General features: G+C 73.2%; 73 protein-coding genes and 3 rRNA genes. 57 read left to right on the top strand and 19 right to left on the bottom strand.

Features of this window, described 5'->3' with window-relative positions; all coding sequences use genetic code 11:
* From KSNIM_RS11730 to KSNIM_RS11695, 8 genes are all read left to right on the top strand, one after another.
* Positions 1 to 1005 (top strand): glycosyltransferase (locus tag KSNIM_RS11730; protein ID WP_263103187.1); only part of this gene is annotated, 1005 nt, incomplete at its 5' end.
* 284 nt (positions 1006 to 1289) lie between these two features.
* Positions 1290 to 2774 carry a sugar transferase gene (locus KSNIM_RS11725; RefSeq protein ID WP_263103186.1) on the top strand — a complete coding sequence of 495 codons (1485 nt, stop codon included), beginning with the start codon at positions 1290 to 1292 and terminating at the stop codon, positions 2772 to 2774.
* Between the two features lies 1 nt (position 2775).
* A complete protein-coding gene (locus KSNIM_RS11720) occupies positions 2776 to 4104 on the top strand; it encodes an O-antigen ligase family protein (protein ID WP_263103185.1) in 1329 nt (442 codons plus the stop codon).
* Entirely contained in the window at positions 4101 to 5813 is a 1713-nt protein-coding gene (locus KSNIM_RS11715) for a lipid II flippase MurJ (RefSeq protein WP_263103184.1), read from the top strand. Before KSNIM_RS11720 ends, KSNIM_RS11715 begins: the two co-directional genes overlap by 4 nt.
* On the top strand, positions 5803 to 6609 hold the full coding sequence (locus tag KSNIM_RS11710) for a polysaccharide deacetylase family protein (RefSeq protein ID WP_263103183.1): 807 nt from the start codon (positions 5803 to 5805) through the stop codon (positions 6607 to 6609). The genes KSNIM_RS11715 and KSNIM_RS11710 overlap by 11 nt, the downstream gene beginning before the upstream one ends.
* Positions 6606 to 7742: a glycosyltransferase gene (locus tag KSNIM_RS11705; protein WP_263103182.1), complete on the top strand. Its 1137-nt coding sequence runs from the start codon at positions 6606 to 6608 to the stop codon at positions 7740 to 7742. The genes KSNIM_RS11710 and KSNIM_RS11705 overlap by 4 nt, the downstream gene beginning before the upstream one ends.
* A 35-nt stretch (positions 7743 to 7777) precedes the next feature.
* The gene (locus tag KSNIM_RS11700; RefSeq protein WP_263103181.1) at positions 7778 to 8413 is read left to right on the top strand and encodes a lipopolysaccharide biosynthesis protein; all 636 of its coding nucleotides are present in this window, start codon (positions 7778 to 7780) and stop codon (positions 8411 to 8413) included.
* Positions 8410 to 9747, top strand: a complete 1338-nt coding sequence (locus KSNIM_RS11695; protein ID WP_263103180.1) for a GNAT family N-acetyltransferase — start codon at positions 8410 to 8412, stop codon at positions 9745 to 9747. Before KSNIM_RS11700 ends, KSNIM_RS11695 begins: the two co-directional genes overlap by 4 nt.
* Here the strand turns inward: KSNIM_RS11695 and KSNIM_RS11690 are convergent.
* Entirely contained in the window at positions 9744 to 10829 is a 1086-nt protein-coding gene (locus tag KSNIM_RS11690; RefSeq protein WP_263103179.1) for a glycoside hydrolase family 26 protein, read from the bottom strand. The genes KSNIM_RS11695 and KSNIM_RS11690 overlap by 4 nt on opposite strands.
* A 343-nt stretch (positions 10830 to 11172) precedes the next feature.
* Between KSNIM_RS11690 and KSNIM_RS11685 the strand changes: the two genes are divergently transcribed.
* From KSNIM_RS11685 to KSNIM_RS11645, 9 genes are all read left to right on the top strand, one after another.
* Entirely contained in the window at positions 11173 to 12090 is a 918-nt protein-coding gene (locus KSNIM_RS11685) for a PQQ-like beta-propeller repeat protein (RefSeq protein ID WP_263103178.1), read from the top strand.
* A 184-nt stretch (positions 12091 to 12274) separates the two neighbouring features.
* On the top strand, positions 12275 to 13873 hold the full coding sequence (abc-f, locus tag KSNIM_RS11680; RefSeq protein ID WP_263103177.1) for a ribosomal protection-like ABC-F family protein: 1599 nt from the start codon (positions 12275 to 12277) through the stop codon (positions 13871 to 13873).
* 356 nt (positions 13874 to 14229) lie between these two features.
* Entirely contained in the window at positions 14230 to 14463 is a 234-nt protein-coding gene (locus KSNIM_RS11675; protein ID WP_030266747.1) for a helix-turn-helix domain-containing protein, read from the top strand.
* A gap of 272 nt (positions 14464 to 14735) precedes the next feature.
* A complete protein-coding gene (locus KSNIM_RS11670; RefSeq protein ID WP_263103176.1) occupies positions 14736 to 15542 on the top strand; it encodes an enoyl-CoA hydratase/isomerase family protein in 807 nt (268 codons plus the stop codon).
* 165 nt (positions 15543 to 15707) lie between these two features.
* Entirely contained in the window at positions 15708 to 16169 is a 462-nt protein-coding gene (locus KSNIM_RS11665) for an Asp23/Gls24 family envelope stress response protein (RefSeq protein ID WP_263103175.1), read from the top strand.
* 80 nt (positions 16170 to 16249) lie between these two features.
* Complete coding sequence (locus KSNIM_RS11660; protein WP_263103174.1) at positions 16250 to 16441, top strand: hypothetical protein; 192 nt, start codon at positions 16250 to 16252, stop codon at positions 16439 to 16441.
* Positions 16438 to 16776 (top strand): hypothetical protein, encoded by a 339-nt coding sequence (locus KSNIM_RS11655; protein ID WP_263103173.1) that lies wholly within the window; start codon positions 16438 to 16440, stop codon positions 16774 to 16776. The genes KSNIM_RS11660 and KSNIM_RS11655 overlap by 4 nt, the downstream gene beginning before the upstream one ends.
* Positions 16773 to 17555, top strand: coding sequence for a DUF6286 domain-containing protein (locus tag KSNIM_RS11650; RefSeq protein WP_263103172.1), 783 nt, complete (start codon positions 16773 to 16775; stop codon positions 17553 to 17555). The genes KSNIM_RS11655 and KSNIM_RS11650 overlap by 4 nt, the downstream gene beginning before the upstream one ends.
* Positions 17552 to 18175, top strand: coding sequence for an alkaline shock response membrane anchor protein AmaP (locus KSNIM_RS11645; protein ID WP_263103171.1), 624 nt, complete (start codon positions 17552 to 17554; stop codon positions 18173 to 18175). The genes KSNIM_RS11650 and KSNIM_RS11645 overlap by 4 nt, the downstream gene beginning before the upstream one ends.
* Positions 18176 to 18208: 33 nt before the next feature.
* Here KSNIM_RS11645 and KSNIM_RS11640 read toward each other — a convergent pair whose 3' ends face one another.
* Entirely contained in the window at positions 18209 to 18970 is a 762-nt protein-coding gene (locus tag KSNIM_RS11640) for an SDR family oxidoreductase (RefSeq protein ID WP_263103170.1), read from the bottom strand.
* A gap of 132 nt (positions 18971 to 19102) precedes the next feature.
* Here KSNIM_RS11640 and KSNIM_RS11635 point away from each other — a divergent pair, with 132 nt between their 5' ends.
* Entirely contained in the window at positions 19103 to 19648 is a 546-nt protein-coding gene (locus tag KSNIM_RS11635) for a hypothetical protein (protein WP_263103169.1), read from the top strand.
* 53 nt (positions 19649 to 19701) lie between these two features.
* On the opposite strand, the gene KSNIM_RS11630 is transcribed toward KSNIM_RS11635, so the two are convergent.
* Both KSNIM_RS11630 and KSNIM_RS11625 read right to left on the bottom strand, forming a co-directional pair.
* The gene (locus KSNIM_RS11630; protein ID WP_263103168.1) at positions 19702 to 20499 is read right to left on the bottom strand and encodes an SURF1 family protein; all 798 of its coding nucleotides are present in this window, start codon (positions 20497 to 20499) and stop codon (positions 19702 to 19704) included.
* Between the two features lie 17 nt (positions 20500 to 20516).
* Positions 20517 to 21527, bottom strand: coding sequence for a DEDDh family exonuclease (locus KSNIM_RS11625; protein WP_263103167.1), 1011 nt, complete (start codon positions 21525 to 21527; stop codon positions 20517 to 20519).
* Positions 21528 to 21695: 168 nt separating this feature from the next.
* Between KSNIM_RS11625 and KSNIM_RS11620 the strand changes: the two genes are divergently transcribed.
* The 4 genes from KSNIM_RS11620 (at position 21696) to moaA (ending at position 26066) form a co-directional block, all read left to right on the top strand.
* Positions 21696 to 22739, top strand: a complete 1044-nt coding sequence (locus tag KSNIM_RS11620; RefSeq protein ID WP_263103166.1) for a zinc-dependent alcohol dehydrogenase family protein — start codon at positions 21696 to 21698, stop codon at positions 22737 to 22739.
* Between the two features lie 229 nt (positions 22740 to 22968).
* Positions 22969 to 23331 carry a DUF485 domain-containing protein gene (locus KSNIM_RS11615; protein ID WP_263103165.1) on the top strand — a complete coding sequence of 121 codons (363 nt, stop codon included), beginning with the start codon at positions 22969 to 22971 and terminating at the stop codon, positions 23329 to 23331.
* Positions 23328 to 24938, top strand: coding sequence for a cation acetate symporter (locus KSNIM_RS11610; RefSeq protein WP_263103164.1), 1611 nt, complete (start codon positions 23328 to 23330; stop codon positions 24936 to 24938). The genes KSNIM_RS11615 and KSNIM_RS11610 overlap by 4 nt, the downstream gene beginning before the upstream one ends.
* Positions 24939 to 25064: 126 nt before the next feature.
* Positions 25065 to 26066, top strand: coding sequence for a GTP 3',8-cyclase MoaA (moaA, locus tag KSNIM_RS11605; RefSeq protein ID WP_263103163.1), 1002 nt, complete (start codon positions 25065 to 25067; stop codon positions 26064 to 26066).
* A gap of 70 nt (positions 26067 to 26136) precedes the next feature.
* Here moaA and KSNIM_RS11600 read toward each other — a convergent pair whose 3' ends face one another.
* The 6 genes from KSNIM_RS11600 to KSNIM_RS11575 form a co-directional block, all read right to left on the bottom strand.
* Complete coding sequence (locus KSNIM_RS11600) at positions 26137 to 26391, bottom strand: hypothetical protein (protein WP_263103162.1); 255 nt, start codon at positions 26389 to 26391, stop codon at positions 26137 to 26139.
* A gap of 280 nt (positions 26392 to 26671) precedes the next feature.
* Positions 26672 to 27073, bottom strand: coding sequence for a DUF3099 domain-containing protein (locus tag KSNIM_RS11595; protein WP_263103161.1), 402 nt, complete (start codon positions 27071 to 27073; stop codon positions 26672 to 26674).
* A gap of 87 nt (positions 27074 to 27160) precedes the next feature.
* Positions 27161 to 27706, bottom strand: a complete 546-nt coding sequence (locus tag KSNIM_RS11590) for an RNA 2'-phosphotransferase (protein WP_263107910.1) — start codon at positions 27704 to 27706, stop codon at positions 27161 to 27163.
* A gap of 31 nt (positions 27707 to 27737) precedes the next feature.
* Positions 27738 to 29135, bottom strand: a complete 1398-nt coding sequence (locus KSNIM_RS11585) for a metallopeptidase TldD-related protein (RefSeq protein ID WP_263103160.1) — start codon at positions 29133 to 29135, stop codon at positions 27738 to 27740.
* On the bottom strand, positions 29135 to 30667 hold the full coding sequence (locus tag KSNIM_RS11580; RefSeq protein ID WP_263103159.1) for a TldD/PmbA family protein: 1533 nt from the start codon (positions 30665 to 30667) through the stop codon (positions 29135 to 29137). The genes KSNIM_RS11585 and KSNIM_RS11580 overlap by 1 nt, the downstream gene beginning before the upstream one ends.
* A 148-nt stretch (positions 30668 to 30815) precedes the next feature.
* Complete coding sequence (locus KSNIM_RS11575; RefSeq protein WP_263103158.1) at positions 30816 to 31952, bottom strand: MBL fold metallo-hydrolase; 1137 nt, start codon at positions 31950 to 31952, stop codon at positions 30816 to 30818.
* A 298-nt stretch (positions 31953 to 32250) separates the two neighbouring features.
* Between KSNIM_RS11575 and fabG the strand changes: the two genes are divergently transcribed.
* Together fabG and fabI are read left to right on the top strand one after the other, a co-directional pair.
* Positions 32251 to 32970, top strand: a complete 720-nt coding sequence (fabG, locus tag KSNIM_RS11570) for a 3-oxoacyl-[acyl-carrier-protein] reductase (protein WP_263103157.1) — start codon at positions 32251 to 32253, stop codon at positions 32968 to 32970.
* 3 nt (positions 32971 to 32973) lie between these two features.
* Positions 32974 to 33741: an enoyl-ACP reductase FabI gene (fabI, locus tag KSNIM_RS11565; protein WP_263103156.1), complete on the top strand. Its 768-nt coding sequence runs from the start codon at positions 32974 to 32976 to the stop codon at positions 33739 to 33741.
* 177 nt (positions 33742 to 33918) lie between these two features.
* On the opposite strand, the gene KSNIM_RS11560 is transcribed toward fabI, so the two are convergent.
* Entirely contained in the window at positions 33919 to 34602 is a 684-nt protein-coding gene (locus tag KSNIM_RS11560; RefSeq protein ID WP_263103155.1) for a FadR/GntR family transcriptional regulator, read from the bottom strand.
* Between the two features lie 107 nt (positions 34603 to 34709).
* Here KSNIM_RS11560 and KSNIM_RS11555 point away from each other — a divergent pair, with 107 nt between their 5' ends.
* From KSNIM_RS11555 to KSNIM_RS11545, 3 genes are all read left to right on the top strand, one after another.
* Positions 34710 to 35999 carry a CynX/NimT family MFS transporter gene (locus KSNIM_RS11555; RefSeq protein ID WP_263103154.1) on the top strand — a complete coding sequence of 430 codons (1290 nt, stop codon included), beginning with the start codon at positions 34710 to 34712 and terminating at the stop codon, positions 35997 to 35999.
* Positions 36000 to 36042: 43 nt separating this feature from the next.
* Positions 36043 to 36165 (top strand): SGM_5486 family transporter-associated protein, encoded by a 123-nt coding sequence (locus KSNIM_RS11550; protein ID WP_263103153.1) that lies wholly within the window; start codon positions 36043 to 36045, stop codon positions 36163 to 36165.
* Positions 36166 to 36253: 88 nt separating this feature from the next.
* A complete protein-coding gene (locus tag KSNIM_RS11545) occupies positions 36254 to 36781 on the top strand; it encodes a SixA phosphatase family protein (protein WP_263103152.1) in 528 nt (175 codons plus the stop codon).
* 87 nt (positions 36782 to 36868) lie between these two features.
* On the opposite strand, the gene serB is transcribed toward KSNIM_RS11545, so the two are convergent.
* Positions 36869 to 38125 (bottom strand): phosphoserine phosphatase SerB, encoded by a 1257-nt coding sequence (gene serB, locus KSNIM_RS11540; protein WP_263103151.1) that lies wholly within the window; start codon positions 38123 to 38125, stop codon positions 36869 to 36871.
* A gap of 219 nt (positions 38126 to 38344) precedes the next feature.
* On the opposite strand from serB, the gene KSNIM_RS11535 reads away from it, so the two are divergent.
* The 3 genes from KSNIM_RS11535 to KSNIM_RS11525 all read left to right on the top strand — a co-directional run bounded on the left by KSNIM_RS11535 (position 38345) and on the right by KSNIM_RS11525 (position 42869).
* Positions 38345 to 40906, top strand: coding sequence for an FHA domain-containing protein (locus KSNIM_RS11535; RefSeq protein WP_263103150.1), 2562 nt, complete (start codon positions 38345 to 38347; stop codon positions 40904 to 40906).
* 171 nt (positions 40907 to 41077) lie between these two features.
* On the top strand, positions 41078 to 42229 hold the full coding sequence (locus KSNIM_RS11530; RefSeq protein ID WP_263103149.1) for a GAF domain-containing sensor histidine kinase: 1152 nt from the start codon (positions 41078 to 41080) through the stop codon (positions 42227 to 42229).
* Between the two features lie 10 nt (positions 42230 to 42239).
* Complete coding sequence (locus KSNIM_RS11525) at positions 42240 to 42869, top strand: response regulator (RefSeq protein ID WP_263107909.1); 630 nt, start codon at positions 42240 to 42242, stop codon at positions 42867 to 42869.
* Positions 42870 to 42918: 49 nt separating this feature from the next.
* Here KSNIM_RS11525 and KSNIM_RS11520 read toward each other — a convergent pair whose 3' ends face one another.
* Positions 42919 to 43716 carry a hypothetical protein gene (locus KSNIM_RS11520; RefSeq protein WP_263103148.1) on the bottom strand — a complete coding sequence of 266 codons (798 nt, stop codon included), beginning with the start codon at positions 43714 to 43716 and terminating at the stop codon, positions 42919 to 42921.
* Positions 43717 to 43916: 200 nt separating this feature from the next.
* Here KSNIM_RS11520 and KSNIM_RS11515 point away from each other — a divergent pair, with 200 nt between their 5' ends.
* From KSNIM_RS11515 to KSNIM_RS11485, 7 genes are all read left to right on the top strand, one after another.
* Complete coding sequence (locus KSNIM_RS11515) at positions 43917 to 44708, top strand: ABC transporter ATP-binding protein (RefSeq protein ID WP_263103147.1); 792 nt, start codon at positions 43917 to 43919, stop codon at positions 44706 to 44708.
* Positions 44709 to 44929: 221 nt separating this feature from the next.
* Complete coding sequence (locus tag KSNIM_RS11510) at positions 44930 to 45340, top strand: NfeD family protein (RefSeq protein ID WP_317634107.1); 411 nt, start codon at positions 44930 to 44932, stop codon at positions 45338 to 45340.
* A 9-nt stretch (positions 45341 to 45349) separates the two neighbouring features.
* Positions 45350 to 46342: an SPFH domain-containing protein gene (locus KSNIM_RS11505; RefSeq protein ID WP_263103145.1), complete on the top strand. Its 993-nt coding sequence runs from the start codon at positions 45350 to 45352 to the stop codon at positions 46340 to 46342.
* A 109-nt stretch (positions 46343 to 46451) separates the two neighbouring features.
* The gene (locus tag KSNIM_RS11500) at positions 46452 to 47228 is read left to right on the top strand and encodes an SDR family oxidoreductase (protein WP_263103144.1); all 777 of its coding nucleotides are present in this window, start codon (positions 46452 to 46454) and stop codon (positions 47226 to 47228) included.
* A 131-nt stretch (positions 47229 to 47359) separates the two neighbouring features.
* Complete coding sequence (locus KSNIM_RS11495) at positions 47360 to 48121, top strand: sulfite exporter TauE/SafE family protein (RefSeq protein ID WP_263103143.1); 762 nt, start codon at positions 47360 to 47362, stop codon at positions 48119 to 48121.
* Positions 48122 to 48233: 112 nt separating this feature from the next.
* Positions 48234 to 48530 carry a 4a-hydroxytetrahydrobiopterin dehydratase gene (locus tag KSNIM_RS11490; RefSeq protein ID WP_263103142.1) on the top strand — a complete coding sequence of 99 codons (297 nt, stop codon included), beginning with the start codon at positions 48234 to 48236 and terminating at the stop codon, positions 48528 to 48530.
* A gap of 97 nt (positions 48531 to 48627) precedes the next feature.
* Positions 48628 to 50736, top strand: coding sequence for a PQQ-like beta-propeller repeat protein (locus KSNIM_RS11485; RefSeq protein ID WP_263103141.1), 2109 nt, complete (start codon positions 48628 to 48630; stop codon positions 50734 to 50736).
* A gap of 153 nt (positions 50737 to 50889) precedes the next feature.
* Here KSNIM_RS11485 and KSNIM_RS11480 read toward each other — a convergent pair whose 3' ends face one another.
* The gene (locus KSNIM_RS11480) at positions 50890 to 51399 is read right to left on the bottom strand and encodes an HNH endonuclease (RefSeq protein WP_263103140.1); all 510 of its coding nucleotides are present in this window, start codon (positions 51397 to 51399) and stop codon (positions 50890 to 50892) included.
* 249 nt (positions 51400 to 51648) lie between these two features.
* Here KSNIM_RS11480 and tyrS point away from each other — a divergent pair, with 249 nt between their 5' ends.
* The 6 genes from tyrS to KSNIM_RS11450 all read left to right on the top strand — a co-directional run bounded on the left by tyrS (position 51649) and on the right by KSNIM_RS11450 (position 60962).
* On the top strand, positions 51649 to 52914 hold the full coding sequence (gene tyrS, locus KSNIM_RS11475) for a tyrosine--tRNA ligase (RefSeq protein WP_263107908.1): 1266 nt from the start codon (positions 51649 to 51651) through the stop codon (positions 52912 to 52914).
* 570 nt (positions 52915 to 53484) lie between these two features.
* Positions 53485 to 54999, top strand: a 16S ribosomal RNA gene (locus KSNIM_RS11470).
* Positions 55000 to 55268: 269 nt separating this feature from the next.
* Positions 55269 to 58374 (top strand): 23S ribosomal RNA (locus tag KSNIM_RS11465).
* A gap of 108 nt (positions 58375 to 58482) precedes the next feature.
* Positions 58483 to 58599 (top strand): 5S ribosomal RNA (gene rrf, locus KSNIM_RS11460).
* Together the 16S, 23S and 5S rRNA genes form the textbook arrangement of a ribosomal RNA operon.
* Positions 58600 to 58749: 150 nt before the next feature.
* On the top strand, positions 58750 to 60144 hold the full coding sequence (locus tag KSNIM_RS39070; protein WP_317634008.1) for a hypothetical protein: 1395 nt from the start codon (positions 58750 to 58752) through the stop codon (positions 60142 to 60144).
* Positions 60129 to 60962 carry a tetratricopeptide repeat protein gene (locus KSNIM_RS11450; RefSeq protein ID WP_263107907.1) on the top strand — a complete coding sequence of 278 codons (834 nt, stop codon included), beginning with the start codon at positions 60129 to 60131 and terminating at the stop codon, positions 60960 to 60962. The genes KSNIM_RS39070 and KSNIM_RS11450 overlap by 16 nt, the downstream gene beginning before the upstream one ends.
* Before the next feature lie 106 nt (positions 60963 to 61068).
* Here the strand turns inward: KSNIM_RS11450 and KSNIM_RS11445 are convergent, their stop codons facing one another.
* Complete coding sequence (locus KSNIM_RS11445; RefSeq protein ID WP_263103139.1) at positions 61069 to 62433, bottom strand: DUF1015 domain-containing protein; 1365 nt, start codon at positions 62431 to 62433, stop codon at positions 61069 to 61071.
* Between the two features lie 243 nt (positions 62434 to 62676).
* Here KSNIM_RS11445 and KSNIM_RS11440 point away from each other — a divergent pair, with 243 nt between their 5' ends.
* Entirely contained in the window at positions 62677 to 63171 is a 495-nt protein-coding gene (locus KSNIM_RS11440) for a tetratricopeptide repeat protein (RefSeq protein ID WP_263103138.1), read from the top strand.
* Between the two features lie 84 nt (positions 63172 to 63255).
* Positions 63256 to 64341 carry an HAD-IIA family hydrolase gene (locus tag KSNIM_RS11435; RefSeq protein WP_263103137.1) on the top strand — a complete coding sequence of 362 codons (1086 nt, stop codon included), beginning with the start codon at positions 63256 to 63258 and terminating at the stop codon, positions 64339 to 64341.
* Positions 64342 to 64389: 48 nt separating this feature from the next.
* On the opposite strand, the gene KSNIM_RS11430 is transcribed toward KSNIM_RS11435, so the two are convergent.
* Positions 64390 to 64737: an SCP2 sterol-binding domain-containing protein gene (locus KSNIM_RS11430; RefSeq protein ID WP_263103136.1), complete on the bottom strand. Its 348-nt coding sequence runs from the start codon at positions 64735 to 64737 to the stop codon at positions 64390 to 64392.
* 161 nt (positions 64738 to 64898) lie between these two features.
* On the opposite strand from KSNIM_RS11430, the gene KSNIM_RS11425 reads away from it, so the two are divergent.
* The 4 genes from KSNIM_RS11425 to KSNIM_RS11410 all read left to right on the top strand — a co-directional run bounded on the left by KSNIM_RS11425 (position 64899) and on the right by KSNIM_RS11410 (position 67798).
* Positions 64899 to 65783, top strand: coding sequence for a histone H1-like repetitive region-containing protein (locus tag KSNIM_RS11425; protein WP_263103135.1), 885 nt, complete (start codon positions 64899 to 64901; stop codon positions 65781 to 65783).
* Entirely contained in the window at positions 65776 to 65934 is a 159-nt protein-coding gene (locus KSNIM_RS11420) for a hypothetical protein (protein WP_263103134.1), read from the top strand. The genes KSNIM_RS11425 and KSNIM_RS11420 overlap by 8 nt, the downstream gene beginning before the upstream one ends.
* A 58-nt stretch (positions 65935 to 65992) precedes the next feature.
* The gene (locus KSNIM_RS11415; protein ID WP_263107906.1) at positions 65993 to 66799 is read left to right on the top strand and encodes a TlyA family RNA methyltransferase; all 807 of its coding nucleotides are present in this window, start codon (positions 65993 to 65995) and stop codon (positions 66797 to 66799) included.
* Positions 66800 to 66892: 93 nt separating this feature from the next.
* Entirely contained in the window at positions 66893 to 67798 is a 906-nt protein-coding gene (locus tag KSNIM_RS11410; protein ID WP_263103133.1) for an NAD kinase, read from the top strand.
* 61 nt (positions 67799 to 67859) lie between these two features.
* Here the strand turns inward: KSNIM_RS11410 and KSNIM_RS11405 are convergent, their stop codons facing one another.
* Positions 67860 to 69362, bottom strand: a complete 1503-nt coding sequence (locus KSNIM_RS11405) for a PLP-dependent aminotransferase family protein (RefSeq protein WP_263103132.1) — start codon at positions 69360 to 69362, stop codon at positions 67860 to 67862.
* Between the two features lie 99 nt (positions 69363 to 69461).
* On the opposite strand from KSNIM_RS11405, the gene KSNIM_RS11400 reads away from it, so the two are divergent.
* The 3 genes from KSNIM_RS11400 (at position 69462) to KSNIM_RS11390 (ending at position 73505) form a co-directional block, all read left to right on the top strand.
* Entirely contained in the window at positions 69462 to 70175 is a 714-nt protein-coding gene (locus KSNIM_RS11400) for a YczE/YyaS/YitT family protein (RefSeq protein ID WP_411543691.1), read from the top strand.
* A 170-nt stretch (positions 70176 to 70345) separates the two neighbouring features.
* Positions 70346 to 72079: a DNA repair protein RecN gene (gene recN / locus KSNIM_RS11395; protein ID WP_263107904.1), complete on the top strand. Its 1734-nt coding sequence runs from the start codon at positions 70346 to 70348 to the stop codon at positions 72077 to 72079.
* A gap of 256 nt (positions 72080 to 72335) precedes the next feature.
* Positions 72336 to 73505 (top strand): glycosyltransferase family 4 protein, encoded by a 1170-nt coding sequence (locus KSNIM_RS11390; protein WP_263103131.1) that lies wholly within the window; start codon positions 72336 to 72338, stop codon positions 73503 to 73505.
* A 14-nt stretch (positions 73506 to 73519) separates the two neighbouring features.
* Here the strand turns inward: KSNIM_RS11390 and KSNIM_RS11385 are convergent, their stop codons facing one another.
* Both KSNIM_RS11385 and KSNIM_RS11380 read right to left on the bottom strand, forming a co-directional pair.
* A complete protein-coding gene (locus KSNIM_RS11385) occupies positions 73520 to 73897 on the bottom strand; it encodes a VOC family protein (RefSeq protein WP_263103130.1) in 378 nt (125 codons plus the stop codon).
* A gap of 67 nt (positions 73898 to 73964) precedes the next feature.
* Complete coding sequence (locus KSNIM_RS11380) at positions 73965 to 75920, bottom strand: glycoside hydrolase family 15 protein (RefSeq protein WP_263103129.1); 1956 nt, start codon at positions 75918 to 75920, stop codon at positions 73965 to 73967.
* Positions 75921 to 76556: 636 nt separating this feature from the next.
* On the opposite strand from KSNIM_RS11380, the gene KSNIM_RS11375 reads away from it, so the two are divergent.
* The 5 genes from KSNIM_RS11375 to KSNIM_RS11355 all read left to right on the top strand — a co-directional run bounded on the left by KSNIM_RS11375 (position 76557) and on the right by KSNIM_RS11355 (position 84148).
* Positions 76557 to 78233, top strand: coding sequence for a CTP synthase (locus tag KSNIM_RS11375; protein WP_317634007.1), 1677 nt, complete (start codon positions 76557 to 76559; stop codon positions 78231 to 78233).
* A 166-nt stretch (positions 78234 to 78399) separates the two neighbouring features.
* Complete coding sequence (locus KSNIM_RS11370; protein WP_263103128.1) at positions 78400 to 79041, top strand: NUDIX domain-containing protein; 642 nt, start codon at positions 78400 to 78402, stop codon at positions 79039 to 79041.
* A gap of 188 nt (positions 79042 to 79229) precedes the next feature.
* Entirely contained in the window at positions 79230 to 81260 is a 2031-nt protein-coding gene (locus KSNIM_RS11365) for a DnaB helicase C-terminal domain-containing protein (protein WP_263103127.1), read from the top strand.
* 243 nt (positions 81261 to 81503) lie between these two features.
* On the top strand, positions 81504 to 82619 hold the full coding sequence (ald, locus tag KSNIM_RS11360) for an alanine dehydrogenase (RefSeq protein WP_263103126.1): 1116 nt from the start codon (positions 81504 to 81506) through the stop codon (positions 82617 to 82619).
* A gap of 467 nt (positions 82620 to 83086) precedes the next feature.
* The gene (locus tag KSNIM_RS11355; protein WP_030273410.1) at positions 83087 to 84148 is read left to right on the top strand and encodes a ParA family protein; all 1062 of its coding nucleotides are present in this window, start codon (positions 83087 to 83089) and stop codon (positions 84146 to 84148) included.
* The last annotated feature ends 101 nt before the right edge of the window (positions 84149 to 84249 follow it).

Here is an 84249-nt window from a genome sequence, read left to right as displayed (position 1 = left end):
GGGGCCGGCCGCGCGCCCGGCCCCGCCACCGCGGGGGAGGTGCGGAGGCTGCGCCGGATCGTGCGCGCCGCCGAACCGGACGTGCTGCACCTGCACAGTGCCAAGGCCGGGCTCGCCGGCCGGCTCGCTGTGCGCGGGTCCGTCCCGACCGTCTTCCAGCCGCACGCCTGGTCCTTCGCCGCCGTCGAGGGCGCGGTCGCGCGGGCCACCCGGCGCTGGGAGCGGTACGCCGCCCGGTGGGCGCACGCGTTGCTGTGCGTCAGCGAGCAGGAGCGGGCCGACGGCGCCGCGGCGGGGATCGCGGCAGCCTGGCGGGTGGTGCCGAACGGGGTCGACCTGGAGCACCACGGGCCCGCCGACGCCGCCGCCCGGCGGGCCGCGCGCGCCGCGCTCGACCTGGCCGGCGCCGGCCTGGACCCGGAGGCCCCGCTCGCCGTCTGCCTCGGCCGGCTCTGCCGGCAGAAGGGGCAGGACGTCCTGCTGGACGCCTGGCCGCGGGTGGCCGAGGAGCTGCCCGGCGCCGGACTGGCGCTGGTCGGCGGGGGCCCGGACGAGGCCGCGCTGGCCGAGCGGGTCCGGGCGCTGCCCGGGCCACGCCGGGTGCTGATGGCGGGCGGCGTGAGTGATCCGCGGCCCTGGCTGGCCGCCGCCGACCTGGTGGTGCTGCCCTCCCGTTGGGAGGGCATGGCGCTCGCCCCGCTGGAGGCGATGGCCGCCGCGCGCCCGGTGCTGCTCACCGATGTGCCCGGCGCCCGCGAGTGCCTGCCGCCCGGGGCCGCCGCACCGCCGGTGCCGCCCGGGGACGCGGCCGCGCTGGCCGAACGCCTGGTCGAGGAGCTGGCCGATCCGGTCGCCTGTGCGCACCGCGGCGGCCTGGCCAGGGCGCACGTGGCGGACCGGCACGACGTGCGCAGCACGGTCGAGCAGGTGGAGGCGGTGTACCGCGCCGTGCTGCCCGTGCGTCCGCCCGGTCGCCCGGATTCCCGTGTCCCCCACGGATTCTGATCGTTTATCCGACCGTGGGAGCCCCCGCGGGCCGCTGCCCAGTCCGCAGCCGCCGCCGGGTCGGGGGCGCCGCGTACGAGTCGTCCGACAGTCCGACCAGTGAGCAGGTGGCATGACACGGCACGTCAACTCGCCGCAGTGACAACGGCGATCGCTATTGTCTGATTTCGCCTGATTCGCACCTGTTCGGAGGGTCCACTTCGCCGCGCCCGGCACCGGGCCCGGTTCGGGCCGGTCGGCCGCCCCCGCGACCGCGGGTACACCACAGGGGAGTTCGCGCACCGATGACCATTGACCACGAGAGCGTGCCGCGGCCGGGGGGCCCCCTGTCGGCCCGGCGGCAGCTCGGCACCGAGCTGCTGGAGCGGCCCGCCGCAGGTCCCCGGGCGCGCCCGGCACCGCAGGTCGGCCGCCACCGCCGCCCGCTGCGCTCTCGGGTCGCCCTCCCGGCCGGACTCCTCGGCTGCGACGTCCTCGCCCTCGCCGCCGGCGCGGCCCTCACCGCCCCCGGCCCGCCGCCGCTGACCGCCGCGCTGCTCGGCCTGCTCCTCCCGCTCAATCTGGCCGGCGGCCTCTACCGCAGCCGCCTCACCGTCTCGGCCCTCGACGACCTCCCCGCGCTCGCCGGACGCGCCGCCGTCTCCACCGCGTTCGCGGTCACCCTGGCCGCCTGCCTCGGCCGGTTCGTCCCCGGCCCGGCGGCGTTGCTGAGACTCGCCGCGCTGCTCACCGCCTTCACCCTGATCGCCTGCCTGGGCCGGGCCGCCGCCTACGCCCTGCTGCGCCGCGCCCGCCGTCGGCGCCCCAGCCCCACCCTGGTGCTCGGTGCCGGCCAGCTCGGCCAGCGGATCGCCGCCGTCCTGCTCGAACACCGCGAGTACGGGCTGCGGCCGGTCGGCTACCTCGACTCCCAGCCCGTCCTGCTCGCCCCGGACGCCCCGCTGCGGCTCCTCGGCGGCCACGGCGCGCTGGAGAGCCAGATCCGCCGCAAGCGCATCCACCACGTGATCGCCACCGAGGGTGCCGCGGACGACGCCGCCACCGCCGCCGCACTGCGCACCGCCGCCCGGCTCGGCTGCCGGGTCTGGGTGGTGCCCCAGCTGCGCGAGTACGCGGCCCTCGGCCGGCGCGGCACCGACCAGCTGTGGGGCTTCCCGTGCCTGCCGCTGGAGCGCCCCGCCGTCCGCCGCCCCGGCTGGATCGCCAAGCGGGCCCTGGACATCGCGGCCGCCGGGTTCGGCCTGCTGGTGCTCTCTCCGGTGCTGGCCGCCTGCGCGCTCGCCGTCCGCTGCGACACCGGCCCTGGGGTGCTCTTCCGCCAGCAGCGCACCGGCCTCGACGGCCAGGTCTTCACCCTGCTCAAGTTCCGCACCCTGCGCCCCAGCAACGAGCACGAGTCGGCCACCCGGTGGAACATCTCCCAGGACCACCGGATGGGCGCCGTCGGCCGGCTGCTGCGCCGCACCTCGCTGGACGAGCTGCCGCAGCTGTGGAACGTGGTCCGCGGCGACATGAGCCTGGTCGGCCCCCGCCCCGAGCGGCCCTACTTCGTGATGCGCTTCGGCCAGGCCTATCCCGAGTACCAGGACCGGCACCGCGTCCCGGCCGGGCTCACCGGCCTCTCCCAGGTCAACGGCCTGCGCGGGGACACCTCCATCGAGGACCGGGCCCGCTTCGACAACCGCTACATCGAGAGCTGGAGCCTCTGGCAGGACGCCAAGATCCTGCTCCGCACCGCCGTCCTGATGCTCCACCCGGACGGGAGCTGACATGGCGTCAGGAGCGCTGCCCGCCCGCACCGCACCGCTGTCGCAGCGGTGGCGGCGGCTGCCCGCCGCGCCCCGGCCCGCAGCCGCGGCCGCCGCCGCCACCGTGCTGCTGGTCTGCGTGCCCACCGGGGAGAAGGACGTCACCGCCGCCGTCCACATCACCCCGGCCGACCTCGCCTCACTGCTGCTCGTCGCCCTCACCGCCGCCGACCTGCTGCGCGGCCGCGCCCGGCTGGACCGCACGGTCTGCCTGCTGTTCGGCGCGGTGGTCTGCGCGGCCGCCGCCGCCACCCTCGCCTCGATCGACCCGCAGGCGAGCACCACCGGCTTCGTCCGACTGGTGCAGATCTTCGTGCTGGTGCCCGCCGCCGTCGCCTGCGCGCTGCGCACCCGCCGCGACCGCCGGCTGGTGCTGGGCGCCTTCGTCGCCGCCGCACTGGTCGAGGGGGCGGTCGGCGCGCAGCAGTACCTCACCCGCACCGGCGCCTCGTACGCAGGGCAACCGGTGCGCGCCGTCGGCACCTTCGGCGCGCTGGACATCATGGCGATGTCCACCGTGGTCAGCTTCGGACTGCTCGCCGCACTCGCCCTGGCGCTCGGCGAGCGCGGCCCCGGCGGCCGGCCCGCCCTGCGCCGGGCGCTGTACGCCGCGGCCGCTCTGCTGACCTTCCCGCTCGCCGTCTCCTTCAGCCGCGGCAGCTGGATCGCGTGCGCCGCGGCCGTCGCCGTGCTGATGCTGCGCGCCGACGCCCGGCTCGCCCTGCGCTGCGCCGTGATCGGCGCTGCCGCCGCGACGGTCCTGGTCGGCGGCCTCGGCCTCGGCGCCTCCGGCGTCGCCGAGCGGCTGGGCAGCATCGGCTCCGTGCAGACCGCCCCCGACCAGTCGGTCAGTGACCGCTACGACCTGTGGGCCACCGCCGAACGGATCTGGCAGGACCACCCCGCCACCGGCGCCGGGCCGAAGGCCTTCCAGCAACTGCGCGACAGCCACGCCCCGCTGCGCCTCTCCTCGGGCAGCGACGCCGAGGACGCCACGATCGGCTTCCGGCGCGAACCGCTGCTCTCACCGCACAACATGTACTTCCTGGTGCTCAGCGAGCAGGGCCTGCTGGGCATCACCGCGTACGCCGCGCTCTTCCTCGCCCTGCTGACCGGCTGCCTGCGCCGGGCCCGCGGCGACGCCCCGGCCGCGCTCGCCCTGCTGGTCTGGATCCTGGTCGACTTCCTCTACGCCGACATCGGCGGCACCACCACCGTGCTGACCTCGGTGGTGCTCGGCCTCGCCGCCCGGGCCGCCTTCCCCGGCCCTGCGGACCCGGAGGCACGATGAGCGGCGACCGCCCGACCGCGACCGCCCAACCCGGCCGCAGCGCCGTCCCCGGCCCCCGGCACGCGGCCGCCCGGCCCCGGCGAGGCGGCTTCGTCGCCCGCGCCTTCGGTGTCACCGCGGTCCTCAGCGCCGCCGGCTCCGGCCTCGGCCTGCTCCGCGACCTGCTGCTCGCCCGGTACTTCGGCGCCAACCAGGGCACCGACGCCTTCCTCGTCGCCTGGACGGTGCCGGAGACCGCCGCGCCGCTGCTGATCGAGGACGCGATGGCCTTCCTGATGGTCCCGGCGTTCAGCCTGGCCCTGGTGCTGCGCGAGGAACACCCGCACGGGCCCGACCCCGTCCGGCAGTTGGTGCGCGCCACCCTGCCCCGGCTGCTGCTCGCGCTGTGCACCCTCACCCTCGCCGCGGCGGTCGGCGCCGGCCCACTGGTGGGCCTGCTCGCCCCCGGCCTGGCCGACCCGGCGCTCGCCGTCACCTGCACCCGGATCACCGCCCTGACCGTGCTGCCGTTCGGCGTGGTCGGCTACCTCTGCTCGATGCTCCGCGCCCACCACCGGTTCACCGCCCCGGCCTGCATCTACGTGGCGTACAACCTGGGCATCCTCGCCGTGCTGCTCGGCGGGCACGCCCTGCTCGGGGTGCGCTCCGCCGCGCTCGGCGTCACCTGCGGCAGCCTGCTGATGGCCGGGCTGCTGCTGGCCGCCGCCCGGCGGCTGCACGGCACCCGGCGGACGGGCCGTCCGGCCCGCGGCGCGTCCGACGGCGGCCTGCTGCTCATCCCGCTGGCGATGCTGCCGGTCGCGGCCTTCACCCTCACCCGGCAGGCCCAGGTCTTCGTCGAGCGCTTCCTCGGCTCCGGCCTGCCGCCGGGCACCATCTCGCACCTGAACTACGCCGCGAAGGTCTCCCAACTCGCCATGACGGCGGGCATCCTGATCGTCACGGTGACCTTCCCGCTGGTTGCCAGGGCGCTGGCCGCCGGCGACCTCGCCGCCGCCCGCGACCGGGTGGAGAAGGACCTCGGCCAGGCCGCCGCCGTCGTCCTGCTCGGCACCGCCTTCCTGATGGCCTGCGCCCCCTCGGTGGTGGCGCTGCTCTTCCAGCGCGGTGCGTTCGGCCCGCACGACACCACCGCCACCGCCGAGGTGATCCGCGTCTACAGCTTCGGCCTGCCCGCCCAGGCGCTGATCGGCGTGATGGTCCGGCCGTTCTTCTCGCTGCGGCCCGTCGTCCGCCGGGCCGGCGACCCGCAGCCGGCCGGCTCCCGGCTGAGGCCGCTGGACTGGTACCCGGTCGCCGCGATGGCCGTCGGCCTGCTGGTCACCGCCGGCGTCGGACTCGCCGCCACCCCGCGGTACGGCGCGCTCGGCCTCGCGGCCGGCAACGCGGCCGGCATCACCACCGCCGCGGTGCTCCTGCTGCGCGGCCTGCTGCTGCGCGGCATCGCGCTGCGCCTGCGCCGGGTGCTCGGCGGCCAGGCCCGGCTGCTCGCCGCCGCGGTCGGCGCCGCCGCGGCCGGTACGGCGGCCGCCTCCGGCCCGTCCGCGCCGCTGCCGGCCACCCTGCTCGGCGGTCTCACCGTCGCACTCGTCTTCGCCGGGCTCGGCACGGCCCTCGGCGCGCCCGAGGTCCGTGACCCGGTGCGCGCCCTCCTGCGGGCCGCGGGTCCGGTCACCCAGGCTGCTGAGAGGAAGCCCCATGGACGCTGAACCGGCCCGCGGCCCCGCCCTGCCCGCCCGGCCACTCCCGGCCAGGACGGCGCCGTGGATCCTGATGTACCACTCGATCACCCACGAGGAGCACGACCCGTACCTGCTCACCGTCAGCCCCGAGCGGTTCGCCGCCCAGATGGCCTGGCTGGCCCGCAGCGGCCGGCGCGGGGTGAGCGTCCGCGAACTCCTCCGCGCCCGGACCGCGGGCGCTGCCGCCAAGCTGGTCGGCCTGACGTTCGACGACGGCTACGCCGACTTCGCCCGGTACGCCGTGCCGGTGCTGCGCCGGCACGGCTTCACCGCGAGCGCCTACGTGGTGCCCGACCTGCTCGGCGGGCAGAACGGCTGGGACCCGGACGGCCCGCGCAAGCCACTGCTCACCGTCGACCAGGTCGTCGAACTCGCCGCCGCCGGCTGGGAGATCGGCTCGCACGGGCTCTCCCACCGGGCGCTGCCGGGCCTGTCCGCGGACGAGCTCGCCGACCAGGCGCAGGGCAGTCGGCAGGCCCTGGAACAGCTGGTCGGCGGCCCGGTCACCGGCTTCTGCTACCCGTACGGGGCGGTCGACCGGCCCGCCGCGGAGGCCGTCCGCGACGCCGGCTACCAGTACGCCTGCGCCATCGAACACGGCGAGCTCACCGGCCGGTTCGCGCTGCCGCGCTGCTACGTCGGCGACCGCGACGGCGCGCTGCGACTGCTCGCCAAGCAGGGCCGCCACCACTGGCGGGACGCCGTCACCGGCCTGCGCGGCGCCGCCCCGGTGCCCGCCGCCCGCCAGGAGGCCGCCCGATGAAGGTCCTGCACGTGGTCACCGGTCTCGCCGCCGGCGGCGCCGAGCGCCAGCTCCACCTGCTGCTGCGCCATCTGCCCGACCGGCACCACTGCGAGGTGGCCACCCTCACCAACCCGGGCACGGTCGCCGAGGCGCTGCGCGCGGACGGCTTCGCGGTGCACGAGCTCGGCATGCGCGGCAACCGCGACCTCGCGGTGCTGCCCCGGCTCACCCGGCTGATCCGCGCCCGCCGCTACCAGGCTGTGCACACCCACCTCTACCGCGCCGGACTGTACGGCCGGCTCGCCGCCCGGCTGGCCGGCGTGCGCACCGTGCTGGCGACGGAGCACTCGCTGCACCCCGGGGTGATCGAGGGCCGGGCCGCCGGCCGCGGCGTCCGGGCGCTCTACCTGGCCGCCGAGCGCCTCGGCCGGACGACCGTCGCCGTCTCCGGGCAGGTCGCCGGGACCCTGCACGACTGGGGCGTGCCGCCGCACCGTGTCCACCTGCTGCCCAACGGCATCGACGCCGCCGGGTACGCCGTGCCCGCCCGCACCCGGGCCGCCGTGCGGGCCCGACTCGGCCTGCCGGAGGCCGCGTTCACGGTCGGTGCGGTGGGGCGGCTGGTGCCCGGCAAGCGCTTCGCCGTGCTGGTGGACGCGGTCGCCGCCCTGGCCGCCCGGCCCGGCCCCGACACCCGGCTGCTGCTGGTGGGGGCGGGGCCGGAACGCGCCGCCCTGGAGTCGCAGGCCGCGCGGGCCGGGGTGGCCGCGGTGTTCACCGGCGAGCGCGACGACGTCCCCGAGCTGCTCGCCGCCATGGACGTGCTGGCGGCTCCCTCGACCGAGGAGACCTTCGGGCTGACGGTGCTGGAGGCGTTGGCGGCGGGCCTGCCGGTGCTGCGCACCGCCTGCCCTGCCCTGGACGTGCTCGGCCCGGATGCCGCCCCCGGCGCCCGCCGGCTGCCGTCCACCGCCGGGGCCTACGCCGAGGCGCTGGACGGACTGCGCGCCGCGCCCCCGGGCCGGCTGCCGCCGCCGCCCGCCGTCCACCACTACGACATCGCGCGGATCGCCGCCGAACTCGCCGACCTCTACGACCGGCTCGGCCCCGCCCGTACCGCGCCGCCCCGACCGGCCGCGCTGCGGGTCTGAACGCGCGAAACCACCCACCGAGTCAAGGAGTTCCGATGTCCGAACCGCGCCGATCCCTCCGGGCCGCCGTCCACCGTTGGTGGCCGGTGGCCGTCGCCGTCCCGCTGGGTGCCGCCGCGGGCGCCGGCTACGCCGCCGTGGCACCCACCGCCTACACCGCCAACTCCTACGTGGTGGTGGTGGCGCAGAACCCGGGGGAGGGCGCCACCGCGGTCAACTTCGCGCAGGCGTACGGCCGGCTCGCCGGGCAGCCGCAGGTGCTGGTCGCGGCCGCCGCGAAGACCGGCCGCACCGTCTCCGCCCTGTCGGACAGCGTCCGCGGCACCACCTCGCCGGACGCCCCGATGATCGAGATCACCGGCACCGGCCCGCGCGCCGCCGATGCGGTGCGGGCCGCCGACGCGGTGGCGACCTCGCTGATCGCCTTCGCCAACACCAGCAGCCAGGACACCGGCGTGAAGCTCGTCCCGCTCGCCGAGGCCGCCTCCCCGGACGGCCCCTCCTCGCCTTCCGCCGCGCTGGACACCGCGGTCGGCGGCGCCGCCGGCGTGCTGGTCGGCGCGCTCGCGATGGCCGCCCGCCGCCGCCCGGCCGAGTCCGGAGGCCGGGACGCGGCCGCGGCGGTGCCCGGGCAGCCGCTGGAACGGCAACCCGCCGGGGCCGTCCGATGACCACCGACACCCCCGCGCCGACCCAGGCCGAAGCGTCCGCCGGAGCCCCCGCCGGGGTCTGGACGGCGGAGGTGGACCGCGGCGACGACGCCCTCGACCGGATCGCCGCGGAGTGGGACGGGCTCGCCACCCGTTGCCGCACCGCCACGCCCTTCCAGGACAGCGCCTGGTTGCGCTCCTGGTGGCGCCGGTACGGCCGGCCGGGCGCGCTGGTGCTGGTGCTCGTCCGCCGGGACGGCCGACTGGTCGGCGCCGCTGCACTGTGCCGCCGCGGCGTGCTGGGGGGCCTGACCAACCTCGGCGGCGGGCTGGTCGACTTCACCGATGTGCTGCTCGACGACGACTGCCGCGGTCGGGCCGCCGCCGAACTGGCCGCCGCCCTGCCGCTGCGCCGCCCCTGGCACAGACTGGAGCTGCGCGAGGTGCACCCGGAGGCGGCCGTGCAGCAGGTGCTCGCCCACCACCGCGGCACCGTCCGGCGCTACCGGGACTCGCTCTGCCAGCAGCTGCCCGCGCTGCCGGTCGAGGAACTGCTCGAGCGGCTGTCCGGCAGGACGGCCCAGCGCGGTCGGGTCAAGCTGCGGAAGATCGCCGCCTCCGGGGTACAGGTGGACACCGCGCCGCCGGAGGAGGTCCCGCAGGCGGTGGCCGACCTCTTGCGGCTGCACTTCCTGCAGTGGCAGGAACGCGGGGTCACCGCCGAGCACCGCACCGAGCGGTTCGCGGCGCACCTGGCCGAGTCGACGGCGTCGATGGCCGCCCGCGGCCGGGCCGCCGTGCACCGCTTCCGGCTGGACGGCGAGCTGGTCGCGGTGAACCTGGTGGTGCTCTGCCCGTCCTTCGGCGGCCTCTACCTGTACGGCGCCCACCCGCGGCTGCGCGAGCGGCTGGACATCGCCGGGCTGGTGTTCGGCGCGGCGCTGGACGAGGTCCGGGCGGCGGGCATCCCGGTGCTCAGCCTGCTGCGCGGCCAGGAGCGGTACAAGCAGCGCTGGCGTCCGGACGCCCTGCGCAACGAGCGGCTGGTGGTGGGCCCGCCGGGCCCGGCCCCGGCGGCGGCGGTGCTCGCCCTCCGGGTGCTGGCCCGGCAGCTGGCGGTGATGCTGCTGACCGCCCGGCTGCCGCGGCTGAAGGAGGCGCTACAGCGTGTCTTCAACGGCGATTGGGCAGTCATGAGGGGCGCGGGGCACCGCGCAACCCGGATGCGGACCGCCGTACGAACTCCGGCTCGGCCCGTGTCACGACGGTGCCCGCCCCCGGACTGCGCAGGTCCCCGCGCCCCTGAATCAACGACTGAATCGACGACGCGACTGCCTTTCGAAGACACGCTCTAGCGGCGCGCCGGCGCGCGTGAGGAGACGCCGCCCGGCGAGCCCTTCGAGCCGGACATCAGCTGCCGGAAGACCGCGGCCGACCGCGGGTTGCGGTCGCAGCCCCAGAAGCCGTGCGGGCAGTAGTCGGTGACGGTCTGGTAGGCGGTGTCGTGGGTGCGCATCCACTCGATCATGTGCCGCACGTACTCCGGGTTGTCGCCGTTGCGGAACAGCCCCCACTCCGGGTACGACACCGGCTTGCCGCGCCGGGCGGCGAACTCGACCTGGTCCTGCAGCCCGTAGGGCTCGGTGGCCATCTCCTCGAAGGAGGCGCCGGCCGGCATGTCGTAGGCGTCCATGCCGATGATGTCGACCACGTCGTCGCCGGGGTAGCAGCGCGTCCAGGGGATCGCGTCGAGCCCGCGGGTGGGGGTGAAGTCGAAGCGGAAGTGCTGGCCCGGCACCGAGCGCATCACGGTGACGATCCGGCGCCAGTAGGCCTTCCAGGCCGCCGGGTCGGGCCGGCAGCGGGAGCTGTAGGTGGTGCCGTTCATCTCCCAGCCGAGCGTCAGCACGGTGTCGCCGCCGCCGAAGGCGACGAGCTTGCGGGCGAGTTTGAGGAAGTGCTGGTCGAACTCGCCCTTGTTGCCGCGGGCGAGCAGCGCGGCCACCTGCCCGTCGCTGAGGTTGCCCTCGTTGGGCACCAGCATCGGCACGCCGAGGACGAGGGTGCGGGCCGGGTCGCGCAGCCGCCACTGGGACCACAGGCCGAGCACCTGGTTCTCGCCCTCGACGTCGGCCCAGCCGTTGCCCGCCAGATAGGTGTGGCCGACCTGCAGGTCGGCGCCGCGCAGCCAGGTGGAGAGCTTGGCGATCTGCGGGATGTAGCTGTCCCAGGAGCCGACGAAGGCACCGAACGGCACCTCGTGCGGTGGACGCAGCACGGCGGGCTTCGGCGCGGCCCCACGCCGGTCGTCCCGCGCGGTGTCCGCGGAGAAGACGTCGTGCCGCGCGGTCTGGCTGAGCGGCGTGCCCGAGGGCACGCTCGCCGTGGTCAGCAGCAGCAGCGCGCTGGCGGCCAGCGCGAGACGGCCGAATCGCATGGGGCACTCCAGGGCGCGGTGCGGGGGCGGGTGCTGCTGGTCCGACAGTAATCCCACGGAGCGTCAGAAATATCCCATATCACCCGAAAGTGGCGGTTCGCACGGGCGCCCGCCCCGGCCTCGCCCGGGCGCAACGCACGGTGATCATTTCGGTGCTGCCTGTACCACCTGTGTAACAGTCGCTCCGCCCGCCGGACCGCCCGGGCGGCCCGCGGGGCCGCGCACCGCGCCGCCGAGCCGCAGGTCGACGGCGTCGCACCGGTGCCGTCGTGACGCTGCGCACATCCGTGGGCCGCCCCGAATTCCGGCTGACGTACAGGCGTGCGGCAGGTACGCTCCGCCCGTGTCCTGGAAGCCGCTGCGAAGCCTGACCCGCCGTTCCGTGCTCCCCGCGCTCGCCGCGCTGCTGGTGCTCGGCGCGGGCGCCGCCGCGCACGCCAACCGCCCGGTGCCGTTCGGCGACCGGGTCGCGGAGCCCGGCGTCGCGGACGCCAGTCCGGTCGGTGCGCAGGTCCTGGACGCGGGCGCGCTGGAGCTGAAGGTCGGCCCCGGCCTGGAGGCGTACGACCGCGCGAGCGGGGACCACCTGTGGTCCTACCGCCGCGAGGACGCCACCGCCCTGCACCTCGCCATGGCCGGCGAGAGCGCGGTCGTGGTCTGGGACGACGGCCTGGTCACCTCGGTGCGCCCGAGCGACCACCAGGTGCGCTGGCACCGGGCGGTGCCGGGCCTGGCGGACTGGCTGCGCGCGGACGGCGAGCCCGGCGCCGCCGACCGCACCGAGGAGCAGAAGCAGGCCACCGCGATCCGCCGGGCCACCGCAGCACTGCAGACGGCCCTGGAGGGCGAGCCCTGGGTGGCCGTCGTCACGCCCTCGCTCACCATGGGCTTCCGCGACCGCGACGGCGACCTGCGCTACAACTCCCGCCCGCCGCAGGGCTGCTCCTACGATCCGTTGCGCGCCGTGCACACCGACAACGCGGTCCTGGTGCCGCGCACCTGCGTCACCGGCCCGGGCACCGGCAAGCTGCTGCCGGGCGGCATCAACGGGTTCCGGCTGGCCGGCCGCGGCTGGCAGCTGAACGCGGGGCCGGACGTCGTGCTCAAGCGCCTGGACGGGCACCGGGTCACGATCGAGGACGGCCCGATCCTCGGCACCAGGGTCTTCGACACCCGGCGCGGTGCCCCCGAGACCGTCTGTGCCAGCCCGGAGCTGCCGTTCGCGGCGGTCGCCCCCCAGGAGGGCTGTCCGGCGGGCTGAGCGGGCTGCGCCCGGCAGGCCACGGGGGAAATCCCGGCCGCCCGGTAGACTGGGCCGTATGGCTGTGTTCCCCGGGCATTAGGCGCCGGTCGGCGAGCTTTCGAAGGCCCGCCGCCGCCCCGCCCTTCCGCCTGCATTCCGCCCGGCCGCCGGGCCCCGCCACCGTCCCTGGAGAGACCCAGCCATGATTTCCGCGAACGCCCTGGAGCTGCGCGCCGGCGCCCGCGTCCTCATCGAGTCCGCCTCCTTCCGCATCGCCCCCGGCGACCGGATCGGCCTGGTCGGCCGCAACGGCGCCGGCAAGACCACCATGACCAAGGTGCTGGCCGGCGAGGGCATCCCGGCGGGCGGCACGGTGACCCGCACCGGCGAGGTCGGCTACCTCCCGCAGGACCCGCGCACCGGCGACCTCGACGTCCTCGCCAAGGACCGCATCCTCTCCGCCCGCGGCCTCGACACCGTGCTGCGCAAGATGCGCGAGAACGAGGACCGGATGGCGAACGGCCAGGGCACCACCCGCGAACGCGCGATGAAGAAGTACGCCAACCTGGAGACCGAGTTCCTCACCAAGGGCGGCTACGCGGCCGAGGCCGAGGCGGCGACCATCGCGGCGGCGCTCGGCCTGCCGGACCGCATCCTCAACCAGCCGCTGCACACCCTCTCCGGCGGTCAGCGCCGCCGCGTCGAGCTGGCCCGGATCCTCTTCTCGGACGCCGACATCCTGCTGCTCGACGAGCCGACCAACCACCTCGACGCCGACTCGATCGCCTGGCTGCGGGACTTCCTGAAGACCTACAAGGGCGGCTTCATCGTCATCTCGCACGACGTCGACCTGGTCGAGACGGTCGTCAACAAGGTCTTCTACCTGGACGCCAACCGCGCCGCCATCGACATCTACAACATGGGCTGGAAGCAGTACCAGCAGCAGCGCGAGGACGACGAGAAGCGCCGCAAGCGGGAGCGCGCCAACGCCGAGAAGAAGGCCGCCACCCTCAACGCGCAGGCCGACAAGATGCGCGCCAAGGCGACCAAGACGGTCGCCGCGCAGAACATGGCCCGCCGCGCCGAGAAGCTGCTCTCCGGCCTGGAGCAGGCGCGGGTCTCCGACAAGGTCGCCAAGCTGCGCTTCCCCGACCCGGCGCCGTGCGGCAAGACCCCGATGACCGCCTCCGGCCTGTCGAAGTCCTACGGCTCGCTGGAGATCTTCACCGACGTCGACCTGGCCATCGACCGCGGCTCCAAGGTGGTCGTGCTCGGTCTCAACGGCGCCGGCAAGACCACCCTGCTGCGGATGCTGGCGGGTGTGGAGAAGCCGGACACCGGCGAGGTGATCCCCGGCCACGGCCTGAAGATCGGCTACTACGCCCAGGAGCACGAGACCCTGGACCCGGACCGTACGGTGCTGGAGAACATGCGCTCTTCCGCGCCGGACACCGACCTGGTGCAGATCCGCAAGATCCTCGGTTCCTTCCTGTTCTCCGGCGACGACGTCGACAAGCCGGCCGGCGTGCTCTCCGGCGGGGAGAAGACCCGGCTGGCGCTGGCCACCCTGGTGGTCTCCAGCGCCAACGTGCTGCTGCTCGACGAGCCCACCAACAACCTGGACCCGGCCAGCCGCGAGGAGATCCTCGGCGCGCTGCGCTCCTTCACCGGCGCGGTCGTGCTGGTCACCCACGACGAGGGCGCGGTCGACGCGCTCCAGCCGGAGCGGATCATCCTGCTGCCGGACGGCGTCGAGGACCTCTGGAGCCCCGCGTACGCGGATCTCGTCTCGCTGGCCTGAGCACCGGACGAATGCCGGCCCGAGTGCCGACTTCCCGTGCCGAGTAGACACCAGATCAGCTGATCTCCGTAGAAATCCCGGTCCGCCGGAGATCGCGGGAATGCGGCTTCCGGTGATTGTGTTGACGACGGCCCCGCCGCGATTCCGCGGCGGGGCCGTCCGTTCTGATCAGCCGATTCTCGCCCGGCGGCCGACGCCCGCGGGGGCGCGTGCACCCAGGGTGAGCGCCCTTGTGCACTGCGGGTACCACCGGCAGACTGCGCTTTCCCGGGACAGACCTTGTCGAATGGGTGGCCAGGAGACTGGCTATGGGTGATCATGGGAATCTGACCGAGCACAGCTACGAGGAGGCACGGGTGGCCGAGACTCTGAAAAAGGGCAGCCGGGTAACAGGTGCCGCGCGTGAGAAGCTCGCGGCCGATCTCAAGAAGAAGTACGACTCCGGGGCGAGCATTCGCGCGCTGGCGGAGGAGACGGGTCGCTCCTACGGCTTCGTGCACCGCATGCTCAGCGAGTCCGGGGTGAATCTCCGGGGTCGCGGTGGTGCGACGCGCGGCAAGAGCAAGGTGACTGCTGCAGCGGGTTCCTGACGGTTCATCAGATACGACGGCTCCGCGCCGGGCGGTCGGGGAGTGTCCCCGGTCCGGTCGTGGACGAGCATAGATCCGGCGGTGGAGCAGCCGAGCCGGGTCGGTTCCCGTGCGGTTGCCGGCGGCGCCCGAGGCGCGGTCGGCAGGTGCGGACGGCACGGCGGCCGGGTCTCCCGGGCCGCCGTTCGTCGTTTCCGGCACGGCCCTGTTCGGCCGCCCCCGCTTTTGTTACTCTCCAGTAGCTCTACTGTCCCCCGCTGGAGGTAACCCCCATGACCGCTCCCGCCGTCGGTACCGACCCCCAGGACTGGGCGCAGGTCGGCGTCCGCCTCGACGTCGAGGGCGAGCTGGCGCTGGTCACGCTCTGCAACCCCGCACGCCGCAACGCGCAGAGCCCGGCGATGTGGCGCGCGCTCGCCTCGGTCGGACGCGCCCTGCCCGGCACCGTCCGCGTGGTGGTGCTCCGCGCCGAGGGCGTCTCCTTCTCGGCCGGCCTGGACCGCCAGATGTTCACCCCGGAGGGCATCCCCGGCGAGCACTCCTTCCTCAAGCTCGCCGCCGGCACGGACGAGGAGACCGGCGCTGCCATCGCCGAGTACCAGGAGGCCTTCACCTGGTGGCGCCGCCCGGACGTGATCACCATCGCCGCCGTCCAGGGCCACGCCGTCGGCGCCGGCTTCCAGCTCGCGCTCGGCTGCGACCTGCGGGTGGTCGCCGAGGACGTGCAGTTCTCCATGAAGGAGACCTCGCTCGGCCTCGTCCCGGACCTCGGCGGCACCAAGCCGCTGACCGACCTCGTCGGCTACGGCCGGGCGCTGGAGATCTGCGCGACCGGCCGCTGGGTCGGCGCTGAGGAGTCCGTCGCGATCGGCCTGGCCAACCTGGCCGTCCCGGCGGAGGAGCTGGAGGGTGCCGCCCGCGACCTGGCCGCCGCGCTGCTCGCCGCGCCGCGCAACGCCGTCATCGAGACCAAGGCCCTGCTGCAGGGCGCCGGCGGCCGCTCGTACGACGAGCAGCGCAGCGCCGAGCGGGCTGCCCAGCACCGCCGGATGAGGGACCTCGCCGGCATCGGCGACTGACCCCGGCCGCCCCCGAGGGCCCGGACCGCACCCGGCGGTCCGGGCCCTCGGCGTTCCCCGGCCCGCGGGCCGTCCCGTTCCGGCCCCGACGCGCGGCTCGTGCGGTGAAATGTCAGAGTTGGGCTGATTTGCGATATAGCTGGAGACGACACAGGAGACCCCGCCATGCCGCAGACCCCCACCCCCGCCGACCTGCAGAAGGGCCACACCGGGCCCGAGGAGGCCACGCTCGCGTCCGAGCGCGGCCGCACCGCACTCGCCGTCGGAGTGATCGAGAAGATCGCCGGGATGGCCGCCCGGGAGATCGCCGGGATCCACGCCCTCGGCTCCGGCTTCACCCGGACCTTCGGCGCCGTCCGCGACCGCGTCCCGGGCTCGAAGTCGGGCGCCGGCCGCGGCGTCAAGGCCGAGGTCGGCGAGAAGCAGGCCGCCATCGACATCGCCCTGGTCGTCGAGTACGGGGTGGTGATCCCGGCGCTGGCCGCCGAGGTCCGGGCGAACGTCATCGACTCCGTCGAGCGGATGACCGGCCTGGAGGTCGTCGAGGTCAACATCGCGGTCAACGACGTACACCTGCCGGACGAGCCGGACGAGGAGGAGCCGGAGCCGGTCGGCCGCGTCCAGTAGCGCACGCACCGCGCCGAGCGCCGCAGCACCACCTCAGCACCCCCCCAGCGCCGTCTGTCGCCGTACACGAGGAGGAGCGGATGAACCTGGCCCTGGTCGGCCTGGTCGCCGGCATGGCCCTGGGCTTCGCCGGGTACTTCGGCGGTTTCGCCGCCTTCCTGCTGGTCGCCGCGCTCGGAGCGGTCGGCTTCGTCCTCGGGCGGCTGCTGGAGGGCGACATCGACCTCGGCGACCTGGGCGACCTCATCCGCGGCCGGGAGCGCCGGCGGTGACCGCCGCCGCCGCGATCCCCGCGGCCCGCCGCGGACGGCTCAAGATCGCCGACCGGGTCTACGCCCGGCTCGCCGAACAGGCCGTCCGGCAGGCCCTCGCCGAGATCTGGGCGGCCCGCACGGCCCGCGGCAAACCGCCGCGGGCCACCGTGCTGGTGGTCGGCGGCAAGGCCCGGGTCACCCTCCACCTCGACCTGCCCTACCCGGCCGACCTCGCCGGGCTCTCCCACCTGTGCCGGGACGCCGCCGCCGGCCAGGTGGCCGAACTCACCGGCACCCCCGTGACCGAGGTCGCGCTGCTGGTCGAGCGCCTCGTTCCGGAGTCCGCCCGGTGAGCGCACCGCCGACCCCGCCCCGACCGGAGGAGCCCCGACCGGACCGGCCCGTGCCGTACCCGGCCGAGCCCGCCGGGCCCGACCCGGAACAGCTCATCGGCGCCGGCGTCGCGCTGCCCGAACGCATCGGCCTGGAAGCCGAGTTGCCGCACGCCGCGGAGGAGCCGGGCGGCGCCGGGCCCGAGGAGTGGGGGCCGACCGTGCCGTACGAGCGCCCGCACCGGCCGCGGTCGGCGCGGACGGCCGTCACCGCCCTGGTGGTGACCTGCCTGCTGGTGCTCGGCGGGGCCGCGCTGTACGACGCGATCGCCGAACGCACCGGGCATGCCGCCCGGCAGTGGCGCGCCGACCTCACCCGGGAATTGGCGACCCGTCACCTCGACGACGCCTGGGTGCTCGGGATCGCCGGGGGCGCCGCGGCGGCCGGGCTGCTGCTCTGCTGGCTGGCCTTCGCCCCGGGGCTGCGCCGCTGGCTCCCACTGGTCCGGCCGGGCGCGGCGATCGACCGGGCCGGGGTGGCCGCGCTGCTCTCGGCCCGGGCCGCCGGGATCGAGGGCGTGGAGCGGTGCACCGTGAAGGCGGGCCGCCGGCGGGCCGTCGCCACGGTCACCGGAAGCGCCGAACCGATCACCGTGGAAGGGGAGTTGCTGGAGGAGCTGGCAGCGGTGCCGCTGCTCGGGCCGTACCGGCTGGACCTGCGGATCCAGCCCGTCCGCCCCGCCCGGCCGGACGACCGGCGGCACGGCCACCGCCGACTCGCCCAGGAGGCGCCCCGATGAGCATGTCCGCGGTGAACCGGACGATCCTCGCGGTGACCGGGATCGCCCTGCTGCTCGCCGGCCTCCTGGTGCTGGCCGGCGGACTCGACCTGTACGGCCGGCTGAACGCTTCGATGCCGGACGGCTGGCCGCTCACCTCGCCGCACCAACCGGTGCTCAGCGCCGCCACCCGAACGGACTGGTCCCACCAGGGCTGGTTCTGGCCCGTGGTCATCGCCGTCCCGGCGGTGGTGGTGGTCGGCGCCCTCGGCTGGCTCTACGCGCAGCTGCACCGGGCCGGCCCCAGCACCGTCACCGTGCCCGTCCCCGGCGGGGACGGCGTGGCGCTCAGGATGCGCAAGCGCGCCCTGCAGGACGCGGTGGAGACCGAGGTGATCGACCTGACCGGGGTCGACAAGGTGACCGTCCGGGCGAGCGGTGCCTCGCACCGGCTGCTGCTGCGGTCCACCGTCCGGCTGACGCCCGGCGCCGACCCCGCACGGCTCGTGCGGAGCCTCGACGACGGCCCGCTGGACAACGCCCGGACGAGCCTCGGCCTCGCCGAACTCCCCTGCCGGCTCCGGCTCACGGCGTCGGCCCGGCGCCCCGGCGCCGGGCCCAAACCGCCCCGGGTGGTCTGAAGTCCCGAACCCCTGCGGCGATGTGTCGGACGGTCAGAGTCCGCGCAGGGCGCCGCCGTCGACCGGCACCATCACGCCCGTCAGATAGGAGGCGGCGGGGGAGAGCAGGAAGGCCGCGACTTTGCCGAACTCCTCCGGGGTGCCGTACCGGCCGAGCGGGATCGCCGCACTCGCCCGCGCCCGGGCCGCCGCCGCATCGCCGCTCAGCGCGTCCAGTTCGCGCACCCGGTCGGTGTCGATCCGAGCCGGCATCAGGCCGACGACCCGGATGCCGCGCGGGCCGAGCTCGTCGGCCAGCGACTTCGCGGCCATCGCCAGGCCGGGCCGCAGCCCGTTGGAGATGCCGAGGCCGGAGATCGGCTCGCGGACCGAGCCGGACAGCACGAATCCGATCACACCGCCCTCCGCCAGCTCCGCCGCAGCCGTCCGGGCGATCCGCAGCGCACCGAGGAAGACCGACTCGAAGGCGCCCCGCCAGGCCTCGTCCCCGGCCCCGAGCACCGGGCCGGCGGTCGGGCCGCCGACGCTGATCAGCACGCCGTCGAACCGGCCGAAGCGCTCGCGTGCGGCCTCGACCAGACGGCCCGCGGTCGCCGGGTCGCCGTTGTCGGCGACCACGCCGTGCGCGTGCTCTGACCCGCCCAGCTCCTTCACCGCCGCGGCCACCGATTCCTCGTGCCGGCCGCTGACCACCACCCGGGCGCCGTCGGCGACCAGTTCACGCGCGGAGGCCAGGCCCAGGCCGCGGGTGGCGCCGGTCAGTACGTACACCTTCTGCTGAAGTCCGAGATCCATGCGCCCATCCTCCCCGGTCGGGGCCGGGGGCGTCGATCGGGTCCCACCCTGCGGCGCCGGGTTGACGTACGGGGAGAACTTAGGAAAACCTAACCTCGCTTTCGCCCTCCCCCACCCCCACGGAGCACCACCATGCCTGAGTCCGACGAGCTCGCCCCGCTGTCCGGGACAGTCGCCCGTTGCCTCCTGGTCTCGGTGGGGCTCTGTGCGCTCTGGGCGGGCAGCGCCTGGACGGCCGGCCACGTGCAGACCGACGCCTCGCTGCACACCGTCGCCCTCTTCGTGCACCTGGTGGCCCTGGTGGTCGGCTTCGGCGCCGTACTGGCGGTGGACTACATGGGCGCCCTGTGGCTGCTCGGCCGCCGCACCCTGGCCCAGGTGGTGGAGTCCACCGGCCCGCTGCACGTACCGGTCTGGGCCGGCCTGGCCGGCCTCACCGCGAGCGGCATCCTGCTGGAGCCCCGGCTCGACTCGCCGCTGACCCAGGTCAAGCTGCTCCTGGTGCTGCTGATCGCGCTGAACGGCGTGCACGCCACCGCCCTGACCAGGCGGCTGGAGGCCGGGGGCCCGGGCCGGCCCGGGCGCCGGCTGCTGCTGCGCGGCGCCCTCTCCGCCCTGGTCTCCCAGCTCGGCTGGTGGGGCGCCCTCGCCATCGGCTTCTGGAACACCCAGCACTGACACACGAGTGCCGGGGCACGCGCCCCCGAGCGGGCTGCCCCGTTCGGGTACGCCTACGCGGGGGCGAGCTCCTCGGCCCGGGCCGCGGCGGCCGCTTCGGCGACGCGTTCCTTGGCCTCGCGGCGGGCCAGGATCACCAGGCCGACCGGGAGCAGGCCGGCGAACAGCCACCACTGCACGGCGTACGCCATGTGCGGGCCGATGTCCGAGTGGTTCGGCTCGGCCAGCAGCTCCGGGGAGCCGCCGACGGCCGGGGTGGCGGTCACGAGCTCCAGGTAGCCGCCGAGCACGGTGGCGCCGGTGGCCTTCGCCTGCTGCCCGCTGTTGATCAGCTTGTACTGCCGCTCCGGCAGGCCGCCGCGGTCGCGGATGCCGCTGCTGGCGGTGGTCTCGTCGGCCCGGAGCCGACCGGTCACGGTCACCGGGCCGGCGGGCGGCGCCGGCACCGCCGGGTAGCTGGTGGCGTCGTTGCCGGACTCCACCCAGCCCCGGTTGACCAGCACCGAGCCGCGGCCGTCGGCCAGCTTCAGCGGCGTGACGACGAAGTACCCGATGCTGCTGCCGCCCGGCTCGGTGCGCCCGCGGATCACGAACTCGTGCGCGCTGTCGTACGTACCGGTGGCTGTCACCGTGCGCCAGGTCAGATCGCCCGGCACCGCGAAGCCGGGGGAGGACAGCGAGTCGAACGCGACCGGCGCCGCCTTCAGGCTGCGGCCGATCAGCTCGTTGCGGGCGACCCGGGCCTCGTGCCGGTGCAGCTGCCAGAACCCCAGGCGGATCATCACGGGGATCAGCAGCAGCACGGTCAGCGCGATGACCGCCCAGCGCCGGGACAGCAGAAATCGGTACACACCCGGCACGCTACGCCCTACTGATCCGCGGCCCGGACACCGGGGTGGGGTGCGACCTCCCGCAGCAGCTGGAGGAAGGCGTCCTCGCCGACCACCGGCGTGCCGTGCTCGCGGGCCTTGCGGGCCTTGCCGCTCCAACTGCCCGGCTCGTTGGTGACGAGCAGGCTGGTGAGCCTGCTCACCGAGGTCGCGATGTGCAGTCCGGCCTCGATCGCGCGGTCCTCCAGCAGCTCGCGCTCGGTCGCGGTGTCGCCGGTGATCGCCACCCGCATGCCCTGGACGAGCGGGGAGCCGTCCCGCCAGCGGCCCGGGTTCGGGTACGGGCAGGCCGGCCGCTTGCGGCTCGGGCGGTAGGAGGACGACCAGGTCGTGCCGCGGGCCGGCGCGGGGGAGTCCTCGCCCAGGTCGGTGACCGCCACGCAGGCGGTCAGCGGCAGCGGCACCCCGAACTCCCGGGCCAGCTGCAGGCTGGGCCGGAACGCCTCGGCGAGCACCCGGGCGTCGTCCAGCGCGTTGTGCGCCTGCCGCTGCTGCACCCCGAAGTGCGCCGCCAGCGAGGCCAGCTTGCCGTTGGGCAGCGGCAGGCCCAGGTCGCGGGAGAGCACCATGGTGCACAGCCGCTGCTCCACCGGGGCGCGCAGACCGGCCCGGGCGAACTCGCGGGCGATCATGTTCCAGTCGAAGAGCGCGTTGTGGGCGACCATGACCCGGCCGCGCAGCCGGTCGGCCAGCTCCCCGGCGATCTCGGGGAAGGTGGGCGCGTCGGCCAGCATGTCGGCGGTCAGTCCGTGGATCCACACCGGCCCGGGGTCGCGCTGCGGGTTGACCAGCGTGTACCAGTGCCCCGTCACCTCGCCCTGTGCGTCCAGCTGGTAGACGCCCGCCGAGATGACCCGGTCGGCGCGGCCGAGCCCGGTGGTCTCGACGTCGACGACGGCGAAGCCGGTGCCGGCGTCGGCGGCGGGGCGGGGCGCCGGGAGGGCCGCGGGCGCCGTGAGGCCGTCCCGCGGGGACTGGATCGCATGCATGGTGCACCACTCTAAGGCCGACCGGCGTCCGGGCCGGGCCGATCGGCGGCGGGCGGTCGCCCGGAGCGGGCCGGAATAGAGTGGTCGTCGGAGCGGTCGTACATCCTCGCGGCCCTTCCCGGTCGTCAGCACCCCGACGGACCACCCCCCACCCCGTAAGGAAGCTCCATGCGCGCCACCGTGATCCACGGCCCCAACGACATCCGGATCGAGGAGGTGCCGGACCCGGTCGTTCAGCGGCCGACCGACGCCGTGGTGCGGGTGGTGAACGCCTGCATCTGCGGCAGCGACCTGTGGGCCTACCGGGGTGTGGCGTCCCGGGTGGCCGGCCAGCGGATCGGCCACGAGTTCCTCGGCATCGTCGAGGAGGTCGGCCGCGACGTGACCGGATTCACCCGCGGCGACTTCGTCGTCGCCCCGTTCGTCTGGTCCGACGGCACCTGCGACTACTGCCGCGAGGGCCTGCACACCTCCTGCCCGCAGGGCGGCTTCTGGGGCGAGGTCGGCTCCGACGGCGGCCAGGGAGAGGCCGTCCGCGTCCCCTTCGCCGACGGCACCCTGGTCAAGCTGCCGAAGGAGGCGGCCGGCGAGGAGAAGCTGCTGCCCGGGCTGCTCGCCCTCTCCGACGTGATGAGCACCGGCCACCACGCCGCGGTCGCCGCGGGCGTCCGCCCCGGTGCCACCGTCGCCGTGGTCGGTGACGGCGCGGTCGGCCTGTGCGGCGTGCTCGCCGCTCAGCGCCTCGGCGCCGGCCGGATCATCGCGCTGGGCCGGCACGAGCAGCGCACCGCGATCGCCCGCAGCTTCGGTGCCACCGACGTGGTCGCCGAGCGCGGCGAGGCCGCCATCGAGGCGGTCAAGGAGCTGACCGGCGGTCAGGGCGCGCACGCCGTGCTGGAGGCCGTCGGCACCGAGGAGTCGATGCGCACCGCGATCTCCATCGCCCGGGACGGCGGCGCGGTCGGCTACGTCGGCGTGCCGCACGGCGGCAGCGCCGGTGTCGACATCGCCCAGATGTTCGGCCGGAACGTGACGCTGGCCGGCGGTGTCGCCCCCGCCCGCGCGTACATCCCCGAGCTGCTGCCGGACGTGCTCTCCGGCGCGATCGACCCGGGTCTGGTCTTCGACCGCACCGTCGGCCTCGACGGGGTGCCGGACGGCTACCGCGCGATGCACGACCGCGAGGCGCTGAAGGTCCGCATCTCGTTCTGACGCTCCGTCACATCCTCTGCACCTCCGGGGCGGTGTCGCACGCGCGGCACCGCCCCGGGCGGTTTGCGCGGACGGTTTTCGGCCAGATCGGGGACAGCCCGCGGCCGATCGTGCGCGGACGCTGTCGCGGGCCGCGCGGGTGGATCTAGCATGCAGCCGCACCGTGCCTGTGATGCCCCTCACACCCCAGTGATCCACCCGCGCACCCGCCGACGTCAGGAGACACCGCGTGGACACTCCACCGGCCGCCGAGGCCGCCGCCGCAGACGTGCAACGGATCGAGGAGGGCGAGGAGTTCCGCGGCCTCAGGTCAGCCTTCCGGAGCTTCGCCTTCCCCGTCACCATCGGCTTCATCCTCTGGTACCTGCTGTACGTGCTGCTGTCGAGCTACGCCCCGGCATTCATGGCCACCAAGGTCGTCGGCCACATCAACACCGCCCTGGTGCTCGGCCTGCTGCAGTTCGCCTCCACCTTCGCCATCGCCGCCTGGTACGCCCGCTACGCGGACCGGCGCCTCGACCCGCCCGCCGAGGCGATCCGCGAGAGCCACGCGCCCACCGCCGTCCACGCCCCCCGGGAGGCCGCCGAATGATCCAGCTGGCCAGCGCCGCGAGCGACCACCGCGGCCTCACCATGACCCTGTTCGGCCTGTTCGTGGCCGCCACCCTCGGCATCACGATCTGGGCCGGCCGGCAGACCAAGGACGCCGCCGACTTCTACGCCGGCGGCCGCGGCTTCACCGGCTTCCAGAACGGCCTCGCCATCTCCGGCGACTACATGTCCGCCGCGTCCTTCCTCGGCATCGCCGGCGCCATCGCGCTCTTCGGCTACGACGGCTTCCTCTACTCGATCGGTTTCCTGGTGGCCTGGCTGGTCGCCCTGCTGCTGGTCGCCGAACCGCTGCGCAACTCCGGCCGCTATACCATGGCCGACGTGCTGGCCTTCCGGATGCGGCAGCGCCCGGTGCGCACCGCCGCCGGCGTCTCCACCATCGTGGTGTCGATCTTCTACCTGCTGGCCCAGATGGTCGGCGCGGGCTCGCTGGTCGCCCTGCTGCTCGGGGTCAGCGGCGAGGGCGCCAAGCGCTGGACGATCGTCGCGGTCGGCGCACTGATGGTGATCTACGTAGCGATCGGCGGCATGAAGGGCACCACCTGGGTACAGATCGTCAAGGCGGTGCTGTTGATCGCCGGCACCGCGCTGATGACCGTCCTGGTGCTCGCCAAGTACCACTTCAACCTCTCCAGCCTGCTCGGCGCCGCCTCCGAGGCCAGCGGCAAGGGCGCCGCCTTCCTCGAACCCGGGCTGAAGTACGGCACCACCGGCACCACCAAGCTGGACTTCCTCAGCCTCGGTCTCGCCCTGGTGCTGGGCACCGCCGGCCTGCCGCACATCCTGGTCCGCTTCTACACCGTGCCCACCGCGAAGGCCGCCCGGAAGTCCGTGCTCTGGGCGATCGGCATCATCGGCGGCTTCTACCTGATGACCCTGGCGCTCGGCTTCGGCGCCGCGGCCCTGGTCGGCCCGAAGGCCATCAAGGCCTCCAACGCGGCCGGCAACACCGCCGCCCCGCTGCTCGCCCAGGAACTCGGCGGCGGCGCCGGCTCCACCGGCGGCGCCATCCTGCTGGCGGTGATCTCGGCGGTCGCCTTCGCCACCATCCTCGCCGTGGTCGCCGGTCTCACCCTGGCCTCCTCGGCGTCCTTCGCCCACGACCTGTGGGCCAACGTGATCCGCCGCGGCAAGGCCTCGGAGAAGGAAGAGGTCCGCTCGGCGAAGCTGGCCGCGGTGGCGATCGGTGCGATCGCCATCCTGCTGTCGATCTTCGCGGACAAGCTGAACGCGGCGGCCCTGGTCGCGCTGGCCTTCGCGGTCGCGGCCTCGGCCAACCTGCCGACCCTGCTCTACTCGCTGTTCTGGAAGCGCTTCAACACCACCGGCGCGGTCAGCTCGGTCTACGCCGGCCTGATCACCTCGGTCACGCTGGTGATCTTCTCGACCGTGGTCTCCGGCGGCAAGAACTCGCTCTTCCCGCACAGCGACTTCCACTGGTTCCCGCTGGAGAACCCCGGACTGGTCTCCATCCCGGTCGGCTTCCTGGCCGGCTGGATCGGCACGCTGCTCTCCAAGGAGACCGCCGACCAGGCGAAGTACGCTGAACTGGAGGTCCGCTCGCTCACCGGGCTCGGCGCCCACTGACCGGCGCCCACGGACCGGACGTACCCCGGACGGGTACCGCCCCGATCGATAAGCTGGCCCGGCCCGCCCGCAACGGCGGCCGGGCCCGCGGGTTTTGAGCCCACGCACTTCAGGAAGGGGGCCGCGATGCTGCTCGACACCTTCGGCCGACAGGCCGTGGATCTTCGTGTGTCCCTCACCGACCGCTGCAACCTGCGGTGCACCTACTGCATGCCCGAGGAGGGCCTGCAGTGGCTGGCCAAGCCGTCGTTGCTCACCGACGAGGAGATCGTCCGGCTGGTCGGCATCGCGGTGCGCGACCTCGGCGTCCGCGAGGTGCGCTTCACCGGTGGCGAGCCGCTGCTGCGGCCCGGCCTGGTCGGCATCGTCGCCGCCTGCGCCGAACTGGAGCCCCGGCCCGAGCTCTCGCTCACCACCAACGGCATCGGCCTCGCCCGCACCGCCGCCGCCCTCAAGAAGGCCGGACTGGACCGGGTGAACGTCTCGCTCGACACCCTCGACGAGGACACCTTCCACACCCTCACCCGGCGCCGCCGCCACCACGACGTGCTGGACGGCCTGGCCGCCGCCGAGGCCGCCGGCCTCAGCCCGGTCAAGCTCAACGCCGTCCTGATGCGCGGCGTCAACGACCACGAGGCCGCCGACCTGCTCGCCTGGTGCATCGAGCACGGCTACGAGCTGCGGTTCATCGAGCAGATGCCGCTCGACGCCCAGCACGGCTGGGACCGTTCGCAGATGGTCACCGCCGAGGAGATCCTCGGCCTGCTGCGGGCCCGCTTCGAACTCACCCCGGAGCCGAGCGCCGTCCGCGGCGCGGCGCCCGCGGAGCGCTGGCTGGTGGACGGCGGCCCCGCCCGGGTCGGCGTGATCGCCTCGGTGACCCGGCCGTTCTGCCGGGCCTGCGACCGCACCCGGCTCACCGCGGACGGACAGGTCCGCAACTGCCTCTTCGCCACGGACGAGACGGACCTGCGGGAGGCGCTGCGGGAGGCGCTGCGGTCCGGTGCTGGGGACGAGGAGATCGGCGAACTCTGGCGGAAGGCCATGTGGGGCAAGAAGGCGGGCGCCGGCATCGACGACCCGACCTTCCACCAGCCGGACCGCCCGATGTCCGCCATCGGCGGCTGAGCGCGGCAGCCACTCGGGGGGCGCGGATCACCCCTGATCCGACCACCCGTGTGCCTCGGGCAGGTGCCCGCTACCCCTCGAAGTCCTCGAAGGGGAGGACCTCCTTCAGGAAGCCGCGGACGCCGAGGAACTGCGAGAGGTGCTCGCGGTGGTCGTCGCAGGCCAGCCAGGTCTTCCGGCGGTCGGGGGTGTGCAGCTTGGGGTTGTTCCAGACCAGCACCCAGCGGGCGTCCTCGCGGCAGCCCTTCGCCGAGCAGGCCGGCGGACCGTCGGGGCCGGCGGGGGCGTCCGCGGTGCCGAAGAGGCCGAGCGAGGGGGTGTCCATGGTGGGCCGTCCTGGGGGAGCTGCCGGAGCTGTCACGGCCAGTCTCGCACCCCGGGAAAGCGCTTCCGCACCCGGGCATGACGACGCCGGGCAGCCACGGGGGGAGCCGCCCGGCGTCGGTCTGTCGCTCCGACGGGGGATGCGGAGCGCGTACGCAGTATGTCACGCCACAACCCCCGCGTGGCTAGGCCTTTCATGATTAATCTGAGCCTCCGTTGAGGCTTCTGCCGGGCAAATGCCGGCAGAACCGGACGGATCGGGCAATCCATCCGTATGCGTCTCAGTCGGCGGTCGGGTCGGCCGGGGTGTCCGTGCCGTCCTGGCCGGCGTGCGGGCCCGCGTCGGCGCCCTCGGAGGGGCGCCCGCCGCCGCCCGTCCCGCCGGGGCCGAGCATCAGCGGGGTCTCCGGCGGCACCGCGAAGGTGCTCGGCAGGCCCGGGGCGCGTTCGCGGCCGGCGTTGGCGATCACCACCGCGAAGTACGGCAGCAGTACGCCGCCGGCCAGCGCGATGAACGCCAGGACCCGCTGGACGTCCCAGAGCACCACTGCCAGCAGCACGCAGAGCGTGCGGACCAGCATCGAGATCACGTACCGCCGCTGGCGGCCCCGCACGTCCTCCGTGAGGCCGGTCCGGGCCCCGGTGATCCGGAAGACCTGCCCGTTGCCGGAGCTCTTCGCCATCGCCTACCGCCTTCGTCCGTCACCGCGCCCCCGTGGGTGCAGCCAATTCACGGTACGCCGTGCCGGCCGTCACAGGGGCTCCGGGGCTCAGGCTTTCCGCAGGTACGCGGGCGGGACGGCGTCGGTCAGCCAGACGCCGTTGGCGCTGACCCGGAAGACGTGGCCGTCGCGGGCCATCGCCGCGGCGTCCACCACCAGGACGACCGGTCGGCCGTGCCGGGAGCCGACCCGGGTGGCCGTCTCGGTGTCGGCGGAGAGGTGCACGTCCTGGCGGGCCATCGGACGCAGCCCCTCGTGGAAGACCGCGTCCAGGACCCGCCCGGTGGTGCCGTGGTACAGCACCGCGGGCGGGTCGCTGGGCGGCAGGCCGAGGTCGACGTCGACCGTGTGGCCCTGGCTGGCGCGGATGGAGAGGCCGTCGTCGGAGAAGGCGAAACGGCGCTTGTTGTTCGTCTCCACGACGTGGTCCAGCTCGGCCCGGCTGACCGCCCGGCCGTGCCGGGCCAGCGCCCCGAGCAGGGTGTCCACCCGTACCCAGCCGGCCCCGTCCAGGGTGATGCCGACCGAGCCCGGGTCGTGCCGCAGGATGCGGGACAGCCGCTTGGAGACTCTGACCGTCTGCTTCTCGTCCATCATGTCGATGCCTTCCCCCCGCCGGCCCCCGCTAGGAGGCCTGGCTGACCGAGCTCATGTTGAAGTCGGCCACCCGGACCGGCGGCATGGCCGCCCGGGTGAACCAGTCGCCCCACTCGCGGGGCAGGCAGCGCTCGGTGCGTCCGACCTCGGTGATCCGTCCGAGGATGTCGACCGGCGACTCGTTGAAGCGGAAGTTGTTGACCGCGCCGACGACCTCGCCGTTCTCCACCAGGTACACGCCGTCCCGGGTGAGGCCGGTGAGCAGCAGCGTCGCCGGGTCGACCTCGCGGATGTACCAGAGGCAGGTGAGCAGCAGGCCGCGCTCGGTACGGGCGATCATCTCCTCCAGGGTCGGTGCCGACGCCTGGTCGGCCGTCTCCAGGACGAGGTTGTCGACCGGCGGCTGCAGCGGCAGGCCGGTGAGGCCGGCGGAGTGCCGGGTGGTGAGCAGGTTGGCCAGCTCGCCGTCGCGGATCCAGTCGGTGGCGGTGAGCGGGTGGCCGTTGTCGAAGACCGAGTCGTTGTCGCCCGAGGCGTGGGTGAGGACGAACGGCGCGGCCTCCAGGCCGGGCTCGGCCGGGTCGGAGCGCAGGGTCAGCGGCAGCGGGCTGAGCCGCTCGCCGATCCTGGTGCCGCCGCCCGCCTTGGAGAAGACGGTGCGGCCCTCGAAGGCGTCCCGTCCGCCGGAGGACCAGCTGAGGTAGACCAGCAGGTCGGCGACGGCCGAGGGCGGCAGCAGCGTCTCGTAGCGACCGGCCGGCAGGTCGATCCGCTTGCGGCCCCAGCCGAGCCGCCGGGTGAGCCCGGTGTGCATCGCGGTGACGTCGATGTCGGTGAAGTCGCGGGTGGCCGCGCCCGCCCAGGCGGAGCCGGTCAGGTCGGCCGTCTTGGCGTTCAGCTCGACGGTGCCGGTCGGCTGGTCGTGCCGCAGCCGCAGACCGGTGGAGGTGCCGAGGTAGCTGCTGGTCACCTCGTGCCGGGCGAAGCCGTACAGCAGCTCGCCGTTCTTGCGGGCCCGGGCGAAGGCCTCGCCGAGGGCCGGGGCGAAGGCCGCGAACACCTCGGCGGAGGTCTCGGCGGGCGGCGCGGTGAAGTCGGCCGAGGCCGGGCGGGACGGGATCAGGGGCTGGGCGTCCTCGGCGGGCCCGGCGTCGCGGGCGGCCGCCTCGGCGGCGCGGACCAGCGACTCGACCTCGTCGAGGGTGACGGCCTCGCGGGAGACCACGCCGGAGGCGGTGCCCTCGGCGCCGTCCACGGTGGCGATCACGGTGAGCCGACGGCCGCGGGTGACGCCGTTGGTGGTGAGGCCGTTGCCCGCCCAGCGCAGGTTGGCGGTGGACTCCTCGTCGGCGATGACGACGCAGCCGTCCGCCCGGGAGAGTTCCAGGGCGCGCTCGACCAGCTCGTGGGGCTCGATGGCGTTCATCAGTGACCGGCCTCCTGCTGGGTGTTGAGCACGTTGACGTTGCGGAACAGCGCGGACGGGCAGCCGTGGCTGACCGCCGCGACCTGGCCCGGCTGGGCCTTGCCGCAGTTGAAGGCACCGCCGAGCACGTACGTCTGCGGGCCGCCGACGGCGCTCATCGAGCCCCAGAAGTCGGTGGTGGTCGCCTGGTAGGCGAAGTCCTTGACCTGCCCGGCGAGACGGCCGTTCCTGATCGCGTAGGCGCGCTGGCCGGTGAACTGGAAGTTGTAGCGCTGCATGTCGATCGACCAGGAGCGGTCGCCGACGATGTACAGGCCGTTCTCCACCTGGGAGATCAGGCCGTCCGTCGCCGGGCCGCCGGCCGCGGGCTGCAGCGAGACGTTCGCCATGCGCTGCACCGGGACGTGCGCGGGGGAGTCGGCGAAGGCGCAGCCGTTGGAACGGCCGAGGCCCTTGAGCCGGGCCATCGCCCGGTCCAGCTGGTAGCCCACCAGCACGCCGTCCTTGACGAGGTCCCAGGACTGGGTGGCGACGCCCTCGTCGTCGTAGCCGGTGGTGGCGAGGCCGTGCTCGGCGGTGCGGTCGCCGGTGACGTGCATCAGCTCGGAGCCGTACTTCAGGCTGCCGAGCTTGTCGAAGGTGGCGAACGAGGTGCCCGCGTAGGCGGCCTCGTAGCCGAGCGCGCGGTCCAGCTCGGTGGCGTGGCCGATCGACTCGTGGATGGTCAGCCACAGGTTGGAGGGGTCGACCACCAGGTCGTAGCGGCCGGCCTCGACGCTCGGCGCCTTCATCTTCTCGGCCAGCAGCACGGGCAGTTCGGCGAGTTCGGCGTCCCAGTCCCAGCCGGTGCCGCGCAGGTACTCGAAGCCGCGGCCGGCCGGCGGGGCGAGGGTGCGCATCGAGTCGAAGGCGCCGGTGCGCTCGTCGACCGAGGTGGCCTCCAGCGAGGGGTGCAGCCGGATCCGCTGCTGGGTGGTGACGGTGCCCGCGGTGTCCGCGTAGAACTTGTTCTCCTGCACCGTCAGCAGGGCCGCCGAGACGTGCGAGACGCCCTCGGCGGCCAGCAGCCGGCTGCTCCACTCGGCGAGCAGCGCGGTCTTCTCCGCGTCCGGCACCTCGAAGGGGTTGACCTCGTAGGAGGAGACCCAGACCGCGTCCGCGTGCACGGGCTCGTCGGCGAGCTCGACCACGTCCTCGGAGCCGGCCGCCCGGCTGATCCCGCCGGAGAGCCGGGCCACCGCCACCGCCTGCTCGGCGACCCGGGCCGCCGCGGCGGTGGTGAGGTCGACCCCGGCGGCGAAGCCCCAGGCGCCGTCCAGCAGGACGCGGACGGCGAAGCCGAGCTGCACCGAGTCCGAGGTGCCGGACGGGCGGGCGTCGCGCAGGCGCCAGGAGGCGCTGCGGACCCGCTCCAGGCGGAAGTCGGCGTGGCCGGCGCCGAGTTCGCGGGCCCGGGTGAGGGCGGCGTCGGCGAGGGCCTGCAACGGATAGCCGAGGAACAGCGGGTCGACGGCGCGGCTTGAGGGCGGCATCGGGCTCCCTGGGTCGAACGGTCTGGGGCGGCGGGCGTCCCGGGCAGGGGAACCCGCATCGCATCATGGACCGCCGAACACACCCGGGGCCAGCGAATTCACCCGAAACCGCGCGCGTCGCCCGCCGCACAACCACCCGGACGGGCCGTCAGGCGACCGTCTCCCACCAGCCGTCCAGCTCCTGCGGCTGATCGACGTCGACCCGCTCGCCGGGGCGCGGCACGACCAGCGGCACGGCCTGCGCCTTGGCCTCCACCAGCAGCCGCTCGATCGGCTCGGCCCACGGGTGCAGGCCCAGGTTGAAGGTGCACCAGTGCACCGGCACCAGCAGTCCGGCCCGCAGCTCGCGGTGGGCGCGGACGGCGTCCTCCGGCGTCATGTGGATGTCGGCCCACGCCTCGTCGTACGCGCCGATCTGCACCAGCGCGGCGTCGAACGGGCCGTGCTGCTCGCCGATCCGCGCGTAGCCCTCGAAGTAGCCGGAGTCGCCGGTGTAGTACACCTTGCGGTTCGGCCCGGCGATCACCCAGGAGCCCCACAGCGTCGTGTTGCGGGTGGTGCCCCGGCCGGAGAAGTGGTGTGCCGAGGTCAGGGTGAGGGTGAGCGAGCCCAGGGTGCAGGTCTCGTCCCAGTCGAGCTCGATGATCCGGTGCTCCGGCACGCCCCAGCGGCGCAGGTGGCTGCCGATGCCCAGCGGCACCAGGAACGGCGCCGACTGCAGCGTCACCAGCCGCTTCACGGTGGCCATGTCGAGGTGGTCGTAGTGGTCGTGCGAGATCAGCACCGCGTCGACCTGCGGCAGCTCGGCCAGGCCGACCGGCACCGGGTGCAGCCGCTTCGGCCCGACGTGCGCGGACGGCGAGCAGCGGTCGCTCCAGATCGGGTCCAGCAGCACCCGGCTGCCCTCGATCTCCACCAGCGCGGACGCGTGCCCGTACCAGACCACCTCCACCCCGTCGGCGGCCCGCCCGGAGTGCTGCGGGCGCACCGTCGGCACCGGCAGCGCGGGCGTGCGGCCCTCACGGTCGAACAGCATCCGGCGGACCGTCTCGGCACCGGGGGTCGACGCCCGTGCGAGGTCCGACGGGGCGTTGTGGAACACGCCGTCCCGGTACTGCGGGGAGCGGCGGATCCGCTCCTCGCGTTCGCCGTCCGGCCGTCCGCCGAACGCCGCCGGCAGGTCGCGCAGCGCCCACGCCGCGCCGCCCACCGCGGCGGCCAGCGTGGTCAGGGCCAGCAGGCGGCCGCGCCGCCCGGTGGAACCGCTGGGCTGTGCCTCGGTCATCCGTGCTCCCGCTCTCTCGTCACCGACCGTGTGCCGGGCCTCGCTGATGGTGCGGCCCGCGACCGGGACGCCCAGAGGGCAACGGGTACGGCCCGGCCGGTTGTTCCCGTCCAAGTCGGACGCGTTGTCGGGATGCGACAGTTCCCGCCGGACGGACCTGTGGGAGGTCGATTCGTCGCGGGCTCACCTGGACCGATAGCGTCACAGTGCGTACGCGTCACCGGCGTACCGCTGCGGCCCGGCGGCCAACCGGCCGCCGCTCGACGGGCCGCCGCCAACTACGGAGAGAGGTGGATCGTTGAGCCGCTCGGTTCTCGTCACCGGAGGCAACCGGGGCATCGGCCTCGCGATCGCCAAGGCCTTCGCCGAAGCCGGCGACAAGGTCGCCATCACCAGCCGCTCGGGCGAGGTCCCGGCCGAGCTGGCCGCGCACGAGGTCCTCGCGGTCAAGTGCGACATCACCGACGCGGCCCAGGTCGACGCGGCCTTCGCGGAGATCGAGGAGAAGCAGGGCGCCGTCGAGGTGCTGGTCGCCAATGCCGGCATCACCAAGGACACCCTGCTGCTGCGCATGTCCGAGGACGACTTCAGCTCCGTCATCGAGACCAACCTCACCGGTACCTTCCGGGTGGTCAAGCGTGCGGCGACCAAGATGCTCCGCGCCCGCAAGGGCCGCGTGGTGCTGATCTCGTCCGTGGTGGGCCTGCTCGGCTCGCCCGGCCAGGCGAACTACGCCGCCTCCAAGGCCGGCCTGGTCGGCTTCGCCCGCTCGCTCGCCCGCGAGCTCGGCTCCCGCAACATCACGATCAACGTGGTCGCGCCCGGCTTCGTCGACACCGACATGACTGCCGTGCTCAGCGAGGAGCGCCGCAAGGAGATCGTCTCCGGCGTGCCGCTCGGCCGCTACGCCGCACCCGCCGAGGTCGCCGCCGCGGTCCGCTTCCTCTCCTCCGACGAGGCCGCATACATCACCGGAGCCGTCATTCCCGTCGACGGCGGATTGGGCATGGGTCACTGAACCATGAGTGGAATCCTTGAGGGCAAGCGCATCCTGATCACCGGTGTGCTGATGGAGTCGTCCATCGCCTTCCACACCGCGAAGCTGGCCCAGGAGCAGGGTGCGGAGATCATCCTCACCGCCTTCCCCCGGCCGAGCCTCACCGAGCGCATCGCCAAGAAGCTGCCGAAGCCGGTGAAGGTCCTGGAGCTGGACGTCTCCAGCGAGGAGCAGCTGGCCGGCATCGCCGACCAGGTCCGCGAGCACCTGCCGACCCTCGACGGCATCGTCCACTCGATCGGCTTCGCCCCGCAGGACGCGCTCGGCGGCAACTTCCTCAACACCCCGTGGGAGTCCGTCGCCACCGCCATGCACGTCTCCGCCTTCTCGCTGAAGTCGCTGACCATGGCGCTGCTGCCGCTGATGCAGGACGGCGGCTCGGTGGTCGGTCTGACCTTCGACGCGCAGTTCGCCTGGCCGAAGTACGACTGGATGGGCCCGGCGAAGGCCGCCCTGGAGGCGACCAACCGGTACCTCGCCCGCGACCTCGGCGAGCGCAACATCCGCTGCAACCTGATCTCGGCGGGCCCGATCGGCTCGATGGCCGCCAAGTCCATCCCGGGCTTCGGCGAGCTGGCCGACACCTGGAACCAGCGCTCGCCGCTCAAGTGGGACCTCTCCGACCCGGAGCCGGCCGGCCGCGGCGTCGTCGCCCTGCTCTCCGACTGGTTCCCCAAGACCACCGGCGAGATCGTCCACGTCGACGGCGGCCTGCACGCCATCGGCGCCTGAAACCCGGCGCACCCGGTGCGCCACTGAGGGGCGCGGGGAACTGCGCGAACCGGAAGACGGCCGACCTCGGCCCTTCCGGTCTCGCGCGGTTCCCCGCGCCCCTTTTCGCCTTTGACCGTCCACAGGGCCCGCCGCTCCCGACTCGCGCGGTTCCCCGCGCCCCTGGAGCCGCTGCCACTAGTGGCCCTGGGCGGCCTCGCTGCCGCAGGCGCCGATCGCGCGGCCGGCCTCGGCTGAGGCGCGCTGGGCGTCGCCGCCGCGGATGGCGTCGAGGATGCCGTGGTGGCCGACGTACCGCTCGGCGATCAGCTCGGGGCCGACGTCGTGTCGCAGGTGCGCCCGCATGACCTCCCCGAGGTCGGCGTACACCGCGGCGAGCACCTCGTTGTGGGCGGCCGCGACGACCGCCGAGTGGAAGGCCGCGTCGGCCTGCACGAAGTCCTCCGGGTCGCCGGAGTGCCAGGCCCGCTCGCGCCGGTCGAGCGCCGAGCCGAGCAGTTCGAGGTCGCGGTCGGTGCGCCGGGCGGCGGCCAGCCCGGCCGCGGACATCTCCAGGGTGGCGCGCAGCTCCGCGACCTGGGACTGGTCGGCCTCGGCGAAGCGGCGGTGCATGACGCCGGCGAGTTCGCTGGTGGCCAGCACGTACGTCCCCGAGCCCTGCCGGATGTCGAGCAGGCCGTTGTGGGCGAGTGCCTTCACCGCCTCGCGGACGGTGTTGCGGGCGACGCCGAGCTGCTCCACCAGGGCGGTCTCGGTGGGGATGCGGGAGCCGACCGGCCATTCGCCCGAGGTGATCTGGGTCCGCAGCTGTGCGATGACCTGATCGGACAGCGGGGTACGGCGGGTGCTCGACAGCGCCATGGACTCGGACTCCTCTTCCTCGCTCCCCCGGGGGAGGAGCCTCAGACCTTAGCCGTTTCGGGACGTTCTGGCGTAAGCATTCATCCCATCATTCTATGATGGGCGCTATGTCGACCGCAGCGGACTCCGCCACCCACCGCCGCGCCGAGCCCGTCCCGGCCGCGCCCGCGCCCTCCCGCGCCCGTCTCCTCTCCCTGCTCCTCGCCGCCGGCATCGCGCTCGCCGCCGTCAACCTGCGTCCCGTGGTCACCAGCCTCGGGCCGCTGCTCGACGACGTCCGGGCCGACCTCGGCATGAGCGCCGGCGTCGCCGGCCTGCTCACCGCGGTGCCCTCGCTCTGCTTCGCGCTGTTCGGCCTGGCCGCCCCCGCGCTCGCCCGCCGGATCGGCCCGATCGCCGTGGTCGCGGCCGGCATGGGCGCGATCACCATCGGCGTGCTGGCCCGCTCCTACGCCGGCGGCACCGCCGTCTTCCTGCTGCTGACCGCCGTCGCCCTGGCCGGCGTCGCGGTCTCCAACGTGCTGCTCCCGGTGGTCGTGAAGCGCTACTTCCCGCACCGGGTCGGCCCGATGATCGGCCTCTACTCGATGGCCCTGTCGGTGGGCACCTCGCTGGCCGCCGCCGCGACCGTGCCGCTCACCGCCGAGATGGGCGGCAGCTGGCGGGCCGGCCTCGGGATCTGGTCGGTGCTCGCCGCCGCGGCGCTGGTGCTGTGGGCGGTCATCGTGCTGCTGCGCCGCGAGCGCTCCGTCACGAAGGGCCCGGCGGCGGAGGGGCATGCCGCAGCGGGGGCGTCCGGGCCGATCGTCCGCAGCCGCACGGCGTGGGCGCTCGCCGTCTTCCTCGGTCTGCAGGCCACCAGCGCCTACGCCACGATGGGCTGGCTACCGAAGATCTACCAGGACGCCGGCGTCTCGGACGGTGCCTCCGGCGTGCTGCTGGCCGTGGTGATGGCGGTGAGCGTGCCCGCCTCGTTCGTGCTGCCGAACCTTGCGGCTCGGCGCGGCGACCAGCGGCTGTTCGTCGTGGTGCTCGGCGTCTGCGGGATCGCCGGCTACACCGGTCTGGCGTTCGCCGCGGGCACCGCCTCCTGGCTGTGGGCCTGCCTGGTCGGCCTGTCGATGTGCGCCTTCCCGCTGGCCCTCACCATGATCGGCCTGCGGGCGCGGACCCCGGGCGGGGTGGCGCGGCTCTCCGCCTTCTCGCAGTGCGTCGGCTACCTGATCTCCATCCCCGGCCCGATCGCGGTCGGCGCGGTCTACCAGGCCACCGGCAGCTGGTACCTGCCGCTCGGCCTGCTCGCCGTCCTGCTGGTGCCGCAGATGGTGTTCGGCGCGCTGGCCGGCCGTCCCCGGCACATCGAGGACGAACTGCCCCGCGTCCCCGCCGCGGTCTGACCCCGGTTTCCGGGCGGAACCGTCGGAATGCGACACTCGGCGCATGCCAGTTCTCGAACCAGAGCCGCAGGACGGCCAGAAGAAGCTGCTCCAGCTCATGGGCGTGATCGCCGGTGTGGTCGTGCTCGTCGCCGTGATCGCCATGGTCGCCGCCCGCCTGGGCTGACGGGGTCCGTACGCCGCCCCCACTCCTGCGGGTGGCGACCGCACGGACCCCGCGCCCGGCGGCGCATTTTCTGCAAAGCTCTAGGGGTATGAGCGCCGACACACCCCGAAGGATCATCGTTCTCCGCCACGCCAAGGCCGACTGGCCGAACCAGGTGGCCGACCACGAGCGGCCGCTGGCCGACCGCGGCCGTCACCAGGCGCCGGAGGCGGGCCGCTGGCTGGCCGACTCCGGCATCAACCCCGACTACGTGCTCTGCTCCACCGCGCTGCGCACCAGGGAGACCTGGAAGCTGGCGGCGCACGAACTGCCCAAGCGCCCGCGCCGCACGGTCTACGAGGACCGGGTGTACGAGGCCAGCCCGGGCGAGATCATCGCGGTGCTCCAGGAGACCCCGGACGAGTTCGCCGACCTGATCCTGGTCGGCCACAATCCCGGCGTGCTCGGCCTTACCCAGGTCCTCGCCGGCGACGAGGGCGACGCGGACGCGCTCAACCGGCTGAGGCTCAGCAGCTTCCCGACCGCGGCGATCGCGGTCCTCAGCTTCGCCGGGCCGTGGAAGTCGGTCGAGCCCGGGGTCGCCAAGCTGGACTCGTACCACACGCCGCAGGACTGAGGGCCCGCACACGGGACGGCCGGTACGCGAAGGGTGGCCGGGGCGTACGCCCGAGCCACCCTCCGTGCTGTCGCCGTGCTGCCGGGGTCAGTCGGTGACGCTGCCGTCCAGCGCGTCGGCCGCCTCGACTTCGTCGCGGGAGATGCCCAGCAGGTAGAGCACGGTGTCCAGGAACGGCACGTTGACCGCGGTGTGCGCGGCCTCGCGGACCACCGGCTTGGCGTTGAAGGCCACGCCCAGCCCGGCCGCGTTCAGCATGTCGAGGTCGTTGGCGCCGTCGCCGATCGCCACCGTCTGCGCCAGCGGCACCCCCGCCTGCTCGGCGAACCGGGCCAGCCAGCGGGCCTTGCCCGCGCGGTCCACGATCTCGCCGGTGACCCGGCCGGTGAACCTGCCGTCCGCGACCTCCAGGGTGTTGGCGGCGGCGAAGTCCAGCCCCAGCTGCTCGACCAGGTGGTCGGTGACCTGGGTGAACCCGCCGGAGACGATCGCCACCTGGTAGCCGAGCCGCTTCAGGGTGCGGATCAGCGTGCGGGCGCCCGGCGTCAGCCGCACCTCGGCGCGGACCTTCTCCACCACCGCGGCGTCCAGCCCGGCCAGCAGCGACACCCGGGCCCGCAGCGACTCCGCGAAGTCCAGCTCGCCGCGCATCGCGGCGGCCGTCACCTCGGCGACCTCCTCCTCGCAGCCGGCGTGCGCGGCGAAGAGCTCGATCACCTCGTCCTGGATCAGCGTGGAGTCGACGTCCATCACGACCAGCCGCTTGGCCCGCCGGTGCAGGCCGGCGCCGACCACGGCGATGTCCACGCCCAGCGCGGACGCCTCCGGGGCCAGCTCCGCGCGCAGCTGCTCGGTCGGCAGACCGGACACGGCCAGCTCCACGGCGGTCACCGGGTACTTCGCCAGCCGGAACACCCGGTCGATGTTGCCGCCGGCCCCGCTGATCCGGCCGGCCAGCGAGGCCACCGCCTCCGCGGTCAGCGGGTGGCCGAGCACGGTGACGTGCGAACGGCCCTCGCGGCGCGCCGGGTTGTCGCCCGTACCGGAGATGATCTCGGCCTGCAGCTTCAGCGTCTCCGCCCAGCGGTGCACGGTCGAGCGCAGCTCGCCCTCGACGCCGCCGGCGGCCGGCGGCGTCACCAGGGCACACAGCGTTATCCGGCCACGGGTGACGACCTGCTCGATGTCGATCACGTCCACGCCGAACTCGGCGAGCGTGGCGAACAGGCCCGCCGTGATGCCGGGACGGTCCTTGCCGAACACCTTGACGAGCAGCGTGCGCTCGCCGTCGGTCCGTGGCTGCGGGGCGGGGAGGGGCGCGGCGGCCGGATCAGTCGCGTTCATGGTGCCTCCCACGCTACCCGCCCGCGTGTCCCGGCCACGCCCCGCGTCCGCACGCTGGGACGACGCCGGTGCCCCGGTTTCGTTGCCGGCCGGTCACAAAGCCCGAGGTGACTTTCAGGTACGGCAGAAGGGCTGGAATGATTCCCCCGTCAGATTCACAGGCGCAACTCCCCGGTCGGGGAGCCAATCGGGGGACCGAGAGAGCGGGGGCAGGCGGACGTGCCGCAACTCGTACTGGAGCTCAACGGGCAGCAGACCGTCCTGGAGCCGGGCCGCGCGTACACCATCGGAAGGGACCCGGCATCGGACTTCGCGTTCGACGACGCCAGGGTCTCCTGGCGGCACGCCACCATCTCCTTCGACGGCGCCGGGTGGCACCTGCAGGACCACGGCTCCACCAACGGCACCTACGCGGGCGGCGCCCGCACCCAGCACGTGCCGCTCCCCCCGGGTGCGGTGGTCCACCTCGGCAACGCCGAGAACGGCCCCAGACTCGCCTTCTCCGCGCCGGCCCAGGCGCCCGCGCCGCAGCCCGGCGTCCACGAGGCGGTGACCAGCCGGGCCGCACAGCCGCCGGCGGCCCACCAGGCCCCGGCCCAGCAGCCCTGGGCGCAGCACCCGCAGCCGCCCGTCCACCAGCAGTGGGACACCCCGGCGCCGCAGCCGGTCGTGCCGCACCAGGGGCAGCACGCGCCCGTCACGCCGCAGGCGCACGTTCCGCAGCAGGGCCAGCCGCCGCTGCCGAACGGGCTCGGCAACCCGACGATGGTGCGCAACCTCACCGCCGGCATGCGCACCATCCGCATCGGCCGCGCCCTGGACAACGACATCGTCGTCTCCGACCTGCAGGTCTCCCGCCACCACGCGGAGCTTCGGCAGCTCGCCGACGGCCGCTGGGAGATCGTCGACCTCGGCAGCCACAACGGGATCTTCCTCAACGGCCAGCCGGTGCAGCGTCAGCTGATGGGGCCGCAGGACCGCCTGACGGTCGGCCGTTCCAGTTTCGTCCTGGTCGGCGACCAGCTGCAGGAGTTCGTCGACACCGGCGCCGTCACCTTCTCCGCCCGCCACCTGACCGTCGAGGTCGAGTTCAAGGGCGGCAAGAAGGTCCTGCTCAACGACGTCTCCTTCTCCGTCCCGGAGAAGTCCCTGGTCGCCGTCATCGGCCCGTCCGGCTCCGGCAAGTCCACCCTGCTGCGCGCCCTGACCGGCTACCGCCCCGCCGACCGCGGCGAGGTGCTGTACGACAACCAGAACCTGTACCAGCAGTTCGCCGAGCTCCGCTCGCGCATCGGCCTGGTGCCGCAGTCCGAGATCCTGCACAAGGAGCTCACCGTCCGCAGCGGCCTCAAGTACGCCGCCCGGCTGCGCTTCCCCGGCGACACCGAGGCCGCCGAACGCGAGCGCCGGATCGACGAGGTGCTGTACGAGCTGCGTCTCGACAAGCGCGCCGACAACCGGATCACCGCGCTCTCCGGCGGCCAGCAGAAGCGCGTCTCGGTCGCCCTGGAGCTGCTCACCAAGCCCTCGCTGATCTTCCTGGACGAGCCCACCTCCGGCCTCGACCCGGGCATGGACCGCGAGGTCATGCAGACCCTCCGGGGTCTGGCCGACGACGGCCGCACGGTCCTCGTCGTCACCCACTCGGTGGCCGAACTCGCGCTCTGCGACCGGCTGCTGGTCATGGCGCCGGGCGGCTCGGTGGCCTACTTCGGCCCGCCGTCCGAGGCCCTGCACTTCTTCGGCTACGAGACCTGGGCCGACGTCTTCCAGGCCTTCGAGAACTACCCCGACCACGACTGGGCCGGCCGCTACAAGGGCTCCGTCCACTACCGGCAGTACTCCGCCGACGTGGACGCCCCCGTGCAGCACGCCACCGCGAGCGTGCCGCTCGCCCAGGTCCGTCCGCCGAAGCCGCAGAGCTGGGGCTCCCAGCTGTGGACGCTGATCAGCCGCTACCTCGCGGTCATCGGCTCCGACAAGGGCTTCATGCTGCTCTCCCTGGTGCTGCCGCTCGTCCTCGGCGGCGTCTCGGTGCTGATCCCCGACCACTGCGGACTGGCGGCCTGTGCCGCCTCCGGGCGCAACGACATCGCCAAGATGATCCTGCTCGTGGTGGCCTTCGGCGCCTGCCTCTCCGGCTCGGCGAACTCCGTCCGAGAACTGATCAAGGAACGGGCGATCTACGAACGGGAACGGGCCACCGGCCTCTCCCGCTCCGCCTACCTGGTCTCCAAGATCGTCGTGCTCGGCCTGGTCAGCTTCGTCCAGGGCGGCGTCATCTCCGCGATCGCCTTCAAGACCCGCGACCTGCCCGCCGAGGGCCTGCTGCTGAAGAGCATGCCCGCCGCCGAGATGGCGATCGGCGTGATCCTGCTGAGCTTCACCTCGATGCTGGTCGGCCTGACCATCTCGGCGCTCGTGAAGACTGCCGAGAAGACCATGCCGCTGCTGGTCATGTTCGCCATCGTCCAGATGGTCTTCACCGGCGCCATCTTCCAGGTCTTCGACAAGCCCGGCCTGGAGCAGTTCGCCTGGCTGATGCCCGGCCGCTGGGGCCTCGCCGCGAGCGGCAACACCCTCGACCTGGCCCACACCTCCGCCGTCACCTACAACACCGACGTCCGCCCGCCCAAGCCGGTCGTCGACCCGCTGTGGGACCACACCGTCGGCCACCTCTTCCTCAACTGGTTCGCCCTGATCGCGATCTCCGTCGGCCTCGCCTTCCTCGTCCAGCGCTTCCTGCGCCGCCACGAGCCCGAGGTCATGCAGAAGGGCTGACCCGCCCCGCACCGCACACGACGGGCGGCATCCCCCGGGCCGGGATGCCGCCCGTCGCCGTGTCCGCGCCGCGGCGCCCGCCGGGACGGCATCCCGCGCCCGCCGTACGCCCCCGGACCTAGGCCGGTCGCCTCATGCCCCGGCGGCCCGCCCGGCGGTAGCGTGGGGGACATGCCGCCCGAGGAACCCGCCCCCGCCTGCGACCCCTGCCTGGGCGGGATCGAGGCGATCAGCACCGCCGTGCTCGCGATGAGCCGCCACCTGGAGGTCCGCGAGGTCCTCCAGCGGATCACCGCCTCCGCCCGTACCCTGCTCGGCGCCGAGTACGCCGCCCTCGGCGTCCCCGACGACCACGGCGGCTTCGCCCAGTTCGTCGTCGACGGCGTCACCGACGAACAGTGGCGCGCCATCGGCCCGCTGCCCCGCCAGCACGGCGTCCTCGCCGCGATGCTCCACGAGCTGACGCCCACCCGGCTCGCCGACGTCCGCACCGCCCCGGACTTCGGCGGCTGGCCCGCCGCGCACCCCGAGCTCACCGACTTCCTCGGCATACCGATCGTCGACGGCACCGAGATCCTCGGCGCCGTCTTCCTCGCCAACAAGCCCGGCGGCTTCACCGCCCACGACGAGGAACTGCTGCGCATCCTCGCCGCGCACGCCGCCCTCGCCCTCTCCAACGCCCGCCTCTACGAGCGCAGCCGCGAACTCACCCTCGCCGGCGAACGCGCCCGCATCGCGCACGACCTGCACGACGCCGTCTCGCAGAAGCTCTTCTCACTGCGCCTCACCGCCAAGGCCGCCGCCACCCTCGTCGACCGCGACCCCGCCCGGGCCCGCGCCGAACTCGCCGAGGTGGCCCGGCTCGCCGCCGAGGCCGCCGACGAACTGCGCGCCGTCGTCGTCGAACTGCGGCCCGCCGCACTGGAGGAGGACGGCCTCACCGCCACCCTCGCCTCCCAGGTGCAGGTGCTGGACCGCGCCCACACCGCCGCCGTCAGCTTCAGTGCCCGGCACGTGAAGGCACTGCCCGCCGCCCAGGAGGCCGCGCTGCTGCGGGTCGCCCAGGAGGCCCTGCACAACGCGTTGCGGCACTCCGGCGCCCGGACGGTCGACGTCTCGCTCGCCGGGACCCCGGCCCGCGGGGCCGTCTTGCGGGTCACCGACGACGGACAGGGCTTCGACCCGGACTCCGTCCGGCGGGCCGGCCGCCACCTCGGCCTGGTCTCGATGCGGGACCGCGCCGCCGCCGTCGGGGGCACCCTCACGCTGGAGTCGGCCCCGGGCAAGGGGACGGTCGTGGAGATGGAGGTCCCCGGTGCCTGACAGCCAGTCGATGATCCGCGTGCTGCTGGTCGACGACCACCAGGTGGTCCGGCGCGGACTGCGCACCTTCCTGGAGGTCCAGGACGACATCGAGGTGGTCGGCGAGGCCGCGGACGGCGCCGAGGGCGCCGCCCTCGCCCGGGACCTCGGGCCCGACGTCGTGCTGATGGACCTCAAGATGCCCGGCGTCGACGGCATCGAAGCCCTCAAGATCCTCCGCGACCAGGGCAACCGGGCCAAGGTCCTGATCGTCACCAGCTTCACCGAACACCGCACCGTCGTCCCCGCCCTGCGGGCCGGCGCCGCCGGCTACGTCTACAAGGACGTCGACCCGGAGGCCCTCGCCGGCGCCATCCGCTCGGTGCACGCCGGGCACGTGCTGCTGCAGCCCGAACTCGCCGAGGCACTGCTCTCCGACGACGGCCCGCGGCCCGCCCAGGGACGCGGCGGCACCCTCACCGACCGCGAGCGCGAGGTCCTCGGCCACATCGCCGACGGCCGCTCCAACCGGGAGATCGCCCGCGCCCTGCACCTGTCCGAGAAGACGGTGAAGACCCACGTCTCCAACATCCTCATGAAGCTCGACCTCGCCGACCGCACCCAGGCCGCCCTCTGGGCCGTCCGCAACGCCGAAGCCTAGGAGCACCCGCAGGGGCGCGGGTCCAACCCCCAGCGCCCCTGGTGGTTGGCTACCGCGGTTCGTCGACGAGGGCGTTGTAGGCGGCGACCTGGGCGCGGCGGGCCGTGCGCTCCAGCGGGGCGAGGACCTCGCGGCGGGCCGCCATCTCGGAGGCGGACACGGCCGCCCCGTGCCCGCCGGAGGCGATGGAGAGCAGGGCCGACACCTGCCGGGCGGACTCCAGCACCCGCACGGCCCGCAGCGGGTACCCCGGCGCCAGCAGTTCGGAGTGCCCGCGCCGCCGGTACGCCTCCAGCGCCCGCAGCGCCTCCGGCCCGGCGCCGGCGACGTCGAGGCGGGTGAGCAGCGCGGTGGCCTGCCGCAGTCCGTCGGTGAGCTCGAACTCGGCCTCGTGCAGCGAGGGGACGTCCGCCGGCGGGGTGTCGTTGACCTCCGAGCAGCGCCACAGCACGGTCGCCGAGCGGTCGCCCTCCGGCCCGAACACGCTGACTTCGGGCACCAGCCCGATCGGTACGCCGACGGCCAGCACCGCCTCCCCGGCGGCCATCGCCCCGGCGTTGAACGGCGCCGGTCCGGTCAGCCCCAGCGGGTGCCCGGCGGAGGGCAGGGCCAGCCGCAGCCCGCGGACGCCGAGCACGCGGAGCCGTCCGAGGGCCCAGGTGAGGCCGTGCAGCTCGCCCTCGGCGTCACCGGGCAGTCCGGTGACCCGGTGCGACTCGTCGCCGCCGAGCACGGCCGCAGCGGCGTCGTCGGGCGACGCGGAGCCGGCGAGCAGGGCGTTGCCCCAGGCGGTGAGCCGGGCCGAGCGCGGCTCCTGGAAGGGATTGGCGGCAGGTGTGGCGAGCATCCCGCCAGCCTACGGACAACTCCGCCATCCGCGTGGCGTAGGTTTGGGCTGTGCTGCGCGCGGCGCATCCCGTCCCGCCCGCCGGACCGGCGGGAGTACGCTGCCCGCGCGCACCGACTGTCGAGACCACTGGACCGCACCCCGAGGCCCGATGCCGCCGGCCCTCGGACGGCCGACATCTGCATTGGGGAAGGCTAGGCATGAGTGACGTGCTGGAGCTCGTCGACGTTTCCGTGGTCCGGGAGGGTCGCGCGCTGATCGACCGGGTCTCCTGGTCGGTCGCCGAGGGCGAGCGCTGGGTGGTCCTGGGCCCGAACGGGGCGGGCAAGACGACCCTGCTGCAGGTCGCCTCCACGTACCTCTTCCCGACCTCCGGCACCACCGCGGTGCTCGGCGAGAAGCTCGGCTCGGTCGACGTCTTCGAGCTCCGGGCCCGCATCGGCCTGGCGAGCGCCGCGATGTTCGACAAGCTGCCCGGCGAGCAGACCGTGCTCCAGACGGTGCTGACCGCGGCCTGGGGCATGACGGCCACCTGGAACGAGCAGTACGACAGCAGCGACGAGGCCCGGGCGCTGGCCCTGCTGGACCGGCTCGGCATGGCCGGCTACACCACCCGCAAGTTCGGCACCCTCTCCGAGGGCGAGCGCAAGCGCACCCTGATCGCCCGCGCGCTGATGACCGACCCCGAGCTGCTGCTGCTGGACGAGCCGGCCGCCGGCCTCGACCTCGGCGGGCGCGAGGACCTGGTGCGCCGCCTCGGCGCGCTCGCCCAGGACGCGTACGCGCCGTCGATGGTGATGGTCACCCACCACGTCGAGGAGATCGCCCCGGGCTTCACCCATGTGCTGATGATCCGTCAGGGCAAGGTGCTGGTCGCCGGCCCGATCGACACCGAGCTGACCGCCCGCAACCTGTCGCTCTGCTTCGGCCTGCCGCTGACCCTGGAGCGCCGCGGCGACCGCTGGTCCGCGCAGGGCCTGCCGCTGGGCTGACCGCACGTCCGCGACGGCCGCCGGGCCGCGCACCCGCTCCGGCGGGTGCGCGGCCCGGCGGCCGTTACGGTGTCCGCGGCGACGAGGTCCGGCGGTGCTGAACCACTGAACTCCGCTGAACACCCGGCCCCCGCGCGGGCGGCCGGTTTCCGCCTGTTCACCTGCGGGAAGCTAGGCGTCACAAGCATTCCCCTCCCTAGGATGGCCTCGTGGACAGCTGGATCTGGTGGCTCCTGGCCGCCGTCGGCCTCGGCATACCGCTGGTGATCACCGCGATGCCCGAGTTCGCCATGTTCGCGATCGGGGCGGGCGCCGCGGCACTCACCGCGGCCCTCGGAGCCGGGGTGGTGCCGCAGTTCCTGGTGTTCGTGGCGGTGTCGGTCGCACTTCTGGTGTTCGTCCGGCCGATCGCGTACCGCCAGCTGCAGAAGGGCCCGGCGATCAAGACGGGCATCGAGGCGCTCGAGGGCGCCACCGCAGTCGTACAGGAGAAGGTCGACGGGGAGGGCGGCCGGATCAAGCTCAACGGCGAGATCTGGTCGGCCCGGGCACTCCACCCCGGCAGTGTCTACGAGCCGGGGCAGCAGGTCGACGTCGTCGAAATCCAGGGCGCCACCGCCCTGGTCGTCTAGGGGAGAATCGTGGAACCCGTCCTCATCGTGCTGGTCGTCCTGGTCGTGGTGGCCTTCATCGCGCTGATCAAGACGATCCAGGTGATCCCGCAGGCCAGCGCGGCGATCGTGGAGCGCTTCGGCCGCTACACCCGCACGCTGAGCGCGGGGCTGAACATCGTGGTGCCGTTCATCGACACCATCCGCAACCGCATCGACCTCCGCGAGCAGGTCGTGCCGTTCCCGCCGCAGCCGGTCATCACCTCGGACAACCTGGTCGTCAACATCGACACCGTCATCTACTACCAGGTGACCGACCCGCGGGCCGCGACCTACGAGGTCGCCAGCTACATCCAGGCCATCGAGCAGCTCACCGTCACCACGCTGCGCAACATCATCGGCTCGATGGACCTCGAGTCCACCCTGACCTCCCGCGAGGTCATCAACGCGGGCCTGCGCGGCGTCCTCGACGAGGCCACCGGCCGCTGGGGCATCCGCGTCAACCGCGTCGAGCTGAAGGCGATCGAGCCGCCGACCTCCATCCAGGACTCGATGGAGAAGCAGATGCGCGCCGACCGCGACAAGCGCGCCGCGATCCTCACCGCCGAGGGCGCCCGGCAGGCCCAGATCCTGCGCGCCGAGGGCGAGAAGCAGGCAGCCGTCCTGCAGGCCGAGGGCGAGGCGCAGGCCGCGGTGCTGCGCGCCGACGGTGAGGCCGCCGCGATCCGCACCGTCTTCGAGGCCATCCACGAGGGCGACGCCGACCAGAAGCTGCTCGCCTACCAGTACCTGCAGACCCTGCCCGAGCTCGCCAAGGGCGACTCCAACAAGCTGTGGATCATCCCCAGCGAGGTCGGCGACGCGCTCAAGGGCCTCGGCGGCGCGTTCACCGGCCTGACCGGCGGCAACGGCGCCGGCCCGGCCTCCGCCGCCGCCCCGCGCCCGGTGGACACCGAGACCAAGCACGTCGCCCGCCCGCGGGTCGAGACCACCCGCGAGTACCCGCGGATCGACCCCGAGTGAGCCTGCCGTAAGGCCCCGGCAGACCCCTCCGGCCTGCGCCGCCCGTACCGGGCCGGCGCAGGCCGGAGCCGTGATGTCACACCCGGGCGGGCTGCGTCGTCCCCCTGGTATGAGAATCGCCATCGTCGGAGGTACGGGGACGCTGGGAAGCCACGTCACCGAGGAACTGCGCGCACGCGGACACGACGTCCGGGTGCTGAGCCGCCGCTCGCCCGAGCACCCGGTCGACCTCACCACCGGAGCCGGGCTGGCCGCCGCCCTCGCCGGCTGCGACGTCGTGGTCGACGCCGCCAACAGCCGCTCGGCGAAGGGCGCCGAACGCGCACTGGTCGACGGCACCAGGAACCTGCTCGCCGCCGGACGCGCCGCCGGCGTCGGCCACCACGTCTGCGTCTCGATCGTCGGCTGCGACCGGGTGCCGGTCGGCTACTACAGGGTGAAGACGGCCCAGGAGCAGGCCGTCGCCGAGGGCCCGGTGCCGTGGACGGTCGTCCGGATCACCCAGTTCCACGAACTGGCCGGCGAGGCCTTCGCGGCGCTCGGCCGCTGGCGCCTGCTGCCCGTGCCGAAGGCCCGGCTGCAGACCATCGCCGCCGCCGACGCCGCCCGCGCCGTCGCGGACGCCGCCGAACGGCCCGCCCGCCTGGGCCGGGTGGAGGCCGCCGGCCCGGAGACGGCCGACGCCCGCGAGCTCGCCCGGACCTGGCGCGCCGTCACCGGCCGCCGCGTCCTGCAACTGCCCCTGCCGCTGCCCGGCGCCCTCGGACGGGCCCTGCGCGCCGGCGGCCTCACCACCGGACGGCCCGACACCCGCGGCACCGTGACCTTCGCCGAGTGGCTGGCCCGGGACGCTGCGGCCGCACCCGAGCGCACGCCCGTCCGGTGACCGCCGGGCCCCGCGGGAGAGCGGAACGCCCCCGCGGGGCCGACACCGGTCCGGATCGTGGATCACCCCTGGCCCGGCCCCTCCTCCTCCGGCATGATCCGTAGTGACAGGAGCGAAGGAGGGAATCACGGATGTCGGTCTGGGAAGCGCTGGCGGTCCTGCTGGCCGGTGTGGGTGCGGGCACCATCAACACCGTGGTCGGCTCCGGCACGCTCATCACCTTCCCCGTGCTGCTCGCCCTCGGCCTGCCGCCCGTGACCGCCAACGTCTCCAACACCCTCGGCCTGGTCCCCGGCTCGATCAGCGGCGTCATCGGCTACCGCCGTGAACTCGAGGGCCAGCGCCGCCGCCTGCTCCGCCTCGGCACCGCCTCCCTGATCGGCGGCCTTACCGGCGCCTACCTGCTCACCAAGCTCCCCAGCAAGGCCTTCGACGCCATCGTCCCCGCGCTGATCCTCTGCGCCCTCGTCCTGGTCGTGATCCAGCCCCGGGTCTCCCGAGCGGTGGCCGCCCGCCGCGGCCACGGCGGCGGCAGCGCCGAGGGCGGCCCGCTGCTCTTCGCTGGCGTCCTGCTCGCCGGCGTCTACGGCGGCTACTTCGGCGCCGCCCAGGGCGTCCTGCTGCTCGCCCTGATGGGCATGCTGCTCCAGGACGACATGCAGCGGATCAACGCCACCAAGAACGTCCTCGCCCTGATCGTCAACGGCGTCGCCGCGGTCTTCTTCCTCTTCGTCGCCCCGATCGACTGGACGGCCGTGCTGCTCATCGCCGCCGGATCGGTGGTCGGCGGCCAGATCGGCGCCAAGGTCGGCCGCCGACTGCCCCCGCCCGTGCTGCGGACCGTCATCGTCGTCGTCGGCCTCGCCGCCGTCACCCGGCTGCTGCTCACCTGACACCCCGTGTCGCCCGGCCGCGGTGCCCCCGCCTTCCTATGCTCCTTGTGACGCACCCCCGCGGCCGGCGGCCCGCCCGCCGCGGGCCCGCCAGCGACCACCGGGAGCACCCGTGAGCCGAACCCGGCTGACCGAGGACGAGATCACCGCGGCCCTGACCGCCCTGCCCGAGTGGCACCGCGAGGGCGAGGCGATCGTCCGCACCGCGGAGACCGCCAGCTTCATGACCGCGATCCGGGTCGTCGACACCGTCGCCGTCGCCGCCGAGGAACTCGACCACCACCCCGACATCGACATCCGCTGGCGCACCCTGCGCTTCGCCCTCTCCACCCACAGCGCGGGCGGCCTCACCGGCCTTGACACCACCCTCGCCGCCCGCATCGACGACGTGCTGCGCACCACGTCCTGACGCCGGCTCAGCCCGCGGAGCACCCCGTTCCGGCGGGGTGCTCCGGCCGCCATGAGATGCTGGGCGCTTGCAGCAGCAGTCGGGACGGACGGATTTCATGGCTCAGGACCCTCCCCGGACGTACGACCAGGGGTACCCGCACGACGGCACCGGCCAGCAGCCCACCGCAGGCCAGGACTACCAGCAGCAGGGCTGGTACCAGCCCCAGCCGGACCAGCCGGCCGACCCCTGGGCGGCCGCACAGCAGCAGCAGCCGTACCAGGCCGGCCCGGACCAGCAGACCTGGCAGCAGGGCGCCGACCAGCAGGCCTGGCAGCAGCAGACCGCCGCCTGGGACCCCACCCAGACCGCTCAGGCCTACCAGCAGCAGGCCTACGACCCGCAGGCCTATCAGCAGCAGGCCTACCAGCAGCAGGGCTATCAGCAGCAGACGGGCCAGCAGCAGGGCTACGACCAGCAGGGCTACTACGCGGGCGGGTACGAGCAGATCCCGCAGCAGACCGGCGACCCCCACCAGGCGAACGCCGCCTACACCGACCCCTACGCCGCCTACGGCGCGAGCTCCACCGGCACCGCCGACCCGTACGCGCAGATCACCACCGAGTCCTCGCCTTACGCCCCGGCCGACCCGGCGTACGACGGCTGGCAGACCCAGCAGCCGGAGATGCCGACCGTGGGCTTCCCGGACACCGGCGGCCAGGGCACGGCCACTCCTGCCGAGGACCCCGAGGCCACCTCCGCGGCCACCCTGAGCCCCTACGTCGTCACCCGCGACGACAAGTACCGCGACGACTACCGCGACGACGCGGACGGCGGTGACGCCGGCGGCCGCCGCTCGATCACCGACCGCGCCCGCGCGGCCGCGACCGCCGTCGTCTCCGCGGACCACGGCCCCGGCCGCCGCACCCTGCTGATCCGGGCCGGTGCCGGCGCCGCCGCGCTCGCCGTCCTGGTCACCGCCGCCGTCCTGGTGACCGGCGGCGACGACGGCGACAAGTCCGGCGGCGGCGAGGACTCCGCGGCCGCCCGCACCTACACCGTCGCGCACGCCAAGGCCTGGGCCGCCAAGCCCACCGCCGGCTCCGCGGCCTCCGCCGACGACACCCTCGCCGGCTCCTGGGTCACCGCCGACGCGGTGGTCCGCGCCGACGGCAACGGCGTGCAGGCGTACGCCCTCGCCGACGGGAAGCCCACCTGGTCCGTCACCGCCCCCAGTCAGGGCGCCGCCCCCTGCGGCCTCTCCCCGTCGGTCAACACCGCCGGCCTCGGCGGCGTGCTCTTCCGCACCGGCAGCGACCCCAAGAGCCCCTGCACCGTCCTCGCCGCCGTCGACACCAAGACCGGCAAGACCGCCTGGACGAAGAACCTCTCCGACACCAAGGACGGCTACGACGCCAAGGTCTCCGTCCTGGACGACAAGGTCGTTGCGGTCGGCGAGGACAAGGCGTTCGCCTGGGCCGCCGCGGACGGCAAGGACCTCTGGCAGTACACCGGCCAGGGCAAGTTCTGCAGCCTCTCCGGCGGCGCGAGCGGTGCCACGGTCGTGCTGCACAGCAGCTGCGCCGACAGCACCCCCACCGACCAGGCGGTCGCCCTCAACGCGGCCGACGGCAAGGTGAAGTGGTGGCGCGGGCTGAACAACAAGCCCAAGACCGTCACCGTGCTCTCCGCCGAACCCGCCGTCGTCGCCACCACCGGCGAGAAGCCCACCGACGACCGGATCTTCGCCTGGGGCACCTCCGGCGACCCGGCCGCCGAGATCCCGGTGACCGGCGACGCTGGCCGCCTCGACGTCGGCCGCGGCACCTTCGACACCGCGCCGACCGTCTTCTTCCACCAGAACACCATGGTCGCCGCGCTCGGCCCGGCCGACGGTGTCGGCGCCGCCACCTCCGTCACCGCCTACGACCTCGCCACCGGAAAGCCCACCTGGACGACCGCCATCGCGGAGAAGCGGAAGTCCCGCGCGGTCGGCCTGGACGGCGGCGGCCTGCTGCTCGCCGTCGACGAGCGCCTCGACCAGCCCGCGCACATCAGCCGCTTCGCCCTCGCGGGCGGCCAGGAGACCCAGGGCGGCGCCTTCCCGCAGGGCATCGGCTCGCTGCTCACGGCCGGCCGGGTGCTCTCCGCCGACGGCAAGGTCGTCGTGCTCCCCGAGCACTCGGCCAACTACGGCACCGCCACCGCCTTCCAGGCCAAGGGCTGACGCAGCGCACGCCGCCGGCCGGCCCGTCCCCCGATCGGGCCGGCCGGCGGCGTGCGTCCACCGGGCCGGGCAGCAGTGCCCGTCCCCGCCGTGCGGCCGCCGCCCGTGCGGGCACCGGCCGGTCGAGTGCCGGCCCGTCGGTCGCGGCCGGGGTCAGGCGCTGGCCGGCAGCCAGGCGGCGAGCTCGCGCAGCTCGCTGCCGCGCAGGCCGAGGGCGAGCATCAGGGTCGCCTCCGGCGTCGGCTCGAACGGCCGCCGCAGCAGCTTCATCCCGGCCTGCTCCGGCGTCCGGTCGGCCTTGCGCTGGTTGTCCTCCGGGCACGCGGCCACGGTGTTCATCCAGCTGTCGGCACCGCCGCGCGACCTGGGCACCAGGTGGTCCACGGTGGTCGCCCGGCGGCCGCAGTAGGCGCACTGGTGCTGGTCCCGGACGAGGACGCCCCGCCGCGACCACGGCGCGTGTTGTCGGAACGGCACCCGTACATAACGGTTCAGCCTGATCACCCGGGGGACCGGAACGGCCACACCGGTACCGCGCACCATCCCCAGCGGATGGGCGTGCTCCACGACCGCCTTGTCCTGCAGGACGAGCACCACGGCGCGCTTCAGCGACACCGTCGTCAGCGGCTCGTAGCTCGCATTCAGTACCAGCGTGTTGCGCATCGTTCCGGCCACCTCCCCTGTGCGGCCGCACCGCCAGGGCACGACCGTCCCGTCCTCGCCGCTCTCGGCGGTGGGTCCACTGTGAACTCGGGTGGCCACCGGCAACAACGGAATTTCCGTCCGCCCCGTGGCCGGGCGGAAATCCGCTGGCCGGATGCGCGTACTCTCTAGAACGCTGGAGTCGTCCAGGCACGCGGCCCACGGCGGGCCGCGGACACCGCCGGACGCGACCGAAGGAGAAGCGTGACCGTGACGGACATCGTCGACGAGCTCCGGTGGCGTGGGCTGATCGCCCTGTCCACCGACGAGGACGCACTGCGCAAGGCGTTCGCGGACGGCCCGGTCACGTTCTATTGCGGCTTCGACCCGACGGCGCCCAGCCTGCACCTCGGCAACCTGGTGCAGATCCTCACCATGAAGCGCCTGCAGCTGGCCGGAAACCTGCCCCTCGGCCTGGTCGGCGGCGCCACCGGTCTGATCGGCGACCCCAAGCCGACCGCCGAGCGCGTGCTCAACGACCCCGAGACGGTGGGCGGCTGGGTGGAGCGCCTGCGCGGCCAGATCTCGAAGTTCCTCGACTTCGAGGGCGAGTACGCGGCCCGCATGGTCAACAACCTGGACTGGACGTCCGGCATGTCGGCGATCAGCCTGCTGCGCGATGTGGGCAAGTACTTCCGGGTCAACAACATGATCGCCAAGGAGGCGGTCGCCCGTCGGCTCAACTCCGACGCGGGCATCAGCTACACCGAGTTCAGCTACCAGATCCTCCAGGGCATGGACTTCCTGGAGCTGAACCGCCGCTACGGCTGCGCCCTGCAGACCGGCGGCAGCGACCAGTGGGGCAACCTCACCGCCGGCACTGACCTGATCCGCAAGGCGGAGGGCAAGTCCGTCCACGCCCTGGCCACCCCGCTGATCGTCAAGGCCGACGGCACCAAGTTCGGCAAGACCGAGTCCGGCACGGTCTGGCTCGACCCCGAGCTGACCACCCCGTACGCCTTCTACCAGTTCTGGCTGAACGCGGACGACCGGGACGTCTCGAACTTCCTGCGGATCTTCTCCTTCCGCTCGCGCGAGGAGATCGAGCAGCTGGAGCGGGACACCGCCGAGCGTCCGGCCGCGCGCCTCGCCCAGCGGGCGCTGGCCGAGGAGCTCACCACGATGGTGCACGGCACCGAGCAGTACGAGCGTGCCGTCGCGGCCTCCAAGGCGCTCTTCGGCCAGGGCGACCTCGCCGACCTGGAGCCGGCCACCCTGGCCGCCGCGCTCGCCGAGGTTCCGAAGGCCACGGTCACCGAGCTGCAGTCGGTCGTCGACCTGCTGGTCGAGACCGGGCTCGCCCCGAGCCGCTCGGGTGCCCGCCGCACCATCAAGGAGGGCGGCGCCTACCTGAACAACGCGAAGGTCGCCGACGAGGAGGCCGTTCCTGCCGCCGAGGACCTGCTGCACGGCCGCTGGCTGGTGCTGCGGCGCGGCAAGCGCAACCTCGCCGCGGTCGAGGTCGCGTCGAACTGAGGCAGCTGACCTGACGTCAGGTGGCCTAAACCGCACCGCGGTTGAACAGCAGCTACACCCCACAGGGGCCGGATCCAGCCAGATCCGGCCCCGCGTGTTTGACGCTCGCAGCTCGGTGCCCTAACGTTGGACGAGTCGCCGAAACTGGTTGCGAACCGGTAACGGCCCCCTCCCTCCGACGAGTCGACCGTCGCACACCCCTTCGAGAAATCGGCCGGGAAATGTGCGCGAAAAACTCTGCTAGAGTTCGGGGGCGCCGAAAGGCGGAAAGCGAATCCGAAAAGCCCCGGAAAAACAGCCGGGTGCGGATCTGATAAGCTGGAAACACGAAAGAGCGAAACGCCCGGAGGGTCCGCTGGAAGGCGGTCCGAAGGAAGTGTCCGTTCCTTGAGAACTCAACAGCGTGCCAAAAGTCAACGCCAGATATGTTGACATCCCCGGCCGGTCGGGCAATCGATCGGTTGGAGATTCCTTTTGAAATAACACAGCGAGGACGCAGTGCGCGGGGCCACCTATTCCGGTGGTTGCCGTGCCGCTCAACGCGAGTGTGCACCCGATGACGGGTAATCATTCACGGAGAGTTTGATCCTGGCTCAGGACGAACGCTGGCGGCGTGCTTAACACATGCAAGTCGAACGGTGAAGCCCTTCGGGGTGGATCAGTGGCGAACGGGTGAGTAACACGTGGGCAATCTGCCCTGCACTCTGGGACAAGCCCTGGAAACGGGGTCTAATACCGGATACGACCTTCCTCTGCATGGGGGTTGGTGGAAAGCTCCGGCGGTGCAGGATGAGCCCGCGGCCTATCAGCTTGTTGGTGGGGTAATGGCCTACCAAGGCGACGACGGGTAGCCGGCCTGAGAGGGCGACCGGCCACACTGGGACTGAGACACGGCCCAGACTCCTACGGGAGGCAGCAGTGGGGAATATTGCACAATGGGCGAAAGCCTGATGCAGCGACGCCGCGTGAGGGATGACGGCCTTCGGGTTGTAAACCTCTTTCAGCAGGGAAGAAGCGCAAGTGACGGTACCTGCAGAAGAAGCACCGGCTAACTACGTGCCAGCAGCCGCGGTAATACGTAGGGTGCGAGCGTTGTCCGGAATTATTGGGCGTAAAGAGCTCGTAGGCGGCCTGTCGCGTCGGATGTGAAAGCCCGGGGCTTAACCCCGGGTCTGCATTCGATACGGGCAGGCTAGAGTGTGGTAGGGGAGATCGGAATTCCTGGTGTAGCGGTGAAATGCGCAGATATCAGGAGGAACACCGGTGGCGAAGGCGGATCTCTGGGCCATTACTGACGCTGAGGAGCGAAAGCGTGGGGAGCGAACAGGATTAGATACCCTGGTAGTCCACGCCGTAAACGTTGGGAACTAGGTGTTGGCGACATTCCACGTCGTCGGTGCCGCAGCTAACGCATTAAGTTCCCCGCCTGGGGAGTACGGCCGCAAGGCTAAAACTCAAAGGAATTGACGGGGGCCCGCACAAGCAGCGGAGCATGTGGCTTAATTCGACGCAACGCGAAGAACCTTACCAAGGCTTGACATACACCGGAAACTGGTAGAGATATCAGCCCCCTTGTGGTCGGTGTACAGGTGGTGCATGGTTGTCGTCAGCTCGTGTCGTGAGATGTTGGGTTAAGTCCCGCAACGAGCGCAACCCTTGTTCTGTGTTGCCAGCGAGTAATGTCGGGGACTCACAGGAGACTGCCGGGGTCAACTCGGAGGAAGGTGGGGACGACGTCAAATCATCATGCCCCTTATGTCTTGGGCTGCACACGTGCTACAATGGCCGGTACAAAGGGCTGCGATGCCGTGAGGCGGAGCGAATCCCAAAAAGCCGGTCTCAGTTCGGATTGGGGTCTGCAACTCGACCCCATGAAGTTGGAGTTGCTAGTAATCGCAGATCAGCATGCTGCGGTGAATACGTTCCCGGGCCTTGTACACACCGCCCGTCACGTCACGAAAGTCGGTAACACCCGAAGCCGGTGGCCTAACCCTTGGGAGGGAGCCGTCGAAGGTGGGACCAGCGATTGGGACGAAGTCGTAACAAGGTAGCCGTACCGGAAGGTGCGGCTGGATCACCTCCTTTCTAAGGAGCGCACGGCAGCTTCGGACGAGTGTTCCGGAGTGCTAGCTCATGGGTGGAACGTTGACTATTCGGCACGGACAGAGTCATGGACGCTAGTACTGCTTCGGCGTGGAACGCGTGATGTGAACTGTTCGGGTCGGGCACGCTGTTGGGTCCTGAGGGAACGAAGGTTTCCTCGTGGATGCCGGCTCCACTTGATGCACTCTCGGGTGTGGATGGTGGGTGTCTGGTCGTTGTTTGAGAACTGCACAGTGGACGCGAGCATCTGTGGCCAAGTTTTTAAGGGCGCACGGTGGATGCCTTGGCACCAGGAACCGATGAAGGACGTGGGAGGCCGCGATAGGCCCCGGGGAGCTGTCAACCGAGCTTTGATCCGGGGGTGTCCGAATGGGGAAACCCGGCAGTCGTCATGGGCTGTCACCCTTACCTGAACACATAGGGTAAGTGGAGGGAACGCGGGGAAGTGAAACATCTCAGTACCCGCAGGAAGAGAAAACAACCGTGATTCCGGGAGTAGTGGCGAGCGAAACCGGATGAGGCTAAACCTTGAGCGTGTGAGACCCGGCAGGGGTTGCGCTCGGGGGGTTGTGGGAATGAGCTTGATCGGTCTGCCGGCCGGTCGGCGAGTCAGAAACCGTTGGTGTAGTCGAAGGACATGCGAAAGGTCCGGCGTAGAGGGTAAGACCCCCGTAGACGAAACATTAGCGGCTTGCTTGCTCATCTCCCAAGTAGCACGGGGCCCGAGAAATCCCGTGTGAATCTGGCGGGACCACCCGCTAAGCCTAAATATTCCCTGGTGACCGATAGCGGATAGTACCGTGAGGGAATGGTGAAAAGTACCGCGGGAGCGGAGTGAAATAGTACCTGAAACCGTGTGCCTACAAGCCGTGGGGGCAGTCTTCGGACTGTGACTGCGTGCCTTTTGAAGAATGAGCCTGCGAGTTTGCGGTGTGTAGCGAGGTTAACCCGTGTGGGGTAGCCGTAGCGAAAGCGAGTCCGAATAGGGCGTTTGAGTTGCATGCCCAAGACCCGAAGCGGAGTGATCTAGCCATGGGCAGGTTGAAGCGCGGGTAAGACCGTGTGGAGGACCGAACCCACCAGGGTTGAAAACCTGGGGGATGACCTGTGGTTAGGGGTGAAAGGCCAATCAAACTCCGTGATAGCTGGTTCTCCCCGAAATGCATTTAGGTGCAGCGTCGCGTGTTTCTTGCCGGAGGTAGAGCACTGGATAGGCGATGGGCCTCACCGGGTTACTGACCTTAGCCAAACTCCGAATGCCGGTAAGTGAGAGCGCGGCAGTGAGACTGTGGGGGATAAGCTCCATGGTCGAGAGGGAAACAGCCCAGAACACCGACTAAGGTCCCTAAGCGTGTGCTAAGTGGGAAAGGATGTGGAGTCGCAGAGACAACCAGGAGGTTGGCTTAGAAGCAGCCACCCTTGAAAGAGTGCGTAATAGCTCACTGGTCAAGTGATTCCGCGCCGACAATGTAGCGGGGCTCAAGCACATCACCGAAGTCGTGTCATTGCAGCAATACTCCCAACGGAGGCTGTGATGGGTAGGGGAGCGTCGTGTGCCGGGTGAAGCGGCCGAGGAATCGAGTCGTGGACGGTTCACGAGTGAGAATGCAGGCATGAGTAGCGATACAAGAGTGGGAAACTCTTGCGCCGATTGACCAAGGGTTCCTGGGTCAAGCTGATCTGCCCAGGGTAAGTCGGGACCTAAGGCGAGGCCGACAGGCGTAGTCGATGGACAACGGGTTGATATTCCCGTACCCGCTTTGAAGCGCCAACGCTGAACCCTCTGATGCTAAGCCCGTGAAGCCGTCCCGGATCCTTCGGGTGAAGGGGAGTGGTGGAGCCGGTGGCCCAAGGTGGTAGTAGGTGAGCGATGGGGTGACGCAGGAAGGTAGTCCAGCCCGGGCGGTGGTTGTCCCGGGGTAAGGGTGTAGGCCGAGTGATAGGCAAATCCGTCACTCATTGAGGCTGAGACCTGATGCCGAGCCGATTGTGGTGAAGTGGATGATCCTATGCTGTCGAGAAAAGCCTCTAGCGAGTTTCATGGCGGCCCGTACCCCAAACCGACTCAGGTGGTCAGGTAGAGAATACCGAGGCGTTCGGGTGAACTGTGGTTAAGGAACTCGGCAAAATGCCCCCGTAACTTCGGGAGAAGGGGGGCCAGCCCTGGTGACGACCTTTACGGTCTGAGCTGGGGGTGGCCGCAGAGACCAGCGAGAAGCGACTGTTTACTAAAAACACAGGTCCGTGCGAAGCCGTAAGGCGATGTATACGGACTGACGCCTGCCCGGTGCTGGAACGTTAAGGGGACCGGTTAGTCCGATTTCGGTCGGGCGAAGCTGAGAACTTAAGCGCCAGTAAACGGCGGTGGTAACTATAACCATCCTAAGGTAGCGAAATTCCTTGTCGGGTAAGTTCCGACCTGCACGAATGGCGTAACGACTTCTCGACTGTCTCAACCACAGGCCCGGTGAAATTGCATTACGAGTAAAGATGCTCGTTTCGCGCAGCAGGACGGAAAGACCCCGGGACCTTTACTATAGCTTGATATTGGTGTTCGGTTCGGCTTGTGTAGGATAGGTGGGAGACTGTGAAGCAGCAACGCCAGTTGTTGTGGAGTCGCCGTTGAAATACCACTCTGGTCGTGCTGGATGTCTAACCTGGGTCCGTGATCCGGATCAGGGACAGTGTCTGGTGGGTAGTTTAACTGGGGCGGTTGCCTCCTAAAGGGTAACGGAGGCGCCCAAAGGTTCCCTCAGCCTGGTTGGCAATCAGGTGTTGAGTGTAAGTGCACAAGGGAGCTTGACTGTGAGACTGACGGGTCGAGCAGGTACGAAAGTAGGGACTAGTGATCCGGCGGTGGCTTGTGGAAGCGCCGTCGCTCAACGGATAAAAGGTACCCCGGGGATAACAGGCTGATCTTCCCCAAGAGTCCATATCGACGGGATGGTTTGGCACCTCGATGTCGGCTCGTCGCATCCTGGGGCTGGAGTAGGTCCCAAGGGTTGGGCTGTTCGCCCATTAAAGCGGTACGCGAGCTGGGTTTAGAACGTCGTGAGACAGTTCGGTCCCTATCCGCTGTGCGCGTAGGAGTGTTGAGAAGGGCTGTCCCTAGTACGAGAGGACCGGGACGGACGAACCTCTGGTGTGCCAGTTGTCCTGCCAAGGGCATGGCTGGTTGGCTACGTTCGGGAGGGATAACCGCTGAAAGCATCTAAGCGGGAAGCCTGCTTCGAGATGAGCACTCCCACCTCCTTGAGAGGGTAAGGCTCCCAGTAGACGACTGGGTTGATAGGCCGGATATGGAAGCCCAGTAATGGGTGGAGTTGACCGGTACTAATAGGCCGAGGGCTTGTCCTCAGACGCTCGCGTTCACTGTGTGGTTCCCGGGTAGCGAACAGCTATCGCCGGCGAACGAAGTAACACTTATCAACTGAAAAGTGTGTTTCGCTGAATACCCGATAGGGTTTCGGTGGTCATAGCACGAGGGAAACGCCCGGTTACATTCCGAACCCGGAAGCTAAGCCTCGTAGCGCCGATGGTACTGCAGGGGGGACCCTGTGGGAGAGTAGGACGCCGCCGAACAATTATTCAAAGGCCGCGGCCCCAGCGATTCGCTGGGGCCGCGGCCTTTTGCGTTTTCCGCGGACACGAACGAGCAACCACGGCAAGGGAGTTCGAGCCCGGACGCGGCTCGGCACCCGATGCCGGACAATGGAAGAGGCGTGTGGCCGTATGGTCGCCGCCGGGCCGTACAGGGCGTTGGTGTCGCTGCCGACGGACGTCGAAACGGCCGAGTTGAAGCAGCAGAAGGAGCCACCGGAATGTCGAACCCGCCCCAGGACCGTCCCGAGCGTCGATCGGACGACGGCCGCGGCTACCAGCCCCGGTCGCGCGGGGGCTGGTCTAACGACCGCGACCGCGGCCCGCGCCGTGACGACCGCGGCGAGGGCGGCTACCGCCGTGACGACCGTGACCGTCCGCGTCGTGACGACCGTCCGTCGTACGGGGACCGTCCGTCCGGTGGTGGCGGTGGCTACCGCGGCCGCGACGACCGCCCGTCGTACGGCGACCGCCCCCGTCGCGATGACCGCCCGTCGTACGGTGACCGTCCGCGTCGTGACGACCGTCCGTCGTACGGGGACCGTCCGTCCGGTGGTGGCGGTGACCGTCCGCGTCGCGACGACCGCCCGTCGTACGGTGACCGTCCGCGTCGTGACGACCGCCCGTCCTACGGGGACCGTGAGCGTCGTGACGACCGCCCGCGTGGTGAGTTCCGTCGTGACGAGCGTCCGTCGTACGGTGACCGTCCGCGTCGCGATGACCGTCCGTCGTACGGGGACCGTCCGTCCGGTGGTGGCGGTGACCGTCCGCGTCGCGACGACCGCCCGTCGTACGGTGACCGTCCGCGTCGCGATGACCGCCCGTCGTACGGTGACCGTCCGCGTCGCGATGACCGCCCGTCGTACGGTGACCGTCCGCGTCGCGATGACCGCCCGTCGTACGGTGACCGTCCGCGTCGCGACGACCGTCCGTCGTACGGGGACCGTCCGTCCGGTGGTGGCGGTGGCTACCGCGGCCGCGACGACCGCCCCTCGTACGGCGACCGCCCGCGTCGTGACGACCGCCCGTCCTACGGGGACCGTGAGCGTCGTGACGACCGCCCGCGTGGTGAGTTCCGTCGTGACGAGCGCCCGTCCTACGGTGACCGTCCGCGTCGTGACGACCGCCCCCGTGGTGAGTTCCGTCGTGACGAGCGTCCGTCCTACGGGGACCGTCCGCGTCGCGACGACCGCCCGTCGTACGGCGACCGTCCGTCCGGTGGCGGCGGTGGCTACCGCGGCCGTGACGAGCGGCCGTCCTACGGTGACCGTCCGCGTCGCGACGACCGCCCGTCGTACGGCGACCGTCCGTCGGGTGGTGGCTACCGCGGCCGTGACGACCGCGGTGGGCGCGGTGCCGGCCGGCCGTACGGGGACCGCGGGGACCGGGGCGGGCGCTTCGAGGGCCGCCGGGACGACCGCCGGGACTACGACGACCGTCGTGGCTCCCAGGAGCCCGTCCAGCGGCTGCCGATCCCGGAGGACGTCACCGGGTTCGAGATCGACGCCGATGTGCGCCAGGACCTGAAGAGCCTGCCGAAGACGCTGGCCGACGACGTCGCGCGCAACCTGGTGATGGTCGCCCGCCTGCTCGACAGCGAGCCGGAGGAGGCCTACAAGTACTCGCGGGTCGCGCTGCGGCTGGCCTCGCGCGTCGCGAGCGTCCGTGAGGCGGCCGGTTTCGCCTCCTACATGACGCAGCGTTACTCGGAGGCGCTGACCGAGTTCCGCGCCGCCCGCCGGATGACCGGCCGTGCCGACCTGTGGCCGGTGATGGCGGACTGCGAGCGCGGCCTGGGCCGTCCGGAGCGGGCGCTGGCGATGGCCGGCGAGCCCGAGGTGAAGCAGCTGGACAAGGCCGGCCAGGTCGAGATGCGCCTGGTCGCCGCGGGTGCCCGCAGCGACATGGAGCAGTTCGACGCCGCCGTGGTGACGCTGCAGAGCCCCGAGCTCGCGTCCAGCGCCATCCACCCGTGGACCGCCCGTCTGCGGTACGCCTACGCGGAGGCGCTGATCGCCGCCGGGCGCGGCGAGGAGGCCCGCGACTGGTTCGCGAAGGCGGCCGAGGCCGACACCGAGGGTTCCACCAACGCCTCGGAGCGGCTGGCCGAGATCGACGGCCTGGAGTTCGTCGACGCGCTCGAGGAGAGCGAGGCGGAGGAGGAGGCCGAGCAGGCCGAGGCCCCCGTCCGCAAGATCGCGCACGACGAGATCGGCGACGACCGCGTCATCTACGAGGACGAGGAAGACGTCGAGGAGTACTACGACGAGGACGACCTCGAGATCGACGAGGTCGAGGAGTCCGAGGCGAAGGACGGCGGCGAGGGCGAGCCGAGGCGCGACTGATCCGGCGTCCCCCGGGACCCGAGTGACGGAGGGCCCCACCGCGGCTGCGGTGGGGCCCTCCGCCGTTGTGCGTCCAAGTGCGTCCTCGTGCGCGGTGGGGCCGGCCTCAGCCGAGCGTGAGGGAGCGGAGCACCAGGCCGGTCGCGGGCTTCGGGCCGAAGGAGGTCGACTTGCGCGGCATGGTGACGCCCTGTTCGGCCAGCCGCCGGACGACCCGCTCCTCGACCGGGTGGAGCAGGACGGCGGTGCCGCCGCTACGGGCGGCCTCCTGCTCGGCGGCACGCGCGGTGTGCAGGTATCCGATGTGGTCGGGGGCGTCCGGGACCTGCCAGGTGTGCTCCAGCAGCGTCTCGTGCAGCACGGTGGCGTCCAGCCGGCGCCACTCCTCGGGCCGGTCGGTGCGGACGGTGGCGGCGATCCGCTCCTCGTCCGGTTCGCCGACCAGCCGGTACACCCCGTCCCCGCCGGTCAGTACGAAGGCGTTGCCGCCGTGCTCCTTGGCCTCGGCGAGGGCCTGCAGTGCGGCGTCCAGCGGTCCGGGCACCTCCTTGACCTGCCAGTGCGGGCCGAGCGCGGCGACCGCGGTGGCGACCGGCAGGCGGTACAGGACGCGGTGGATCGCCCGCACGTTGAGCGGGTAGCGGGCCGTGTCGACGAGCAGCACCATGCCGCGGTCCCAGGGGCTGCGCGGCAGGTGGCGGTGCTCGCGCTGCAGCCGCAGGTACATCTCCCAGCGGTGGTGGCCGTCGGCGATCAGGGCCCGGCAGGTGGCGAGGTCGCGGGTGACCTCGGCGAAGTCGGCGGGGTCGGTGACCGCCCAGAGGCGGTGGTCGGTGCCGTCGCTGGTCGTGGTGGCGAGCAGCGGCTCGCGGCCGGCGGCGCGCTCGATCACGCCGGCGGCGCCGCCGTTGCCGCGGTAGGTGAGCAGCAGCGGTTCGAGGTTGGCGCGGGTCGTGCGCATCAGGCCCACCCGGTCGGCCACCGGGCGCGGCATGACGTCCTCGTGCGGCAGGACGACGCCGGCCTCGCGGCCGCTGACGGCGAGGGCGCCGATCAGGCCGCGCTGCAGGGTGCCGCCGCCGGCCTCGTGGGTGCGCTGCTCGTAGACGTACAGCGCGGGCACCGGGTCGGCCGCGAGGACGCCCTGCGACTGCCATTCGGCGAGCAGCCGGGCGGCGTGCCGGTAGCGGGTGTCGCGGTCGGGACGGTCCCCGGCGTCCTCCGGTTCGGGGCGGGGGAGGATCAGCCGGACCACGTTGTGCGGGTCGGCGGTCTCCAGGTCCTGCCGGCGGCCGGGGTCGACCACGTCGTACGGCGGCGACGTGACCGCGGCGAGGGTACCGACCCGGTCCGGGACGTACCGCAGGCCGCGGAAGGGGGACAGGGACAGCCCTGCGGTCGCGACGTGCCCGGGGTCGCCGGGGCCGCCCGCCGGAGCCGCAGCTCCGCTGTCCGCACTGGGTGCACTCATCGAATCTCCTCGCGTGGAAACCCCTGCCTCCGATCGGGGGGCCGGTGTTCACGTACAGGATCGCAGCAGGCGAGGCGGCGTCCCTCCGTATCGGTATCAGTGCACGCACCGCGGGGTGCCCCGGGGACGTGATCACGGGCGCGGATCGGGGCATGTTCACCGGGTGGGGAGTGTTGCCAGATCGGTGGAGAGGCCGGGGCGCCCGGTGACGGGCCCGGGCCGGGACGGGGAGCGAGGGACGGCATGAGCGGAGGCCAGGAGCGGGTGGGCGGCAGCGAGGGGACGGGCGCGCCCGAGGGCGACGTGTACGACTGGTTCCGGCGCGGGGTGCAGCTGCTGGACCAGCGGCACCCGGCGGCGGCCGTGCAGTTGCTGGCGCGTGCCGCCGAGGCGGAGCCGGGTTCCCGGTCGATCCGGGAGGCACTGGCCCGCGCCCAGTTCGACGCCGGTTCGTACGCGGCGGCGCTGGAGAGCTTCCGGGCCGTTGCGCTGGCCGATCCGTCCGACGACTACGCTCAGTTCGGGTGGGGCGTGGCGGCGGCCCGGCTGGGCGACTTCGATGCGTCCGCCGAGCACCTGGCGCTGGCGGTCGCCATGCGACCGGAGAACGCCCACTACCGGGCTGCGCTGAGGCAGACCAGGGCGACGCTCGCCGCGCGGGCCGGGGCCTTCGGGCCGCTGATGCCCGGGGCGCCGGGCTACCTGGCGCCGCCGGAGGAGCCCGACGGCGGGGAGTGAGGTGCGGCAACGGCGCCGCGGCCCGGGCGACGACGCACGACGACGCACGACGGTGCACGACGACGGAACGAGGACGAGCAGGCGATGACGGACACCGCGACCAGCCGGGCCACTGCAGCGACGACCACCGGAGCGGCCACCACCGGAGCGGGCCGGGGGCGGACCGCTCCGGGCGGGTCCGACCGGCCGCTCACCGAGGCGTACGACACCGCACTGCTGGACCTGGACGGCGTCGTCTACGCCGGGCCGCACGCGATCGAGCACGCCGTGGAATCCCTGGCCACCGCGCGGGACGCCGGGATGCGGCTGGCCTACGTCACCAACAACGCCTCCCGGCCGCCGCGGGTGGTGGCCGAGCACCTGACCGAGCTCGGCGTGCCGGCGGAGGCCGCGGACGTGATCAACTCGGCGCAGGCGGCGGCCCGGCTGGTCGCGGCGGAGGTGCCGGCCGGGTCGAAGGTGCTGGTGTGCGGCGGCGCCGGCCTGGTCGAGGCGCTGGCCGAGCACGGCCTGGTCGCCGTCCGGTCGATGGACGAGCAGCCGGTGGCGGTGGTGCAGGGCTTCGACCCGTCGCTCGGCTGGAAGGACCTCGCGGAGGCCTCGTACGCGGTGGCCGCGGGGCTGCCCTGGATCGCCTCCAACACGGACCTGACCGTGCCGACCGGGCGCGGCATCGCGCCGGGGAACGGCATGCTGGTGGCGGCCGTCCGGGCGGCGACCGGCAAGGAGCCGCAGGTGGCGGGCAAGCCGCTGCCGCCGATGCACCGCGAGACGGTGATCCGCACCGGCGCGCAGCGGCCGCTGGTGGTCGGCGACCGGCTGGACACCGACATCGAGGGCGCCTTCAACGGCGGGGTCGACAGCCTGCTGGTGTTCACCGGCATCGCCACGCCCGCCCAGCTGCTCGCTGCACCGGTCGAGCACCGGCCGACGTACCTGGCGGCCGACCTGCGCGGTCTGCTCACCGCCCAGCCGGAGGTCTCCGAGGCCGACGGCGGGCACGCGTGCGGTGGTTGGACCGCCCGGGCGACGGACGGCGTGCTGACGCTCGACGGCTCCGGCGACCGGTGGGACGGCCTGCGGGCGCTGTGCGCGGCGGCCTGGACGGCGATGGACGCGGACGGCACTCCCGCGGACGGGCGGAAGGCGCTGGCCGACCTCGGCTTCTGAGGCCGGGCCGTCCGGGCCCGGCTGCCCCGCCGGGCGGTCGGGCGGCGGTCAGAGCAGGGTGCGCAGCCGCAGCAGGTCGCGGAAGCCGGCCTCCAGGCGGACGCGGCCGGCGGCCCAGGCCGAGGCGAAGTTGAGCCGTCCGCCGACGAGGGCGACCAGGTCGTCGCCGGACATCGCGAGTCGGATGTCGGCCTTGGTGGCGGGCTTGCCGGGGGCCTCGGTCACGTCGGCGATCCGGCCGTCGCGCAGGCGGCCGGTGAAGGTCAGGTCGAGGTCGGTGAGGTGGCAGGTCAGCGAGCGGTCCAGGGCTGCCGCCTTGCGGACGTCGCCGTCGGAGCCGGCCAGGTTGCGGCTGAGCTGTTCCAGTGCCGCGCGGCACTCCTCGATGCTGGCCATCGCGTCCTGCTCCCGTCGACCACGGTCGGAGGGCCGGGCGGCCGTCCGATCGCCCCCACGCTAACCCAGTGGGGGAACCCGGCCGGTCGTGCGGTGCAGCGGTGCGGGGGCGGTACGGGGTAGCGTCGGAGCGGACCCGGGCAAGCGGAGGAGGCGTTCGGATGCTGCGTGATGCAGTGCGGGGCGTGGTGGTGGTCGCGGCGGGGATCGCGGAGGAGGCGGGCCGCCGGGTGGTGGGGGCGGCGTCGGACCTGCTGGAGCGCAGCGGCGTGGATGTCGCCGCGGTGGAGAAGCGGGTCGCCGAGCAGGTGCCGCCCTCGGTGCGGTCGCTGCAGATATTGGCGACCGAGGCGGTGACGGTCGGCCGGGCCGGTGTCGATCTCGCGGTCGGGGTGGCCCGTGGCGAGGTGGAGCGGGTGTTCGAGCGGGTCGGCGACCAGATGGTGAAGGTCGGCGTCGTGCTGAGCTACCTGGAGGGCAAGCTCCGGTCGGTCGACGATGAGGACGAGACCGCGTCGGCGCCGCCCGCGGCCGCGAAGCCCGCGAACCGGGCGGACGGCCTGTTCGACGCCGGGTGGGACGACGGGGAGCCCGAGCCGGTGGTCACCGAGCCGCGGCCCGGTCCGGCACGCCCCGAGGCCGCCGCCCAGCCGGCGGCCGAGGCCGCGCCGGAGGCCGGGAAGGCCGCCGCGGCGCCGAGCGGTGCCGCGAAGAAGGCGCCCGCGAAGCGCACGCCGGCGAAGAAGACCGCCGAGCAGCCGGCCGCCGCAGACGGGACCACGGCAGACGGCGGTACGGCAGGCGGCAGCACGGCAGCCGAGGCCGCCGCAGAGAAGACCGCCGCCGACCGGACCGCGGCCAGGAAGACGACCGCGAAGAAGACCACCGCGAAGAAGACGACCACCAAGAAGACCACCACCCGCAAGGCGACCGCGAAGCGCACCGCCGCGCAGCCGGCCACCGTGAAGAAGGCGGCGGGGAAGAAGACCGTCGTCAAGAAGACGGTGACCCGCCGCCAGCCCCCGAAGGAGGACGGCGGTGCCTGAGCAGCCCGCCCGCACCGGTCACCCGCCGGTGGACGACGCGCTGGCCCGGCTGGAGGCGCTGGACGGGGCGGAGACCGAGGCGCACCCCGCGGTGTACGAAGATGTTCACCAGCGGCTCACGGACATCCTGGCCGCCCTCGACGACGAGTGACCGCCCGCTCCGGCCGTGCCGGCCGGAGCGGCGTGTAGGAGATGGAACAGCAGTGGCAGTGGCACGACGCCGACTCGACGCGGAGCTGGTGCGCCGCAAGCTGGCCCGGTCGCGGGAGCACGCGAGCGAACTGATCGCGGCAGGCCGGGTGACGGTCGGCGGCACCACCGCGACCAAGCCGGCCACCCAGGTGGAGACCTCGGCGGCGGTCGTGGTGGCGAAGGACGACAGCGACCCGGACTACGTGTCGCGCGGCGGCCACAAGCTGGCGGGCGCGTTCGCCGCGTTCGTCCCGCAGGGCCTGGTGGTCGAGGGGCGGCGGGCGTTGGACGCCGGTGCGTCGACCGGCGGCTTCACCGACGTGCTGCTGCGGACCGGGGCGGCGCACGTCCTGGCGGTCGACGTCGGCTACGGGCAGCTGGCCTGGTCGCTGCAGAGCGACGAGCGGGTCACCGTGATGGACCGCACCAACGTGCGGGAGCTGACCGTGGAGGGGATCGGCGGGACGCCGGTCGACCTGGTGGTGGGCGATCTGTCATTCATCTCGCTGGGGCTGGTGCTGCCGGCCCTGGCGGGCTGCTGTGCGCCGGATGCAGACCTGGTGCTGATGGTCAAGCCACAGTTCGAGATCGGCAAGGAACGGCTCGGCAGCGGCGGTGTGGTGCGCAGTCCGGAACTCCGGGCCGAGACGATCCGTCAGGTAGCAGGGGAGGCCTGGCGGCTCGGGCTGGGAGTGCGGGCGGTCACGGCCAGCCCGCTGCCGGGGCCGTCCGGCAACGTCGAGTACTTCCTGTGGCTGCGGCGGGACGCGCCGCAGCTGGACCCGGCCGAGGCGGACCGGGCCGTCGCGGAGGGCCCCCGATAGGGTGCTGGACGGACGTCCTGCCCCCGCCGCAGCGTGGTGGTGGCCGTACGGATCGACGACGATCCGGAAGACGTTAGGGAGAGGGCAGCGGGCATGAGCGAGGAACGTACGGTCTTCCTGATCGCGCACACCGGCCGTGAGGCGGCGCTGCGCAGCGTGGAAGGGCTGGTGCACGGCCTGCTGAAGGCGGGGATCAGGATCCGGCTGCTGGCGTCCGAGGCGGTCGGCCTCGACCTGCCGGAGGGGGTCGAGCGGGTGCCGGGCGGGCACGGGGCGGCGGACGGCTGCGAGCTGATCCTCGTCGCGGGCGGCGACGGCACGCTGCTGCGGGGGGCGGAGCTGGCCCGCGAGTCGGGGCTGCCGATGCTCGGGATCAACCTGGGGCGGGTGGGCTTCCTCGCGGAGGCCGAGCGGGACGACCTGGCGGTCGTGGTCGAGCGGGTGGTCGACGCCGACTACGAGGTCGAGGAGCGGATGACGGTCGACGTCCTGGTGCGCACCAACGGGGACGTGATCCACGAGGACTGGGCGCTGAACGAGGCGTCGATCGAGAAGGCGGCCCGGGAGCGGATGCTGGAGGTGGTCACCGAGGTCGACGGCCGGCCGGTGTCCAACTTCGGCTGCGACGGGGTGGTCTGTGCGACGCCGACCGGGTCGACGGCCTACGCGTTCTCGGGCGGCGGGCCGGTGGTGTGGCCCGAGGTGGAGGCGCTGCTGATGGTGCCGATCAGTGCGCACGCGCTGTTCGCCCGGCCGCTGGTGACCTCGCCCGAGTCGGTGCTGGCGGTGGAGGTGCAGCAGAAGACCCCGCACGGGGTGCTCTGGCTGGACGGGCGCCGCTCGGTCGAACTCCCCGCCGGGGCACGGGTGGAGGTGCGCCGGGGCAAGACGCCGGTGCGGCTCGCGCGGCTGCACCGGGCGCCGTTCACCGACCGGCTGGTGGCCAAGTTCGCGCTGCCGGTGACGGGTTGGCGCGGCCGTGGGGGCAACCACCACTGATGTCCCGCGGCCGTACGGGTCGGTGACGGCCGGTCGGCCGCGGGGAACCGGCGACGCCGGGTCAGACCGCGAGCGGCTGGGGGTCGCCGGCCGCCGACGCCCGGTTGCTGCCGCGGGCGGCCCGCGCGGCGGCCTCGGCGAGCCGTTCCACGGCGGCCGGTGCGGCGGCCGGCGGCACGGTGAGGGGGATGCGAAGGTGGTTCTCGAAGGCGCCGTCCACGCCGAACCGGGCACCCGCCGCGAGCCGGACGCCGATCCGCTCGCCCGCCCGCGCGAGTGCCGTCCCGGAGGTGCCGGCGGTGGCGAGCCAGAGTGCGAGTCCGCCCGGCGGCAGGGTGAACTCCCAGTCGGGGAGCCGCAGTCGTAGTTCCGCGGCGAGGGCGTCGGCGCTGGCCCGGAGCCGCTGCAGCTGGTGCGCGCGGACCTCGTCGAGCTGTTCGGCGATCATCTCGGCGGCGATCAGCTGGTCGAGGACGGGCGTCCCGACGTCGCCGAACACCCGGTCCGAGGCCAACTGCCGCACCAGGGCGGGCGTGGCGCGCAGCCAGCCGATCCGCAGGCCGCCCCAGAGCAGCTTGCTGGCCGAGCCGACGGTGACCACCTGGGCGGTGCGGTCGAGGGCGGCGACCGGCCTGGGCAGGGCGCTGTCGTCGGTGCCCCAGCCGAGTTCGGCGGTGGTCTCGTCGACGAGCAGCACCGTGCCGGCGGTGCGGGCGGCGGCCAGCAGGGCGCGGCGCTGCTCCTCGGGGACGAGTGCGCCGGTCGGGTTGTGGAAGTCCGGGACGACGTACGCCACCCTGGGGGCGGTGTCGCGCAGGGCGCGGCGCCAGGCGGCGAGGTCCCACTGCGCCGCCGGCCCGGTGGGACGGGCCAGTGGGACGGGGACGAGGCGGGCACCGGCCCGGCGCAGCAGCTGCAGGCTGTGGGCGTAGCTGGGCGCCTCGACGGCGACCCGGTCGCCGCGGCCGAGCAGGGCCCGCCGGGCGAGCTGCAGGGCGCCCATGGCGCCGGTGGTGACGAGGATCTGGTCGGCGGAGGTGGGCAGGCCGCGGGCGGTGAAGCGGCGGGCGATCGCCTCGCGCAGGACGGGCACGCCGGTCGGGTAGTGGCCGTGCCCGGCGGCGTACGCGGGCAGCTGTTCCAGGGCGCGGGCTGCGGCCCGGCCGAAGTGGGGCTGCGGGGCGGGCAGTGCGGCGACGCCGAGGTCGATGACGGTGTCGCGCTGGTCCGGCGGGACGGGCTGCAGGGCGTCGGCGGGCGGCCGGGTGCCCTCCGGGAGGACCGTCCAGCTGCCGGCGCCGCGGCGGCTGCGCAGATAGCCGTCGGTGCGCAGGGCCTCGTAGGCCGTGGCGACGGTGGTGCGGCTGAGCGCCAGTTCGGCGGCGAGTTCGCGTTCGGCGGGCAGCCGGGTGCCGACCGGGAGGCGGCCGTCGGCGAGCAGCGTCCGGACCTGTCCGGCGAGCGTGCGGTACGCGGAGCGGCGGCCGTCGCCCTCGGGTGTGCGGGCCGTGCGCAAGAGCCGGGCGAAAGCGGGCGGGGTGATCGTGGTGTGCCACTCGGACATCGGATTTTCCAGTCCACCTGATTCGAATTGGACCTGGATGGGGGTGGTGCGGACCGCCCATGATGGCGCCAGTCCGCGCATCACCGCAAGGGAGACCCGATGGCCGCCGTGCCCACCGCCGAGACCGTTCCACCGACCGCCGATTCCGCCCCCGGCACCGCTGCGGACACCGCCGCCGACACCGCCGCGCCCGCCGGCGGCGACGCCCCCCGCCCGCCGTCCCGGCTGGTCCGCCGGGTGCCCCAGCTCGCCGCCGGGCTGGTGCTGTACGGCGTGAGCATGGGCCTGATGCTGCGCGCCTCGCTGGGCGGCAACCCGTGGGACGTCTTCCACCAGGGCCTGGCGCGGCACTTCGGGCTGAGCGTCGGCACCTGGGTGACGCTGGTCGGCGCCTGCGTCCTGCTGCTGTGGGTGCCGCTGCGGCAGCGGCCCGGCGTCGGCACGGTCGGCAACGTGCTGGTGCTGGGCGCGGCCATGGACGTCACCCTGCGGCTGGTCGAGGGGCCGCACGCGCTGCCGGCCCGGATCGCGCTGCTGGTCGCCGGGATCGTCCTGAACGGCCTCGCCACCGGCCTCTACATCGGTGCCCGGCTCGGCCCCGGCCCGCGGGACGGCCTGATGACCGGCCTGCACCGGCGCACCGGCCGCTCGCTGCGGCTGATCCGCACCGGCATCGAGCTGACCGTGCTCACCGCGGGCATCCTGCTCGGCGGCACCTTCGGGATCGGGACGATCGCCTACGCACTGGCCATCGGACCGCTCGCCCAGTTCTTCCTGCGCTGGTGCACCGTGCCCGGAGGGTCCGCTGCCTGAGCGGACCGCGGGCGGCCCGGGGCCGATCGGGGCCGATCGGGGCAGGTCGGCGGCGGGTGTCCGGGGGATCGCGGGAACCGGACCGGAAGGGATGAACTTGGCGCTGCGGGGGCCGGGCTCGTCGCGCATCGACGGTGGTACCTCGTAAGGTCGTCTCCGTGTTGGACGAGATGCGGATACGGGATCTTGGCGTCATCGACGACGCCGTGGTCGAACTGGCACCGGGATTCACGGCCGTGACGGGCGAGACCGGCGCGGGCAAGACCATGGTGGTGACCAGCCTCGGCCTGCTGCTCGGCGGCCGGGCCGACCCGGCGCTGGTGCGCAACGGCTCGGACCGCGCGGTGGTCGAGGGCCGGCTCAGCCTGCCCGAGGGCTCCCCGGTGGTGGCCCGCGCCCTGGAGGCCGGGGCCGAGCTGGACGACGGTGAACTGCTCATCAGCCGCACGGTCTCCGCGGAGGGCCGCTCGCGCGCCCACGTCGGCGGCCGCGCCGTCCCGGTGGGCCTGCTGGCGGAGCTCGGCGAGGACCTCGTCGCGGTGCACGGCCAGACCGACCAGCAGCGGCTGCTGCGCCCCTCCCGGCAGCGCGGCGCGCTCGACCGGTACGCGGGCGAGGCCGTCTCCGGGCCGCTGGCCCGCTACCGCGAGGTGTACCGGCGGCTGCGCGAGGTGTCGGCGACGCTGGAGGAGCTGACCACCCGGGCGCGGGAGCGCGCCCAGGAGGCGGACCTGCTGCGCTTCGGCCTGGAGGAGGTCGCCGCCGCCGAGCCGGTGGCCGACGAGGACGTGGAGCTCGCCGCCGAGGCCGAGCGGCTCGGTCACGCCGACGCGCTCTCCTCCGCCGCGACGCTCGCGCACGCCGCACTGGCCGGTGACCCGGCCGACCCGGACGCGGTCGACGCGGGCACCCTGGTCGCCCAGGCCCGCCGCGCGCTGGACGCCGTCCGCCACCACGACGAGCGGCTCGCCGCCCTCGCCGACCGGCTGAACGAGGTCGGCTACCTGCTGGCCGACGTCGCCGGCGACCTCGCCGGGTACGCCGACGACCTGGACGCCGACCCGGTGCGACTGGCCGCGGTGGAGGACCGCCGGGCCGTCCTCGGGCAGCTGCTGCGCAAGTACGCCGGGGCCGAGGGCACCCTCGCCGAGGTGCTGGAGTGGGCCGAGGCCGGCTCGCTGCGGCTCGCCGAACTCGACGGCGACGACGAGCGGATCGATGAGCTCGGCGCCCAGGAGACGGAGCTGCGGGCCGAGTTGGCGGAGCTTGCGGTGGAGGTGTCGGCCGCCCGGTACGCCGCCGCCGACCGGTTCGCGGCCGCCGTCTCCGCGGAACTCGCCGAACTCGCCATGCCGCACGCCCGGGTGAGCTTCGCCATCACCCAGGTCGACGACCCGTCCGGTCTGGAGGTCGGCGAGCGCACCGTCGCCTACGGCTCGCACGGCGTGGACGAGGTCGAGGTGCTGCTCGCCCCGCATCCGGGGGCGCAGCCGCGGCCGATCGCCAAGGGCGCCTCGGGCGGTGAGCTGTCCCGGGTGATGCTCGCCGTCGAGGTGGTCTTCGCCGGTGCCGACCCGGTGCCGACCTACCTGTTCGACGAGGTCGACGCGGGCGTCGGCGGCAAGGCGGCGGTGGAGATCGGCCGCCGGCTGGCGAAGCTCGCCGAGTCGGCCCAGGTCGTGGTGGTGACCCACCTGCCGCAGGTCGCCGCGTTCGCCGACCGGCACCTGGTGGTGGAGAAGACCAACGACGGCACCGTCACCCGAAGCGGCGTCAAGGCGCTGAGCGACGAGGAGCGGGTCCGCGAGCTCTCCCGGATGCTCGCCGGCCTGGAGGACTCCGAACTCGGCCGTGCGCACGCCGAGGAGCTGCTCGCCGCCGCCCGCGCGCCGCGCAGCCGCTGACGGCGGGCCCGTTGCCGGGCCGCTCCTCCGCCCGGGGGAGCGGCCCCGACGCGCCCGCACACGGCGCCGACTGTCCAAGACCCGGCCCGACCTGGCATGGTGGCGGCTGGACAATGGCTTTCCAGTCCCGAGGACCGTCCGCGGGAACCCGCCTTCCCCGCCCACCGGCGGGCGCAGGCAGCCGTCGGCCGACCCGGGCCGGGGCAGGGGGTCCGGCGGCGGTGTTCGTCACCTGAACGAGTCGGAGCGAGACGACGTGGACCATTCCGCCGCCAAGGGCGCCGCAGCGGCCCATGAAGAGCCCGGCCAGCTGAGGGCGGTGCTCGTCCTGTCGGCCGGTACCGGGGGCATCGGCGCCCATGTGCGTTCACTCGCCCAGGGGTTGGTCGCACACGGGGTGACCGTGACGGTCTGTGCGCCGGAGAGCGCGGACACCCGCTTCGGCTTCTCCCGCACGGGCGCCCGGTTCCACCCGGTGGACATCACCCCGACCGCGGGCGCCCGCAGCGACGCCGCCGCGATCGGCGAGCTGCGCCGGGCGTTCACCGGCGCGGACGTCGTCCACGCGCACGGCCTGCGGGCCGGCCTGCTCGCCGATCTTGCGCTGCGTACCGCCGGCCGCTTCCCGGGCCTGCGCCCGGAGACCCCGCTGGTGGTGACCTCGCACCACGCGATGCTGGCCACCGGCCTGGACCGCCGGCTGCAGCGGCTGATGGAGCGGCGGGTGGCGCGCGCCGCCGACCTGGTGCTCGGCGCCTCCTCCGACCTGGTCGCCCGGGCCCGCGAGCTCGGTGCGACCGACGCCCGGCTCGGCCCGATCGCGGCCCCGCCGCTGCCGCCCGCGACGCTCGACCGGGAGGCCGCCCGGGCCGCGCTGTTCGACGGCAAGGACGAGCCCGCCCGGCCGCTGCTGCTCGCCATCGGCCGCCTGGTGCCGCAGAAGTCCTTCGGCCTGCTGCTGGACGCGGCGGGCCGGCTCGGCGACCTGGACCCGCTGGTGGTGATCGCCGGTGACGGCCCGGACGGCCAGCTGCTGCGGGAGCGGGTCGCCGCCGAGGGCCTGCCGGTGCGGATGCTCGGCCACCGCACCGATGTGCCCGATTTGCTGGCCGCCGCCGACGCGGTGGTCGTCTCCAGCCGCTGGGAGGCCCGTTCGCTGGTCGTCCAGGAGGCGATGCGGGCCGGTGTGCCGGTGGTCTCCACCGCGGTCGGCGGGGTGCCCGAGCTGGTGGGCGACGCCGCCGTGCTGGTCCCGTACGGCGACGCCGCGGCGCTGGCCGGGTCCGTCCGGGCGCTGATCGACGACCCGCAGCGGCGGGCCGCCCTCGCCGAGGCGGGCCGTCAGCAGCAGCTCACCTGGCCGGACGAGTCCGACACGGTCGCCCAGGTGCTCTCCACCTACGACGAACTGGTGCAGCGCGGCTGACGGCCGGCCGGCCGTCAGCCGGCGTCGCGCTCGGCGGCGCTGCGCTCGACGCAGAACTCGTTGCCCTCGGGGTCGGCGAGGGTGACCCAGCCGGTGCCGTCCGGCCGGCGGTGGTCGGCGACCGGGGTGGCGCCGAGGCCGAGCAGCCGCTCGACCTCCTCGTCCCGGGTGCGGTCCTGCGGCTGCAGGTCGAGGTGGACGCGGTTCTTCACGCTCTTGCGGTCCGGCACGGTGACGAACAGCAGCGTGCCGGCCGTGCTCTCGACCAGCGCCTCGGGGTCACCGGGGTGGTCGTCCTCGTGCAGCGAGGCGTCCAGCGCGGCGGCCCAGAAGCTGCCGAGCTCGTAGGCGTCGGCGCAGTCGATGGTGATGTGTCGTACGAGAGAAGCCATGGGCGCCAGTCTGCGGCGCCGGTCACGGCCCGTCCACCAATTTGTCGACAGCGTGTCAGGCGGCGCCTCAGTGCTGCTGACCGGCGCCGTAGGCGCCGCCGCAGGCGGTGAGCCGCAGGGCGGTGTCGATCAGCGGAACGTGGCTGAACGCCTGCGGGAAGTTGCCGACCTGGCGCTTGGCCCGCGGGTCCCACTCCTCGGCGAGCAGGCCGACGTCGTTGCGCAGCGCCAGCAGCCGGTCGAAGAGCTCGCGTGCCTCGGAGACCCGACCGATCATGGCCAGGTCGTCGGCGAGCCAGAACGAGCAGGCGAGGAAGGCGCCCTCGTGGCCGGACAGCCCGTCGACGTTGGCGCCGTTCTCGTCGTGGGTGGGGTAGCGCAGCACGAAGCCGTCCTCGGTGGACAGTTCGCGCTGGATCGCCTCGATGGTGCCGATCACCCGCTTGTCGTCCGGCGGCAGGAAGCCGACCTGCGGGATGAGCAGCAGCGAGGCGTCGAGCTCCTGCCCGCCGTAGTACTGGGTGAAGGTGTTGCGCTGCTCGTCGTAGCCCTTCTCGCAGACGTCCGCGTGGATCTCCTCCCGCAGCGCCTTCCAGCGCTCCAGCGGGCCCTCGGTGCCGGTGTCCTCCAGGAGGCGGATCGTCCGGTCGACGGCGACCCAGGCCATCACCTTGGAGTGCACGAAGTGCCGGCGCGGACCGCGGACCTCCCAGATGCCCTCGTCGGGCTCGCGCCAGTGCTTCTCCAGGTAGCTGATCAGCTTCAGCTGCAGCTGGTGCGCGTGGTCGTTGCGGACGAGTCCGGTCATGTGGGCGAGGTGCAGCGCCTCGACGACCTCGCCGTAGACGTCGAGCTGCAGCTGCCCGGCGGCGCCGTTGCCGACCCGGACGGGCAGCGAGGACTCGTAGCCGGGCAGCCAGTCCAGGGTGGACTCGGTGAGCTCGCGCTCACCGGCGATGCCGTACATGATCTGCAGGTTCTCCGGGTCGCCGGCGACGGCGCGCAGCAGCCACTCGCGCCAGGCGCGGGCCTCCTCGCGGTAGCCGGTGCGCATCAGCGAGGAGAGCGTGATGGCGGCGTCCCGCAGCCAGGTGTAGCGGTAGTCCCAGTTGCGCTCGCCGCCGATGTCCTCGGGCAGCGAGGTGGTCGGCGCGGCGACGATGCCGCCGGTGGGGGCGTAGGTGAGCGCCTTGAGGGTGATCAGGGAGCGGATCACGGCCTCCCGGTAGGGGCCCCGGTAGGTGCAGTGGCCGACCCACTCCGCCCAGAACCGTTCGGTGGCCTCCAGCGCGCCCTCCGCGTCGGCCGGGGCCGGCGCCGGCAGGTGGGAGGCCTGCCAGGTGAGGGCGAAGGCGATCCGCTCGCCCTCGCCGACGGTGAAGTCGGCGTAGGTGGTCAGGTCGCGCCCGTACGTCTCGGCCTCGCCGTCCAGCCAGACCGAGTCGGGGCCGGCCACGGCCACCGTGCGGTGCCCGCCGTCGGGCTGCTCCGTCCGGTGCACCCAGGGCACGACCTTGCCGTAGCTGAAGCGCATCCGGACGGCCGAGCGCATCCGCACCCGGCCGGTGACGCCCTCGACGATCCGGATCATCTGGGGCACGTCGGGGGTACCGAGAAGGTGGCGCGGCGGCATGAAGTCGATCACCCGGACGGTGCCGCCCTGGGTGTCCCACTCCTGCTCCAGGACGAGCGAGTCGGCGCGGTAGGTGCGGCGGTCGGCGGGCAGCGCCGGGGCGGAGGCGGTGGCCGGCGGGATTCGCAGGTCGCCGGTGTCGGCGACGGAGTGGTCCGCGTGGAAGGTGTGGTCGCGGTGCTCCTCGGACGTGGGTGCGGGCGCGGCGGTCACCGCCTCGGCGGGGCCGATCCGCCAGAAGCCGTGCTCGTCGGTGCCCAGCAGGCCGGCGAAGACGGCCGGCGAGTCGAAGCGGGGCAGGCACAGCCAGTCCACCGCCCCGTCCCTGCTGACCAGGGCGGCGGTCTGCATGTCCCCGATGAGTGCGTAGTCCTCGATACGGCCGGCCACGTGGGTCTCCCAGTTCGCGATGTGGCTGCGCCGACGGTGGGCACGGGCGGGCCGGGGCCGCCCGCCGGTGGGCCGGGGCACTCGCGAGGTCCGTTGGGGTGGCGGGAGGGCTCGTGGGTGCCCGGCGGGGCCGGTGGGCCCCTGGCTCTGACCGGGCGCGGGGCGGGACGGGGGGCTTCCGGATCGCGCACCGGGGACCGAACGGAGTCGGCCGACCCCCTCGCCCTCCGCGTGCTCTGGTGTCGGCGATGCGTCCGAGAAGAATACGTCCGTCGAACGCCCTGGGGCACGCCCAGGGGTCGTCCCCCGTCGGACTCGCACCGGATTGACCAGCCCGGCTGGTCCCCCCGGGTGATCACCGGTGATCCGTCCGAGTCATCCGGAGCTGATCCTTCCACCACGTGCCGAGCACCGGTCGAGGGCGCGCCGCACCGGGCCGGACCGCGTCCCGTCCGGTGCGCTGATACCCTGGTATCCCGTGGACTGGTGGGCAGCACACAGCTGAGGGCCACCCCCGATCCGCCGATTCGACGACCCCGCCGGTGCCCCGGCGTGCAGATACGTCGGCGCGCGGACGAGCGGGAGGTCCGGCCACCGGGAGTCACCCTCGACACCGCGACCCACGGGAGCCCCCTCTTGGCACAGCCCCATTCCGGTAAGTCGGCCGCCGGCCGCGCCGTGACGACCAAGCACCTCTTCGTCACCGGGGGTGTCGCCTCCTCGCTCGGCAAGGGCCTCACCGCCTCCAGCCTGGGCGCGCTGCTCAAGGCGCGCGGCCTGCGCGTGACGATGCAGAAGCTCGACCCGTACCTCAACGTGGACCCGGGCACCATGAACCCGTTCCAGCACGGTGAGGTCTTCGTCACCGACGACGGCGCCGAGACCGACCTCGACATCGGCCACTACGAGCGGTTCCTCGACACCAACCTGCACGGCTCCGCGAACGTCACCACCGGCCAGGTGTACTCGACGGTCATCGCCAAGGAGCGCCGCGGCGAGTACCTGGGCGACACCGTCCAGGTCATCCCGCACATCACCAACGAGATCAAGTCCCGGATCCGCCGGATGGCAACCGAGGACGTCGACGTGGTCATCACCGAGGTCGGCGGCACCGTCGGCGACATCGAGTCGCTGCCGTTCCTGGAGGCCGTCCGCCAGGTCCGCCACGAGGTCGGCCGGGACAACGTCTTCTTCGTGCACGTCTCGCTGCTGCCGTACATCGGCCCCTCCGGCGAGCTGAAGACCAAGCCCACCCAGCACTCCGTCGCCGCGCTGCGCAACATCGGCATCCAGCCCGACGCGATCGTGCTGCGCGCCGACCGCGAGGTCCCGCAGGCGATCAAGCGCAAGATCTCGCTGATGTGCGACGTGGACGAGGAGGCCGTGGTCGCGGCCATCGACGCCAAGTCGATCTACGACATCCCGAAGGTGCTGCACGGCGAGGGCCTCGACGCCTACGTGGTGCGCCGCCTCGACCTGCCGTTCCGCGACGTCGACTGGACCACCTGGGACGACCTGCTGCGCCGCGTCCACGAGCCGCAGCACGAGGTCAAGGTCGCCCTGGTCGGCAAGTACATCGACCTGCCGGACGCCTACCTGTCGGTCACCGAGGCGCTGCGCGCCGGCGGCTTCGCCAACAACGCCCGCGTCGTCATCAAGTGGGTGACCTCCGACGACTGCCTGACCCCCGAGGGCGCGCAGGAGCAGCTCGGCGACGTGGACGCGATCTGCATCCCCGGCGGCTTCGGCGACCGCGGTGTGGACGGCAAGGTCGCCGCGATCACCTACGGCCGTGAGAACCGGATCCCGCTGCTGGGCCTCTGCCTCGGCCTGCAGTGCGTGGTCATCGAGGCGGCCCGCAACCTGGCCGGCCTGCCCGAGGCGAACTCCACCGAGTTCGACCCGGCCGCCAAGCACCCCGTCATCTCGACCATGGCCGAGCAGCTCGCGATCGTCGACGGCAAGGGCGACCTGGGCGGCACCATGCGCCTGGGCCTCTACCCGGCCAAGCTCGCCGAGGGCTCGATCGTCCGCGAGGTGTACGGCGGCGAGCAGTACGTCGAGGAGCGCCACCGCCACCGCTACGAGGTCAACAACGCCTTCCGCGCCGACCTCGAGAAGACCGGCCTGCAGTTCTCCGGCCTCTCTCCCAAGGGTGACCTGGTCGAGTACGTCGAGTACCCGCGCGAGGTCCACCCCTACCTGGTCGCCACCCAGGCGCACCCGGAGCTGAAGTCCCGCCCGACCCGCCCGCACCCGCTGTTCGCGGGCCTGGTCGCCGCGGCCATCAAGATCAAGACCGGGGTCGCGTAACCCGGCGGGCAGTACGCCGGGACGCGGCAACGTCCTCCCGGTGACCGGACGGCGGTCGTGCGGATTCCCCCGCACGGCCGCCGTCCGGCTGTTCGAAGACGGTTGTGGCCGCAGGCTGAGGGTGCGTCGGGTTAGATTGTGTCGTACTGACGAAAAGGGGACTGCGATGGATTTTCAGCAGCAGATCAGGGACGCCGCCGAACAGTGGCCCGTCCGTGCCGGCGAGACGCCGTTCAAGGGCCGGGTCACCGGGGTGCGCACCGAGGAGGTGCAGATGCCCGACGGCTCCTGGGCGCGCCGCGACTACCAGACGCACCCCGGCTCGGTGTCGGTGCTCGCCCTGGACGACCGCCAGCGGGTGCTGATCCTGCGCCAGTACCGCCACCCCGTCCGCCAGCGCCTGTGGGAGCTGCCCGCCGGCCTGCTGGACGTGCCCGGCGAGAACCCGCTGCACGCCGCCCAGCGGGAGCTCTACGAGGAGGCCCACTGCAAGGCCGGCGAGTGGCGGGTGCTCGTCGACTTCTACACCTCGCCCGGAGGCACCGACGAGGCGCTGCGGCTCTTCCTCGCCACCGACCTCTCCGAGGCCGAGGGGGACCGGTACGCCGCCCACGGCGAGGAGCTGGAGATCGAGACCGCCCGCGTCCCGCTGGAGGAGCTGATCCGGCTCGTCCTGGCCGGCGAACTGCACAACCCCACCCTGATCACCGGCACCCTCGCCCTGCACGCCGCCCTCACCGGCCAGGGGCTGGACGCCCTGCGCCCCGCCGACTCCCCCTGGCCGGCCCGGCCCTTCCGCCAGGACTGAGGGGATCCTGCTCGTCCGGGGCGCCCCCGGGAACGCATCCCGTCCGAGCGGTGACCGGGTTTGACCCGCGGGGGTGATGCGAGGGGCGGTACGGGCGGTTGGCCTCGGCGGGGGCGGTCGTTCGAACTACGCTTCGCGGCAGGGCCCGCAGCGGGCCCGCTGCGGGCGACCGACAGGAGTGGGCACGGGTGGCGAGGAAGACGGCGACCATCGACGAGCGGTCCGCCGGCCCCGGAGCGGCCGGCCCCGCGGACGGCCTGCCGCCCGGACCCGCAGCCTTCGCCGGCCGCCGCACCGAACTCGCCGCCCTGACCGCCGCCGCCCGGGCCGGTGGCCAGGGCGCCGCCGGGGCCCGGCTGGTCGTGCTGGCCGGCCGCCCCGGATCGGGGCGGACGGCGCTCGCCCTTCGCTGGGCCCGTTCGGTGGCCGCCCAGTACCCGGACGGCGTGCTGTACGCCCGGCTCTCCGCGCCCGACGGCAGTCGGGTGCCGCCCGGCCGGACGGCCCGGCGGCTGCTGGAGCAGCTGGGCGCCGTCCCGGCCGGCCTGCTGCCACCGGACGGGCCGGACGGCGACGACCCGGCCTGCGCCGCGCTGCGCGAGGCGCTCGCCGACCGCGAGGTGCTGCTGCTGCTCGACGACGCCAAGGACGCCGGTCAGCTGCGGCCGCTGCTCAGCGCCGGCCCCGGCACCCTGCTGCTCGCCACCACCGGCGGCCCGCTGACCGGCATCGAGGACGTCGACCCGGTGATCATCGGCGGGCTGGACCAGGCCGCCGCCGTCGGCCTGCTCGGGGACCTCGTCGGCGGCACCCGGATCAGTTGCGACCCGGTCGGTGCGGCCGATCTCGCCGATGCGTGCGCCTGCCGCCCGGCCGCCCTGCGGCTGACCGCCGTCCGGCTGCGCGCCGACGCCCGCGCGGCCGTCACCGACGCGGCCGCCGACCTCACCGCCGCCACCGGCCGAACGGCACTCGCCGGTCCGCCCGGCGTCGGCGCCGCGGAGGACGCGGACGGCGGGGGAGTCCGGAACGGCAAGGGCAGGGCCGGCCGCCGCCGTGCCGAGCGCGCGGAAGCGGCGGCGGGCGAGGGCAGGCGCGCCCGCGACCTGCTGCCCGCCGACGGCCCCGTGCCCGTGCCGGAGGGCGATCCGCTCGGCGGCGCCTTCGAACTGCTCTACCGCACGCTCACCCCCGCCCGGGCCCGGATGCTGCGGATGCTCACCCTGGCCCCCGCCCAGCTCGCCGACCTGCGCACCGCCTCCGCCCTGGTCGGCTGCCCCGCGCCCGAGGCCGCCGGACTGCTCGCCGACCTCGCCGAGCGCGAGCTGCTGACCGCCGAGCCGCCCGCGGCGGACGGCACCGCGCGCTACCGCGTTCCCGGGTGGATGCATCCGCGGCTGGTCGAACTCCGCGCCGAGGCGGACCGGCCCGCCGAGGTCGAGCTGGCCCGTGCCCGGCTGCTGGAACGCCTCGTCCGCCTGGTCGACTCCGCGCAGGCACTGCTCGCCCCCGGGGCCGGTCCGTCGCCCGACCCGCTGCCCGGGCCCCTGCGGCTGCGCACCGCCGACCAGGCCGCCCGCTGGCTGGACGAGGAACGCGACCAGCTGCTCACCGCCGTCGGCGACGCGATCGGACAGGGCGACCTGGACGGTTCGGCGGGCCGACTGGTCACCGCGCTGCTGCGGGCCCTGCCGCTCACCCCGGCCACCGTCCCTGCCGACCTGCACCGGCTGCACGAGCTCGTCCTGGAGGTCGCCGAACGGGCCGGGGCGCCCCGGCGGGCCGCCGCCGCGCTGCTGAACCTCGGCGACCTGCAGGCCGCCGCCGGCCGCTGGGAGCGGGCCGCCGAGCGGTACCGGGCGGCCCTGGACCGGGCCCGGGCGGCGGGCGACGAGTCCGGGTGCGCCCGCGCGCTGGAGAGCGCGGGCGGGTGCTACCGGGCGCTCGGCGACCCCGTGCGCGCCGGAGATTCGTACGGGCGCGCGCTGGCCCTGCGGCAGGAGGCGGGCGACGCCGCGGCCGAGGCCCGGCTGCTCGCCCGGGTCGCCGAGGCGCACACCGCGCAGCGTCGTTTCGAGGAGTCGCTGCGCGAGTACCGGGCGGCGTTCGGGATCTTCCGGCGGCTCGGCGACGAGCGGGGCGCAGCCCTTGTGGCGCAGGCCCTGGACCGCCTCCAGCAGCAGCTGGCGGGGGAGTGGAATCACCCCATTGCGGAGTAGTGTCTGATATGCGGCAGTCGCGGGCCTTTGTTCACGGGAGCGAGGTGCAAGCCTACGAACCTGCCAATCGGATCCGCTGATTTATTCAGTTTGGAAGGCTGACGGATCCACTGGGCTTCATTACACTCGACAGCAGTCGCGCAGCGATCCGTGCCCCGGCGTTCTCCGGAGGCCTTCCCCGTGCGCGCCGCCCGCCGGTCTTCCCCCGGCCGGGACCCCCAGGCAAGAGGGACGTGTTTAGCCGTGAAGGTCGGCATCCCCCGCGAGGTCAAGAACCACGAGTACCGCGTGGCCATCACGCCCGCCGGCGTGCATGAGCTCGTCCGCAACGGACACGAGGTCTTCATCGAGGACAACGCCGGTCTCGGCTCCTCGATCCCCAACGAGGAGTACGTGGCCGCCGGCGCCACCATCCTCCCCACGGCAGACGAGGTGTGGGAAACCGCTGACCTCCTGCTGAAGGTCAAGGAGCCCATCGCCGAGGAGTACCACCGCCTCCGCAAGGGTCAGACCCTCTTCACCTACCTGCACCTGGCGGCCGACCGCGCCGGCACCGAGGCGCTGATCGCCTCCGGTACCACCGCGATCGCCTACGAGACGGTGCAGCTCGCCAACGGCGCGCTCCCGCTGCTCGCCCCGATGTCCGAGGTCGCGGGCCGTCTGGCCCCGCAGGTCGGCTCGTACCACCTGATGCGTCCGGCCGGCGGCCGCGGCGTGCTCCCCGGCGGCGTGCCCGGCACCCACCCGGCGAAGTGCGTGGTCATCGGCGGCGGCGTCTCCGGCTGGCACGCGGCCACCATCGCCATCGGCATGGGCTACGACGTGACCCTGCTCGACCGCGACATCAACAAGCTGCGCGAGGCCGACAAGATCTTCGGCACCAAGGTGAAGGCCATCGCCTCCAACTCCTTCGAGCTGGAGAAGGCCGTCATCGAGGCCGACCTGGTCATCGGCGCCGTGCTGATCCCGGGCGCCAAGGCCCCGAAGCTCGTCACCAACGAGCTGGTCTCCCGCATGAAGCCGGGCTCCGTGCTCGTCGACATCGCCATCGACCAGGGCGGCTGCTTCGAGGACTCCCGTGCCACCACGCACGCCGAGCCGACCTTCCAGGTCCACAACTCGGTCTTCTACTGCGTGGCCAACATGCCGGGCGCCGTCCCGAACACCTCCACCTACGCGCTGACCAACGCGACGATGCCGTACATCGTCGAGCTGGCCAACCGCGGGTGGAAGGAGGCGCTGCGCCGCGACGCCGCGCTGGCCAAAGGCCTGAACGTGCACGAGGGCCAGATCACCTACAAGGCCGTCGCCGACGCCTTCGACATGGAGTCCGTCTCCCTGGAGACCGTGCTCGCCTGACGCGTCGACACCTCCGACGCCCCCGGTCCGCTCCCCTCGGGCCGGGGGCTTCGGCGCGCCCGCACCCCCACGGGGCGGTGACCGGCCGGTGGACGGGCGATGTCAATTCATGTGCGACGTGTCACCCGCCCTGCGGACCCGGTCACCGCGGGTCACCCCGCCGCGGGGGCGCGGCGGCCCCGGAATCGTGAGGGTTCCCGGCCCGCGCAAGCCTTGACAGCGCGCGGTCGGGGAGCCGACACATCGTGCCCACTACCGTGGATTGTGTTGCTGCGAACGCCTGGAACGGCCTAGAGTCGCAAACCGTCGGCAAGCTGCCACGCTGACGTATCGACATAGAGTCCTGGAAGCCCAAGGAGGTAAGACGACTTGTGAATGAGTCGACATTTGCTCCCGGGGGTGGTCAGTCAGGACTGGCGGAGCTCGCCGCCGGACAGCCGCACGACGACTACGCGCGGCCGGCGACGGTGGGTACGGCGGAGATCGGCTCGGTCGCGGTCCGCACCTTCGAGGCGCGCCAGAGCGGCGCCGCCGCCGGCGCCGACTACGACGCCGAGCTCGGCGCTTACGGCCTCTCCTACGCCGACCTGGGCTACGGCCCCTACGACGACCCGGACGCCGAGTACGAGCCGGACCCGGAGTACGCCGCCACCCTGGCCCCCGACGCCGCGCGGCAGCGCCGCGAGCGGGTCGGCCCCACCGGCCGTCCGCTGCCGTACTTCCCGATCCCCGCGCCGGTGGCCGAGCACGGCCCCGCGCAGATCATCGCCATGTGCAACCAGAAGGGCGGCGTCGGCAAGACCACGTCGACCATCAACCTGGGTGCCGCGCTGGCCGAGTACGGCCGCCGGGTGCTGCTCGTCGACTTCGACCCGCAGGGCGCCCTCTCCGTCGGCCTCGGCGTGAACCCGATGGAACTCGACGTCACCGTCTACAACCTGCTCATGGAGCGGGGCCTGACGGCCGATGAGGTGCTGCTGAAGACCGCCGTCCCCGGCATGGACCTGCTGCCGTCGAACATCGACCTGTCGGCCGCCGAGGTGCAGCTGGTCAGCGAGGTCGCCCGCGAGTCCGCACTCGCCCGCGCCCTCAAGCCGCTGCTGCCGGACTACGACTACGTCATCATCGACTGCCAGCCCTCGCTCGGCCTGCTCACCGTGAACGCCCTGACGGCGGCTCACAGCGTCATCGTCCCGCTGGAGTGCGAGTTCTTCGCGCTGCGCGGCGTCGCGCTGCTCACCGAGACCATCGAGAAGGTCTGCGAGCGGCTCAACCCGGAGCTGCGCCTCGACGGCATCCTCGCCACCATGTACGACTCCCGTACGGTGCACAGCCGCGAGGTGCTGGCCCGGGTGGTCGAGGCCTTCGGCGACCACGTCTTCCACACCGTCATCGGACGCACCGTCAGGTTCCCCGAGACCACCGTGGCCGGCGAGCCGATCACCACGTACGCGACCAACTCGGTCGGCGCCGCCGCCTACCGCCAGCTCGCCAGGGAGGTGCTCGACCGGTGCCGCCCCGCCGAGTGAGTCTCCCGGGAGCCGACGAGCTGTTCCGGACCACCGGGGGGATGGCCCTGTCGCCCTCGCTGGGCCGGGCGGCCGAGGCCGCCAGACAGGAGACCGCCCGG

The sequence above is a fragment of the Kitasatospora sp. DSM 101779 genome (assembly GCF_025655475.1).
In the GTDB taxonomy this organism is placed as follows: Bacteria; Actinomycetota; Actinomycetes; order Streptomycetales; family Streptomycetaceae; genus Kitasatospora.
This window is presented reverse-complemented; position numbering and strand designations above follow the sequence as displayed.

What these genes read in the sequence shown, in the direction of transcription:
- KSNIM_RS11405 (WP_263103132.1), bottom strand. Translation starts at nt 69,362, where the DNA reads ATGTCCGAGTGGCACACCACGATCACCCCGCCCGCTTTCGCCCGGCTC.
- serB (WP_263103151.1), bottom strand. Translation starts at nt 38,125, where the DNA reads ATGAACGCGACTGATCCGGCCGCCGCGCCCCTCCCCGCCCCGCAGCCA.
- KSNIM_RS11550 (WP_263103153.1), top strand. Translation starts at nt 36,043, where the DNA reads ATGCCAGTTCTCGAACCAGAGCCGCAGGACGGCCAGAAGAAGCTGCTC.
- KSNIM_RS11620 (WP_263103166.1), top strand. Translation starts at nt 21,696, where the DNA reads ATGCGCGCCACCGTGATCCACGGCCCCAACGACATCCGGATCGAGGAG.
- KSNIM_RS11515 (WP_263103147.1), top strand. Translation starts at nt 43,917, where the DNA reads ATGAGTGACGTGCTGGAGCTCGTCGACGTTTCCGTGGTCCGGGAGGGT.
- KSNIM_RS11555 (WP_263103154.1), top strand. Translation starts at nt 34,710, where the DNA reads ATGTCGACCGCAGCGGACTCCGCCACCCACCGCCGCGCCGAGCCCGTC.
- KSNIM_RS11440 (WP_263103138.1), top strand. Translation starts at nt 62,677, where the DNA reads ATGAGCGGAGGCCAGGAGCGGGTGGGCGGCAGCGAGGGGACGGGCGCG.
- KSNIM_RS11410 (WP_263103133.1), top strand. Translation starts at nt 66,893, where the DNA reads ATGAGCGAGGAACGTACGGTCTTCCTGATCGCGCACACCGGCCGTGAG.
- KSNIM_RS11400 (WP_411543691.1), top strand. Translation starts at nt 69,462, where the DNA reads ATGGCCGCCGTGCCCACCGCCGAGACCGTTCCACCGACCGCCGATTCC.
- KSNIM_RS11385 (WP_263103130.1), bottom strand. Translation starts at nt 73,897, where the DNA reads ATGGCTTCTCTCGTACGACACATCACCATCGACTGCGCCGACGCCTAC.
- KSNIM_RS11430 (WP_263103136.1), bottom strand. Translation starts at nt 64,737, where the DNA reads ATGGCCAGCATCGAGGAGTGCCGCGCGGCACTGGAACAGCTCAGCCGC.
- KSNIM_RS11600 (WP_263103162.1), bottom strand. Translation starts at nt 26,391, where the DNA reads ATGGACACCCCCTCGCTCGGCCTCTTCGGCACCGCGGACGCCCCCGCC.
- KSNIM_RS11590 (WP_263107910.1), bottom strand. Translation starts at nt 27,706, where the DNA reads ATGGACGAGAAGCAGACGGTCAGAGTCTCCAAGCGGCTGTCCCGCATC.
- KSNIM_RS11725 (WP_263103186.1), top strand. Translation starts at nt 1,290, where the DNA reads ATGACCATTGACCACGAGAGCGTGCCGCGGCCGGGGGGCCCCCTGTCG.
- recN (WP_263107904.1), top strand. Translation starts at nt 70,346, where the DNA reads ATGCGGATACGGGATCTTGGCGTCATCGACGACGCCGTGGTCGAACTG.
- KSNIM_RS11705 (WP_263103182.1), top strand. Translation starts at nt 6,606, where the DNA reads ATGAAGGTCCTGCACGTGGTCACCGGTCTCGCCGCCGGCGGCGCCGAG.
- KSNIM_RS11425 (WP_263103135.1), top strand. Translation starts at nt 64,899, where the DNA reads ATGCTGCGTGATGCAGTGCGGGGCGTGGTGGTGGTCGCGGCGGGGATC.
- KSNIM_RS11690 (WP_263103179.1), bottom strand. Translation starts at nt 10,829, where the DNA reads ATGCGATTCGGCCGTCTCGCGCTGGCCGCCAGCGCGCTGCTGCTGCTG.
- KSNIM_RS11495 (WP_263103143.1), top strand. Translation starts at nt 47,360, where the DNA reads ATGTCGGTCTGGGAAGCGCTGGCGGTCCTGCTGGCCGGTGTGGGTGCG.
- KSNIM_RS11640 (WP_263103170.1), bottom strand. Translation starts at nt 18,970, where the DNA reads ATGGATCTCGGACTTCAGCAGAAGGTGTACGTACTGACCGGCGCCACC.
- KSNIM_RS11435 (WP_263103137.1), top strand. Translation starts at nt 63,256, where the DNA reads ATGACGGACACCGCGACCAGCCGGGCCACTGCAGCGACGACCACCGGA.
- KSNIM_RS11370 (WP_263103128.1), top strand. Translation starts at nt 78,400, where the DNA reads ATGGATTTTCAGCAGCAGATCAGGGACGCCGCCGAACAGTGGCCCGTC.
- KSNIM_RS11695 (WP_263103180.1), top strand. Translation starts at nt 8,410, where the DNA reads ATGACCACCGACACCCCCGCGCCGACCCAGGCCGAAGCGTCCGCCGGA.
- KSNIM_RS11610 (WP_263103164.1), top strand. Translation starts at nt 23,328, where the DNA reads ATGATCCAGCTGGCCAGCGCCGCGAGCGACCACCGCGGCCTCACCATG.
- KSNIM_RS11670 (WP_263103176.1), top strand. Translation starts at nt 14,736, where the DNA reads ATGACCGCTCCCGCCGTCGGTACCGACCCCCAGGACTGGGCGCAGGTC.
- abc-f (WP_263103177.1), top strand. Translation starts at nt 12,275, where the DNA reads ATGATTTCCGCGAACGCCCTGGAGCTGCGCGCCGGCGCCCGCGTCCTC.
- KSNIM_RS11485 (WP_263103141.1), top strand. Translation starts at nt 48,628, where the DNA reads ATGGCTCAGGACCCTCCCCGGACGTACGACCAGGGGTACCCGCACGAC.
- KSNIM_RS11665 (WP_263103175.1), top strand. Translation starts at nt 15,708, where the DNA reads ATGCCGCAGACCCCCACCCCCGCCGACCTGCAGAAGGGCCACACCGGG.
- KSNIM_RS39070 (WP_317634008.1), top strand. Translation starts at nt 58,750, where the DNA reads ATGGTCGCCGCCGGGCCGTACAGGGCGTTGGTGTCGCTGCCGACGGAC.
- KSNIM_RS11585 (WP_263103160.1), bottom strand. Translation starts at nt 29,135, where the DNA reads ATGAACGCCATCGAGCCCCACGAGCTGGTCGAGCGCGCCCTGGAACTC.
- KSNIM_RS11560 (WP_263103155.1), bottom strand. Translation starts at nt 34,602, where the DNA reads ATGGCGCTGTCGAGCACCCGCCGTACCCCGCTGTCCGATCAGGTCATC.
- KSNIM_RS11660 (WP_263103174.1), top strand. Translation starts at nt 16,250, where the DNA reads ATGAACCTGGCCCTGGTCGGCCTGGTCGCCGGCATGGCCCTGGGCTTC.
- KSNIM_RS11525 (WP_263107909.1), top strand. Translation starts at nt 42,240, where the DNA reads ATGATCCGCGTGCTGCTGGTCGACGACCACCAGGTGGTCCGGCGCGGA.
- KSNIM_RS11575 (WP_263103158.1), bottom strand. Translation starts at nt 31,952, where the DNA reads ATGACCGAGGCACAGCCCAGCGGTTCCACCGGGCGGCGCGGCCGCCTG.
- KSNIM_RS11530 (WP_263103149.1), top strand. Translation starts at nt 41,078, where the DNA reads ATGCCGCCCGAGGAACCCGCCCCCGCCTGCGACCCCTGCCTGGGCGGG.
- KSNIM_RS11625 (WP_263103167.1), bottom strand. Translation starts at nt 21,527, where the DNA reads ATGCATGCGATCCAGTCCCCGCGGGACGGCCTCACGGCGCCCGCGGCC.
- KSNIM_RS11580 (WP_263103159.1), bottom strand. Translation starts at nt 30,667, where the DNA reads ATGCCGCCCTCAAGCCGCGCCGTCGACCCGCTGTTCCTCGGCTATCCG.
- KSNIM_RS11700 (WP_263103181.1), top strand. Translation starts at nt 7,778, where the DNA reads ATGTCCGAACCGCGCCGATCCCTCCGGGCCGCCGTCCACCGTTGGTGG.
- KSNIM_RS11720 (WP_263103185.1), top strand. Translation starts at nt 2,776, where the DNA reads ATGGCGTCAGGAGCGCTGCCCGCCCGCACCGCACCGCTGTCGCAGCGG.
- KSNIM_RS11710 (WP_263103183.1), top strand. Translation starts at nt 5,803, where the DNA reads ATGGACGCTGAACCGGCCCGCGGCCCCGCCCTGCCCGCCCGGCCACTC.
- KSNIM_RS11715 (WP_263103184.1), top strand. Translation starts at nt 4,101, where the DNA reads ATGAGCGGCGACCGCCCGACCGCGACCGCCCAACCCGGCCGCAGCGCC.
- KSNIM_RS11500 (WP_263103144.1), top strand. Translation starts at nt 46,452, where the DNA reads ATGAGAATCGCCATCGTCGGAGGTACGGGGACGCTGGGAAGCCACGTC.
- moaA (WP_263103163.1), top strand. Translation starts at nt 25,065, where the DNA reads ATGCTGCTCGACACCTTCGGCCGACAGGCCGTGGATCTTCGTGTGTCC.
- KSNIM_RS11595 (WP_263103161.1), bottom strand. Translation starts at nt 27,073, where the DNA reads ATGGCGAAGAGCTCCGGCAACGGGCAGGTCTTCCGGATCACCGGGGCC.
- fabI (WP_263103156.1), top strand. Translation starts at nt 32,974, where the DNA reads ATGAGTGGAATCCTTGAGGGCAAGCGCATCCTGATCACCGGTGTGCTG.
- KSNIM_RS11545 (WP_263103152.1), top strand. Translation starts at nt 36,254, where the DNA reads ATGAGCGCCGACACACCCCGAAGGATCATCGTTCTCCGCCACGCCAAG.
- KSNIM_RS11635 (WP_263103169.1), top strand. Translation starts at nt 19,103, where the DNA reads ATGCCTGAGTCCGACGAGCTCGCCCCGCTGTCCGGGACAGTCGCCCGT.
- KSNIM_RS11480 (WP_263103140.1), bottom strand. Translation starts at nt 51,399, where the DNA reads ATGCGCAACACGCTGGTACTGAATGCGAGCTACGAGCCGCTGACGACG.
- KSNIM_RS11445 (WP_263103139.1), bottom strand. Translation starts at nt 62,433, where the DNA reads ATGAGTGCACCCAGTGCGGACAGCGGAGCTGCGGCTCCGGCGGGCGGC.
- KSNIM_RS11520 (WP_263103148.1), bottom strand. Translation starts at nt 43,716, where the DNA reads ATGCTCGCCACACCTGCCGCCAATCCCTTCCAGGAGCCGCGCTCGGCC.
- KSNIM_RS11645 (WP_263103171.1), top strand. Translation starts at nt 17,552, where the DNA reads ATGAGCATGTCCGCGGTGAACCGGACGATCCTCGCGGTGACCGGGATC.